The organism is Chryseobacterium sp. T20 (assembly GCF_047345655.1).
GTDB lineage: Bacteria > Bacteroidota > Bacteroidia > Flavobacteriales > Weeksellaceae > Chryseobacterium.
In genome coordinates, this window is sequence record NZ_JBLFDU010000008.1 from 1 (window position 1) to 115,343 (window position 115,343).

Genomic DNA, 115,343 nt, shown 5'->3' on the forward strand with positions numbered 1-115,343 from the left:
TTAGTAGCGGGAACCGGACTCGAACCGATGACCTTCGGGTTATGAGCCCGACGAGCTACCTACTGCTCCATCCCGCGATATTGGATTGCAAAGGTACGAATATTTTTTACAAATCCTAATTTTTCTTTTAAATAAAGGACTTTTATGAAAACTATTTTATTATTTGTATCTTTGTTTTATGGCAAAGATATTAAAAATTTATCCGGACAACCCACAGGAAAATCTTGTGAATGAGGTTATTAAAACTTTAAACAACGGCGGGCTGATTATCTATCCTTCTGATACGATTTATGCTTTAGGCTGTAATATTTTTGATATAAAAGCCATGGAAAAACTGGCTCAGCTCAAAAAAATGAAGCTTGAGAAGTCAAAATTCTCAATTATCTGTAATGATCTTAGCCATCTTTCGGACTTTACAAGACCTATCGACACTTCCGTTTTCAGATTTCTGAAAAGTCATCTTCCCGGACCGTTTACTTTCATTCTGGAAGCGAATAAAAGTTTACCTTTAGCTTATAAAGGACATAAAACAATTGGTATCCGTGTTCCTGACCATCCGATTCCTCAGCTTATTGTTGAAAAACTGGGCCACCCAATTGCTTCTACTTCCATTAAAGACGACGATGAAATCATTGAGTACTCTACCGATCCTGAGCTTATTGCAGAAAAATATGATCATCTGGTAGATATTGTTATTGATTCAGGGTATGGAGATAATGTGGCTTCCACTATTGTAGACCTTACTTCAGGAGAACCTGAGATTATCCGTCAGGGAAAAGGGATCATTTAATTTAAAGTTCAAGGTTTAGGGTACTTAATGATGAGTCTTACCGGGAAATATGCTGTAGGGATTCTACTCACGTTTACTATTTTGGCGGCTGCCATGCTGTATGCTTTTCCAGCTGTCATCATGATAACCGGAATAAAAGGAATTACAGAAATCAATTTCTTTCTCAGCAGAATTACGTTATGGATAATTCTCATTCTCGTATTTCTCTACACTATTTTTATTGAAAAAAGTGTTTTTTTACTTAAAGAAGAGAAAAAATATTCAGCTGCATTTTATATCAAAGCTGTACTGAGCTTATATTTTATCTGTTTGATTGGCGGAGGAATTCTGAATGCAGTCATCCTGTTTTTTATAGAGGAAAAAATAAGCACTAAACTTCTCAACCTTGTATCCATTTTTAGAAATAACTATTTTTTAGTTATTTTTACATGCCTTACCGCTGCTGTTGTAGAGGAATTCCTGATGCGGGGCTATGTACAGTCCAGGCTTGAAAAAATCTACAACAACCCCACCGTTGCAATTGTTATTTCATCGGTCTTATTTGGAATTTTACATAGTACTTACGGTACCATAAGCCAGGTTCTCGGACCTTTCTTTATCGGAATCGTGTTTGCTATATTTTATAAACGCTATTCAAATATTAAAATTCTGATCATCTGTCATTTTATGATTGATTTTATTGCCATGATGATGATGAATTTTATGGATATTAAACACTTATCTGTATTTTAACATTATGAAAATTATAACATCTCCTGCCAAATTAATGAACGTTGAAAATTCAACAGATCTGTTGAAATCTTCTACTCCAAGATTCATTGAAGATGCAGCATTGATACAATCTTATTTAAAAGAAAAATCGCCTAAATATCTTTCCGAGTTGATGGAAATTTCACCTAAGCTTGCTGATGAAAACTGGGAAAGAAATCAAAAATGGAAATCCAAACCTACAGCGAAAGAATCTGCTCCCGCAATGTTTGCTTTTACAGGAGAGGTTTACAGAGGACTGGATGCTAAAACACTGGATAAAAATGCTGTAGATTACCTGCAGAAAAACTACAGAATGCTTTCCGGGCTTTACGGTTTACTGAGACCATCTGATAAAGTGATGCTTTACAGGCTTGAAATGGGCCGCCCTTTTGAATTTGAGCAATACAAAAACCTGTATGAATTCTGGAGAGAAAAAATCACCGAACAATTGAATTCTGAAATGAAAAAAGGAGAAGTCCTGCTTCATCTTGCCAGTAATGAGTATGGAAAAGTAATCGACAGAAAGAAACTGAACCATACCGTAATTGATTTCGATTTCTATGAATTAAAAGATGGAAAACTGAAAACCATTGTTGTGTATACCAAACATGCCAGAGGCCTTGTGGTGAGATTCTGTGCAGAAACCAATGCCAAAACACTGGAAGATGTAAAAGCATTCAACTATGAAGGATACAGAATTGATGAAGAGAAGTCTACAGATACAAAACTGGTTTTTACAAGATAAATGACAATTTCAGCATTTAAAAAATATTTCAAGACAGAACTTTCCGATCTTTATACAGAGTCGGAAAGTATGTTTTTATCGTCTTTATTCATTCAGCAAATCGTAGGTTTTGATCCATTTCAGCAAAGAAGATTCGCTGAGCAGGAACTTCTGATTGATGATGAAGAAAAACTTGATCATCTTGTTTCGGAACTTAAAACCGGAAGACCTTATCAGCAGATATTGGGTGAAACAGAATTTTACGGAATGAAATTCTTTGTGGATGAAAATGTTCTGATTCCCCGCCCTGAAACGGAAGAACTGTTGGAGATGGCTATCAGGGAAATAAAAGATTCAAAGTTTAATGTTCAAGGTTTAAAGATTTTGGATATAGGAACCGGAAGCGGAATTATTCCTTTGGTTTTAAAGAAACATTTCCCGGAAGCAGAGGTTTCATCCATTGATTTTTCTGAAAACGCTTTGAAAACAGCCAAAAGAAATGCAGAGTACCACCAATTGAAAATACAATTCATTCACGCCGATTATCTCCATTTTGAGCTGGCTGAAAACTATGATATCATCATTTCAAATCCTCCATACATCGGGATTGAAGAAGAGATCGAAATTGCTGATTCAGTGAAAGAGTTTGAACCTAAAATGGCTCTTTTCTCTCCTACTTCAGATGCCTTGATCTTTTACAGAAAAATTGCGGAAGATGCCAAAAAGCATTTGAAAGAAAATGGTCTGTTGTTTTTAGAGATTAACCAGAAACTAGGTCCTAAAACACTGGAATTGTATCAGTATTTTTCTAACGCTCAATTATTGAAGGATTTATCAGAGAACGACAGGTTTATTTATGGAAAGAAATAAGTAATTTTACTTCCCTACCTCTAACCTATGAAAACTTTGATAAGCAACACTCTCATTGCGATTTCACTGATGACGCAACTGATATCCTGCCAACAGCATCCTCAGGATGTTGTGAATGAATATTACCGTCAAGGAGAATTCAATGGCTCTGTTCTGGTGGTAAAAAACGGTAAAATTGTTTGTGATACAGCACTGGGTTTCCGTAACATTGAAAAAGGGCTGAAAGCAGATAAAAAAACTTCGTTTTACATTGCATCTCTCAGTAAATCATTCACGGCTGTTGCCATTTTAATGTTAGAGCAAAAGGGTTTATTGAAACTTGATGATAGAGCCTCCCAGTTCATTGCCCTTCCTGAATATGCTAAAAATATTACCATCAGGCAGCTTTTGCATCATACTTCGGGGATTAGAAATTATGAGAATCTGTTTTCAAAAAAAGGACTGACCAATCAGGATGTCATTAACTGGCTGTTCAATCTTAATAATCTTGATTTTGTTCCTGACAGTGCATTTAAATATAGCAATAGCGGATATATCGTTCTTTCCCAGATTATTGAAAAGGTTTCAGGAAAATCTTACAGTACATTTATCAATGGAGAGATTATTATTCCTTTAAACATGAATCATACTTATGTATATGAACAGGGTACCGTTATTCAGAATATTGCATTGGGATATAATAAGCAGAAAAAGCTTGATGATTATTCTCTTGCAACAACCGGAGATGGCGGAATCTACTCTACCCCTGAAGATCTTTATCAGTATGATCAGGCTTTGAGAAATTATATTTTAATCAGTAAAGAAAACACGGCAATTATGTACATGCCTTCAAAGCTATTTGACGGACAGATTTCAAACTATGGACTTGCCTGGTTTTTGGAGGAGAATAATGGGAGAAAGAACGCAATGCACACAGGTGGTTTAAACGGTTTTAAAGCTTTATTCTGGAGAGACTTGCAGCATAACAGCTGTATCATAGCACTTACTAATCAGGGAGATGCATTTCCTTTAGAGGATTTTTTACAGGACATAAAAAAAACAATACAATAAACATGTTCATCAAATCACACGAAATCAATACGATAAAAATTGCAGAAATTATTTCTGATGACATCATTATCCAGTCTGCACAGGACGGACTGGATTTGATGGGAAATGTCTATTATCAAGGGTTTGATAAAGTTATTCTTCATGAAAAAAACATTACCCCTGAATTCTTCGATTTAAAGACCAAAATAGCAGGTGAAATTCTCCAAAAATTCTCTAATTATCGTATAGGATTAGCTATTGTAGGGGATTTCAGTAAATATGAAAGTAAGAGCATGAAGGATTTTATTTTTGAAAGTAATAAAACAAGACATGTCAATTTTGTAAGCACCCTGAATGATGCACTGAATAATTTTTCAAAATAGACTCTTTTTCAACTCTTTATAGTAAAAAGAATAATATTTTCTTTTATTTCAAAATATCTACACCTCAATATCATCCTTTTTTTAAGATTTCTTAATAGAATGGAAAGATTTGCATAATAAAAACAATCTTATTGATTTATAAATTATGTAAAAATTTAAACCAAAATATGTTAATTATTAAGGGAAGTTTAGAATTAATTCTATAAACACAAACACCTGAATATTTCTTTGTATATTTGCAAAAAACACGAGGGAATATGAATCTTACTTATTTAAGAGCTTATACGGCTACATAATCAATTTATTTTTTCGACTAACCGTCCAGGTAGGCATAAGATATTTCTTTATGAGGTATACTTACGTATCTGTTGATGGACTTTTGAACAAAAGGTCTCATTTGGCTATTATTTGAGCAGAACAATTCATTGTTTTAATGAATTTGTCAGTGATAACTATTGCCTTTGTAGAAGTTAAGCCTAAAAATATTCTTTTCCCTAAAAAAACATACACACAGATAAAAAATTATTAAGACATCATGATTAAAAAATTATTTCTACCAATCATTTTTGCCAGTTCATTTTCTTTCGCTCAAGTAGGGATTAACATAACCACACCTGATCAAAGTGCAATTCTGGATGTTTACAGCCAAAATAAAGGAATGCTGATTCCTAGATTGACCACAGCAAAAAGAGATGCAATTGCCAATCCGGCCAACTCGCTTCTTATCTATGATACCGACAAAAAATGTTTAAGTCAGAATATTGGAACTCCTACTAAACCTGATTGGCTTTGTATCAGCAGTAATGCCGTAAAAATGTTTTATATGCCTAGTGTTTCTTTTGACACTTCTACCACAGCCAATGGTAGAACCAAAGATTTATATACATTGTATAAAACTCAGTTTGGATCTCCAAAAGCAAAGAGTACCAGTGCTCCCGCTTCAATCCCTTTTTTCCCATCCAGTAAAGATCTTTACTATTATGTAACAGATGCAGATCCTAATGTATTCAGTAATATTTCTATTTCTGATGATGGAGTAATGACTTATGATGTAAAAGCTGCAGCAACGGACTGCTCTTTTATCAATATTGTTTTCGTTGTTAAATAATTGAGTGATGATAAAAAACAGCTCAATTTTACGATACAAAAGATTTCTGTTTACCTTTTCCTTATTTATTTTCTCACAAAATATTCAGGCACAAAATGAACAGGGAACCGGTTATCCGTATTTTGTAAATTTTACTCAGGGATTACAGCCCCAGGAAGCCTATAAGGTGGCTACCAGTGGTGTTCAAAATGACGCTACCTTTACTACGGACGGATTAAGGCTTACCCGAAGTGTCAATAATATTTCAGGAGGAGTAATACTTGCCGATAAAATTTTCAAAAGTGATCAGGGAATCAAGTTCGAGTTTGAATTTGCCATTTATGGAGGAAATACCAACGGAGGCGATGGTATTTCTATATTCTTAGTAGATGGATCTATTCCTAAAGACCAGCTTAATCTCGGATATTTTGGGGGAGGATTAGGATATAGTTTTGTACGTGGTGGAGAATCTACGGAAGGACTGAGAGGAGCCTATCTGGGAATAGGTCTGGATGAATTCGGGAATTTTAAAACAAGCTTTAACCAGGGTGAAAGGGTTAGAAATGGAATATTTGGAGTAGGACTAGCCGATGGAAGAAGCAATGTTTCTTTAAGAGGAAAGCGAGGAAACCAGTATTTGTCTTCAGCTGAACCTGCAGGATACAATGGTTATCCATTGCTTTACAGTATAGCGACCAATGCATCACCTTCCAGCAGCAACAGATCTGCTTATCTGGATGCGGCAACTGGAAAATATATTGGCATTAAAAATACGACTCTTCAACAATTCAGTATTGAAAGTGGCGGGACTACAATTCCTCAAAATGAAAATGATGCAAGGTTCCGTAAAGCCTATATTACATTAGTTCCCAATCCTGCCGGCGGTTATAATATAAGCCTGGAAATACAGCATGGAACAGTGAAAGAAAAAGTGATTGATAATTATTACTATCCTACTTCTCTGAAATATACTGAGACTACAATATCCAACAGTACGGTAAGAACTCTGGATACCTCAGCACCTTCTACTTTCAGAATTGGATTTGCTGCTTCTACCGGAGCTGCCAAAAATATACATTTATTGAAAAACTTAGGGGTTACAAGACCTTATGCTGCTGAAGTAACGGATGATTTGTTTGCAGGATGCCTGGGGATAAAGTCAATCTACTACCCTTTGCTAAATGATGCAGCTTATTCGTCAGCAAGTGGTCAAAACCCGCCAACACTTTCGTATAACAACCTTGATTTTAATTCATTCCGCTTTCTGGATAGCAACGGAGCTGTGATTCCGAATATCACAGGTGGTGTTTATACCAGCAGCCAGGGAACATGGACCTATTTCCCCACTACCGGAGCACTTTCTTTCAAACCTGCAACAGGATTCACAGGAGTAGCCCAGGTACAATATGATATTAAAGGCGGTGGAAGCAATGGTACTGAAGCGCCTTACAACAAGGAAGAATACAGATCATTGCCGGCACTGGTACAGGTTAATATTTCAAGTAGCAATAACTGCAGCAAGGCTTGCGTTATCTCTAATAAAAATGTTACTCAGAAAATCACAAGATAACCTGATAAAACCAGCTTTTAAGAGCTGGTTTTTTTATTCCTGACAGGATTTTCAGTAAAATACTGAACAGCATCTTCAATCGCTTTATCAATCGACTGGTATTGAACCCCCAACTCCTCTATTGATTTCTGATGAGAATAATAATTAAAGATCTGCAGGGCTTTCATATTGGTAGAACTCAGATCCGTTTTTATTTTTAATTTTCTTAAACCGTCACCCATTAATCCAAGGAAACTCAAAAGCTTGTTGGGAATTGGGATCATAATTGGATTTTGTCTGGTAATCCGGTTTACTTTCTTAAAAAACTCTCTGTAGCTTAAGTTTTCATTAGCTAAAAGATATTGTTCTCCATTCTTTCCTTTTTCAATAGCATTTACTATTCCGTTGGCTGCATCTTCCACGTGTACAAAGTTCTTCCCTCCTTTCGGATAGAAAACCAGTTTCTTTTTCCAGGCCCAGAAAATAATTTTCCCGGAACTTGGCTTGCTGTCATAGGCTCCGATCATAAAGGTGGGATTAACAATGATAACGTCCGTATTCTTACCGTTTTTTAAAAGATAATCTTCCGCTGCCAGTTTGCTTTGAGCATAGAATGAATGGGTGAAAGGATAAAGCTGTGGTGCTTTTTCACTTCCCCAGAAGGCTGTAGTTCCAAATCCTAAGGTATTGGCTGTACTTACAAACAAAAACTTTTTTACACCCATCAATTCTGCATGGGTAAACAGATTCACAACTACTTCATAATTCACTTTTCTGTATTCATCATAACAGATGAGATTCTGGCGTGTTTCAGCAGCAATATGAATGATACAATCAATATTGATAAGATGTACTGAGATATCGGACGAAAGGTCTGCTTCCTCCAGTTTCAGATTTTTGTTTTCTTCGCCCAGCCAGCTGCTTTTCTTGCGCACCAGAGCAATAACAGAATAACCATTTTGTAATAATTTAAGGATAACATTAGTTCCCAGAAGCCCTGTTGCTCCGGTTACACACACTTTTTTCATGCTTCGATTTCTCTTTTTATAGCCTGGGTCATTAAGGGCAGCTTGATCCATATGGGTAAAATTTTCATCACCAGCCAGCTGATTGGGTTCACCATAATGACGGAATCTTTTTTAAACAATTGCCGGATGCAGTATGAAGCTACTTTGTCAGGATTTAAAAGGGTTAATCTTCCCATAAAACCTTGCTTTTCTATTCTTTCACAAACATCTTTATTGGTTTTCATTGCTCCTGGATTCACAACGCTTACAAAAACATTGGTATCTTTCAGTTCTTCATGAAGCCCTCTGGAAAATGAATGAATAAAACTTTTAGAAGCTGGATATACCGTTTTAAAACCGATGGGTGAAAAGGCTGCCATACTTGAAACATTCAGAATATAGGCTTTGGGTTGTTTTAAAAGGTTAGGAAGCAACTGATGGGTAATCAGTGAGGTGGCCGCTACATTCACCTGTAGAATAGTGTTGATATAATCCGAAGAAGCTTCTGTGAATTTCTTTGTTCCGCCAAGTCCTGCATTATTGATCAGAATATGAATGTTAAAAGAACTATTGAGCCATTCTGTAAGCTTCATCACATTTTCATGAACTGAAAGATCTGTTTCATAGTAATGAACTTTTACTTCATACAATCTTTTGAGATCCTCGGAAAATTCTTTAAGATTCTGATCCGGAAGGCTTATAAGGATGACATTGATCTTTTGTTTCGCCAGATGTTCAGCGAATGATTTTCCGAGTCCCTGGCTTGCTCCCGTAACGACAGCATATGATTCTTGGGTATCCATAAGTTTACATTTTATGGTACAAAACTATTGGGAAAGGTGGATTTGAATGTTCCGGATTATCTGGACGAACCGATTTTAACCCAGAAAAACAAAAACAAACAATCAGCTAAAAATCAATTAATTACAAATAGAAAAAAGTAAAAGTTTATAAACCTGAACTTATTTTTTGAACTCAGAAGGAGTTTGTCCGGTCACTTTTTTAAAGGTTGTATTAAAAGAAGTTTTAGAATTGAACCCGGATTCGTAAGCAATCCCGAGAATGGATAATTTGCTGTTGGGTTCTTTCAGAAGTCTTTTGGCGTAGTCTACTCTATATTCATTCACATATTGGAAGAAATTTTTTCCAAAACCTGTATTAATGACGTAAGACAAATGATGGGTAGAAACGGACAGCATTTCAGCCAGTTTAATAAGGTTAAGTTCGCTGTCAAGATAAGGTTTTTGAAGTTCCATGATTCTTTCCAGTGAAGTTTTAATCTTCAGTAATTCTTCATCAGAAATAAGTTTTCTTTTAACTTCTTCCGGATCGGAATCTTCATCCATAGAGATCAGTTCCTGTCTCTGCTTTTCTTCTAAAGGATAAATTTCCTTCTGTTTCAGAGAATAATACCCTACCCAGTAAATAACCGATAAAAAGACGGCATTGATAAAGAAATTCAGCGATTTTGGATCATAGAACAAATTATAAATAACATAGATGATATTCACAATAAGAAGTACCAGAATAATATATTCCAGCCAGTTCAGATTGATTCCTTCGGTATTGGAAGAAAACTGCTGAATCTTCTTTTGATGCTTTCTGATGGTAATATAGGAAAGTGCTGTATAGAAAAGAGCCTGAATAAGGATCAGAATAATACTGATATATTCAAATGGTTTTGCATATCCCAATTTGATCAATACAAGACAAACCAGAAAAGCAGCCGGAAGGATTAAAAACTTAACAGCTGTAAGTTTAAAAGTAAAGGAAGGATTGGTATAAAACAGTACACTAAAGTAAAAAACAACAGGGGTAAAAAACTGAATAAGCCTAACCCAAAACAGGGAATGAAACTCTACGATTGAACCGGTGATGAGAAACAGTACTTCATCCAGCCAAAAAGTAGACCACAGAAAGAGGAATATTCCGAACCAGAAATTGGCTTTATGATTTACCTGTAAAGGATTGGCCAGCTTCAGCAGAGAAAGCAAAACCAATGAACCATAGATAAGTATCACGATGAAACTGTTTAACTCTGATGTGTTCATTGGTTTTGATATTTTGATTAAAAATAGTCTTTTATCCTATTCGTTTCCTTACAAAAATTTCATATCCTAAATAAATGAGTGGAAGTGACATGATTCCTAAGAAAAGAATATTGCTCATGGCCAGCTGCGGATGCATGACAATAGAGTAAACCAACCCGAAAAATGCTCCTCCAAGGTGAGCAGCATGCCCCAGATTATCCCACTGCTTAGGATTAAGCATCATGTATACTGAGTACCCGAAATACAGCGTTCCAAATAACCATCCTGGTAAGAAGTTGACACTGATCTCATTCGGAGCCATAGCTATGGAAGCAAAAATAATTCCGGAAACCGCACCGGATGCTCCAATTGCTGAATACCAAGGTTGGTTTTTATAAATCTGTAAACTGAATAAGTTTCCAAGAATCATTGATCCAAAATATAGAATCAAAAATCCTATTTCTCCAAAGAAACTAATAACTACTCCCTGGAAAAAATACAGAGAAAGCATATTAAAAAATAAGTGCATAAAGTCTGCATGCAAAAATGCCGAACTGATAAGTCTTACATATTCTTTACGATTCGCAATCGCTCCGACATTGAATTTATATTTTTCAAATAATGCTGTATTGTTGAACCCCATGTAACTAAAAATACATGTGACTGCAATGATAATGATAACAACTATATCCATTGTGTTCTTTTTATGTTATATCTGAACAGACATCTTTAGTTTAGTCTATTCATTTTCATTGTTCCCGTCGTTCTGGAACAGATCTCCAATCATTCCTCCATCTTCATCCATATCTCCTGTTGGTTCAGGATCTTCGTATACTTCAGGCTCTTCTTCTACAGGTTCAGGAATGGTAATATTGATGGCTTTTACTTTGAATTTCGTAAACTGGTTTCCAATAGCTTTTATTCCTTTTACTGCAATAAATTCATCAATATTAATGGTTTCCGGATCGCGTTCTTTTCCTTTATCTTTTGCAAAAATAATTTCTGCAGTAACATCATTGGCAACTATTACATTTTCGATGAATGATTTCGGGTGTTCAGAAGGCATAAAAGTCTGTACATTCACTGTATTTTCCAGTAAGAATCTCTTAATGAAATAAATATCTTTTTCTCCGTCGTAATAGATACAGGTAATCGGCTGTGCAGGTCTCCATTTTTCCAACACCAGATATTCATCATCAAAACGGTTACCCAAGTCAAAAGAAACAAGCTTTACTTCACCATTGGTATTGATGGTCAGGATTTTGTCATCTCCTTTGAAGCTTCCCAGCAATGTACCTCTTACATCGGCATTCAGTCTTCTTACCGTATCATCAAACCAGATTTTTCTAGGAGCGAGCGTAGAAACTCCTTCTTCCTTCATATCTACTTTCTTTACGGCGTACTTAGTCACCAGGTTTCCTTTGGAATCACGTCCTTTGATGGCAAGATCAGAGAAATTGATCTCCATTTTGTTCTTTCTGATTCTAGGATTTGGTTTTAACAATACAGTAACTGTTTCTGCCTCACCATTAGGATTGGCTGAAAAATAGAGGGTTTCAGATCCTTTTTTATCTGAAGCTAACGGATAATCTGTATTTCTGGTTACTCCGGTTACAGAGAATCGTTTCATATAATACGGACCTTCCCTTCCTTCACGATAGATCATATTATAGACTGTTCTCTTATCGTTTTTCTTCCAAATGGCAACGTGAAGAATATCTTTTCCAACGAAGGTTTTTGCTTCCACTTTTACCACCTTCATACTTCCGTCTTTTCTGAATATGATGATATCATCAATGTCAGAACAGTCGAACAAATACTGGTCTTTTTTCAGGGATGTTCCGATGAAACCTTCCTCGAAATTCGCATAGAATTTTTCATTGGCTACGGCTACTTTTGTTGCATCAATCGTATCAAAGATTCTAAGCTCAGTCTTTCTTTGCTTGTCTTTACCGTATTTTTTCTGAATATTTAAATAATAATCAATAGCATAAGCGATCAGGTTAGCCAGGTGGTATTTTACCTGTTCTATTTTACCTTCCAGCGATGCAATATTTTCTTTAAATTTATCTAAATCGAATCTTGAAATTCTCTTGATTCTGATCTCTGTCAGTTTTAAAATATCCTCTTCTGTAACAGCTCTTAAAAGATGTTTGGTATGAGGTTTTAATCCTGCATCAATGGTCTTTAATACATCTTCCCAGGTTTTTACCTCTTCAATATCGTGGTAAATCCTGTTCTCGATGAAAATTCTTTCCAATGAAGAGAAATGCCAGCTTTCCTGAAGTTCATGAAGTTCTATTTCCAATTCTTTCTTCAGTAATGAAACGGTATGATCTGTATTGGTTTTCAGAATATCAGATACATTCAGAAACATAGGCTTATCCCCTACAATCACACAGGCATTCGGAGAGATCGTCACCTGACAGTCTGTAAATGCATACAGCGCATCAATGGTCTTATCCGGTGAAACATCATTATGAATATGAATCAGGATTTCTACTTTATCTGAAGTATTGTCCTCAATTTTTTTGATTTTGATTTTCCCTTTCTCATTGGCTTTCAGGATAGAGTCAATAAGATCTGTTGTTGTTTTGGAGTAAGGAAGTTCAGAAATGACTAATGTATGCTTATCCGTCTGAGTAATTTTGGCTCTTGCTCTTACTTTTCCTCCTCTTTGACCATCATTATATTCGGAAACGTCAAGATAACCGGCTGTTAAAAAGTCCGGATACAGTTCAAATTTCTTACCTTTTAAATAGGCTACGGATGCGTTAATAAGTTCATTAAAGTTATGAGGAAGGATTTTTGTGGAAAGCCCTACTCCAATACCTTCTACTCCCTGTGCAAGAAGCAGGGGGAATTTTACCGGCAAATCAATAGGTTCATTGTTTCTTCCGTCATAAGACTTTGTCCAGTCTGTAGTTTTAGGATTAAAGACTACTTCCAGGGCAAAAGGAGTCAGTCTTGCTTCAATATATCTCGCAGCAGCTGCAGAGTCACCTGTATAAATATTTCCCCAGTTTCCCTGAGTATCTATTAACAGTTCTTTCTGTCCAATCTGCACCATGGCATCTGTAATGGAAGCATCACCGTGTGGGTGATATTTCATGGTATTTCCCACGATATTGGCCACTTTATTGTAACGGCCGTCTTCCAGCTCCCGCATGGAGTGCATAATTCTTCGTTGAACGGGTTTTAAACCGTCATATATTGAAGGGATAGCTCTATCCAGAATTACATAGGAAGCATAATCAAGAAACCAGTCTTTGTACAGCCCGGAAACTTTTTTTAAGCTTTCACCCTCATGCGAATATTCTTCTGTCGTCATCTATTTTATCTTTTTTCTCTTTATTAGCTTTCACTACTTTGTTCAGAGAGAGTTTTAAATCGTTTACTTCTTTGTTGCTCAAATAAGAGATCTGGTATTTGAGTATGGTAGAACCATTATTTTTACTGGAAACGGTAATGTATAATCTTTTGAAAAAGAGAATACTGACCACATCATATTTTATCAGTTTGTATTTTGGAAATTCGTCATGAAGAGGTTTATTTAAAAAAGGAATAACATTCCTGTTTTTAAAATTCAAAGCTTCTCCGTCACTGTCGTATTCAAAAATCTGTCTTCCGCTGATATAAAAGATAATCAGCAGCAAAACAGGAACAATAATTAATAAATAACTTTCTTTACCCATCGCATGAAATCTGTATTCATTAGCTGCAAATACAGTTATCCCAAACACTGCAATCATTAAAAGCAGTGTACTCAAAGAGTTATAAATTGATGCTTTATTACGGTTACTTAGTCTCATTTTATTTTTTTGGCTGTGTAAGTATTATAATTTCCTACTTCATCCAAAATTGTGCTTTTTTTCAGTCTGCAATGGCTCTTACAACCAGTTTTTTAAGTTATAAGTTTTTTTTTAATTTTCTACTTCATTCAGTATTTCTTTTTTATCAATATCAGTATCATCTTCTACCACAAGATTTTCTAAGATAAAGGTTTGTCTGTCCGGTGTATTTTTCCCCATGTAGAATTCCAGAAGTTGATCAATCGTCTGGTCTTTTCCCACTACTACAGGTTCTAAACGGATATCCTTACCAATGAAGTGTTTAAATTCGTCCGGAGAAATTTCTCCCAATCCTTTAAATCGGGTGATTTCAGGATTTTTCCCCAGTTCGTTTAATGCTTTTATTCTTTCGGTTTCAGTATAACAATATCTTGTTTCTTTTTTATTTCTTACTCTGAATAACGGAGTCTGAAGGATATACAGGTGTCCGTTTTTAATCAGATCCGGGAAGAACTGCAGGAAGAAAGTAATCATCAGCAAGCGGATGTGCATCCCATCCACATCGGCATCAGTCGCAATAATTACCTGATTGTATCTCAGATCTTCCAGGCTTTCTTCAATATTTAAAGCGGCCTGAAGAAGGTTAAATTCTTCATTTTCATACACCACTTTCTTGGTAAGACCATAACAGTTCAGTGGTTTACCCTTCAGTGAAAATACGGCCTGAGTTTCTACATCTCTGGATTTTGTGATAGATCCTGATGCAGAATCTCCCTCGGTAATAAAGATCTGGCTCTCTCCTTTTCTTTCGGCTTTCTGATCGTTATAATGCTGTCTGCAGTCACGAAGTTTTTTATTGTGAAGAGATACTTTTTTTGCTCTTTCTCTTGCCAGTTTCTGGATTCCGGAAAGTTCTTTTCTTTCTCTCTCGGAAATTAATATTTTTCTCTGAATTGCTTCAGCTATTTCCGGATTTTTGTGCAGGAAATTGTCCAGTTTACTCTTCAGGAAGTCAATAATGAATGTTCTTACGGTAGGTCCGTTTGGTCCCATATCATTAGACCCTAATTTTGTTTTGGTCTGAGATTCGAAAACCGGTTCTTCTACATTGATGGAGATCGCAGCAATGATAGATTTTCTGATATCAGAGGCATCAAAACTTTTATTGAAAAACTCACGAATCGTTTTTACATACGCTTCACGGAATGCATTAAGGTGTGTCCCACCCTGCGTTGTATTCTGTCCGTTCACGAATGAAAAATAGGTTTCAGTCTGTGATTTATCAGAATGGGTAATAGCAAGTTCAATATCTTCATCCTTCAAATGAACAATTGGATAAAGAATCTCACTCTCCAGTTCTTCTTCCAACAGGTCTTTAAGACCGTTTTCAGAATAATAGGTTTCTCCGTTGAAAAGAATTTTAAGTCCCGGATTCAGGTACGCATAGTTACGGAGCATTCTTTCGATATACTCTTTCCTGTATTTGAAATGCAGAAAGATTTCTCCATCGGGAATAAAAGAAATTTCAGTACCGTTTCTGTCTGAAGTTTCTTTCTCATCAAAGTTTTCTGTGATCATCCCACGGGAGAATTCAGCAACTTTCATTTTTCCGTCACGGAAAGAACGAACTCTGAAGTAATCTGAAAGGGCATTTACCGCTTTGGTACCAACACCATTCAAACCTACAGATTTTTTAAACGCTTTACTATCGTACTTACCACCGGTATTCATTTTTGAGACAGCGTCTACCACTTTCCCTAGTGGAATTCCTCGTCCAAAATCACGGATGGTAACTTTGCCATCGTCCAGTTTTATTTCAATTCTTTTCCCTGATCTCATCCTGAACTCATCAATAGAGTTATCAAGGATTTCTTTTAACAGGATATAAATACCGTCATCAGCGGAAGAACCGTCACCGAGCTTCCCGATGTACATACCGGGGCGCAAACGGATGTGTTCCTGCCAATCGAGGGTTCTGATATTATCTTCGGAGTAGGTTGGATTTATTTCTTGTGACATATATGATTTCAGCAAACATACAAAAGTACAAAATTGTCCAAAATTATCCGAATTTTTTCCTCTTGTTTTTTTTCAATATTCTACTACAAACATTGTATTATTCTCAATCAAATTATATATTTACGAAATTATCATTATCATGTGAAAAATTTATTTACTTTCCTCGCATTATCTGTAATTTTATTCTTTCCCTCATTATTTCCTTCACAGGTCCCCGGGATGGTGAACTATAGCGATGAGGAAGGATTAAACTGCTCCTATACCTATCATCTGAGACAGGATAAAAATGGTTTCATCTGGATAGGCAGCGATAATGGTTTATTCAGATTTGACGGAAAGGAATTTAAGCAATATGGTAAGAAAGAAGGGTTAAAGAATATTGATATTATCTCCTGTGAACCTTTGCCCAACGGCGAGGTATTCATCCTTCCCTTTCTGAATGATTTTGCTTATTTAAAAAACGGCCGCGTTATCAATCTGAATATTAATGAATACGTAAAAAATCAGTTTTCAAGTTCCATTCCGAAAGTTACCCGTGATGGAAATCGACTTTATCTTTATGGAAATTTAAATCCTCAGAATATTTTCATCTATGAAAGCGGAAAAGTTAAAAAGATTCCTATCCCATTAGATTACGGGAAAAGATATTTTGCTACGCTCAGATTTGAGCCGCACACGTACAATCTCTATTTACATGATCCTCATCAGGGAGATATACTGGTCTACAATATCATTACCGGGAAAAAGCAACATTTGAAAGCAGAAACCGGAAGTATGATCTGTGAAAAGGATGATCTTTTTGTCTTCTTACATAAAAATACAATTGAAGTATATCAACTTTCTGCTCCTTCAGGTATAAAAAAGATCAGCTCTTATGATTGCAGCCCACAAGAGAATGTTTTCTACGGACTTATTGATAAAAACAATAAACTGTGGCTGAATATAAGTAATGGAGGGGTTTTATATTTCAACCAATCTCTGACTGAAAAGAAGAGAAACCTTGGTACTCCCATCAAAATCCTGGACCGTTATGTGATCAATAATGTCCTGGTAGACAAAGATGATAATGTATGGTTCAATTCAAGGAATAACGGTGTCTTTTTCATCTCAAAATCCCTTTTTGCCAATCATATCAATTTGCCTGTAAAAAGTAATTCTGAGTATATAAAAGCCATTGCAAAAGATAACGGAAATATTCTTCTCGGCTACAATCAATCTGCCGGTGCTCTTATCAGCAAAGACAATAGGATAAAAAATATCATCCTTGATAAAGGTGATAAAGATGAAAACATCTCTGTTTATTTAAAAAGTAATATTTCCATTTTCGGTTTATCAGGTAAAGTGATTGTTCATGATATGGCCAATAATACTTCTGACAAAATATACTGTTCCTTAAAAAACATTGTCCCCTACACCCAGGATTCCTTATTTTTCTGTACATCTGGAGGTTTATTGACCTACAGTTTAAAAAGTAAAAAAACAAACACTATCCTTCAGGAGCGGGTATACACCGTTTTCCCTTATGACAAAGAGAACCTGTTTATCGGCAGCTTCAGCGATCTGTACAAATACAATATCAGAAACCGGAAAAAGATTTTATTCTTAAAGGGATACTATTTTACAGATATTAAAAGATTAGATGATAACACCTATTTGGGAGCAACTAACCTCAACGGGATTATTCTTTTTAATACTCAAGGAATTATAAGAAAAATCGGGAAAAATGATGGATTAATCAATGATCAGGTAAAAAAAATAGAAGTAGAAAATAAAAATACGTTCTGGGCCAGCACCAATTCAGGGATCTCCAGAATTGAACTGACAGAAAAGAGTCAGCACATCAACAACTTTACCCAGACAGACGGACTTCCCTCTGATGCAGTGGCCGGTTGTGTGATAAAAAATGACACCATATTCATTGGAACTTCTAAAGGACTTGGCATATTTTCCATCAAAAAACTACTGACTCAGGAAAAATTCATTCATAAAAAAGTCGTCATTAATTCAGTATCTATTGAAAACAATGAGCATTACGACCTGCAGAAAAGCCTTACTGCTTATCCTCACAATACCGTTATTTTCAATCTCAGCTTTCTTGATTATCCCTCATTGGGAAAAATCAGCTATAAATATAAGCTGGAAGGTCTTAATAACTCATGGCAGATCAATAATTCTTCTAAAGTTATCTTCAACTCTATTCCACCGGGTAAATATACCTTCCGGGTTTATGGTTTGGGATATAACGGAAAACAATCCTATGCTTCTTCGGATCTCACTTTTTATATAAAACCTCTCTTCTGGCAGACATGGTGGTTCAGGCTGATATTGGCCATCGTCATCATCGGAGCTTTATTGATGATTATTTTTTCTTATCTGCATAAAAAAAGAAATAAGAAACTGGAAAAAATGGAGTATGAAAAGAAGATTGCCGAACTTGAACTCCAGGCTATTAAAGCTCAGATCAATCCTCATTTTATTTACAACTGTCTGAATTCCATCCAATTTTTATTGTATAAAAAAGATTACCGCGAAACGGAAAACTACCTGGATATTTTCGCCAAGATGATCCGAAAAACACTTTATTATTCAGAGAAAACCTTTATGTCTATTAAAGATGAAGTGGAATATCTCACGTTGTATCTTGATATGGAAAAGCTTCGCGTAAAAGATCTTTTTGATTATAAAATTATTATTTCTGAACAGGTAGATCAAAACTGGACGATTCCTTCTTTACTGATACAACCTTTTGTGGAAAATGCGATAAAGCATGGCATTTCAGGCTTAAAAGATAGAAAAGGAGAAATTCTTATCCGCTTTGATTATACGGATGTTTCTTTATGCATCACCATTGAAGATAATGGTATAGGAATTTCCAACCAGGATTTTTTGAAAAAAGACAACTCCTTTGGGGTAAAACTTTCCCATAAAAGGATTGAGACTTTTAAACAGCTTTTTGATACCAATATATTTTTAGAAATCAATGCGTTTCCGGAAAACAACAGACAGGGAACACAAATCAAACTTTATATAAAACCTTATGAGAAATAAAATACACGCATGTATTGTTGATGATGAACAAGATGGAAGAGAGTATATTGCATTACTTATGGAAAATGAATTTCCTGAAATCAACATAGAATTCCAGGCTTCCTCCGTTGAAGAAGCTTATATTTACCTTATCAAAAACAGTCCTGACATTCTGTTTCTGGATGTTCAGTTGGGTGATGGAACTACTTTCGATTTACTGTCAAAGTTTAATGAAGTTCATTCCCAAATCATTTTCATCACAGCTTACGAAAATTTTGCTATTCAGGCGATTAAAAATGGGGCTACAGATTATCTTTTAAAGCCTATTAAAAAAATGGATTTTATTATTGCGGTCAATAAAGCTCTGGACAATATCAAAAAAATACAGACTCCTAATCCTACTCTTCTTAAAGATAACAAAATCGTTCTATCTACCCTTCAGGGTTTTAAGCTGGTAGAAATATCCAATATCATCCGCTGTGAAGCAGATTCAAGCTATACTCTTTTTTATCTTGCCGATAAATCAAAAATAATGGTATCCAGAACCCTTCATGAGTTTGAACCCATTTTGATGGAACACCATTTTTTCAGGATACATCATAAGCATCTTATTAATATTGATCATCTTCAGGAATATATTAAAGGCAGAGGCGGACAGGTAGTGATGAGCGACGGGTCTGTTCTGGATGTCTCCTACCGCAAGAAAAATGACTTCCTTTCCACCATAGGAAAACCCGAATAAAACATTTTCTTTCGCACTTACTTATTCAACCTCCGCACTTATTAGTTGTAGCTGTTTTTTGTTAAGGCTCTTCTCTACTTTCGTCATGTTAAACAAAAAAAAATTATCATGAAAATCACTAGAAAAGTACTCAAGAGAAATCAAATGAGATCCATTGCCGGAGGAACAGCATTTGTTACCCCAAGCAACCCCGGAACAATCCCTCAACCTCAGCCTCCCATTGCATCTAATCCGCAACAACCTATTGGAGGACTTCCTTTTATTTACACAATGCCATGGAACGGATTACCATGGATTGAACCTAAATAATAATGATTTTAAAAATACATTCCAGTCTGCCGATTGGAATGTGGTTTTTAAAAGAAAAAGTTTCGGAGTAATCTTATTCCGGACCAGAAAAGAATATAAAAACTAAAAATTAAAACATGAAAAAAATAGTACTCTACATAACTTTGGTTTCTCTTTTATCGGCATCCTGTTCTGATGTGATAGAACAGTATGAAACTGAAGCTTCCAATTCCCAACTCATGAACAGGGATCTCACTTCAGAGGATGAAACAAAATATGCTGAAGAGGGAGAACCCACGGTATTAGGAGAACAGCTTCCTATTCCGTACACAATTGAAAACATGATGGCTGCTTACAAATCATTACTGGCTGAGCCAAAAGCAGAAGGCAACAGATCACTGACTGCTGTAAATATTCGCTCTACACACAAATACATTAAATTCAATCCGGCAACGGAAGATGAATTGGAGGTGCTTCAGCAATCCGATCTTATTCTTTATGATTATCCTCTTGATAAAGAAGTATTGGTAGTCGGTAAATTCTATCATGACCCTGATGCTCCAGCTGATCAGCCTACACCACAATATGCAACTGTGAGGAATGAGACGCCCTTACCTGCCGGGATTAGTTATGAGATTCTTCAGGAGGTGTATCTTCCCGAAGAGGATCTCGAACTCTTAGGCACTGGTAATATGAATTATAAATTCGTCTATAGTCTGGTCAACAGAGCAGAAAACATATCCGGTTTCACACCTTGGGAACCTAGCGACTATAAGCCCTGGGATAATATAGGAGAACCCGGGCAATGGTATCCCAATCCAAACCCGAATCCCGGAGGCGGAGGTGGTGCCCCAATATACGGTACCATTCGAATTTTCGATACAAGATTAAATACACTGATCCCTTTTGAAGGCGCTAAAGTTACCGCTAAAAGGGGTCTGAGAACAAGAGGAGGTATCACCAATGCAAATGGCCAGTACGGATTGGACGGTACACCTTTTCCAAACAACAAAAACGTAGATTTTAAGCTGCATATGGATAGAAAGCATTTTGTAATAAAAGATAACCAGATTAGCCCTTCCAATGTAGTCCGAAATAATATTAAAAGTAATCATTGGAGTCATGACATCATGCCTGGCTATGAAAATATGCAGGGCCATATGTTTAGAGCAGCCTACCGTTATTTTTATAAAGATATTGGTGGTTTACAAAGACCTGTCAGGCCTAGTGGAAACCGTTCTCACATTATAGCTAAAAATACAGCTAAAAATTGGCAGGGAATCAATTATGTTGTTTTTCCTTACCTGAAAATAGCAAGATTCCAACCGGGGTCAACAACGGAGTATCAGTCTGATGATTATTTTTCAACGACTGTACATGAACTTGCACATACCTCTCATGTTATCAAAATGAACACCGGAGCAGTTCAGTATTCACAGGTTAATTCTATGCTGCAGGAAAGCTGGCCATGCGCTGTAGAATGGTTTGTAACAGGAATAGAATATAGAGAAAGAGGCATTGCAAATTATGGAACTCCAAATTATAATCCATCCAATCCTCCCGTATTTCCTAATCGTTTCGGGTATCAGTTCTGGAGTTTGAATACAAGTTCTGACTATACAAGTTTGTTTATTAATTTAGTGGATAACTTCAACGAACTGGGACAGTCATTTAGTCCTCAACCCATTGGAACGGTCAATGATCAGGTTACCGGCTATACTTTAGCCAATATTGAAACTAATTTTCTAAAATATTGTTATGGATTAAGCAGTTTAAGTACACAGCTTAAAGCGAACAGACCGGCAGGAGTAAGTAATGCACAGATTGATTTATTATTGAGCTTTTATTAAGCTTATCCCATTAAAAATAATGACCATCCTTACAACGGGATGGTCATTTTATATACCTATTTTATATCACGTTCCTTTATGCAGGAATTCAAAATATTACCTTTTATTTTCCAACTGCCCAATCATATTTTTCAGCATTGCTGGTACAATCAGTTTATGGAAAGGCCGAACGGGTAAAAAATATAGAATTCCCAGCCAGTTATGAAATCTAAAAACCTTATTAAACCTACTGTTTGCTAATTTTTATCTTCTTAAGTTCAATCTGTTTTAATTATTTCATTAAATTCGGTCAACAAAACTGTTTTTATGATACAACTTCCTTTATCGAAACTTTCCAATGTAGGAACTACTATTTTCAGTCAGATGACTCAGCTTGCCAATGAAAATGAAGCCATCAATCTGTCTCAGGGTTTTCCTGATTTTATGCCAGATTCAGAATTATTAAATCATGTAGATCATTTTATTAAAAAAGGGTTCAACCAGTATGCACCTCTTGGCGGAATGATTGGCTTAAAGGAAGAAATTGCACGAAAAATTGAAAACAGCCACCAGGCAGTTTACCATCCGGACTCTGAAATAACAGTTACTGCAGGCGGTACTCAGGCGATTTTCACGGCTATCGCATCATTTATTAAAAAAGATGATGAAGTGATTATTTTTGAACCGGCGTATGATTGTTATGAGCCTACGGTAGAGCTTTTCGGAGGCATTGTAAAACGATTTGAAATGAAAGCTCCGGATTATGAAATCAACTGGGCGGAAGTAAAGAATCTTGTCAGTGAAAAAACCAGAATGATCATTCTTAATAATCCTAACAATCCTTCAGGAAAAATCCTGAAAGAAAATGATATACAAGAACTTATCAAACTGGTAAAAGGCACTTCCATTCTTATTTTGAGTGATGAAGTGTATGAAAATATTGTTTTTGATGGGAAACAGCATTTAAGCATCTGTAAGTATCCGGAATTGAAAGAAAGAAGCCTTCTTGTGGCCTCTTTTGGAAAGCTTTTTCATGTTACCGGATGGAAAGTGGGCTATTGTGCTGCACCTAAAATCTTAACGGAAGAATTCAGGAAAGTACATCAATTCAATGTGTTTTGTGTAAATACGCCTATTCAGCAGGCCCTGGCAGAATACATGAAAAATGATGAACACTATACTTATCTGAATCAGTTTTTCCAGGAAAAAAGAGACTTTCTGAGAAAAGGTCTTGCAGGTACATCCTTCGAGCTTCTGGATTGTGAAGGAACTTATTTTCAGGCGGTGAAATATGATAAGATTTCAGATAAAAATGATTTTGATTTTGCTTCAGAACTTACTATCAATCATAAGGTGGCCAGCGTTCCTTTCTCTTCTTTTTATAAAAACAAGCTGAATGAGAATGTGATCAGGCTGTGCTTTGCCAAGAAGCAGGAAACTCTGGAAAAGGCGCTTGAGAATTTATCAAAGATTTAATACTTTCTGCTTAAAACAAAGAGGTAAAGAGATTATGCATAAAACTCCGGAAATGTTTCCGGAGTTTTTATTTTCTATTCACAGATGAATTTTAAATTAACGGAGAAAGCAATCTGGCCAGATGTTCAAAAAAAACTTTGAATTTTGACCTTTTTTTCCAGGTACCAAGGAAGATTTCTTCACAATCATTCATATCTTCAATAAAAAGGTTTTTAAGCTTCTGGTTAATTTCAGGATCAAAGATTAATGTATTCACCTCAAAATTAAGTTCCTGACTTCTGACATCCATATTCGCAGTTCCTACAGACGAAAAATGGTCATCAACAATCATTGTTTTGGCATGAATAAACCCTTTTTTGTAAAAGAATACTCTCACTTTGTTCTCCAGAAGTTCTTCATAATAGGAATAGGCCGCGGCATTCACCACTACTGAATCTCCTGATTTTGGCACCATAAGCCTTACATCAATTCCCGAAAGACCAGCCTGCTTTATGGCATTCAATACCGTTTCAACAGGGATAAAATAAGGTGTTACAATATATACTCTTTTTTTGGCAGAAAGAATTGCCGAACTGGTGCTCAACATAATGGAAGGTCTGGTATCAGGTCCACTTGCAGCAACCTGAACGAGGGAACTTCCTGCTTCAGTTTTTTTATAATCGAAATACGATGTTGAGATTTCGGGAAATTTTTCAGTAGCAAAAACCCAGTTGCTGAAAAACAAAAATTGAAAATAAAAAGCAGCTTCTCCTTTAATATAAAGGTGAACATCTCTCCAGTACTGTTTTGGATTAGGATTGATGTATTTATCCGAAACATTAATGCCACCTGTAAAAACCTCAGTACCATCTACAATAATAATCTTCCTGTGATCTCTGTAATTCACTCTGTTGGCAAGAAGCCTGAAAGTAATTTTGTTGACCGGAGATACTTCCACTCCCGCTTCCTGTAATTTTCTTAAAAACTTCCATCCTAATTTTCCACTTCCCAGATCATCATAAAGAAAACGTATTTTAACACCTTGCCTTGCTTTTCTCATCAACAGATCAGCAAGCCTGTTTCCTACGTCGTCATTATCATAAATATAATATTCCAGATGGATATGATGTGCTGCCTTTTCAAGTACTTCGAAAACTTTTTCAAATTTAGCCTCACCATTAATCAGTACTTCTGTATGATTTCCTTGAGAAACAGGTGCATTTCCGGCATTGTAAAGAAAATTAACAGTGAGCAAAAAATTCTGTAATTCTTCCTGATGAGCAATCAGTGTTTTATGATGGGTTTCTTCAATATATTGCTGTACTTTTTGATATATCTGCTCATTACGTTCTACTTTGAAAGTATAAAATTTATTCTTTTTGAAATTGACTCCAAAAACAAAATAAATAATGATTCCAACTACCGGAAGAAAAATAATAAGCAGAAGATAAGCCAGTGTTTTGCTTGTATTTCTGGTATCCATAATGATCTTACCCGCAAGGAAAGTAACCCCGAGAAGATAAAGGGCCTCAAGTCCCAACAGAAGGTATGGGTACTGATCAAGAAATTCTTTAATCATATAAACTGATCTCTAGATTAAAGATAGTGAAAAAGGCCAAAAAGGAAATTAAAAATTTCGCTTTTTGGCCTTTTAAAGTTCTATAGGAACATTCCTCCTGAAACTTCTATTCTTTGTCCATTGATCCATCTTGCGTCTTCCGTACACAGGAATGCCACCACTCCACCAATATCATCCGGAAGACCTACTCTTCCCAGCGCTGTAGCACCTGCTACCATGGCATTGATCTCTTCATTGTCTCTTACTCTTCCGCCACCAAAATCTGTTTCAATAGCTCCCGGAGCCACAACATTGGCTTTGATTTTTCTTGAACCTAATTCTTTAGCCATGTATTTCGTAAGCATTTCTACTCCTGCTTTAATTGATCCATAAATAGAGGATCCTGGTGTTGCAAATCTTGCTAACCCTGAAGACACATTGATAATACCTCCTCCATCATTAATAAATGGCAATAATTTTTGAGTCAGGAAAAACACTCCTTTAAAGTGAATATCTACCACATCGTCCAACTGTTCTTCCGTTACTTCTGTAATCGGGGAATATAATGCTGTTCCTGCATTATTGATCAGATAATCAATATGAGTACTTCCTGTATTTTGCTGCAAATGATCTGTTACGTTTTTCACAAAAGTATCAAAGCTTTTAATATCTTTTGTATCAAGCTGAAATGCTACAGCATTTCTTCCGATTGATTTAATTTCATTGACAACAGCATCTGCCTCTTCTTTGTTGCTTCTGTAGGTAATAATAACATCTAATCCTTTTTGAGCAATTTTAAGTGCTGAGTTTTTCCCTAATCCACGGCTTCCTCCGGTTACCAGTGCAATATTTGTTTTTGTGTTCATTGTATTTTGATTATTTTGATGGTACAAAGTTGGGATATTTTCAGACTGAAGTGTTTGCTTGAATCAATCTGAAATTTGCAAAATTCAAATCAGGAACGAAATTCCAATGGGGTAAACGTTGTTTTCCTTTTAAAGAAATTGGAAAAATGCGCAATCTCTTCAAATCCCAGAGCATAGGATATTTCTGAAACATTCCATTTCGTCTGTTTTAAAAGTATTTTAGCTTCCTGAATAATCCGGTCCGAAATAAATTCTGTGGTTGTCTTTCCGGTGCTTTCTTTTAACCTTTTGTTTAAGTAATTGACATGAACAGCCAATCGGTCTGCATAATCTTTTGCAGTTTTCAATTGTAGCCTCTGTTCCCATGATTCAATAGGGAACTGTCTCTCCAGCAGCTCTATAAATAAGGAAACTACTCGTATGGATGCATCATTTGAAGCCGATATTTTAGAGGCAGGCTGTAATTTCTGTCCATAATGAATCAGCTCCAGAACATAGTTTCTGATCAGATCATATTTAAATACATAATCTGAATCTATTTCTTTTTTTATCTTTTTAAAAAGGCTTTCAATTTCTTCTGCAAGCTCACCATCAATTTCAAAAACAGGAACTCCACCTGGCTGAAAAATAGGAAGATCTTCCAGATTATAATAAGACTTATCCTTAATAAAGAAGTCTTCCGTAAATACACAGAAACTTCCGGACTGATCCGGGTCTTCAGGAACCCAGTGATAGGGAACTTTAGGTGTAGCAAATAATAGAGCGTTTTGTTTTATTGAAATTACTTTGTCTGCATATTCTGCTCTATTTCTTCCTTTTATAAAGCTTATTTTATAGTACTTTCTTCTGTTATAAGGCATTTCAGAAGTAGCCTTTGCTCTTTCTATCGTTTGGGCAATATCAAAAACATTAAAGTGACCAATGTCTTTGTGAAGACCTTTTGGAAAAATACTTTCAAGATCCTTTCCCAGCTTGTCTGCCATGGCTTTATAAAAATCTTCCAGTGAAGTGTGTGCTATTTTTTCCATCACAAATGATTTGTAAAATTCAAATATACAAACTTATCAACCAACCTTTTTGAAATGATTACAGATTGTTCTCCGGAACTTAAAACTCTTTTAATTTCAAAAAGTACACTATACTAATATGTTAAAAATTTCAATATAACAGCTTATTTTATTTGAAATTTATTACAGATATTAAAGACACTGCAGTATATTTTTTTAATTTTTTTCTATACACAGTGATATAACTCATTTATTTTTATTATTTTCGTTAAAACTAACCCATTAAAAATCAAACCAATGGAAAACAAAAATTTAAATCACGGAAAAAAATTGAACAAAAGACAATTAAGAGTAATTACTGGTGGAAAAGAGATGTGTTTGCTTCCAGACCTGACTTGTAAGAAATATTCTTTTGCCTGTGCAGAATTACAATGCCAACCTGGTATTGAATTGTAAAAGCAAAAAAAACTAAACCATAAAAACTTTAACGAATGAGAAATCAATATTTAAATAATGGTAAAAAGCTCAATAAAAAAGAGTTGAAGACCATTAAAGGAGGTATAATGATATGCAGCCATCAAGGTATTTGTGCACAAATTCATCCTTCATGCTCTGAACCTCAGTGTAGAACTGGACAGGCACAGTTAAGATGTACAGATATAGTTAATAACTGTGTGGTTTTCTCTGTCTCTTGTATAGAGCCAAAATGCCGATTCGACATAGGTATTCCTCAGCTTTAAGGACAAAAATAAAAACTGCTCTCAATTTCGGGAGCAGTTCTTTTAATCAATAGTATCTATTCCCAATAAAAGCAAAAAACGCTCCCAAATTCATGGAAACGCTTTTTATTATAACTAACTTTAATACTTTTCTTATACGTTGAATCTAAAGTGCATGATGTCACCATCCTGTACGATATATTCTTTACCTTCTACAGAAAGTTTTCCGGCTTCTTTTATCTTTACTTCAGAACCGTAAGTAATGTAATCGTTATACTTGATTACTTCTGCACGGATAAATCCTTTTTCAAAGTCTGTGTGGATAACTCCTGCAGCTTGTGGAGCTGTCCATCCCTGTCCGATAGTCCAGGCTCTTACTTCTTTTACTCCAGCTGTAAAATACGTCTGAAGTTTCAAAAGATCATATGCTTTTCTGATCAAACGGTTTACACCAGGTTCTGTAAGTCCTAGTTCATCAAGGAAAATTTCTCTTTCTTCAAAAGTTTCAAGCTCATTGATATCAGCTTCGATCTGTGCTGCTAATACTACTACTTCAGCACCTTCGCCTTTCGCCATTTCTTCAATCTTAGCAATCCACTCATTTCCGTTTTTGATAGAATTTTCATCTACGTTACAAACGTAAAGAACAGGCTTATTCGTCAACAACTGAACTTCTCCGATGATTGATTTTGTAAAGTCATCAGTGGCAAATTCTCTTGCATTTTTACCATCTTCAAGAAATTTCTGTAAATTCTGAAGGGTTTCGTAAGTAAGAATATCTTCTTTCTTCCCTGATTTGATGAATTTTTTAGCTTTTTCAACTGCTTTTCCTACGGTTTCAAGGTCTTTCAGCTGAAGCTCAATATCAATAATTTCTTTATCTCTTAATGGGTCTACCGAACCTTCTACGTGAACGATATTTCCATTATCAAAACATCTTAAAACATGAATAATCGCTTCACACTCACGGATATTAGCTAAGAACTGGTTCCCCAATCCTTCTCCTTTGCTGGCTCCTTTTACAAGACCTGCAATATCAACAATCTCAACTACAGCGGGTAAAACTCTCTCAGGTTTTACGATTTTCTCCAGTTCAAACAATCTCTGATCCGGTACAGAAACCGTTCCAAGGTTCGGTTCAATAGTACAGAAAGGATAGTTTGCTGATTGAGCTTTTGCATTGCTCAGACAGTTAAAAAGAGTTGATTTACCTACATTCGGTAAGCCTACGATTCCACATTTCATATTGTAAAATTCAAAGTTTAAGGTTTAGGAGTAACTCAAGAAATCTTCAACTTTAAACATTGAACACAGAACCTTGAATTACGAGTGTGCAAAGATAGTGATTTTTGCCAGAGTTTCATAATAAAAAAATCTGCCAATATTCTGACAGATTTTCAAAAGGTTTGAATTCACCGGATTTTTCTATGGGTTAACACCTGTAGCATTCTGAGCCAGCGGAACATCATTGGGTGCTTCCTGTAAAGTTTTATCTAAAGTAAATAAAGATTCGTCAGTAGCTCTGTCACCTCCTGCAATTTTTAATTTATCTATTAAGTTTTGAGCCAATGTTTCCTCTTCAATCTGTTCCTGTACAAACCATTGCATAAAGTTCCAGGTTGCCCAGTCCTTTTCTTCCATGGAAAGATCTACGATTTTGTAGATAGCAGTTGTATTATCTACTTCGTGTTTAAAAACACCGTCAAAGCAGGCTGTAAGGGTCTTAGGATCAGCCGGAGGAGCCGGAATGGCTGTTACTTTTGGTTTTCCGCCTCTGTTTAAAATATATTCCATGAATTTAATAGAGTGATTTCTCTCTTCCTGGGCGTGGCGGTAAAGAAAGTTGGCTATTCCTTGATAACCCTTGTCGTCGGCCCAGATTCCATAAGATAAAAAAACGTGTGATGCATGAATTTCTTTGTTCATCTGATCGCTAAGTGCTTTTTCCATGTTGGTGGAAAGTCTTTTAGTATTCATAATGTTATATTTTGGTGATTATAGAATGAATCATGCAAAAACAGTTCCGATAAGGTTATTATTTTATGTTAAAACACCCAGTAACGCTTTAAAAACAACTGATATTCAATTATTTAAATTGATAATTTATAGTTATTCTAAAATAAAAACCGGCTCTGTCTGAGAACCGGTTTTATTAAATTCATGATTGAGATTGCTTCACCTAAAGGTTCGCAATGACATATTTAGAATGGGTTGTATCCCAACTATTTAATCTTTCTTGCTGTATAATCACTTTCATTTCCTAATCTATCGATAGCTTTGATAGCCACTGCGTTCAGCTTTTTCCCGTCTTTAGATTTAGGAATGTCTTTTGACAGGGTATCAAGCGTTAAAATTTCTGTTTGCCATACTCCGTTATATTGAGTAAAAAGCACCCATAGAAATACATCGGCAGCATTTTTTGTACTCCAGCTTGTCTGAGCAAAACTTCCGTTATCAGCAATAAATAAGGTAGGCGTCTGCAATGGAACAGCTTTTATCCATGGAGATTTCGGAACCAATGCTTTTTCATTGTATGGACCACTTTTCAAGGCCGGAAGCATATTGGGGTTTTTGGTAAGCCCTGCAATGCTCCAGTGAATTTCTCCGGCATCATTTTTAAGAATATTTCTGGAAATAGCAATCTGGTTTTTGATTTCCGTTGGACGGTCTGAGACTTTAATCTCAACAGTATTCAAGCCCGGCCATAAGTGACGATTCATTGTATTTTCAGACTGCCACCAGCTCAGCAGAGCTTCGAAGCTTTGTCCTTTAGAATCTATGGGCCAATAAAGCTGTGGAGAGAAGTAATCTACCCAGCCTTTATTTAACCATAATTTAGCATCTGCATACAATTCGTCATATTGAGAGGAACCAATAACTCCCATAGGATATCCGGGTTTCCATATTCCGAATGGGCTGATCCCAAATCTTACATTATTTTTTTCTGCGTGAATTTCTTTATAGATACGTTCCACAAATTTATTCACATTATCTCTTCTCCAGTCTGCTCTGGATAAGGTACCTCCGCTGCTTAGGTAAGCATTCCAGCTGGCATTATCGGGAAAGTCTGCTCCTTTATTGTAAGTAGCATAAGGATAGAAATAATCATCGAAATGTACAGCATCAATATCGTATCTTTTTACAATATCTTTCACCACATTGGACACATGCCCTTGTGTTTTCGGATTAGCCGGATCAAACCAGTACATTCCGTTCTTTAATCTTACTACAATATCAGACAGCTTATTGGCCATTGACAGGTTATTAACAGCTCCGCCATTTGTATGGTGTGCACGGTAAGGGTTTAACCAAACATGCAATTCCAGACCTCTTTTATGAGCTTCTTCAATCCAGAACTGAAGCGGATCATAGTTTGGATATGGAGCCTTTCCTGTTTCTCCGGTCAGAAAGTAAGACCATGGTTCTATATTACTTGTATAAAGTGCATCTGCAGAAGGTCTGATCTGGAAAATAGCAGCGTTGAAATTATTGTCTTTCAGCATATCAAGCATACTAATAGCTTCTGCTTTCTGCTGATCTACTGTAAGATCATTTCTTGAAGGCCAGTTGATATTGGCAACACTGGCAATCCATGCTCCACGGAATTCTCTTTTGATTTCCGGAAGATTAGTTCTGAAGTTTTCATCACTTGAAGCAGCTGTTCCTGTTGTAGGCTTCGTTACTACCGGATTTACTTTTGGAGGATTTGTATTGTTGATTGGTTTTGTCGGATTCTTTGTGGAAGGTGTTTTTACAACATTGTTCTGAACGGAACATGAGGTAGTGTAAGATGCAAAAAAGCCCAGTAAAACGATAAGTTTTAATTTATTCATTCTCATAGTCACAAAACTACATTAAAATTTATTTTTATTCTTAGAGATTATTATGCCAAAATAAGCATTTTAATGGGTTGGCATAGAAAAAAAGCCTCGAAAATCGAGGCTTTTTTATATTTTAAGAATTTTAGATTAAGCTTTCGCTCCTCTTTCAACTCTTTTTCTTTCTTCTTCAGAAAGGATTTTCTTTCTCATTCTGATAAAGTTTGGAGTAACCTCGATAGCTTCATCACCCTGGATGTATTCCATACATTCTTCCAGAGAGAATAAGATTTTTGGAGCAACACCTGTATCTTTATCTTTTCCTGAAGCTCTCATGTTGTTCAACTGTTTTGCTTCAACGATGTTTACAACCAAGTCACCAGGTTTGTTTTGTTCACCGATGATCATTCCTGTGTAGATTTCCTCACCCGGATCAACGAAGAACTTACCTCTATCCTGTAGTTTTGCAATAGAATATTCTGTAGCAGGACCTGTAGTTTTGCTGATCAAAACACCATTGTTTCTTCCAGGGATAGCACCTTTGAAAGGCTTATATTCTGTGAAACGGTGCGCCATGATAGCTTCACCAGCCGTAGCAGTCAACATCTGAGAACGTAATCCGATCAGACCTCTTGAAGGAATTTCGAATTCCATGTGCTGCATTTCACCTTTAGTTTCCATAATGTGAAGGTCACCTTTTCTCTGAGTTGCCAAGTCGATAACTCTTGAAGCAAATTCTTCAGGAACATCAACAACCAAAGATTCATAAGGCTCACATTTTTCACCGTCTATTTCTTTGAAGATAACCTGCGGCTGACCAATTGTCATTTCGTACCCTTCTCTTCTCATTGTTTCAATCAAAACAGATAAGTGAAGAATACCTCTACCGAATACTAAGAAAGTGTTTGCATCATCAGTCTGTTGAACTCTTAAGGCAAGGTTTTTCTCTAATTCTTTTGTTAATCTTTCTTTAAGGTGGTTTGAAGTAACATATTTACCATCTTTACCAAAGAAAGGTGAGTTGTTGATAGAGAACGTCATGTTCAACGTAGGCTCGTCAATTGCCGTTCTTTCCAATGGCTCAGGATTTTCAAGATCAACGAAAGAATCACCAATCTGGAAAGCATCGAAACCTACTACAGCACAGATATCTCCAGCTTTTACTTCAGTTACTTTTTTCTTTCCTAATCCTTCGAAAACGTAAAGTTCTTTTACTTTTCCTTTTACAATTTTACCTTCTGCCTGAGCAAGACCGATCCATTGAGATTCTTTGATTTCACCTCTTGTAACTTTTCCGATTGCAATTCTTCCTAAGAAAGAAGAGAAGTCAAGAGAAGTAATCTGCATCTGAAGATTTCCTTCTGTTACTTTCGGTTCAGGAACATATTGTAAAATACCATCTAATAGTGGTAAGATATCTTCAGTTTGCTCTAATGAAGTGTTGAACCATCCTTGTTTTGAAGATCCGTAGAACGTAGGGAAATCCAATTGCTCTTCTGTAGCTTCAAGGTTGAAGAATAAGTCAAATACTTTATCATGAACTTCGTCAGGACGGCAGTTTGGTTTATCTACTTTGTTGATAACCACTAATGGTCTCAATCCTAATTCCAATGCTTTCTGAAGTACGAATCTTGTTTGTGGCATTGGTCCTTCGAACGCATCCACTAACAAAATAACCCCATCAGCCATTTTCAATACTCTTTCTACTTCTCCACCAAAATCGGCGTGACCAGGAGTATCAATTACGTTAATTTTTGTGTCTTTATAAGTAACAGAAATATTCTTGGATAAGATGGTGATCCCTCTTTCTCTTTCAAGATCGTTGTTATCCATAATTAACTCCCCACTCTCCTGATTTTCTCTGAAAATGTTGGTAGCGTGAATGATCTTGTCAACCAAAGTCGTCTTTCCGTGGTCAACGTGTGCGATAATCGCAATATTTCTAATGTTTTGCATAAAAGATTTTTACGGGTGCAAAAGTAGTGATTTTTAATGAAAAAATATTTAGTTATCTAAATATTTAATAATTTGTTTAAAATACTTATTCACAAGGCAATAAAAAAAGAGTGTCCGAAAAACACTCTTTAGGTTATTTATACACAAGCTTGTATTTCGCATGGATCTATCACAGGGGGTTCTCCGCATATGATGTCAAATTCTGCGCAATTGTTGGAGAATCCTGTCGCCCATCCCCATCTTACAGCACATGTGTCGGCATCTTTACATTTTACCATTCCTTTAACGATTCCTCCCTGAACTGATTTCATTTCAGTTCTGGAAATTTTTCTAAGATTTCTCATGTTGTTTTGTTTATATGTTATTAGCATGGTAAAAATATAAAAAAAACACAATAATTAATATATTATTCAAATATTTAACATTCCGAAAAACTATTTTTAACATTCACAATCAATGTCTTAGTAACCTGTAAAACAAAACAAGATCAATTAAAACAACCAGTATAAATTTCATGAGAAAAGATTTTTTAGAAACTTTATGATTGAAGAGAATCATTCCCATAGCGGCTCCTATAATTCCGCCCAGCAGAGAAATTCCTAAAAGGGTATTTTCGGAAATTCTCCATTGATGCTTTTTGGCTTGCCATTTATCAAAACCAAAAATACCTAATGTAAGTACATTTATTATCAACAGAAAAGGAATCATTCTTCATTTAATTTGCGGCAAAAATAGAGCTTAATTTATAAAAATATACTTGCACATTCCATATTTTTAAACCATTAAGGAAGATTTAAAAAGTAAAGTATAGTTAAGATGAATCATTCTGATTTTTTAAGCTTACAATGAATATTATTTAATATGATCTTAATGTTTTAAATTTGCTTTTTAAAAATAAATCAATGACAGTACACGATCTGGTGGGAAGCTACTCTATTGAAGGAAGTAATCAGGAGGAATCTTTCCTGCCAACTTATCATGGTATATTGACCTTATCTGTAGATGAAAATAATCGCATTATCGCCCAATGGATGATTGGTGACCATCAGCAAAACGGGACAGGATTTTATAAAGACCAAATTCTAGTGATTAATTTCAACTACGAAGGAGAAGATGATAAAATCTATAAAGGAGTTGCTGTATACCGCTGCCTGGGCAAAGACGTACTGGATGGATTCTGGTCTGAGAAGCACGGAAATCCTTTATATCTGGGAAGTGAATATTGTGTAAGAATCCAGAACTCCAAGATTGTAAATTAGTTTCCTTTTCCATTTGAGCAAAAAAGCTTTCTAAATAACAAGAGCTGTCTTCGTGAAGACAGCTCTTGTAGTTATTAAAGTTTAAATAACTTATTTTTTAGCTTTTACGTCGATTGCAATCTCGATATCTTTGCTGATCATCCATTCTGCAGGATCTGCTTCAGAAGTACCGAATTTAAGCCCCCAATCCGCTCTGTTTACAGTGAATTTAGCCTGAATCGCTGCTGAATTTTCAGCCACCTCTACTTTCGCAGGGAACGTAACATTCATTGTTTTTCCTGATAAAGTAAGGTTTCCGCTTACCGTTTTATTAGCTCCTGCCACAGCATCTTTTGGTGCTTCTTTCAAATCTGTAACACTTGTAATTTTGAAATCTGAAGTAGGGTTTTTCGCTACATCAAAGAAATCAGGATTTTTTAAGTGCGCCTCAAGATCAGCTGGTTTTTTATCTTTTTCTGTTACTGAAGCCGGATCTACTTTGATAGAGTTCATGTCAATTACAAAGTTTCCTGCAGAAACCTGACCTGCATCAACACTGATATCTCCAGACTTCACCGTAAGTGTTCCCCAACGAGGTGCCATTCCTCCTTTGTGGAAAGCTTTCCAGTTTACTACTGAGCCTACTGTATCTACTGCCAGTGTTTCTCCTTTGCTCTCTGCTACAGTTTGTTCCTGAGCCGTGGCTGCAGTTTCTGCTGTTTTTCCTTTATCACATGATGCCAAAAGCAATCCTACTCCTACTAATGCAATTACGCTAATTTTTTTCATATTGAACTGTTTTAAAAAAGTTTTGAAATTTTGTTGTTTTCGGGTACAAAAATAGAAAAATGTGCTTTGCATCATCTTAACATATATCAAGAAATATAAAATTATCCAAATTATTTGCAATCATACACCCATTTACGATACACATCCCATCTGTATTGAGAATCATAACTACTGGAGAATTCCGTATCTTTTTGAGTCCCATTTCTGGAGCATTCAGCAGAATTATCTTTCTGTGGGTTTCCTTTAACCACCCATCCTGTATCAGAATAATCACTATAAGTACCATCGTTCCCGTTTTTTAAAATCACGGTCCGCTCGTATTCCTGTACCGTGCAATTACACTTTTTAGGCTCTTCATATTCTGTGACTGTACAAGATATTATAAAAGAATAACAGATGAATAATGTAAATATTTTTCTCATGTTTATTATTGCGGTTATTAGATTTTAGCAAAGCATAAATAAGTAAATATTTAAACATTATCACATAGCAAACAAAAAATTAATCATTAGTTTTCTATTATTTAAAGTCATATTAATAGATTCTACGATAATTATTTATTCAATATATCTGAAAATTACGATTTCTATCATTTTAACTGAATCTATTTTTTCTGTTTTAATTTATCACAAAAAATGTATTTTTAATGCATCATAAGAAGAACGAAAGTTTTAAGAAAACATGTCAAAAAAACTAATAACTCTATTTACACTAAGTACAATCTATTGTCTTAATGCACAATCAAAAGCCGAAGAAGCTCTCAAAACATTTGAGCAAAAATATCCTCAGGAAAAAATACATCTGGTATTGGATAAAAACAATTATATTGTCGGAGAGAATCTTTGGTTTAAATCATTTGTATTTGATGGTTATACTACTTCTGCTATTTCTACCACCCTATTTATAGAGCTGTATGACAGCAACAAAAATCAGATCAGCAAAAAAATAATTCCTCTATTCAATGGAGAAGGTAACGGTAGCATTATGATTCCCAATTCTTTAAAAGAAGGAATCTATTATATCCGGGCCTATACTACATGGATGGCTAATTTCAATAGTGATTTTCAACGTATAGAAGCCATTGCGGTTTACAATCCTTCTTCTCCTGAGAAACTGACAATTGATTCTATACCTGAATGGACAGCATCAGCATATCCAGAAAGTGGAACCTTTATAGATAACATCAATACCAAATTTGCTGTAAGGCTACAATCAAATGGAGACGCACCCTCTGACTGGGAAGGTTATGTCATAGATAGTGAAAATCCGGATATCAAAATAGTGGAATTTAAAGGACTTGACCAAAACATTGGCACATTCAATCTCAGTCCGAGAAGTGGAAGAAAATATCAGCTTGTCGTTCAGGATAAAAAAGGACAGCAACAAAGTATCAATTTACCAGAAGTCTCATCATCTGGAATAAACTTACAGGTAACCAATGATAAAGATAATGTAAAATACACCTTAAAATCCCAAAATATTTCTCAGGGATCAAAGTATTATACAATTCTGGGAACCATTAACAATCAACTTGTTTACAAGGCCAAAATTAATAAAATCAATAACGATATTCAATATTCTATATCTAACAATCAACTCGTTAATGGAATTTTACAACTTACTGTTTTTGATGATAAAGAGAACGTAATTGCTAATAGGCTTTGTTTTGTAGAACCACAATCATTGCGGACAAAAACTCCCACACTGCAGTCTCTTTTATTAAACGATATTCCTCGTGGAAAGAATTCGTTTAATATCACTAAAGATCAAAATTATTCCAATTATACAGTTTTAGTCATTGATGCCAGTACTGGAAGTACGGAAGACAACCAAAGTTTATTAAGTTCATTATGGCTCACAGGGGATATTACCACAAAGATCACCAAGCCAGCACAATATTTCACAAAAAACCGTAATAACAATGCCTTAGACGCTCTTCTTATTTCAGAAAAATGGACTCGTTTTGACTGGGAATCAATTATTACCGGAAATTATCCTATCATTAAATATCAACCAACCAATTACCTTTCTTATAAAGGAAAAATTAATATTCAAGGTCAACCTGCCCCCAATACAGATTTAAATTTGGTTTTTGACTCGGGTGTAGGAGCCAGCTTTTTTCAGGTCAAATCTGATCAGAATGGCTTTTTTACTTTCGACAATCTAATTTTCGAAGATTCAATGAAGTTTTCATACAAACCAAATTCTACATCAAAAAAGCCTGACAATAATTATTCTGTCTATTTTCAACCTAATTATAATTTTATAGCATACGATAAAAAACTGCCTTCAACGTCCTATAAATTAGTTCCTCGATCTCAGAATGACAAAGTAACTAATGAAATAAGCAGATCCATTATAGCCCTTAATACAAAAAAAAGCATTAGTGAAAAGATAACAAACATTGAAGAAATAAAATTAAAAGCAGATAAAAAAAATAAAACAAAAAAATTAAATGATGAGCTTAGCAGTAACTTATTCAAAAGCATCAATGAACAGATTTTTGACTTTGTAAATGACTCCAGCGCCCAGGGATCAAGTGATATTTTACAATGGCTTCAAGGAAGAGTTGCTGGGTTAACCATTACCCTGCAAAATGGAACATATACTCCAAATTTAAGAGGAGGAAATGTTAATATATTTCTTGATGAAATGCCTATAGATGCCAATCAGATCCCTAGTATATCAATATCTGATATCGCAATGGTAAAAATAATAAAAGGACCTTTCGTTGCAAACTCCGGTGGAGGTGATGGAGCAATAGCCATTTATACCAAACGCGGAGGCAGTGCAGGATCTGTTGACAACAGTACCAAACCATCTCAATTAAGACAAATAACTTTAAAAGGGTATGATAAACCAGCCACTTTTGAAAGTCCTGTTTACGAAAACGATAGTTTTAAAAGTATCCCACAGGACACTAGAAGTATTCTTTACTGGAATCCTTTTTTAGAAGATCAGCCCTTAGAACCTTTAAATATTCAGTTTTACAACAATGATGATGCTAAGAAATACAAAATCATTATAATGGGATATGATAAAAATAATGAAACACCTCTTTACTATAATGAAATTCTGCCTTAATTAATTTAAAAATTATCATACAGCCTGGTTACATTTTCTGTAATCAGGCTTTTTTTATATTTCAACTTCATTTTTTCCATTCCAAAACCCTATTTTAGCTATCCGAAAACAGAACAATGACGACCGTAGAATTTATACAGAAACAGCTCAATATTTCTGAAAAGAGCATCAACAATACCTTACAACTATTATCTGAAGACTGTACCATTCCTTTTATTTCCCGTTACCGAAAAGATAAAACCGGAAACCTTGATGAAACGCAAATCGAACAGATCTCAAAAATAAGCAGGCAATTTGATGAAATTGTTAAGAGAAAAGAATCTATTTTAAAATCAATAGAAGAACAGAATGGATTGACTCCTGAACTTCAACAGAGAATAGAAGAAAGCTTTGACATCCAGGAGCTGGAAGACCTTTATCTGCCTTACAAAAAGCGTAAGAAAACCAAAGCTGATACAGCCAAGGAAAAAGGACTGGAACCTTTAGCTAAAATCATTATGAGCCAGAAAAGTAATGACATTCAGTTTCTGGCTTCAAAATACCTGAACAATGATGTAGCCTCTGAAGAAGAAGCGCTTCAGGGTGCAAGAGACATCATGGCAGAATGGATTAACGAAAACATGTACGTTCGTAAGAACCTTCGCAGACTATTTCAACGCAAAGCAGTAGTTACCTCCAAGGTTGTAAAAGCTAAAAAAGACGAAGAAGAAGCCCAGAAATTCTCCCAATATTTTGAATGGGAAGAAAGCCTTAGCAGAACACCTTCTCACAGACTTCTTGCCATGCTCAGAGCAGAAGCAGAAGGTTTTGTAAAAACAAATGTAGGAATAGACAAGGAAGAAGCCATTGATTTTATTGAAAAAGCCATTATCAAATCTAATAATGAAAGTTCTGAACAAATTGCACTGGCCATAAAAGATAGTTATAAAAGACTTCTGGAACCTGCTATTTCAAATGAAGCCTTACAGGAAGCTAAAGAAAAAGCAGACAAAAAAGCCATTGAAATTTTCTCTGAGAACTTAAGCCAACTCCTTCTTGCTCCGCCTTTGGGAGAAAAGAGGATTCTGGCAATAGATCCCGGATACAGAAGCGGATGCAAAGTAGTATGTCTGGATGAAAAGGGAGATTTATTACACAACGAAACTCTCTACCCTCACGCTCCGCAAAATGAAAGTGGAATGGCTATGAAAAAGATCCGTTCTATGGTGAATGCTTATAATATCGAAGCAATTTCTATTGGTAATGGAACTGCAAGCCGCGAAACAGAATTCTTCATTAAAAAAATTGCTTTTGATAAACCTTTGCAGGTCTTTGTAGTTTCAGAAGCAGGAGCATCCGTTTATTCTGCAAGTAAAATTGCAAGAGATGAATTCCCGTCGTATGATGTAACGGTGCGTGGAGCAGTTTCTATCGGAAGAAGGCTTTCTGATCCGTTGGCGGAATTGGTGAAAATTGATGCTAAATCCATCGGGGTTGGGCAGTATCAGCATGACGTAGACCAGACCCAGCTGAAAAATGAGCTGGATTCTACCGTGATGAAATGTGTAAACTCTGTGGGAATTAATCTAAATACTGCCAGCAAATCACTATTAAGTTATGTTTCCGGAATCGGAGAAAAAATGGCAGAAAACATTGTGAATTACCGTACTGAAAACGGTGCTTTTGAAGATAGAAAACAGCTGAAAAAAGTTCCAAGACTTGGAGAAAAAGCTTTCCAGCAAGCCGCTGCTTTTGTAAGAATCGCAAACGCCACAAACCCCTTAGATAACTCTGCTGTACACCCTGAAGCTTATGGAATTGTTGAGAAAATGGCAAAAGATTTAGGTATTAAAACCAATGAACTGATAGCCAATAAAGAAAAAATAGCCCTGCTAAAACCCGAAAACTACATTACAGGTGAAGTTGGAATCTTAGGAATTAAGGATATTTTAAAAGAACTTGAAAAACCGGGACTAGATCCAAGAAAAGCAGCCAAAGTATTTGAATTCGACCCGAATGTTAAAAGCATTAAAGATTTAAAAGCAGGGATGATTCTTCCAGGAATTGTCAATAATATTACCGCTTTTGGATGTTTCGTGGATCTTGGAATCAAAGAAAGCGGACTGGTTCATATTTCTCAGCTGAAAGAAGGATTCATCTCAGATGTAAACGAGGTTGTAAAACTTCATCAACATGTTCGTGTAAAAGTAACAGAAGTGGATGAAGCAAGAAAAAGAGTCCAGCTGAGTATGATTTTGTAATTTTTAAATATTACCCTATTTAAATTTAAACCACAAATTAATCATTTTGAAAACAAAGAATCTAATCTTCGATCTGGATGGAACATTATGGGATTCCAGAGCAACGATCATCAAAATATGGAATGAAGTATTGGGCAAACATCAGCTGATCAAAAAAGCACTGAAACCCGAAGACATGGATCAGTATATGGGACTGTTAGCCCATGATATTGTAAAAGATATTATTCCCGGCATTTCGGATCTGCAAGCCAAAGAAATCCTTGCTGAAATTGTAGCCGAAGAAAATAAAACACTTCACTTACAAGGTGGGATTTTATATGATGGCGTAGAAGACACTCTAAAGAGTCTGGCCAACACTTATTCCCTTTTCATAGTGAGCAACTGTCAGGATGGGTATATTGAATCATTTTTAGATTATTATCAATTCAATGATCTGTTTGTTGATTTTGAGTCTCACGGACGAACCAAAAAAAATAAATCTGAAAACATACGGCTTCTTATGGAAAGAAATCAATTATCTACTGAAGATTCCGTCTACATTGGCGATACTCAAACCGATTATGATTCAGCAAACTCCAACAAATTACCATTTATTTTCTGTACATATGGATTTGGAAAGCTATCCGATTCCCAATATGAACCGGCAATTCTTACCTTTACAGAACTGAAACTTCACATTTGAATATAAAATAAAAGGCTTCCCTTCAAGGCAGCCTTTTGTTTTTGCCTACTATCTTTTTACAAATTCACTTAGACTAATCAAAAGTATCATCTGGAATTTAAATTTTGTAAGAAAAAGTAAATATCCACATCCGATGGAATATCTAATTTTTTTCGTAATCTATTTTTCTTTGTTTGTACTGATCTGTGCTGCATAAATCCATATTGAGCAATTTCTTTAGAAGAAAAACCCAGCTGTATCATGGCACAAAATGAAAGTTCGTTGGTTGATAGTTTTGGGTTAATTTCCAAAAGCCTTTCAACTAACTCAGGATAAGCATTTTGATATTCATTAAAAAATAAAGGATCATTTTTCCTAGCTAAAGATACAAGCCTTTCATCATCAACAGACATCTTTTTTATTAAAAATTCTGTCTCTAATTCTTTCTCCTCTATGATTTTACGTTTTCTGGTAATTCTTTTATTATAGACATAATATACAATGATAATAATGACAAATAATGAAAAAACGATTACGTTATACAGCATGGTTGAGTTCTGTTGCTCTATATCTTCTTTCTCTTTTTCCCGAGTCATTTTATCAACAGAATTATTTATGGATTCATCCCATACCCTTCCCAGACTATCATTTAATCTAGCATATCTCTCCAGATAATCTTTTTCCTTGGAGGCATTGTTTAATTTTTTATAGGTCTTGGCAATAGTTTGATATAATATGGGAATCTGATAAACTCTTCGGGTTTTTTTGAGTATTTCCACTGATTTAATATAATAGTCTAATGCCGAATTATAATCCTTTTTTTCAAATAAAAAATTCCCATAATAAAAATAAGTAAGAGACCTCTGAGGATCCCAGTAATCTCTTTTTGTTAAAAGAGAAAACGCTCTGTTAAAATACACTTGTGCCGAATCCTCATTTCTACCAAAAAGCAGATAGTGGTTCGCAATCGTGGAATTGATAACGGGCGTAGGTTTTACATCTAAAGCTTTATGTAAATAAATTAATGAAGAATCGATAGAATTTGTTTCTCTTAAAAAGTCGGCCCTGTTAGCATACACCAGAGATAAAATTTCTCGATCATGTTGATCCTTTATTTGTTTACCATAATAAATGGATCTGGAATTATACTTAACTGCTTTTTTATAAAGTCCTATTACATAATTAGCCTGACCATACTCCTGATATAATTTCGTATGTAAATAATAATCATCAATTCCTTCAAGGTTTTCTTCAGCAACCTGTAGGTATTTGAATGCTTTTTCATACATTCCGACAGTCGCATAAATATTACCCAAATTAATATATGAAAGGATCTCCCCTTTTTTATAATCTTGCTTTTTACTGATATTGCAAAATTTATTATTAAGGTCAATCAATTCCTTTTTTCTACCGCTTATTCTTAAATCCTCATTAACTCTTATCAGCATACTGTCTATATATTGAGGAGTATATGCCTGAGAATAGAGCAACGTAGAAAATGAAAGATATATCAGGATGCTTACCAATATTTTCAAAAATTGATTAAGCTTTAGTGTTTGCATAATAAATTAATAATAAGTTTCAAGCGGACAAAAAATTAATATCAATCCTTAACACATAAAATAAATTAACAGGATATGATAATAAATTTTCCATCCAAATTATACATTACAATTTTGTTGCCATAAAATTAAATAAAATAAAAATATTCACAAAATATCTATAAAATTATTATTAAATTTAGTTAAAACATAAATATATTCATTACAATAATCACCATATAATGATTAATAGCAAAATCATTAATAAAATAATAATTAAATATATAAAATTCACCATTTATTGATTTATATAACATAAACTCTTTGATACCGGAAACAATCTGATAAATTTGTTTTTTAATCTAAAACTCCATGATCCTACCCAGGAAAGTTCTTTCATCATCTAGAATCCCCCTATTACCAAGCTAAAAATTGATTGATGTATATTTGATGTAGCTAAAAATTTGTCTACTTAAAATATCAGACATAAATTTAAATCAAGAAAATTTATTAGCATTACTTGACATATAAAAACAAATATATTGCTAGATTAACAACTTGGCTAAAGTTTTTAATTCTTATAAAAAAAATAACTCTTTTAATATTTTAATAACACAATCAGTTTTCATTTTTGATTTTACAAAGATCTATAATGCTGATCAAAGTTGCTACTCCCGTTTTTCGGGAGTTTTTTTATCTATATACATTTGATAAAAAAATGATGTACTTATGCTGTATGACTATTTGATAAAAGAAAAATAATCCATGCTAAATTTGAACAAAGCAAAAATGATGAAAAAATTTCACTCTTATTTATCTTCTCAAGTAGGAATTAAGATTGTCTATCTATAATTATGACAATATTCACTATAATTCAGACCCTTTTTGACATCGACCCAACAAAATCCTAAGGTCTTAAAATTTTTGCGAAAATAAATTTTAATCATATAATACCGTTTATTTTGAACTTTAAACAAATACATATTGGCAGCATTATTAAAGCTAAGTTTCAGGAAGAAGCATTGGACATGCAGAGAGCATGTAACTTTATGAAATGCACTGAATCTGAAATTGAAAAAATGTTCCTTGAAGAAGATCTGACAACTGATAAATTATTGAGGTGGAGCAAGCTGTTAGAATATGATTTTTTCAGAGCTTACTCACAGCACCTTATACTATTTTCGCCTCCTAAAAAGGAATTTCCTGCTGATGCTTCTCATAAAAAAACATCTTCTTTACCTGAGTTTAGGAAAAATATCTACACGAAGGAGATCATAGAATTTATTCTGGAACAAATTGAAACAGGAAAAAAAACAAAGCTGGAGATAATAAATGATTATAAAATCCCAAAAACTACATTATATAAATGGATAGCAAAGTATACAAATAAAGACATCTGAGGCATCAATTTATGTTTTTGTATAGTTATAATTAGTTTTATACCCTAAAAAATAGGCTCTTAAAAAAAACAATATTCAATAAAAATGCAAAAAAATAGACTAAACTTTTTAGTCTATTTTTTTGAAAAATGAGGAATTTAACTACATTACCTGCATTCCTTACTCTGAATAAACAGGGATGAATAGTTCGCTATTCATCAGAAAGACTTTTAAAGAAGAAATACAGGTCAACATCTGAAGAAATATTTAACTTTTTCCTAAGCCTGTTCTTTTTATTCTGAACGGACCGATGTTCCACAAAAGTATATTGTGCAATTTCTTTTGATGAAAATCCCAACCATATCATTGCACAAAACGACAAATCAGATTTTGATAAATTAGAATTTATCGTAAGCATTTTTTTAACAAAGTCCGGATACGCTTCCTGAAATTTATTGAGAAAATTAGGATCGTTTTTTTTAGCCAAATCAATAATACAATCGTAAGAATTATTGAGTCTTTCTCTTAAAACATCCGTTTCAAATTCCTTCTGTTTTATGATGTTTTTATTCTTTTGATAATGGATATAAACAAAAAGCAAAATAACAATAAGACAAAAAACTACAATGTTATAAACTAAAAATATATTCTTCTTTGAAATATTTTCTGATTCTTTTTCTCTTATAATTTCATCGATTGAAGTATTTATACTTTCATTGCAGGTCCTGCTCAAACTATCTTTTAGTTTAGTATACTTTTCAAGATATTCTTTTTCTTTCTCCTCATTATTTAACTCACCATAAGTACTTGATATTGTTTTGTAAAGCAGAGGAATATTATACACCCTCTTGGTTTTCTCTAGAATGGCAATAGATTTTTCATAATACAACAATGCTTTTTCAGGCTCTTTATTTTTATTTAGAAAATTACCATAATAGTAATAGGTCTGCCCTCTTTGAATATTCCAGTAATTCATTTTCTGCAATAGCTTCAATGCATTATTTAAATAATATGAAGAAGAATCCATATTTTTTTTATAAACCATATAATGATCTGCTATCAATGAATTAATTACCGGGCTTGATTTTATTTTTAATGCTTTGTGCAAATAAATGAGTGAGGAGTCATCCTGGTGAATATTATGCAGAAAATCTGCCCTATTTGCATAAATACCTGATAATATTTCCTTTTCGTCATGATTAGAAATCATTTTACCATAATAAATAGACTGTGCATTGTATTTCAAAGCTTTTATGTATAAACCAATAACATAATTCACCTGTCCATACTCCTGATAAAGTTTTGCGGATAAATAAGCATTATTAATTTTTTTGATTTTCTTTTCAGCTTTATGTAAATAATAAAAAGAATTTTTGTAATCACCTATAGTTGCATAAATATTAGCAATGTTGATATAACCTAAAATCTCCCCTTTTAGATAATTCTGATTTTTGGAAATAGTAATATATTTTTCATTTAAAGAAATTAACTCTTTTTTCTGACCTCTTATTCTAAGATTCTCGGATTTAATTATTAATGCGTTATCTATTTGCCCTGGAGTATAATTTTGCGAATATAAGACAGTGAAAATAGACAGACAGGTAAATACCATCATTAAAAATTGAAATATTCTTTTTATACTCGCTCTGATCATATTGTATATTCAAATACTGTTCTGTCAATACTAGATTGAATTGATACGGAAATATTTCCCTTTATTATTCTTTTATTTTATGAAAAATTATTTTTTTTGAATTTGGTTTTTGAATGATAATAATTGTATTGGGAATAGTCATAAAACCACGTGGAGCACCTTCAACCACTTTATAAGAATACACTGTATTCCGCTCATTTTCCTGAAGACTTACAGGGATAATTTTCACTTCCAAATTGGTTTTAGGGTAAATGAGAGCAAGTACATTTTCTTTTGAAAAATCAATAGGCGTTGGTTTTCCATCGATACCCATTGTTGTTGCAGCCCCAAAAAACCGTTCAAACTCATCCTGTGAACTAATTATTTTTTCAGTAAAATCTTTATTATCATAGGTATTTTTAACAAAATATTTCCTTGCTGGTTGATAAGGAATATCTTTTTGAGCATTATTTACAGTACACGAAGAAATCAATAGCGTACTTATTAAAATTATGATGATATTTTTCATTATTTATTTATTATGTGTAAAAACTATACTAATCACCTATCAAAATTTTAGAGAACATTATTCTGGACGGCAAATTCGGATCCTGCTGCTTGCATGATGGAGCTATTAGAATTAGCTCCCAGTTCTACCCCTGCATTAGAGGCATCAACTAGTATAGCTGGTTGTGTAGGATTTCCTGCTATATCCAGAGTGATTTTAGTACCAGTAGTATTAATCCCGACTTGGGAATACGTATCCGGAGAATACAATACTAACAAGGTTAATACATTCTTTTTTTCCATACTATACTGCTTTTTGTTTCGTCGTAAAAGTATAAAATAAGCATTGCGATGTATTAAATAAGACATACATCACAGATACAGCACTGCGAAACACGCATGGTTTCAAGTAAATAACTTTGATTTATTTTGAGAAGTAATTAACTTATACTGACAATAGATTTTCGTCTGTTTTTATCATTTAAAAAAAGCTGTATAAATGATGTATCTAAAATTTTGCAGTATATCGAGTAGAAAATATACTTTTACATGAAAACACAAACAATCAAGACCAAATACTAGAGTCGTAAGCAGCATTAAAGAACAAAGCTATTGTAAAGTTGAAAAGCAGTTTACTTTATTATTTTCAAATATTGAAAGCATTCTTATGATTGGTTGAGACACCCTCTTTAATTCATTTATGAACTCTAGTATTTATTTGTATTCAAACACAGCTCACTAAAAAAGACTATAAATTGCTAAAATTGACATCACGATATTAAAAATGAATCATCACAAACAATCCCCCTCAATAACACCCGATTACAAAAGAATTTACAGTGATCTTGTTGACATGAAATATCCGGAGAAAAAGCAGGAGTGTGCAAAAATTTTATCGAAGAAGAATCTGTCATCGTTTGATGTGATAGAAATCAACAGGATTATATTTAATTATAACCAAAACATTAAGGCTAATCAGTCACACCGCTCTTATAATAAGGAAACGATCTATAAAATTCTTGAATATCAAAAAAAGAATTATCTTAATAATACGCAACTCGCTCTACATTTTAAACTGAGTCGCAATACCGTTGCAAAATGGAAAAATTTATTTAATATTTAATCAATTCACATCCTCTATACATTTATTATGAAATCTATTCCTGATTAGAATAATATACTTTTTATAGTCTATTTAAAGTATATACATCACATTAAGGATAACAAAAATCTTATCACTTCCCTATTTAGGTTTAAGTTATGAGAAACATTCTATTTCTTTGAAAATTCATAATAAAAAAAACCGTTATTGGCTAACAACAGATATTATTTAACTATAAAATAAATGTTTTAGCTAATAACGGTCAAAAAAGAATAGGACATCAGAATATCACATCTATTCTTTTCTTGTTTTCAAATAAAGAAAACTATTTATAATCTTTAGAGCTTCTTCTTGGCTCTTTTACTTCCGGCCATTTTACAGTCTCTCCTTTTTCATCCTGGGGCATTACTCTTTTTTCCCGGTTACTGAATTCAGGATCTTCGGATGCCATATAAGCTAATGCAGCAGTTAAAATCACATTATTTTTGACCTCATCAAAAACGATCTTATCATAAGTATCTTTCGTTGTATGCCCGGTATATCCAAAATAGCCCCAATTCAGAGAACCTAGAGAAATTCCTGGTACTCCTGCTGCCACGAACGAAGCATGATCAGAACCTCCTCCGCCAGGCATTCCCGGAAAGTCAGTTTTAATATGACCTCTTACTGCTTTCGGAACACCATCAAGCCATCTTCCTACGTAATCATAAGCCTTTACAAATCCTTGCCCGCTGATATTAACAACACGTCCTGTTCCGTTATCCTGATTAAAAGCAGCCTGTACTCCTTTAATAATCTGAGGATTATCCATCACAAAACCTCTCGAACCGTTTAGTCCCTGTTCCTCACTTCCCCAAAGTCCGATGACAATAGTTCTTTTATTATTCGGATAATATTTTTTTAGAATTCTCATGGTTTCCAGCATAGTGATTGTGCCGGTTCCATTATCTGTAGCTCCCTGAGCTCCGTCCCACGAGTCAAGGTGAGCTGAAAGAATCACATATTCATCAGGCTTTTCCTTCCCTTTGATCATTCCGATTGTATTAAAGCTTTTGGCTTCAGGAAGCACTTTTGACTGAGCATCAATTTTGATTTTAGGCTGAGTCCCTTTTTCTGCCATTCTATAAAGCATTCCATAGTCTTCCACATCGATATCAATCATTGGAATTTTACTGGTTTTTGCTCCAAATATTCTGTTAGCTCCCATAATACCGGTCCAGTTTGAAATGGCAATACCTGCCGCCCCAGCTTTTTCCAATGCCTCAGGAAGCGTGTTATTATCATACCCGATGTTCTTTATAAAAGCAGTAAAATCTTTGGCAGCCTGTTCTTTTTCAGCTTTAAGTTTTTCATACAATTCAGGAGTGGCAAATTCTTTAATCTGCTCATCAGAACGTCCGATTTTCTGATACTGTGCCATCAATACAATTTTTCCTTTCACAGAAGGAAGCCATTGATCAAATTCATCTTTAGAAGATACTTTTGGAAGAATAATCACTTCTGCCTCAATTGCTTTTTTAGTAGCCGGACTCCATGCCAGTTGCGTTGCGGAAAGGGATTTTACGCGCGGATACGTCATATCAACATGAGTGGTTCCTCTTTGCCATCCTTTCCAGGTTCCGAATTGTTGAAGATTGGCATCTACTCCCCATGAACGAAGTTTATTGGCACTCCATTCGTTTGCTGCCAGCATTTCGGGAGTTCCTACAAGGCGAGGCCCGATCCCATCCAGCAGTTCAGATGCCAGATTTTCCAGCTGGGAATTATTATTTACTTCATCTACAAAACTTTTTACGATAGGGTTAAGCCTTTCTTTTGGGTCAACCTTTACCTGAGCCCATGAAAACTGAGCAGCCAGCACTACGGCAGGCACTGCAAAAAATCTATTTATCCTCATACTATTTATTGATTGGTTTAAAGATAAAAGAAATTAGGGAAATGATGAAAGATTAAGCCTAAAAAAGAGACTTTCCGATTATATTATTAACATTTTCATCCAAAATAAATAATAAAATTCCGAAAGCAGCCATAATCAATAAAAAAAGACCATCAATATGACAGTCTTGTGATCTTTAGAAATGACACTTTATTTTTCATTGAGAAACGCCTGTTCCTCTTTGGAAAGCAGTGTTGTCCCAGCTTTTTCTTCTTTTACAGGAACATTATTCCAGATACTGATATTAAAATCGACCTTCGGATTAAGTCCTTTCTTATTGGTTTTGGTAAAAGTAGTATAGATAATTTCACGACTGAATTTCCTTACATGGGTCTCATCTTTATAAAAAACGGTAAAACCATCTCCTTCCAACTTCGTCAATGCAGGTACGTAGACACCGCCTTTTTTATAAAAATCAAAAATCAGTGTGGCATCACCAAGTTTGTACTGAAATTCTCTTCCATCTGTTGTCGTTTTCTTCATGGTAGGAAAATCTGTCTGATAATAATGCGTTTCAAAATAAGTAATCACTTTATCTGCTTTATTATATTTAAATTCGCCTTTCATCTGAATTCCTCTTACGGACTCTATTTTAAAGGTAATCAACTGTTCATCGCCTTCCTCAAAAATCAACCTTCCGCTATATTTACAATCCTTCATTCTCAAATGCTGGAGTGTTCTGTAAAGTTCATAATTCAGGAAGAGGTTTCCTAGATATTCATGTGAAAACTCATTGGTTTTTCCCGTGAAAATACTATCAGTATTTACTTTCTTCAGATATTTAACGTTATTCAGCTGCATCTGAAGGATTTCATCATAGTTTTTACGAAAACCATCTTTAAAATTATATTGATTATTTTTCATCCAGAACTTGGCTTCTGCAATGACCAGAAAGTAGAGCTTATTATTATCAAAACCTTTTTCCTTGTATACAACGTCATAAAGAGAAGGATCATCATAATATTTTTTATGATAGTTTTTATTGATGTCTTCAAATATTTTTTTGATATCTACATTGATGATTTTGATCTCATCAATATTTTTATAGACAGGTTTAAGTTTTACCTGAGCGTTAAAGGCTTGTAATTTCTCTTTTTGAAAACCCGAAGCAGAAACTTCAAAATTAACAGCATCTGAGTTCACTGGAGCAAAACCATCTTCATTGGTATAAATGATTTGATCCTGAAGGATAATTCTTGCATTCGGAATAGGATTTCCATTTTCGGAATCCACTACTCTTAATTTCTGTGCAGAAAAAAAACCGAAAAAGAAAATGAATAGAAGATAAAAGGGCTTCATGGCTATTTGTTATATTAGTTTTTATTAATAACACAAATATAAACCTGTAAGTATATAGAAGAACAGAAGTTTAGTACACTTTAATACTATTTAACACTAAATATTTAATTTCAGCAAAATACATTCTAAAACTGGGAGTTTTTAACATATTTCATATTAAAATACTTTTTGTATTCCGGAAATAAAAAAACCGGCTTCAAAAGCCGGCTAAAGGTGAATTATTTCTTAGCTTCTTCTACAGAAACTTTTCTGAATTCTTTGAACAACTTGCTTAGTTCTAAAGCTGCTTTACGAGCTCTTGTACCAGCTGCTTTGTTTCCTTTTTCCGCTTGTTGGTTTGCCTCAGTTGTGAACGCTTCAAATTCTGCGTTGATTTTTTCAATTAGTTCTTTCATTTATTTAAAAATTTAGGCTGCAAATATAGGTTTTATGGTGATTCCAGCCTAATTGTGTTGAAAAAAAATGGTGGATTTAATCATTTTTTCTGAGTCTTTCTTAAATTCAATTTAATTTTTAAAATAAAATCAAATTATTGTAGAAAATCAGCCACGTGTCTGGAGTTTATATACAGAAGAAATCAATATTTAAATAAACCACTCAGAATCAATAAGAATCAACAAAAACAGCAAACGAAATTCTCTTAAAAAAGCTTATTGACAAGGCCATTTGATTTCCTTATCATACTTAATTATTTTTAACGGTTCAAAACTGTAGTTCTTTTACTCTCCTGCCTGCATTTTTTAATAAAACAATGCTTTCAGAAGTAATTCTTTCAGCAAAAACAATCCTGAAATGGTAATGGTATTTATCAGTGAACGAAAAGGTATTTCCGGGAGTAAACAGAATCTGATGCTCTTCACAATACTGATAAAACCTTTTCATATCCGTATTCTCAGGAAGCTTTCCCCAAATACTGTAACCTCCTCTTGGTCTGTGAAAATAAGAACCTTCAGGAAATGACTTTCTTAAAATATCCAATACCTGAACAGCCTGCTGATTGAGTTTTTTCCGGAATACCCGAAGGTGTTTTTCATAACTGTTTCCCTGTAGCAGCTTCAGAACCAGTTCCTGGTAAATGGGAGAAACCGTGCGCCCTAAAGCAAATCTTACTCTTTCGGATTTTGCATAAAAGCTTCCGGCATGTAACCAGCCTAAACGAATTCCTGGAGCTAACGTCTTTGAAAAGGATGAATACGTCATCACGATTCCCTTTTTATCAAAGCTTTTTATACTTTGTGGTCTTTGTTCTTCAAAATAAAGATCGGAATACACATCATTCTCAATAATACAGAACTGATGCATTTCTGCAATCCTCAGAATTTCTTTTTTTATTCCATCATTCATTACAACACCTGTGGGATTATGAAAATTGGGAGTCGTTACAAGAGCACGGATCTTATTTTCCTTACAGATCTTTTGGAAATATTCAGTATCAAAGCCTGTTTTATAATGCACAGGAATCTCAATGACTTTCAGTTCGAGATGAGCAAGCACTTCCAATACAGAAAACACACATGGACTCTCAACAGCCACTACATCTCCTGCTTTTGTAACAGATTTCAAAGCAATTGTAAGGGCTTGCAGAGCACCATCAGTGATAATTATTTCGTCTGGATTTAATATACAGCCATAAGTTCCCATTTGTTTTGCAATATGTTTCCTTAATGGCTCCAGTCCGTTTGAAGGATAATACCTGAGCAATGATGCTCCTTTCTCGCGAATGACTTCCTGCATTGTTCTGAGAATAAGCTTTTGCGGAATCAGAAGATCTCCGGGTACTGCTGTATTGAAAGAGCTGAATTCTGAAGTTCTTTTGGAAGTAAGCATCATATTTTTCATAAATACCTCATCCCTCACAACGGCCGGAAGCTTAGTTTTTATCTCCGGAATATTTTCCTCCTGAATTCCTGTGACAAAATAGCCAGACCGTGGATTACTCCTGATCAACCCTTTGATCATAAGGTATTCAAATCCACTTTGCACAGAGCTTGTACTCAGTTTGTATCTTTCTTTGATGTCACGAACGGAAGGAAGCCTGTCATTTTCCTGTAAAATTCCACTGTAGATCTGCTTCTCTATTTCCGCCGTAAAAACTTCGTACTTATAAGGTTTCATCATATCACTTCAACTGTACTGAACAAATTTACAAAAATACCTTTCTGTACCGATGATATTTTAGTGAACTGTATCCTTTTTGAATGGATTAATCTTATAATTTTGAATAAAAAAAATCCCATGGATATCATTTCAAAATTTACAGTCGGTTCTGAAGAGGGAATTTCTGATCTTATAACCATTATCGATTCTTCCGTTTATACATTGTACAAAGAGTTTGTAAGTGAGGAAGACATCAAAAAATATATTCAGCATGAAATAGATCCGAGAAAGATGATCAACGATCTGAATGATCTTTCCAACCAACTGATTATGACCTATGCCGACCAGAAGCCAATCGGATACAGCATTATAAAAAGCGGTTCTTTACACCCAGGAATCCCTGAAGGGAAAAGAGCTACAGAAATCAGTTTTGTAATTCTTTCAGAGTTTGATTCTCCGGAAACAAGACAGTCTCTTTGGAAAAAATGCAGATCAGCAGTAAGCTTTACGGATATTATATGGATCAATATATTGGATCATGATCCGCTTTCAGGCTTTTTAAAAGAGTCTGGTTTTATAGCTGCAGAAAGTTCGAAGACAGGTCCTTTTCAACTGCCATCGCATATTTTGGAATTGGAAATTAATAAAGGTTAATTTAATTATTTTCGCCCGCAGATTTCACAGATTTGCACAGATAGTTTATAATAAATAGTTAGTTACTTAGTATTGATAATATTGAACAAAGCTATGATTACTATTTCTATTATCTCACTTAAAATTATTTTAAGCAAGCAATAGTTTACTTATCTTTGATTTTTATAATTTTTACCTATGAGTGATCAGCTGGAAACGATAGAAGATTATTACAGACGCATCCGTAAAGATCAGATTAAAATATTTGATTCTGAGGATTTTGAAACCGGAAAATCCCATTTCAACATCTCTATGCGGAGATACTGTAGTTTCAAGAGTCCTTACAACCGTCGTGATTATTATAAAATAAGCTTTATCATTGGAAAAGGCACTATTCATTATGGCGCGCATCAACTGTTTATAGATGGCCCTGCTTTATTTTTCCCCTCTCCTAGTATTCCGTATTCATGGGAGTGTGAAAGCGATGTACAGGAAGGATATTTTTGTTTGTTCAACCAGGAGTTTTTTAATGGAAATTCAGAATTTAACCTGTTTAAAAAAACTTCGATGTTCAAGGAATGGAGCAAGCCGGTTATTTTCTTGACAGAAGAACAAGCTCAGCTGGCTACTCTTTATTTTGATCAGATCTACAGGATGAACAATTCTCCCTATCCTTTCCGTTGCAGCAGCATTAAAAGCAATCTTGCCTCTGTAATGCATCTGGCACTGGAAAACCGCGTGGAAGACATCAATCCCAATGAACTTCCTGCAAACGTGCGTTTATACAAGTTATTCGATGAATTGCTCAACAAACAGTTTCCTTTGGACTCTCCTGCTTATCCGCTGGCATTAAAAACACCTTCTGATTTTGCTGAGCATCTGAATGTACATGTCAATCATTTGAATTCTTCAGTGAAATCCGTAACGAACCTTACTACAACACAGATTATTAAAGAAAAGATGTTTGAAGAATCTAAAAACCTACTGAAGTATACTAATTGGGATATTGCCCAGATAGGATATACTTTAGGGTTTGACCAGCCTGCTCATTTTAATAATTTCTTTAAAAAGCATGCTCAGACTTCACCTTTAAAATTCAAGAACCTGGCTTAATATTTGATTTTTGTAATTTTTACTTTGTCTTTTAAAATCCGGTTTTGTATTTCTTGACTTATTTTTGCAATGTAAAAAATGAATGAATATGTTGAGAGAAGCATCTGAACAACGAATCAGATTAATTACCATTATGGCTTTCGTGTCTATCCCGCTTTCCGGGTTTGTCACGGATATTTATTTACCATCGTTCCCTTCTATGGCCAAAGAAATGATGGTTTCGGAAAAAGATATTCAGATTACCCTGACTTCATATCTGTTGAGCTACGGAATTTCCCAATTGTTTGTAGGAGGAATTCTTGATAGCATTGGTCGTTACCGTCCCAAATTAATAGCATTATTCCTGTTGATTCTGACCAGTATTTTAATTACGATGACCAACAGTATTTTACTGATCTGTCTGCTTCGTATTCTTCAGGGAGCTGCGGTTTCAGTACTTGTTGTGGCAACGCGTGCTATTTTTGTGGATATTTACGATGCGGAAAGGGTAAAGCATTATTTGAGCTATTTTACCATTGTCTGGTCTTGTGGCCCTATTTTAGCGCCTTTCCTTGGAGGATATCTTGAGAAAATCTTTAACTGGCATGCTAATTTTTATTTTCTGGCAGCTTATGCCGGATTTTTGTTTCTTTTTGAGTGGTTTTTTAGCGGAGAGAGCCTTCCCCAAAAAAAGAAGCTGGATCTTTCAGAGAATATAAGCCTTTACAAAATGATGCTTAAGAACAGGATTTTCATGCTGGGTATTTTCATTTTGGGACTGAGCTACTCTATCGTAATGTTATTTAATATTACCGGACCATTTATTATTGAAAATACTTTTCATTTTACACCGGTAGTCATTGGATACTGTACGTTAATCTTAGGATTTTCATGGATGATTGGAGGTTTTATAGGCAAACGCAGACTGACTCTGGATTTTAAACCAAGAATATTGCAGCCTATCCTTCTTCAGCTGATTCTGATTGGAGGGTTGATCACTACCAGTTATTTTGCAGAAAGTCTTTTCATTATGATTCCATTTGCCTTTTTTATTCATATCTGTTCCGGAATTTTATTTACCTCCTTTTTTACGACAAGTATGCTTTACTTTCCGAAAAATGCAGGTACTGCCGGTGGATTGATGGGTGGATTGGTATATGTGATCACTTCTGTAACAAGTTTTATCATCTCAGTAAGCGGAACTGTAACTGATCAAAAAGGTCTTTCCTGGCGCTATCTGATCATTGCTTGTTTCCTCTTGGGGATCATTCTTATTATGCATCAGGCCGTTAAAAAAGAAAAAGCAGAGAATTAATCTCTGCTTTTTTATTGATATTAAATGCTCAAAAAATACAGGTTGCTTTACATTCATAAGAAAAGCGGCTACCATAGGGCAACCGCTTATTAAGTTGTTATGTAAATTGACAATCAGTAATTCTAAAAAGGCTGTGCAACCGTATTGTTCATTTTTACTTCAAACTGAACATCAGGAGTTAAGCTTGTCCCATTCAGGTAAATCCAGTCGGTTCCTGATTTATTATAAACCTGCAGATAATAGGTATTCCCAATTCCTGTGGTATCCTTGAAGGCAACAATATCTCCGTCTTCAACACTTGTTGAAAAGTTCCCTGCTTTTTTCTTTACAATTTGAATTCTTAGGTTGTAAGTCGTTTTCCCATATTTTGGATAAAAATAATAACTTCCACTACCTGAAGAAAACCAATACCAGAAATGATTAAGTCTTTCACTGCTCTCTACTCTTACATATCCTTCTTTCAGATCAAAATAATTGTCAGAATCTCCGATATTCACAATATTAAACCAGGTTCTTGCATCACTTGGCAGTACAGAATTAACCGTCAGCCAATCATTAGGTGTTGAAAGGTTCGAACTGATATATTTTCCTGTTGCCACAGATCTCAGTGAAATACGATCATGCTTTCTGAATTTCAAACTTTTCGTAGGAGTCTTCTGATCGGAGTAAACATTGGCTTCTACAGGATAATGATCTGAGTATTCTGTCCAATGATACTTAATTCCAGTTACATTCGTATACGTCATAAGGGTTGAAGCCACAGGATCGAATGCAATATTTTGCCAGGTTGGAGGCACAAGATGATCATTAGAAACCAAAATATAATCCAGATATTCTCTTTTATTGGCTGGATAAGGGTAATGATAAGAAGCCATCGTATTGGTTTTCGTATCCCATGAATATTTTAATCCTCTGTATGTAGGAGCATTTACATTCAGGGTTTGCAGCATATCAGAATATTCAGGGGTATCTTTTATAATATTAAAATCTCCACCGTAGATTACCATTTCATCTTCAGGGATATTCAGACGGTCAACAAATGATTTCATCATTCCCAACTGTTGTTTACGGATTTCCACATCTCTTCCATTACACGATGGCTGTGTAGACTGAGCATGAACTGCTATAAAGTGGATACGTTTTCCTCCTTTTACTATTCTGGCGTAAGCAAAGCCTTTCAGGCAGTAACCATCAAAATCGCATCCTGCCGGAAAAATATACTGATCCATTCTTTCTATAGGATATTTACTGGCAATCATCACGCCTCCGTCTTCAAATCCTCCGGAGATAATCTCACGCCAATGGCCGAAAGTATTGTTCCACCCATTTTTTGTGCGTCCTACTATTGGAGTCTGATAAGGAAAAGTAGGAAGAAGTTTTTCACGCAGCTTATCGGAGGCTGCATTATCGAAACACTCCTGAAGCATCAGTACATCATAGTTCTTCAAAAAGGAAGCTTCACCAATTTTCTGAGCTCTCGCCTGTTGTGACCATTGTGTCATACCTGACACTGCGAGTTCTTTCAACAGGAATGTGTTATACGATAATACTTTGATATTTGGAAAACCACCTCTCATGGCATTTTCCTGTGCATTAGGAAGAGTCTCATCTGGCTGAAACTGATCTGACCTACATGATAAAAGAGTTAGAAGACAAAGCACCGGAATAAACCGGAATAATGAAAATTTCATTAGATTCATAAGTTTTTAAGTTAAAATTGTTTTGTTTTGTTTTGCTGCGGCCAAAGTAAAATTTACAGCATAAACAAAAATGAACTGAATGTTATCTAAATAATAATTTTCCGGTTCATCATTTAACTATTAAAAATTATCATAATCTAACGGCCTAATTAGTTTTAATTAAAACTAATTTTTCGTATATTTGTTAGGATAAATCATGCTAAAAATCCTTTGGACAGGCGCTTTAGCCTTCTATTTCATTATAAAAGTATGCCCGTAAAACAGAATAACATATCGGAACTTGCTCTGGAGCTTGGCCTTGCAATGAGTGAAATGAAAAGTCGTCTTCGACAGAAAATCCAGACTACTATTAATGAATATGATCCGGATTTGTCATTTGAACTGATTGAAATCCTGGGATTACTTTCACGCAATAGTGGCATCAACCAACAGGAAATAGGAAATAAGGTAAGCAAAGACAAGTCAAGTATTACCTATCTTATCAACAGTCTTGTAAAACGAGATCTTGTTGAACGGATCGCTGATAAAAACGATAGGAGAAATAAGCAGATCTTTTTAACTCCGAAAGGCAGACAGATTGTAGAAACTGTTTACCCCTGGGCGTTGGATCTTTATAAAAAAGCAGCTGATGACATTCATGAAGAAGAGATCATTAAAGCATTGCTTCTGGTAAAAAAAATGACATCCAACCTGGACGAATCAGGACCAAAACATAATACAATATGAGAACAATCCTTGTACCTGTTGATTTTACATCAACTACAGAAAATGCAGTAAGAATTGCTGCAGATTGGGCAAAAGCCTACGAATATCAAAACATTATCCTACTCAAAACAGCGGGAGAATCTGAATTTGATTATCTGCATATCGCAGAAGGGCATTCATTTGTGAATGAAGAGAATGTCAATAATCTGTTGCAGAGAACAGAATCATTATTTGATCAGCTAAGAAGTATTATTACGGAAAAGTCACCTGAAGTTAAAGTTTCCAGAGTGTTAAGTGATTGGACTCTTACCCGAAGTATTAATGAGCTTTTAAAAAACCAGCCGTCTGTAGAATTGATTATTCTGGGAAGTGATGATCAGACTTCTTCCACTGAGAGTTTTGTTTCTGAGAATATTATAAGTATTGCCAGAACAAGTCCGGTGAAAACCCTGATTGTACCTCACAGCTACCATTATACGCCTATCAAAAATATATTTATTCCTTGTGACATCAAGGGTATTAAAAGATTGGAAAGACTGTTTCATCACAAATCCGTTATTCATAAAGAAGATGTTCGTCTTTCATTTTTAAATATCAATACCAGCGAAAAAGAGGACGAGAACCAAAAAAAGGAATTGGAAGATTACATCCGCGAACATTTAACGGAAATCCCAAGCAGTATTCATTATTCTCATGATGAAAATGTTATCAAGGGTATCCTGAACTTTGCTACATCTGATAAAGCAGACCTTATTATAGCACTGCCCGGTAAACACAGCTTTTTGTATTATCTGGCAAGCAGAAGTATTTCTGAAGGAATTTACCAGAATACCTATCAGCCTGTCTTAATATTAAAGTAGAAACGGTTTATATTAAAAAAATAAAAGTTTAAACAACTTCATAATAATAAAACTTAAAATGAATTTCTGAAAGCTAATAATAAATTTTAGTGCTTTCAATTTTAACCATTTTCTGCTCTTCCATTTTCTTGACATATCGGATCACCGTCTCAACCCGAAGACCGGTTAAGGTAGCTATTTGCTGTCTGGTATAGGGAACCAGAAATGAATAAGGTTCTTCAAATCCGAAATATTTTTTAATATGATCAAAAAGCTTCATGAGCTTTACGATAGGATCTGAAATTGCCAGAAAGCTGGAAATCATAAATCTGAAATGCATTCTGTCAGCCATGTATTTATTAATCTCAAGCATTAATTCAGGCTTTTCCAGCAGTATTTCGAGAATTTTAGTTTTGGAAACTTTAATAATTTCACAATGCGTAACAGCAATAGCATTAATGGCATAATGATGATCTGTAAATAAATAGCTTTCACCAATACAATGTCCATCAAAGGGAAGTCCATGAACAAATTCTTTTCCGTCTTCCAAAAATGTATTGAGTTTCACAGTACCATGCCTGATCTGGAAATAATATTTTGCTGCGGTACCTTCCTGAAAAACAGCATCTCCTGCTTCATAGTTTTCCAGAGTGGCTCCGTGAGAAAATAATAAGTCTTCATTTATGACCATCTTGTTATTATTAATTTGAATAAAAAATACTTAAAGCATAAGCAATGCCGTAACTTATCAAATACCAAAAACATGGTATATTTTAATATCAACACTACTCATCCGGCCTGATATCAGGCTGTAATTTTCTTTTTATGTTTTGCTCCCCAATCTGCCAGTGCAGCAATAACATCTTTCAGTGACTCGCTGTATTCTGTGGGAACATATTCTACCAACACCGGCTTCTGGTCTGTGATAACAGTTCTTTCCACCAAATGATTCACCTCCAGCTTTTTCAATTCACTGGATAATACTCTTGCTGAAATGCCACTGATGGTTCTTTGCAGTTCATTGAAGCGTGTATGTCCACCCAGAATAGCAATCATAACCCGAATGGTCCATCTGCCTCCCAAAACGTACAAAGCATCCTCTGTAGCAGACAGATGAGTACTGCATTGCGGCCTTGAATACACTATTTTTTCTTCTTCCATTGTCTCTGTTTTCTGTTATTACTAACCTAAATGTTATTACTAACCTTTTGGTAACTACTATCTTTTTATTAGTAAATATAAATAATTTTGAAACATCAATTTTAAAAAAAATAAAAAATGAAACGAGTACTTCATATTACTTCAAGCCCAAGAAGCGAGTCATCAATCAGTAAAAAACTGGGAAATGCTGTTGTAGAAAAAATTACAGACAAATATCCTGACAGTGTTTTAAAAAAACGAGATCTGACCAATCCTCTTTTTCCTCATTTGGAAGAAACACATATCAATGCATTTTTTACCCCGGCTGAAAACCGTACTTCTGAGCAGTTGGAAACAGTAAAACTTTCAGACACTGTAATTGATGAATTGCATGAAGCAGATATCATCATTATTGAAGCTCCTCTTTACAACTTCAGTATCACCTCTACATTGAAATCCTGGCTTGATCATATCGCCAGAGCAGGAAAAACATTCAGCTATAGCGAAAATGGTCCTGAAGGATTGGTAAAAAATAAGAAAGTATATCTTGCTTTTTCCAGTGGCGGAGTGTATTCTGAAGGAGAAAGACAAGCTTATGACTTTGTGGTTCCTTACTTAAAACAAACTCTTGGATTTATGGGAATGACAGATATTTCTGTTGTCCGTGCAGAAGGACTTTCTGTTCCGGTTATCCAGGATACAGCCCTACAAAAAGGGATTGAAAGTATTGTTGTAGAGTAAAAATTAAAAATGCTGTTCAGAGGAACAGCATTTTTTGTATCAGAATTGAAGTATAAACCAAAGCAATATTTACAGAATTAAAAGAATATTTTTCTCAACATATGTAAAGACTTTTTCAATTTTTTTCTCTCATTTTTACTTTATTAAATGAAAGATTATGGAAAACAATAAACAACCCACACTGATTAACCCTTCTGAACTATTTAATCCCAGTCCTTATGGTTTTTCTCACAGTATTTCTGTGGAATCTCCTTCCAGGATGTGTTTTATATCCGGACAGAGTGGCGGTGTAGGTGAAAATCATGTACTGGCAGATGACTTCAAAACTCAGGTTCAGGATGCTTTAAAAAATATGGAAACCGTTTTGCAGAGCCACTCCATGACATTTGATAATATTGTCAAAATCACTCTTCTCATTGTTGACCACAACCAGGAAAAACTTGAAATATGGGCAGAAGAAGCGAAAAAAGTATGGAAAAGTTCATACTTGCCTACCAGCACCCTTATTCCGGTAAATCAGTTGGCTTTACCTGGAATGTTGTTCGAGATTGATGCCATTGCGGTGAAAAATTAGTTTCTGTTAAGACGCTCAACGATTAAGGATGAAAAACTTTTAACTCCCGTTCTGATACTTTCTTCATCCACCTGAAAATTGGGAGAATGATTCATAGCGATCATGCCTTTTTCAAAATTGGAACCACCCAGGAAGAAGTATACTCCTGGGATTTTTTCTTGAAAATAAGAAAAATCATCATTAAAAAACGGAACCTGACCATAATCCGGAGCAACTGCATTTTTGCCATACAAATTCTGAAGAATTTCTGTTGCTGAACGGGTCAGTCTTTCATCATTGACGATCGTTGGATTTCCCTGAACAAATGAAACAGAAAGAAGCTGATCTTTATACCCGTTGTCTTCAATCACTTTTTGAACTGTAGGAATTATTTTATCTAAATTAATGGAGTTTGTCTCATACAAGTACGTTTCAAGAAATGATTCGTTGTTTTTGGAATACATGTTGAATTTTCCGTCAGTGAACAGATAGTCTTTGAAAATAGTATCAGGATTTGTCAGTCCTATTTTAGGATCTACGATAGATTGTAATTCCCAGGGTTTTCCTCCATTAGAAGTCCGGAATAATGAATTGCTGATCTTTTTTCCCAAGCCGTTAAGCACGTCTTCTGATAATCCGTTTTTTAGCTGAATTCTTATTTTTTTCTGATAAGCAAACATTTCATTGGGCTTCACCATAATTTGCCCGACAGGCGTGGCGGTCACATGCAATCCGTAGATTTCATCAGGATTTATTCTGGAAAGTAGTCCATTATGAAGCATTTCTTTTGCTCCTTTGAAGGTTTCCTCTTCAGGCTGGAATATAAAATAAACCGTCCCTTTTAATGATTGTTTATTTTTTGCAAGAACCTCTGCAATTCCTAATCCAATCGCCATATGGATATCATGACCACAACCATGCTGAATTCCTTTTATTTTTGATTTGAAAGTTTCAGGATCGGGATAATCATTCGGAAGGGCATCCATATCTGATCTCCAGGCAATCTTTCTCCCTTTTTTGTCACCCTTCAGAATCCCTACAACACTATGTCCATAACTCTCTGTTTGAACTTCTATTCCAAGATCCAACAGATACTTCTTGATTTTTTCCTGCGTTTGCTTCTCCTTCCCTGCCAGCTCCGGGTTTTCATGAAAATCCCGTCTGATATTCACCAATTTACTGAATATCTTATCTGTTTCCTTTTGAATAGACTGATGAATTGTTTGTTCATTCAAATTTTTGGAAGGAATAGCTTTTTCTTTTTTGTTATTAAATCCTTGTGCAGGCAAAATAGAGGAAGCAAAGCATAATAAAGTTAAGATAAGTCGTTTCATGATCAGTGATAATTGGGTAAAAAGTTCAATTATACAGATTAGACATTTGCCGTTTCGCTTTCGTTACATTCTGATCATCAAATTATTATTATTTTTTAAAGTATTGACTTTTCCAACATTAAAATCTAATTCTCTATTCAACACCACATTATTTAAAATAATTCTAAACTAGGTGAAAACACAACCTCTTGAAACACCCTGATAGAAAGGATTTGTTACAAAAAATTAAAATTGCACAAACACAAATTACGTAGAAATACTGAATCTCATCTGCTGAGTTCTGATTAATTTCGGATAAACAAAATTGATAACTATGGATCGCTTGAAATACATTCAATCATTTCTGAAAAAGAGGTGTTATCTGAAGAATCCGGCAACTATAGATCGATCGGCATGATAACCTCCCATTAAAAGGAGTTGAAGATATCTAACCCAAATTTTTACGAAATGAATATTATTAACAAAATTCTCAACGTCGATGATTATTATTTCGACGTGTTTATGTCTATCTCGGAAGCGCTTGCCGGATTTACAGTAAATGAACTACAGTCAACAGGGCTTGCAGAAACGTATTATACTTATGTTTTAAAAAGCGTGGAAGCAGCAACTTTCGTAGAATTCCTTACCGTTTCTAAAAATATCCTTGAAAATCATTCAGGGAAAGAAGAAATAAACAAGGCCATTCAATCTGAAATTATCGGGAATCCGGGAATGAATGACATTGCCGGAAAAGTAATCACCATGTGGTATTTGGGAACATGGGAAGGAGCCTATATCAATGATCTTTCTTACAAGGAAGGTCTTGTATGGAATCTGATGCACTCCCATCCTCCGGGAGCCAAACAGCCAGGATATAAATCATGGAATATTAAACCTGTAAACAGTAACTCATGAGCCAGACCAATAACAAAAAAGATGTGATCATCGTAGGAACGGGGATCGCAGGATCATTGATCGCGAAGCTATTGTCCGATCATGTATTTGATGCAACCAAAGGAAAAATGATCCATCGTGCAGATGCCGGAAAATCGGATAATATCAAGGAAATATCAATTCTTATGTACGAAGCAGGCCTGGAAGCTGGTATTGAACTGGATTCGGTATCCTCAATGACCACTTACAATGAATATATCCGTACTTTTTACAGAGAGGAAGCCAAAGTTCCCAATTCTCCTTATCCGAACTTAAAACAGGCACCTTCTCCCAACGTTCTGGATATGGAACACATTGTTCAGCCGTATCCGGATAAAAAGGGATATCTCGTACAATTTGGTCCCATGCCTTTTGCAAGTGATGCGATAAGAGTAGGCGGAGGAACTACCCTTCACTGGCTGGGAACTACACCAAGAATGCTTCCCAACGATTTTAAGCTTACAGAAAAATATGGCATCACCATTCCAAAGCCGGATTCTGATGAAAAAACGTCTGTCAACTGGCCGATAAATTATGAAGAACTAAGGCCTTATTATGAAATGGCAGAATTTGAAATCGGAGTTTCCGGAGATGTCTCAAGGCAGGAATATCCAATTACGGAGAAAACGGAAGAATATTATGGAAACTATGTATTTCCGATGGAAGAAATTCCTCAGAGTTATATGGATCATAAGATTATTGAGGGACTTAAAGGGACAAGCGTAAAGCTAAGCTCCGGAGAGATTCCATTAATGATGGTACCTTCTCCACAGGGAAGAAATTCTATTCCGAATCCAAAATACGGGAAAACAAAGATCATCAAAGCTGAGCCAAAAGACTCCGGATATAAACTGGTTTTAGACAGCTCTGAAAAAGAAGAATACAAGGCACTTGGCTCAGTATGGAATCCTTATATGGGAGAACGCTGTGAAGGGAATGCTTCCTGTGTTCCGATCTGTCCTGTTCAGGCTAAGTACAATGCTTTAAAAACATTGAAAAAAGCTTTATATAAAATTAATGACAACGAAAATCTTAAACGTAATCCATACATGCAGATCCAGGCACAGAGTGTGGTTTACAGATTAAGTATTGACCAAAATGATAAAGATAAAATCTCGAAGGTTCATTTAAGAAGATATACCTCAAAAGAGAAAACAGATTTTGTTGAAGAATCTATTGATACTTCGGAAGCCATCGTAATTCTGGCTGCTAATGCTTTTGAAAATCCAAAAATTCTACTGAACTCCAAATATACGGTTAACAACGTTGTCAAAACAGCGGCCAACAGCAGTGATCAGGTGGGAAGAAACCTAATGGATCATATGGTAATGCTTACCTGGGGACTTTTCCCTGAACCGGTTTATCCTTACAGAGGTCCTGGTTCTACGACAAACATTTCGTCTTTCCGTGACGGAAGCTTCAGAGATCAATTTTCAGCATGGATTTCTCCTCTTGACAACTGGGGTTGGGGATGGCCGGCATTTTCTCCGGGCTCTGATGTAGCCTACTTTATCAAAGAAAAATATTTTGGGGCAAAATTAAGAGAAAAACTCACTGACAGACTTTCAAAGCAGGTATTATTCCATTTTGAAATTGAACAGCTTCCCAATCCTAATAACAGAGTTACGATTAACGATCAGTATCTGGATGTCATGGGAATTCCGCGTCCTGTTATTCATTATGAACTGACAGAGTATGAAATGAAAGCGATGGAACAGGCAAAACATGCCTCTGATCAGATGTTTAAAAGATTAAATATTGAGAATTTCACAAAGTATACTGCAGAAGACAAGAATTCTGTGATGTACAATGGAGAAAGATATTCTTATAACGGGGCCGGCCACATCGTGGGAACTCACAGAATGGGTTCTACAGCAGAAGACTCTGTAACCAACAGCTATTGTAAAGCCTGGGATCACCCGAATTTATACATTGTAGGAGCTGGAAATATGACGACTCTGGGAACTTCAAACCCTACTTTAACCTTATCAGCATTCACGATCCGTTCGGTAGAATCTATTCTGGCTGATCTTGAAATTCAACTTAAAAAATAACAACATGAGACAAAGACTTATCAATAAAACAGCACAACCACAGGAAACGTTATTAACCGCAGGCAGAATGGCAGCGAGAAGCGCCGTTGTTACTGAAGCCGTTTCATTACCTTCTTTATTATTTGATTCAACACTTAGCAAAGAAGATTGGATAGAAGGGTTAAAACATCACAGCAAAACCTTAACGAATCTTTTGCTTAATGATCAGATCAAAGATTTCAATGCTTATCTGGAATCTGAGTTGGGTTCCGGAGTTTCAGAATTAAAAAAAGGGATAACAGAAATTGATTACAAACCGGTTTTACAAGACCTATTGCAAACGGCCATTCTTATCGAACATTCTACCATTCCTCCTTACCTTACAGCTTTGTATTCGATCAAGGATGGAACTAACGCTCTGGCTTCACAAATTATCCGAAGTGTTGCTGTAGAAGAGATGCTTCACCTGATTATGGTTTGTAATGTTCTGAATGCCATTGACATTCAGCCTTCTGTCAACAAACAGGAAAACTACCCTACTTATCCGATGAAATTGCCGATGAATGTTGATTTCTATGTAGGGTTGGAAACATTCTCCAGCAACAGCATTGCCACATTTATCGCGATTGAAAGTCCAAGTCAGCCTTTGGTAAAAGCTCCGAAATATGATCACGAAGCTGACACTTCCGCATTATATTCTCAAAGAGCTGCAATACAGGAAAACAACTTCTGGACTCTTGAAAACATGAAGGGCTTCATCATGGAAAACGTACATACTATCGGTGAATATTATGACGTACTATTCTTCTATATTGTTATTTTCCAAATCATTGCTTATTACAAAGAACATGGAAAACTTCCAACAAATTTTGAGGAATTAAATAGCGGAGGAATTTTTACAGGAGATTCAAAAAAACAGATCCGCCCGGAACAATATTACGGAAGTGGAGGAAAATTACATTCTGTAGAGGCTTTGGTCGGAGTAATTGCCGTTTTCCAGGAAATCAAAGGGCAAGGTGAAGGTGCTGATGACTCTATTTTTGATGTTGACCCATCCCAGTTTGAAGAAGGGGTTGAACTGGCACACTATTTCAGATTCAAAGAAGTTTTCCATGAGCATTTCTATCTGGGAGGAAACTATGAGCCTTTCATGGATGAAAACGGAATGATGCCGGTAACGACACCACCTACAGGAAAAGATCTACTGGTAGACTGGAATGAAGCCTATCCTATGAAACCTAATCCGAAGATGGAAGACTATGTAAAAAATAAAGAATTACATGCACAGGCTGTTGAGTTTAATAAAACCTACAGACGTTTATTAGACGCCATCCAAAGTGCTGTGGAAGGAAATCAGAGAGAACTCGAAAAATCTATTATGTATATGTATGCCCTGAAAGAGCAGGCTGTTAATCTGATGAAACAACCGCTGGATGCGCAGACTAACGCTGGGCCAACATTCGAATACATCAACCTATAACCATAAAAACGATATATCATGCTTAAAAGAAAAAAAGAAAGTCCGGAAGCGGGAGGAGAACAGTTATTCCGCAAAATGCCGGGTCAGAAGGAAGTTAATCTGGCTGAAGTAATGGATGGCTATTCAAAACTTCTTATTGATGATCCGGTAAGACCATTCAGAGAAGACAACCTGCAGGCAATTGAAAATAATGTAGATTATGGAGTTCTGGCTGCACTGGATGGTACCTGGGTAAGCTATAATGTCAATTACAATAAAGATGTTCCAAAACCATCATTAGCAAGCGGAGTACATACTACTATTATGCCTTCCCCCGGAACCAATTCAGGAACGATACCCGGAAAATTTGCTTTTGACAGTGAAGAATATATTGAGAAACTTACATTTTCCATCGTTCCCGGAGGAGTACGTAACCGTGGTGGTGCCAGTGAGCTTTTCTGCGGAGCAGTTAAATACGAACAAAGCATTAAAAGTGTTAATGCTATCCCAGGACAGGAGGCTCTGAAATATACACCTATCCACGAAGAAAACGGAATGTACCTATGGCTGAGTGATGTCTATAATCATGCAGCAACGAAAGAATCTATTGAAAGAGACCGTGGTATTCATGCTATTTCAACAGAAGATGCTAAATATGGATATACCGGCAAATACAGAGATGAGCCTTTGCTAAGGATAACACCAGACGGAGAGCCCAACCCTAAATATATTCTTCAAAGCCAGCTGGAGCCGGGACAGCCTTATTATGAAATCATTCCGGCACAGGAAATAAAGCCGGGAGCAGGACTCGACGGTCCTTATTTTATCCCGGACTACTCTATCTCAAGAAGCGGTGTTATCCCTCATGGAAGTACCATTACTTTGCTTGGAGATATCATTCCTCAAAATAAAGATAAAAAGACGTACTATTTAATTGAAGGCTCTCCTCAGTTCCCTTATGGTAAAGAAGCCTGGGAAACCAATCACCTTTCAATTTCACGTACAATGGGTAATGCAGGAGTAACTCCTGAGGAAATCATTGATCTTGATCAACCAGCACCGAAGTGGGTTCATGAAACACTTGATGATGATAATGATCCGGGTTCAAACAAAATTTATACCCAGAGAATACTGGCTGATGATTTATATCCTTACTCTGTACGCCCTGATTTAAGATTAAGAGATACGTTAAGAGGTCAACATGTCAGCAATTATGTTCATGTGAGAATGTCTTCCAAAATGAAAACCGGAGCACAGGGAGGAGTTTTAAATGTTCCTTTTGTCAACCGTTTCGTTCCGACTGTTGAAGTGGATATGGACATGTGGATTGAAACCGTAATTGAAGATGGAAAAGAAATTCTTCAGCTTCAATATGAACAAATCGTATTCTTTGAATTTGATTTCGGAAACGATGGAGGTACTACAAGCTGGCCTCATATTCAGGTTAATACCCTTCGTAAGATACAGGATATTCCTGAGGATCAGAGAAAGGTTATTGAAGAACAATTTTATAATACCAACGGAAATTCTGAAGCAGCTTCAGGATGTCCTTATCATAAAGGATAGACTACCAGGTATTATACAAAAAAAGGGGCAATAATTTGCCCCTTTTTTTATGTTCTTTATAATAGATTATAGATTATCATGGGTCTGTTCAACCATGAAAGATATTGCCTTTTTGATTTTTTCACGCCCTTCAGGAGTATTGGTATCTATACCACAGAAAAGGCTGCCATTCAGAGATGCAAACATATTGAGGTAGTATAGTCCTGAAACCATGATGGCCATAATAGAACGGTAGGTATCCATTTTATCTTTGAAACGGGATTCCATCAATAATTTGAAGATATATTCTCCATTTTCTTCCTGAGTATCAATCAGTTTTTTTAATGATTTCCGGGGCTCAGAAATAGTCCACAACAATAGTTTTTGAGCTTCTTTATTGGCGTATACGTAATCAAACTGTGAAAGAAGCATATGCTCGATAAATTCTCGGCCTCCATCTTCAAGATTCGGTTTCATCTTTTCCACTTCCTCGCTGGTTACTTTTACCCAGAAATCCTGTGTACGGACATATTCGTCCATCAAGCCATCCATTCCGCCAAAATAAGTATAGATCATTTTCTTATCTACCCCGGCAGTTGCAGCAATATCATTAATCTTCAATCCTGCATATCCCTTCGTTTTCAGTATTTTTCCAACGGCATCCAAAAACTTTTTCTTGCTGCGTTCCTTATTCCTAATACTACCTGATGCTGACTTTCTTTCCATGACTAAACATTCAATATACAAGTTTAAGAAATTTTTTTATCATTTTAGACACTAACCAGTGTCTAATTTAATGTATTTGTATATATTTGCAAAAACTAAGACCATTCTATATATAAAACACTATTGAAGTTGAAAAATAAAAAACTATTCAGATTGTATCGTTAGTTCCCTCAGTTTAAAATATTTCGAACATCAACGACTGAGGTAAAAACACAACCAGCAGCATCATTTTTCTATAGTGATGCTGTTTTTTCATCTCAAAAAAATGGAATGATATTAAATAAAATACTTTTTTATAGATATTTTTTATCACTTATTCTTTTTAGAAAGCATACACTTACTATACAATAGAAATTGTGTTGTATTTTACAGGTTAAACCTATTGAAAAAGATTAATTAATAGAAGTTCTTACTCTTATAACAAAAAATAATATACTGAATTTCAAAACATTAAATAAAATTAAGAAAAATTTTATCATTTTACACACTTCACAGTGTCTTATTTTATATATTTGTACAAACTAAAACCAACTATATATTTTAAAACACTATTAGGTTGAAAAATAAGACAATCAAATTGTATTATTGAGTTCCCATACTTTAAGACAATTTCAAACACGAAACAACTAAGGTAGAAACACAACTTATAGACAGACCATTAGATTTCTAATGGTTTTGTTTTTTTACAGGAAGCTCAATTTTCAAAATGAAGAATTCTAGAGGTTTTCATAGGTATGATGCAACATGAAAGAAATGGCTTTCTTGATCTTATCTCTTCCTTTAGGCGTATTGACATCTATTCCACAGAAAATGCTTCCATTAAGAGAGGAAAACATATTCAGGTAATAAAGTCCTGAAACCATAATGGCCATAATAGAGCGTACATCTTCAGCATTATCTTTAAAATGGGAATCCATCAAAAGTTTAAATATATACTCTCCGTTTTCTTCCTGGATTTCTGTAAGTTTTTTTAAAGATTTGCGGGGTTCTGATAAGCGCCAAAGAAGGAGTTTTTGCGCTTCTTTGCTGGAATACACATAATCAAATTGAGATAAAAGCATTTCTTCCATGAAAGATTTCCCTCCGTCATCCAATTTGGGTTTTATTTTTTCAATCTCTTCAATGGTTACTTTGCTCCAGTAATCCTGTGACCGGATATACTCGTCTATCAAGCCGTCTATCCCTCCAAAATAAGAGTAAATCATTTTTTTATCCACCCCGGCTGTAGCAGCAATACTATTCACTTTCAAGGCAGTATACCCTTTTGTTCTCAGTATCTTTCCAACTGCATCCAAAAACTTTTTTTTACTGCGTTCCTTGTTCCGGATACTTCCTGCTACAGACTTTCTTTCCATGGTAAACTTTCAATCGTACAAGTTTATGAATTTTTTTTCATTTTAGACACTTTTTAGTGTCTAAATTTATATATTTGCAGAAACTAATAACCATTTTTATAACAGACAATCAGAGTTGTGAGGTTGAGAGAGATCAGATTGCACCGTTAGTTCCCTCAGTATACATATTGTAATATTGAATACTGAGGTAAACATTACTTCAGCAGCATCATTATGTATGTAATGGTGTTGCTTTTAGTAATGATGATATTTTTATCGGTCGCCTATCATATTGTCATTTTTTATATACTTCAATCTACTTTTTACAATTTTATTATTCTCTTATAATGCTGTATGCGAAAGGGTTTTCTTGAGGTTCCAAATTGCTGATCAAAATATTTTTCATTTTTTTAATTTTTAGACACTATGAAGTGTCTTATTTTGTATATTTGTTCAAAACTAATAACCATTTTACATAGAAGCACTATTTGAGTTGGAAAAATTAAAAGTTTCGAACAAAAAGCAACTAAGGTAAAAACACTAAATGCTGCAGCGTCATGAGTTCTCTAATGATGCTGTTTTCATTTAGCCTACCTTATTTTCGTTTTAATGTACAGAAAATTGTATTTACCGGGAATCCGGTATTAGAATAGTTGATATGAAGAGAGACTGTCCTTGGACAGTCTCTTATTTTTTAAGATTGAAGTATATTAACCTCTGGCTTTTTCGTCTGTAAAAAACTGAAATCCATCCTTCTTCTCAATAAGCTGCATTGGATATAATGAAGGATTATATTCACCATTCAGAACTTCATTCAGTGCATGTTTTTTAGATTCACCAAATGCAATAGCCAGAATATGATCCGCATTATTGATAATAGGTGCAGTCAATGTGATTCTGAACATTTCCTGAGGCTTAAGATAATAGGCAGACACCCATTTTTCTTTTTCATTTAAAACTTCTTCTCCCGGAAATAATGAAGCCGTATGACCGTCATCTCCCATTCCCAGCAGGATAAAATCAAAAATACCTTCATCACCAAGAACAGTTCTAATCTGCTGCTCATAAGCCTTAGCATAGTCTTCAGGACTTATTCCATCAGCATACATAGGAAAGATATGGTTTTGGTCTACCGGAACCTGATTAAGAAGTGCCTCATCTGTCATTCGGAAGTTGCTTTTATCATCGTTCAAAGGAACCCATCTTTCATCTACCCAAAAAAAGTAGACTTTATTCCACTCAATCTGTTCTTTATATTCCGGTGTTGCCAAAAGTTTGAAAATGGCTTTGGGTGAAGAACCTCCACTGAGAGCCACTACAAAACGGTCATTTTTCTGAATAGATTTTTTTGAAAGGTCAACAAATGCATCTGCAGCCTTTGTGTACAGCTTTTCCAGATCGTCAAATACTGTAATATTCATTTTTTTCTGTTTAAATTTAATTTGTTTTATACCCAGCTGTGTCCTTGCCTTTCTACCAAAGCATTCACATCTTCCGGGCCCCAACTTCCTGCTTTATAATTCGGGAAGGATAAATCTTTATTATTTTCCCAGGCTTCCTGTATGGTGGTGACAACATCCCATGCTTCTTCCACCTGATCAGAACGCATAAACAAAGTAAGATCTCCTAAAAGAGCATCCTGTAATAAGGTTTCATAAGCTTCCGGAGTATCATCCTGGCAGGCAAAATTGTCAAAAATCATTTCTGCAGGTTTCAAATCCAACGTCAATCCCGGTTTTTTCGTCATAAACTGCAGCCTGATATCCATCATTGGCTGAATATTAATAATCAGTCGGTTAGCAGATAAAAGGTGCGGACTGTCTGAAAAAGTAGAATGAGGAAGCGGCTTAAACTGGATCGTAATATAAGAGTGCTTTTCTTTCATTTTCTTTCCGGTACGTACATAGAAAGGAACATCCTGCCATCTTTCATTATCCAGATAAAATTTTATCGCTGCAAAAGTTTCTGTATTGGAATCTGCTGCAATTCCATCTTCCTGGCGGTAACCTTTCACTTCTACTCCGTTTATAGTACCTTTTGCGTACTGACCTCTTACTGCATAATGATCCACCTGATCGGAAGATATTCTACGGATAGATTTCAGAACGTCTACTTTTCGGTCTCTGATTTCACCAGACTGCAATGAAGCCGGTGGTTCCATAGCTACCATACACAGAATCTGCAACAGGTGGTTCTGAATCATATCTCTTAATGCTCCTGTCTGTTCATAGAAAGCTCCTCTTGTCTCTACCCCAACTTCTTCCGCTACCGTAATCTGTACCGATTCTATATATTTATGGTCCCATAAAGGTTCAAAAATTGAATTCCCAAACCTGAACGCCAATATATTCTGCACTGTTTCTTTCCCAAGATAGTGGTCGATACGATAGATTTGTTCTTCTTCAAAAGTTTTAGCCAAAAGACTGTTTAATTCAATGGCTGACTGCTTATTATGACCAAAAGGCTTTTCAATAATAATACGATCTTTTTTCGGATCAGAAGCTAAGGAAGTCGTTTTGATATGATTGGATATTGTGGCAATAAAATTAGGTCCTATGGATAGGTAAAATAACCTGTTTGCTCTTATCCCATACACGGAATCAAAATCCTGCAATTTTTGCTGTAAATTCTGATAAGAACTTTCTTCATCCAGCTGATGCTGAAAATAAGTAATATGAGCCTGAAACCCTGCCCAGTCCTCAGAAGTTACTTTTTTTCTGGAGAAGCTCTCAAGGTTTTCTTTGATATAATTTCTGAAATTTTCGTTGGTATTTTCTGCCCTTCCCAATGCTACAATATTAAAGCCTTTGGGCATTCTGCCATCGATGTATAAGTTATAAAATGCCGGAAAAAGTTTTCTTTTTGCCAGATCTCCTGTAGCACCAAAAATAACAATAGTTGTTGGCTGCAAGATTCTATTTTGATTCATTTCTTCCGAATTTTTAATTGTTTGCACTTTGCCAAGAAGTATGGAAAACTCCCTCTCTGTCAATACGCTGATACGTATGAGCTCCGAAATAATCACGCTGAGCCTGGATCAGATTCACAGGAAGAGATTCTGTAGTATAGGCATCAAAATATCCCAAAGCCGTCTGGATTCCTAAACTTGAGATTCCGTTGGTAACGGCATATCCTGCTGTTTTTCTTAAAGCTTTGATTTTTGATTTTACCAGTTCAGAAATATCCTGATCAAGAAGAATATTAGAAAGAGTAGGATTTTGGATATACGCTGAATAGAATTTTTCCAGCAATACAGAACGGATAATACAACCTCCTCTCCAGATTTTTACAACATCTTTCAATGGAATTTCAAAACCGTATTCTTCAGATGCTTTTACCAGTAAAGATAAACCTTGTGCATAGCTGATTAAGGTAGAAAGGAAAAGAGCATCGCCTACTTCTTTGATGAACAATTCTGTATTTTCCGGCTTTGTAATTTCGCTTTCAGCATAGATTTTTGAAGCCTGAACTCTTTCAGCTTTATAGGCAGATAAAATTCTTGAAGTTACAGCAATATCAATGGTAGGAATAGAAACTCCTATTTCCATAGCCTGCTCGGAAGTCCATTTCCCGGTTCCTTTCGCTCCTGCTTTATCTAAAATCTGATCTACAAGATAGCCATCTGTTAATGAATCTTTTTGGGTGAATATATCTCTGGTAATTTCAATAAGGAAAGAGTTCATTTCGCCATTATTCCATTCTTTGAAAACCTGATAGAGCTGCTCATTATTTAAGCCAGCTCCTCTTTTAAGAAGATCATAAGCTTCACTGATAAGCTGCATAATTGCATATTCAATACCGTTGTGTACCATTTTCACATAGTTTCCGGCAGATCCTTTTCCCATGTATGCTGTACATGCTTCGTTGTCTACTTTTGCAGCAATGGCTTCCAGCATTGGTTTCAGAAGTTTGAAGGCTTCCAGATCACCTCCCGGCATTATACTTGGTCCTGTTCTGGCACCTTTTTCACCTCCTGACACTCCCATTCCCATAAAATGCAGTTTTTTGGATGCCAGATCAGCAACACGTCTGTTGGTATCTTCAAAATAAGAATTTCCTGCATCAATCACGATATCGCCTTCGCTTAAAAGTGGGGTAATATTTTCCAGCACAGCATCTACAGGTTTTCCTGCAGGAACCATAAGAATAATTTTTCTTGGAACTTCCAGTGCGGATACGAAATCTTCTAAAGAGCCTGTACCTTTTACCTTCATTTCTGAAGCAGCTCCGCCTTCTAATTCTTTCACTTTTTCCTGATCAAGGTCAAATCCTGCGATTGAAAACCCGTTGTCAGCGATATTATAAAGCAGATTCCGCCCCATTACTCCAAGGCCAACCATCCCATAACTATATCTTTCCATTATATTGGTATTAATATGAATTTTGTTATACAGACAATAAAATTACGGAAATGCCTATTATGAAAAAAATAAAAGGAAATAAAAAGTTGAGAACACTTTTGTTTTTCCCTCATTTATAAGCCCCTAATATTCACATTTTCACATGATTTTGTGTTTACAGAATAAAATTCAATCATTAATATGGGAATGATCTATTAAAACAGTCTGTTTTTTGGCATAATTAAACTTATATTTGCCAAAATTTATAAAGTAATGAACTATAAACTTGAACTCAACACTCAGGAGCCTAATTCTAAAATCGTTTTTAATAATATCATATTTGATTCGTTCAAGATTAATATAGTTGAAAGATATATCGGGTCAATGAAGGCTCGTCCTACATTATGTGAGGTTTTATTTAAAGTAAGAACTTTAGATAATGTCATTATCAACAGAAAAGATGGTAATATAAGAGTAAAGATAAAGGGTGATGATTTTGAAACCTATCAGAAATTATCCAGAGACCTGAACTCTTATGAATACAAAAACAAACTGATTAACAGAAAAGAGGTAGAACAGAATTATGTTCATTTCATCCTGAGTCTAGTAATTACAAATTATCAGCTTAATTAAGCTGTTCCGGGCACTCTCCTTCTATCATTCTGCAGAGGGAGAATGTTCAGAAAACAATACACAGAAAGCAACCAGTTTTGTAGTTAAAAACGGTAAGTTATACTGAGCGTTCTATTTTGATTCTCAGCCATTTCGGCCTGGAAGCATTTAAAAAAATAAAGTTTAAATCAAATTATTCGTTATTACGTAGGATATTGCTTCGATGATATTCTTCACTCCAATTCTCTCAAACAATTTGCTTCTGTGAAACTTTATAGTACTTGGTGACACAAACAATTGTTCTGCAATTTCTTCTATTTTTAATCCCTGGAGGTAAAGCCGTATTATTTCTATTTCCCTTAATTTTAGGGCAACTTTAGATTCTTCTGTCCATTTTCCCGTGAAGAGATTATACTTCCAATAGGTTTCTGAGGTATTGGAAACGATCCTGATATTTCCCGCAGACCGGTTGAGAGAATAAGACACTACACAGACTATTTTGGAGATTTCTCCATCATCATAGAGTTCTATAGGTGTAATCTTATGATTTACAAGCACATCTACACTATTGGCATATTTCAGATGAAAATCATAGGTAATGGTATGTACTTTTTTTTCTTCAGGTGAAAGGCATTCAAAAAATTTTAATCCGTAGGTACTTACTTTCTTTAATATGTCAAGATCTGCCTTCTTGGTGTATTTACGAAAAAAATTATAACCCATTTTTTCAACTTCAGCAGCACTTAAACCAGAAAAAAGAAGAGGGTTCTCAGAAATAAACTCTAATTTTTTTGTTTTAAGATCTGCAATGTAAACACAGCCCAGACTGGTTTCCGATACCGCTTTTAGTACATTAAGATACTTCTCTGATGCCTTTCCGGCATATAATAAATTATTTTTATCACTCATATTTTTGACATGATAATTAAGATATAAAACTTTTTTATTAGGCGACTTTTGCAAACATATTCATAATTAAGCTAAATAAAAAATCTATCAAAACTTAATTATAATTAAACTAAAAACTATAAATCATTTATTTTGATAATAAAAAAATCTACACAGCAACATTTTATTACATTTTTAATACCTTGAAAATTATATTTTTCCACTTTGTACGGAGATGAAAAAAGAAAAAAAGCAAAAGAATGAAAGAAAGATATTTATATAAATCATTATTTTTAAAAGGAAACTTGTATTTTTTCTGTTTTGAAAGCATTTCTGGAGGATCAGTTTCTGATTAATTCATCAAGTTTTGATTTAAAACTATACGAAAGTATAGTAACATTCAATTTTTAATAAATTAATTTTACCCAAGCCATAACAATAAAAACTAATCAAAGAGAACCATCTAAAAATGAAAGATTCCAAAAAAAATTAAAAACTACAACAACTTATACGCAGTAAAGTGAGCTTTTTTTTATAAAATAAATTAAACCATCACTCATCTGCAACTGAAATTATTCCCACTTACTTAGTATTCTACTATTTTTCCTGTTTATCCATTGATCACTTTTGTTAAAGAGGTGATGTGGAAGTACAGTGATATGCTTTAACCCACTTATCGTCTCTGTGAATTGAAAACAGAGTTTTTCTATGAGTTTCTGAAACGAATCCCATAAAAAAGCATGTGTACTTTTCAAAAGAGCACTTAAGTAAATTGAATAAGACTCTAACTTAAAATGAAACTATATGAGAAAAATTCTACCCATTATCTTATTTTTAATGATTTTTGCGCATGCCCGGGGACAAACCTGCGCACCCGTTCCTGCGCCATTTTTACAGTCATTCAGTAGCGGAGCACTTCCAACATGCTGGATCAGCCAAAACCCTTCTTCCACCTCTACAAACGCTAATGTTAAGTGGAAATTTTCCGGATCAGCCGGATATGGAGCCACCGGAAACGGAGGAAAGCCTGCCGGAACTTTTGCATGGGTTGACGCATCTTCCCCTTATGCGGGTGAACACACCGTTGAACTGATAAGCCCTCAGATCAACTTAGCAGGGTTAACCAATCCTTACATCAAATTTGAATGGTTTAAAGATCATTTAACCGGACTCAACGGTACAGTGCCTGCTGCTGACAACAATCAGCTAAAACTTGCAGTAAATAACGGTTCCGGATGGGTACAAGTCTGGTCTAGCGACACCAATTCTCCTGAATGGAGAACAGTTGGTATTCCTCTGGCAGCCAGCTATGCAGGAACAACCATCCAGTTAAAATTTACCGTTGATAAAGATGTAGCAGGAAATGGTGATTTTTATGATGATGTATTATTAGATGAAGTTCAGGTAATACAAGCTCCTACCTGTTTTGAACCTGTTACTTTGCCTGCATCTAATATTGCACCTACTTCTGCAACACTGAACTGGACTGCTCCTCTTGCACCGGCACCAGCTCCAGCCAATGGCTATGAATATTATTACAGTACAAACAGTACTCCTCCTGCAGCTGCAACATCAGGCACACCCAATCCCGGAACAAGTGCTAATATCAGCTCACTTACTTCGGGTGCTACCTATTATTGGTGGATAAGATCTGTCTGCTCTGCAACGGATAAATCACCATGGGTTGCAGGGGCTCCTTTTACTCCAGGGCAAATTGGAGGAGGCACCGCTACTCATGCTTTTTTACCTGTATATTCCTGTTCTGGATTTAATTATTCCCAGCAAATTTATATGGCTTCAGAGATCGGAGCCGCTGTAGGAACAAATAACTATATAACAGCCATCAGGTTTTTTGTTTCCACAACTGCAGCTACCCAGGCTAATTATAATCAATGGGTAGTGTATATGGGAAACACCTCACAAACAGATTTTGCAACCACTTCAAGCTGGATCCCTACCCCATCTTTAACACAGGTATATTCTGGAACTTTACCGGCAATGGTAGCAGGTACGTGGGTTGAAATTCCTCTAAGCACACCTTTCTTATGGGATGGCGTCAGCAATGTCGTGATCGGTGTTGATGAAAATTCAACAGGAACATCATGTACCGCCAACTGGGGAAGTTATTCTGCAGGAAATAACCGTGGGATGATTTATTACAATTCAACGACCAATCCGGATCCGGCAAATCTTCCTACTGCAACAAGCAGATATGCTGTATTACCGAGATTACAATTGACAGGGACAACGTTACCAAGTTGTACCAACACTCCTCCAGCCAATATTGCAGTAAATAATATTACAGCTACCTCAGCCAATGTTACCTGGACTGCAACAGCCAATGCCACGTATGTTGTAAGATACAGAATACCTCCTTCTCTTACATGGCAAACGATCAATGTAACAACTCCTTTTACTAATAGTGTAACGCTTACCTCTTTAACTGAGCAGACTCAATACGAGGTAGAGATCGCAACCATTTGTGGAACGCAAGGGACATTTTCTACCCCTGTCAGTTTTACAACACCTGCACTCACTTACTGTAATGCTGCAACAGCAACAGTTACAAACGGCTATATCAACAATATCACCATGATTGGTACAAATGTACCTTTAACCAGTAATAACTCAGGACCAACAACGTATACGGATTATTCTACAGATCCTACAAAGACCATTACACTCCTGAGAAATTCAGTTAACAATACATTGTCTGTAGGAAGATCAATTATATCAGGAACTTATTCTACCAATGCATGGATAGATTTTAACGGTGATGGTATTTTTGATAATAATCCGGCAACAAGTCCTGGCGGAGAAAGAATTATGAATCTTAGCTATTCAAGTACCACTCCTGTTACTGCTACTTTTGACGTCCCTGCCAATGCTTATCTGGGAACAAGTAAAGTAAAAATGCGTGTCATTGTATATTCTCTCACTCCAGCCAATGCCTGCGGACCTTTAACCAGCAATGGAGAAGTGGAAGATTATTATGTAAAATTCATAGATCTACAGCCTTGTACGACTGCTGCTCCTACTCCTATTGCAGTGAATAACCTTACTCATAATTCTGCCTATGTATCATGGATTCCTACTGCTAATGCTACTTATGTTATCAGATGGAGACAAGGAAGTACAGGAGCATGGCTTCCATCTGCAACGGGACAGACTCTTCCAGCAGGACAAAGCTTTTATACCATAACAGGACTTACCGAGCAGACCGGATATCAGGTGCAAATTGCAACCATCTGTAATGGAAACCAGGGAGCTTTTTCTCCAAGCGTAAGTTTTACAACTCCACCGTTAACATATTGCAATATGACGGGAACAGGAATTAACGATTATATTTCCAATGTGAAAGTTACCCCTGTCAACTTCCCGGTAATGGATAACACTTCTGTTCAAACGAATTACATCAGTTACATATCTGCTGCTACACTTATTAATCTTGAAATCGGTTCTCAGGGAAATCAACTGTCGGTTTCTAAAGAATGGGCAGGAACTCAATATGCCGATGCTGTAAATGCGTGGATCGATTGGAACAGAGATGGAGTTTTCACAGATGCTGAAAAAATAATGACTTCTGCTGCCAGCACAACCACTCCAATAACAGCAACTTTTGATGTTCCTTCAACAGGAGTTTATACAGGACCTTTAACCACAACTATGAGAGTGGTAATGAAACGAACCAGTGCTCCTGTAATGTGTGCAGATGCAGCCAATGGTGAGGTAGAAGATTATGCTGTAAGATTAAGACCATGCAGTAATGCAACACCCGGAAATCCGGTATTTACAAATATTACCCATAATTCTGTAAATATCAACTGGACAACTGCTACTAATAATAATGCTTTTATTTTAGAATACAGACCTGTTACAAACCCTGTTTCCGCATGGGTTCCTTTAAACCTGTCTGTTTTAGGAGGAAATCCACCTGTAACCATCAATGCTTTAACTCCTGCTACTACTTATGAGGTAAGAATTGCAGCAGTTTGTGGCGGTACAGGAATCGGAGTTTACACGCCTATTAAAACATTTACAACGAGATGTGATCCGACTCCACCATTTGTAACGATAAGTAATGTAACGTCAAACTCAGCTGTGATCACCTGGAATCCGGTTGTTCCGAGCGCCTCTTATATTTTAAGATGGCGGGAAGTAGGCACTGGCCCATGGAATACACCAACGATCCCTCAGCCACCGGCAAATTCATACACGATTCAAAATCTTGACTCATTCAAAACATATGAAGTACAGGTTGCCAATATCTGTAATGGAGAAACAGCAGCCAATCCGTGGTCTAATCCAAAAGTATTTACCACAGAAAGAATATGTGAAATTCCTCCTCCGGGGCTTATGATTACTCAGATTATGCCAACAACGGCAGAAGTTGTATGGGATCCTTTTCCTGGAGCTACTTATATACTGAAGTATAGAAAAGTAGGTATTCCGAGCTGGACAGAGGTTGTGGTTTCTACAAATACTTACACCATCACTGGTTTGCTGGAACTCACTAAATACGAAATGCAGGTAGCCAATATCTGTAACGGAGTACCGGGAAATTTTACAAAACTGTATTATTTCACAACTCCTACGGTCATCTACTGCCCGATGTCAGCAGCTAATTCTACAACAGAATTTATTTCAAAGGTGACTGTGAAACCTAATGGTAATAAAGAAATGATTAATGAATCTCTTGCCTCTACTTATTCAAATTTCACAGGAAATCCTTTAAAGTTTATTGATTTAATTCAAGGATCAAAAGGTAATCAGATTACCATTGATAAAACTTTAAGTTCAGGAACTAACGCTGGCGTTGCAGTCTGGATTGATTTCAACAGAAACGGGGAATTTGACATCAATGAAAGAATTCTGGCAGACGGGCCTAATGGAAACCCAACAGCAAGTACTACTTTCTCTGTTCCTGACAATGCCTTCATAAGCATGACAGATTATAAATATGTAGTCATGAGAGTCGCTTTACAGAAGGATGGCATTCCTGTAAACTGTACGAATTTCAAAGACGGCGAGGTGGAAGATTATACGGTCAGAATATCTAAACAACCTGTACCCAATTCTCTTAATCAAGCAGATATCCACATTTATCCCAACCCGGTAAGCTCAGTATTGTACGTAAAAAATATAAGCTTCAAAGCTCAATATAAAATTTACAGTGCTGCCGGAAGATTGATATCAAGTGGAATCATCCTGAACAATGCTATTGATGTGAGCAATCTTATCCATGGAATGTATATGATTGAGATAGAAGATGGAGGAATAACCGTTCAGAAGAAGTTTATTAAAGAATCTTAATCTCTTTTGTCAATGAAATTTCAATTTTTAGAATCAAAATTCTGTAATTCATGAAAAACATTATATTCAGTTTATTATTTATCCTAATGGGCATTCCTATTTCGGCTCAAAGGGATACAGACCATTGGTTTGCACCTTATTATGCCTCCACAAGTTATACACAGGCATTATATCTTTCTACGGACTCTGCCACTCCTTTTGTTGTTACCATTAACAATAACAATACTCCGATTGGCACTGTCACAATCAGCAAAAATGCCCCGCAAACCTTTGTTGTACCCATTTCTGCTATCGCCGCCAATGTTACATCAGACGCTTATAGTGTTATCACTAAAGGGTTACATGTACAAGGGACAAAGCCGTTCTACTGTTCATTAAGAATAGTAAGCAACACCACACACGCCGAAATTATAACCAGTAAAGGGAAAGCCGGAATTGGCAAAGAGTTTTACGTGGCCGGAACTCCTACAACCTCATCACTTAGCGGATATAATTTCACAGCAGGAATACTGGCTACTGAAAACAATACCGTAGTAACTGCTACATGGAGTGGAAACGTGACATTTTTTGGAGCAGCACCAGCCACTAATACACAGACTATTACTCTTAATAAAGGACAGTCTTTTATTTTTGCAGGAGGTCCTGGAACGGGAGGTCAAAACCAGTCTGCTTTTATTGGTGCTAAAATTATTTCTGACAAACCCATTACACTTACCAACGGAAATGTCAATGGAAATTTTGGAAATAATACAAGTTCCGGATCTGATGCTATCCTTGATCAATCTGTACCTACAGAAAGACTTGGAAGTACTTTTGCCATGGTAAGAACCAGATCTTCCTCTGATGATCTGGAAGGAGGTATCATTATTGGAACGGAAGACAATACTCAAATATTCATCAATGGTTCTACTACGCCTATTGCAACGATCAACAGTGGTGATTTTTACAGGATCACAGGAAACAATTATGTTCAGCAGGGAAATTCCGGACATTTTAATATGTTTATAACAACTTCAAAAAATGTTTATCTGTATCAATTGGTTTCAGTAAATAACAGCAGTGCTACGTGTGGTTACAACTATATTCCGCCATTAAACTGTTTTTTACCCAGAAAAATTGATGAAATCGGAAAGATCAATGAAATGCCAACCGGAACAGGTACCACAAGCACTGTCCCGAACGGAACTGTAGTAAAACTCAATATTTTAACTGAAGCCGGAGCCAATGTAACCGTAAACGGAGCTCAGCCCCTCGCTTCAGAAGGACCTTTTCCCTTAACAGGTAATAACAGCTGGGTGACATATGCCATCCCTTCTATCACCGGAAATGTAACGGTTATTTCGGATAAAGCTGTAACTGCAGGGATTAATGGAGGATACAGTACGTCCGGATATGGAGGATATTTTGCAGGTTTCTCTTCTATTCCATTAATTGCAAAACAGACAGGAGAATGTATTCCTGGTATTGTTTTGGAAGTGGATGACAGCTATGATAGCTATCAGTGGTATTTGAATGGCAATCCTATTACAGGAGCCAATGCCAATACGTACACCCCATTGGTTTCCGGAAATTATACCGTAAAAATAGCAGTAGGATCATGTACTCCGGCCATCACCCCGGTTTATAAAGTGTTTACATGTCTTGAAGAGTCTACCAAAGCAATGACTGTCTGCGAAGGCTATCAGGCTATAGTCCCTCAGTTTAGCAATTCAACTCAAAGTTATGTTCCGAGTACAGTAACTATTCTTACACCTCCGGCAAACGGTACAGCAACCATTGATCCGGCGGGAGTAATTACTTATGTTCCTAATTTCGGCTATATGGGTACAGACACGATCGTCTATAAGTTTTGTGGAAACAATCCTGACTTTACAGATTGTGAACAGGTAACCTTAACGCTAACGGTTTCTGAAAGCCCAATTGTTAAAGATGCTGCCTTAAGGTCATGTTTTGAACCTTCTAATCCTGTACTGGGTGTATTCAACTTAACCTCTGCGGGAGTGAATGTACAGCCGGGAACGATTAAACAATATTATCCTTCTCCTGCTGATGCCCATAGCGGAACCAATGAAATTCTGACTCCGGCCAATTATACCGCACCAGACGGAGTGGTTTATATTAAAGTAAGCAATGCCAACGGATGTTACAGAATTGCAGAAGTAACACTTACCGTTATCCCTCCTACCTACTCAGAGGTACTAAAGGATAAAATTATCTGTATGGAAAATACCACCACACTGGATGCCGGCCCTGGATATACTTCTTATCTATGGAGTACAGGAGCAACAACACCATCCATCAGCAATGTCGGTGTAGGAACTTATTGGGTAGATCTGAAAACGAGAGAATGTACTACCAGACAAACCGTAAAGGTTTATCCATCAGAAAATCCTGTAATTTCAGATATTAACATCAGCAATAATACGGTTACCCTGACTGCCATTGGAGGAACAACACCTTATCAGTATTCAATGGATAATATCAACTGGCAGAATGAAAATATATTTACCAATGTTCCGCGCGGAAACAATACTTTTTATCTAAAAGACGCTTATAACTGTACTCCTGTAGAGGTAGAAATCACAGTTCCTAATCTTATTAATATCATTACGCCTAATGGTGATGGAATAAATGATGTACTGGACTATTCTGCTTTAGCAGGGAAACCTAATTTCACCTTCAGTATTTACGACCGATACGGAAGCAAGATCCACGAAGGAAGCAAATTAAACAGCTATCAATGGGATGGCAGCATTGGCGGTAAGAAAGTATCTACCGGAAACTACTGGTTTGATATGGGATGGAATGAGACCAACAGAAAACAGACGCCCATAAAATACACAGGTTGGATTATGGTAAAAAACAGAAATTAATCAAACTTTTAAACCTCTATTTTAAGTATGAAAAAGCTATTATATATTTTCCTTGTATTTTTTTCTGCAATGCTTTTTGCTCAAAAAAACAGTAATGTAAAGTTTGCAGTGTACAATAATGCCATCGGAACTGTCAGCATGTTTGATCTTTATAAGGACAGCATTGAAAAAGCAACCGTTTTTAAAACGAAAGCCCACTTACCTTCTCATTTAAAGAAGTTTGATTATCTGGCTGACAACGGTTTAACAGAAATCAAGTTTAAAAAAAATGCAGGTTTTCCTGATAGTTTATCTCTGGAAATGCTGAATGAACAGAATAATCTTCCCAAGGACAGAACTGTGTTTATTGAAGGTTATCCGTTCAATGATACCACAACCCTGGTCTACAATGATATGATCAGCAACATTGAGCTTATAGATTCCAACGGACAGAAAAACATCCATATTTCAACCATAAGAAATTAATTACTGATATCAATCGGAAGTTAATTTAAAAGCAGAGGCTATTTCATTTCGAAATAGTCTCTTTTGTTTTTCACAATATTCGTCAGCTTTATTTCAATAGTTTTGAAAACCAGACATAAATATCCATATCACCGGGAACACTCAGTTTTTTTCTCAGATTGTATTTCTTGGTCTGCACAGTTCTTATTGAAGTATGAGTATATTCAGCAATTTCTTTAGTAGAGAAATTAAGATAAATGTAGGCACAGAATCTTATTTCTGAAATTTTTAAAGACGAAACTTTCAGAAGTTCTTCAGTAAAACGGGGAGAATATTCATTGAAACGGGTTAAGAATTCAGCATTATTTTCTTTAGCAAGCTGTATAACCTCATTAAAAATACACTCCTGTACCGGTGGCAGATAAGGCATATCAATGGTATCGGGATTTCTACTTTTATATTTTCTATAATAATTCCCAAAAAGGAATATAAACAAAACACCTATTACAATGCTTCCCAATAATATCCATACCAGTCTTTCTGTGAATTTCTTCTCTTTTTTATCTTCAATATCTTCTTTTTTATCAATAATATCATTTAAATCATGGCTTTGCTTTTCCTTGACAGCTTGAATATTCAAAAGTTCATTCACATAGAAAGCTGCACTATCTTTTTCTTTCATTTCTTCATACAGGCTTTTCAGCTCATTAGCTACAGGTTTTCGATGAGCCTCATTCTTAAAGTTATTGTTGGCAATTTTTTTACAGATCCATAGGTAATGCTGTACATTTTTAAAGTCTTTTATTGTTCTGTAATATTTTGCAGCATTAAAGAACGTAAAGTACACAACACCTTTATCATTTGTTTTTTTTAAATCTGCCAATGATTCCTGCACATAGATTTTTGCAGAATCAAGCTTGCCTAGATCCACATACACTGCCGCCAAATAAGCTGTTGTTTTATAACTCCAGGCTAATTGGGTTTTATGCATTTTGTATTGATTATTTTTATTTTCTCTGTATATTTTGGAATATTGATAGGCAATTTTAATCTTCTTTAATGCTTTTTCGGTCTCACCCATTTCATTATAAAAACCTGCATACTGCCAATTAATCAGATAGGTATAGTAAGCATTTTTCTGCTTCATGGTTTTTTCATAAATCTCATCCATTTGCTGTAAGGCTTTGACCCTTTCTCCCACCCCATAATAAAGCATAGATTTTATCAGATTAAAGTATAAAACAATTTCAAAATCTGTTTTTTCATTGATTAAATTCTCTTTTTCTACTTTATCGATATAATAAAATGCTTTTTTAACATCACCATTTTTATTATAAATATTGGCAATTTTAAGATATCCTAATGCAATACAATCCTGGTAGGAATTCATTCGGCAGATGGTAATAATATTTTCAATTTTCACTATTTCTTTTGAACCGGAGGTACAAAATTCAATATCATAGAGAATATTCTTGAGTTCTTCTTCAGTTTGTTGTGCATAAAAAAGAGAAGAAATTAAAAAAAGCACAAAGCTTAGTTTTTTTAACATAATTACCACATACTATTTAATGCAATATTAATACTATAACAGACCAATAAAAGACAAGACACCTACGTATTACATACACAATATACAAACACAACAATTAAAAGCAATTTACATTACACAATTAACAATTACATTTGGCCGAAAATTATTTCATCTTTTAACAGTCTAATAGAAAATCAACCACACAACAAAGACAAATATTACAACAGCTTAATTCAATATATCTACTTAAATTTTATTAAAGTTAACTATGAAAAATGTATTACCTTATTTGTTTCTGTTTACCGCAATATTTGTAAAAGCACAGAATGACAACTGTTCCGGTGCTACTCAAATAACTGTCGGGACTAATTTTGCTTCAGGGGCAATCACTTCCAATAATACGGGTGCAACAACAGACAGCACCACTCCCGGATGTAATCCTGATGCCGTAGAAAATGTCTGGTTTAAAGTAGTGGTTCCTGCTAGTGGTAACGTAACTCTGGAAACCCAGTCAGCTTCAAACTCTCCGTTTGATGATTCTGTACTTACTGTTTATAGTGGAGATTGTAATTCTTTAGCAGAAATTGCTTGTGATGATGATAATGGAGACGGTTCTTTTTCAATGGTTAAATTAACCGCGCAGACTCCCGGAGCAACCTTATATGTAAGTGTTTGGAAGTACAGTTCAAGTACAGAGAATGGAGAATTTCAGGTTTCTGCCTATGAAGTTCTTCCTCCCGCACACAATAATTGTTCAGGAGCAACATCCCTGACAGTAGGAACAGACTTTGCTTCAGGAGCAATAACATCTTCTAACTTAGGTGCTACCACAGATGGTACAATTCCTTCCTGCAATCAGGATTCAGTGGAAGATGTATGGTTTAAAGTAGTGGTTCCTGCGAGTGGAAATTTAACGCTGGAAACCCAATCAGCTTCAAACTCTCCGTTTGATGATTCTGTGCTTTCCGTTTATAGCGGATCTTGTGGATCTTTAACGGAAATTGCTTGTGACGATGACAGTGGAGATGGTTCTTTTTCAAGATTCTACTTAACGGGGCAGACTCCAGGAGCAACCTTATATGTAAGTGTTTGGAAACGTAGTTCAAGCACAGAAAATGGAGAATTTCAGATCTCGGCTTATGAGGCAACTCCTATTACCAATAATAACTGTACGGAAGCAACGTCTCTGACAGTAGGAACAGACTTTGCTTCAGGGGCGATAACATCTTCTAATTTAGGTGCTACTATGGATGGCAATGCTCCTTCTTGCAGTCAAGATGCTGTGGATAATGTTTGGTTTAAAGTAGTAATTCCTGCAAGTGGAAACGTAACCCTGGAAACCAAATCAGCTTCAAACTCTTCTTTTAATGATTCTGTACTTTCTATTTATAATGGAACTTGTGGATCTTTAACAGAAACGGCATGTGATGATGATAGTGGGGAAGATTCTTTTTCAAGAATTACCTTAACCGGACAAACTCCGGGTGCTACTTTGTATGTAAGTGTTTGGAAGCCTAGTCCAAATACTGATAATGGACAATTCCAGATTTCTGCTTATGAAGCAACTCCCCCTGCCAATAATAACTGTACAGAGGCAACATCTCTGACAGTAGGAGCAGATTTTACTTCAGGAGCAATAACATCTACTAATCTGAATTCCACAACTGATGGCAATGCTCCTTCTTGCAGTCAGGATGCCGTTGAAAATGTTTGGTTTAAAGTAGTAGTTCCTGCCAGTGGAAACATAACGCTGGAGGCCCAGGAAGCTACAGGTTCTTTATTCGCGGCTCCGTTGATTTCAGTTTACAGTGGTATTTGTGGTACTTTAACAGAAATTGCTTGTGACCTTGACAGCAGCCCAAGCTCTTTTCCATTAGTTTCATTAACGGGTCAAACTCCGGGAACTACACTCTATGTAAGCGTTTGGAAGTATACTTCAAATACAGAGAATGGAGAATTCCAGATTTCGGCCTATGATAATACAGCATTGTCTACTCACGAACTACTGAATAACAAAAATAATATCACGGTATTTCCTAATCCTTTCAGCGATGTTCTGAATATTTCAGACATCTCAAAAGTCAAATCAGTTACCGTTATTGATGCATTAGGAAAGCTGGTTAAAACAATTGAAAAACCTTCATCTCAGTTGAATCTGAATGATTTAAAAACGGGATTATATCTTGTTACTTTAAAAATGACAGACGGAACTACAAAAACGATTAAAACAATTAAGAAATAGCACTTTTTTCAGAATCAGAAAATAGTTTTTAATATTTAGGATATCTTCAGCCTGCAGGTTTGTGTTATTTTCTGCAGGCATTTTTAAACGAAAACCGTTCAAAACACATTATACTTGCACAGAGGCTATTTCATCAATGAGATAGCTTCTGTTTTTTTATTGATATGTAAAGGTTTATTTCAATAATTTAGAAAACCACACATAGATATCCGTATCAGCAGGAATATTCAGCTTTTTTCTTAAATTATATTTTCTGGTCTGTACAGTTCGTACTGAGGTAAATGTATAATCTGCAATCTCTTTGGTGGAAAAATTCAGGTAAATGTAGGCACAGAATCTGATCTCTGACATTTTTAAAGGAGAAACTTTAAGGAGTTCCTCTGAAAAATGAGGAGAATACTCATTGAAACGTGTTAAAAATTCAGGATTATTTTCTTTGGCGAGCTGTATGACTTCCTTAAAGATACTCTCCTGAACAGGTGACTGATGAGGTACATCCATCTTATCCAGACTTTTACTTTTGTGCTTTCTGTAGTAATACAGGAAAAGAAAAATGAAAAGAATACATACTGCAACACTGACTGATAGTATCAAAAAGAGACTTTTTGTTTCTTTTTTTCTTTTGCTGGTTTCCAGTTCATTTTGTTTATCAACAACATCATTCAAAGTCTGATATTGCTCGCTGCTGGAAGACTCTATATCCAGCAGCCAGTTGGAATAGTAACCAATACTGTCCTTTTGTCCCAGACTCTCGTACAGAGCTTTAAGCTCATCAGCAACAGCGATTTGATAATTTTCGCTTTTATAGTAATTTTTAGCAATGTTTTTGGAAATCCATAAATAATGCTGAGCCTGCGAGACATTTTTTACAGCTTTAAAATATCTTCCTGCATAAAACGAAGTAATATATTTTATTCCAATATCATCTATTGTTTTTTCATTCCGAATCGCTTCATCGATATAGATTTTAGCTGAATCCAATTGATTAAGATCTGTATAGATGCCCCCAAGATAAGCTGATGTCTTATAGCTGTTACTCAATCTGTTTTTATCTATTCTATAAAGGTTGCCTTTATTCTCTCTGTAAATCTTTGAATATTTATACGCTATTTTGCTATACTTCAATACGAGATCCTTTTTTTTCAACTCATCATATTTACTGGCATACTGTCTGTTAATCAAATAAATAAAATAAGCGTTATCCGTTTTCATCGCATCATCATAAATTTCATCCAGCTGCTTAAAAGAAGCCACTCTCTCTCCCAGTTTCTGGTATAAAAACGACTTCTGTAAATGGAGATAAAATATGACTTCAAAGTCAGTGCTAGAATTGATAAGATTTTCTTTCTCTACTTTATTGATATAATAGAAAGACTTTTTTGTATCATTAAGTTTATCGTAGATATTGGCAATCTTAAGATAACCTAACGCAGTACAAGTATTATAGGAACTTTTTTTACATATCTGAATAAGACTGTCGATTTTTTCTATTTCTTTAGGTCCGGCCTTAGAATAATCTATATCAAAAAGGATATTCTTTAGTTCTTCCTCTGTATGTTGTGAATATAAAAAGGAAGAAATCAAAAAGAGTAAAACAGTGAGTCCTTTTACCATAATCCTACTAGAATTTAAATATCATATTAATACTACACCAAGCCAGCATTGCCAAAAATACATACGTATTACATACTACACTCAACAAAACCGCAAACAAACATCGTTTGAATTACAAAATTAGCAATTACTTTTGAATACTCGAATTTTATATTCATTTTTCGAATACCACTATTAAATACCTAATTTTTAAAATGAGAAAAACTCTATTATCATTATTTTTGATATCAGGCTTCTGTCTTTCCAATGCTCAAAGATGGGAACCATCTTCACAGAAAACATCTGATATCAGAAGAGAGGTTAAAATCAAGTTTGCTTACAAAACTGATATTAACGCTTTGATACAGTTATTAAAAAATGCTGAAGAAACCGGAGCTAATGCAAAAGCTGTTACAATCCAGCTGCCAACTGCGGAGGGAACTATTGAAAAGTTTGCAGTATACAGCAATCCTGTCATGGAAAAAGCTTTGGCTGAAAAATATGGATTGGGATCTTATGTAGGAGTTGGAATTGATGATCCATCCAAATATGTAAGGTTCAGTACATCACCTTCAGAAATACAGTCAATGATAATCAAAGATGGTATTTTCCAGTTTATAGAACCCATTACCACGGATAAAAAAACCTATGGAGTATTCTATAAAACTGAAAGAACAGATTCTGAACATGGCTTTAGTTGCGGCCTGGAAGGAAAAAAGGAACTGGATATTAAATCTTTAAAAAGGTTTGGAAAAAACAAACTTGCCGGAGTCAATATTACCGGAAGACCTGCTGCATCTATGTACAGAACCTATAGACTTGCCTTGTCCGCAACAGGTGAATATACCACGCTTTTTGGAGGGGCTGCCGGAGCTCTTGCCCAGATGAATGCTACTATGACTCGGGTAAATGGTGTTTTTGAAAAGGAATTCGCTATCCATTTGAATATACAAAACAATCCCAACATCATCTATGCTGACCCTGCTAATGATCCTTATACCGATGATTTAAATGGCCAGTTGCAACAAACCTTAACTGCTCAGGTTGGTAATGCTAATTATGATATCGGACACGTCTTTAATGCGGCAGGAGGAGATGGAAATGCAGGCTGTATAGGCTGCATATGTACTGATCCTACTGTAGCAGAGCCATTAGGTAAAGGTTCTGCATACACCCAAAATCAGAATCCTGCGGGAGATACATTCGATATAGATTATGTAGCCCATGAGATGGGACATCAGCTTGGAGGTAACCATACATTTTCTACGGTTACAGAAGGTTCAGATGTCAATGTAGAACCCGGAGGAGGCACAACCATTATGGGCTATGCTGGGATCACAGCCAATAATGTACAGATGAACAGTGATGCTTACTTCCATTATTCATCAATCAATCAAATCCTTACAAATCTTGAAGGTAAAGTGGGGTGCGGTGGAGCAGAAAACATTGCCAATAACGCTCCTGCCATCACTCCGCTTATATCTTATCATATCCCTAAAGGTACAGCGTATTACCTGGACGCCAACGCAGTAGATGCTAATGGAGATCAGATAACCTATAACTGGGAACAATACGACAGCGTAGGTTCTACCAGTTCAATCTCAGGGGACAGTGGCTGGGGCTTTAACCCTGAAGGATCTCTTACCCGTTCTTATCCTGCAGTGGCTAACGGAAGAAGATATTTTCCAAGTCTGCCTGTTGTAATGAGCGGTAAATTAACCAACAAAGACACATGGGAAACGGTTTCATATATCCCAAGAGTATTACACTATGCTGTATCTGTGCGTGATAATAATGCAAACAGACCATTAACCATTTCAGCTGAAAACACTGTTACTGTTGGAAATGACGGACCTTTCAAATTTAAAGGATTAAGTACTTCTTCTACCCTTTATAATAATGCATCCAACACCATTACATGGGATGTTGCCAATACAAACCAGGCTCCTTATAACGTTGCCAATGTAAAGATTGAATATACAACCGATCTTGTTAATGGTTCTGCATGGACAGAGCTGATTGCTTCAACTCCGAATGACGGTAGTTTTGAAATACAGATGCCAGCAACACTACAAGGCAATATTAAGCTGAGAATTTCAGCTGTAGGAAATATATTTTACGCAGTGTCCCCTACTGTTGCTATTGGAGCAGCTCCTACTACTTTGAACAATCCTCCAACTGGACTTGCTGTATTTGAAAATGATATAGTAAAAACCTCAGCAACCGTTTCATGGAATCATGTACCGGGAGCAACTTATTCTATCAACTACAGAAAAGCGGGAACAGCAAACTGGTCCAATGCTGCCAGTCCTATTAATTCAGTGTTCCTGAATAATCTTGAGGATGAAACCTCTTATGAAGTTCGTGTTGCGTCCGTGATTAATAATGTTGCCGGAGAATTTTCTCCTGTTTCTAATTTCAAAACAAAAGGGTTACGCACAGGATATGATTACTGTCTGATGACTACAGGAGGAAATACAACAAATTCGCCGTATTTCAGTGGTATATTAAGGGTAAATCTGGCTAATGTCAATTTAACAGGTAATGGAACTACCGTTCAGCATGCTTATAAAGATTATTCAGAAGATCCTGCGAAATTGATCCAGCTTACCCAGGGAGCACAGTATAATTTGAATTATGTTGTTTATGCCAATCGTGCAGGAGGAAACTTTCAGGATTGGGTACAGGCATGGATTGATTATAACAGAAACGGAGTGTTTGAAAATTCAGAAAGAATAGGAATTAACGGGGCAATACCTAATGCCAATAAGGGACATTTAGGCAGCTTTGCCTTTGCCGTTCCCGCTGATGCTTACAACGGAGATAAAACATTAAGAATGAGAGTCGCAAGTGGGTTTTTCAATGCTTCAGCTGATGCATGTGCAAGTCCTTTCGTAAATGCCAATGGTGATATTATCTCTCATGGCTCTGTATGGGATTTTTCTGTAAAAATCAATGCAGCACTTGGTGTTAAAGAATCCGTTCAGTCATCTTCTGATCTTGAAATCTATCCTAATCCTGCGGATACATTTGTAGAAGTAAAAAACCTTAAAGGAAAAGCTGACTACAAAATCTACAGTGCAGACGGAAGACTTGTTCAGGAAGGGAAATTGGATGGCCAGAGAATCAATGTTGCTTCATTGATTAAAGGAATGTATGTGATCACTATAAAGGATGACAAGACTACTTATAACACGAAATTAATCAAGAAATAGTTAATAATTAGTACCGTGTACCTGTAGGTTATTCGTGATGCCTGCAGGTACTTTTTTCAACATTTTTAAAAATCATACAACCCAATCATTAACTCATTATAAATCAAGATAAATACATCATAAAAGTATATAGTATTACTTCATTAAACACATTTTTTAATTTTTTTAAATACTGCACCTGCAGCATAGATTGGGTTTCCTGCAGGTGCTTTTAAAATTTCACAATAAAAACAGATCAAGAAAAGTATATAACTTCAGATTGATAAAAAACATTTTTTAATCATCGTTTGTGTTGTGTACCTGCATTAAACATAATTTTCTGCAGGTACCTTTTTTAAAATAACTCTCAAAAAAAATACTCTATGATAAAAAAACTACTTCTTCTGATATGCACTGGTTTTTCAGTCTTATCATTCTGCCAATCCGATGAAGTTCTGTTTATCGGAAACAGTGTGACGTATTTTAATGACATGCCTGAAATTTTTAAAAATATAGCGGCTTCAAAGGGGAAAAATCTGTCTGTAACGACACATACTCCCGGAGGAACCGGATTTGTGAATCATGTAGATGATCCTTCATTGTATCAAAAGATAAGATCTAAAAACTATAAATACGTCATCATGCAACCCGGAACTGGTGAATCTGCAGGGCATTCTTATCCTGTTGCAGTAACGGCTGAACGTGGTCGCAAAATCAGAGATTCCATTCGTAAATACAGTCCCTGTTCTAAGATATTTCTGTATGAAATTCCGTATGGAGTACCTTCTGCAAATGAATACAATACCTATTTCGCTTTTCAGCAGAAAATTAAGGATTCCATTACGAAGATGTCTAACCTGATGCAGGTAGAAATGGTTCCTGCCGGAGAATCTGCAAGACATTACTACAATTCTTCCCAGGATCTGGCTCTTCACGGATCTTATAACGATATTCATCCGGGACCTAAAGGAAGTTATCTTGTGGCAGCTTCTATGTATTCTGCAATTTTTCAGGATCATGTCTTTCCATCCACTTTTTATAACGGACTGCCTCAAAACACGGCTGAAAATTTTCAGAATATTGCAGATCTTGTTTTTTTTAATAATCCGGTGCAATGGAACAGTAATGCGTTTCATCTTCATTCGGTCTTTATAGCAGGAATTAATGGAACAACTGTAAATTTCACCAATCATTCCGCCAATTACACATCAGTATCATGGAACTTTGGCGATGGCATCACCGATTCATCGTTGAACCCTGTTCATCAATATACTGCACCGGGAACTTATACAGTCTCACTTACTGTCAGCAAAAATTTCTGTGCGGAAACTTTCAGTAAAACAATTACAATTGGTTCTCTGGGAACTGCGGATATGAATGTACAGCCTGAGCTTACATTTTACCCTAATCCTGTGAAAGATTTCTGTCATATCAAAAGTAAAGAGAAAATAAAGGACATTATGGTTTATGATATGGCTCAAAGAACGCTTTCTGACTGGAAAAACCTTCACACTTATGATATAAAATTAGATTTTTCAACGTATAGTAAAGGCGCTTACATGGTCAGTATTCTTTATGAAAACGATCGTAGGGAAAGCATTAAAATTATGGTTAAATAACAGCAAAAAAGAGAACTCATCTGAGTTCTCTTTTTCTATTGTATCATGATATGATCAGATGACCAAGACTATCCTGCAACAACTTCTTCAGCGTATACAACTCCTTCATAGCACGCATTGTAAATTGCTTTCAATTCTTCCAAAACAGGTACTCTCGGGTTGAATCCTGTACAAGGGTCTGCTAAAGCATTGGCTGCAATATAATCAAGGTTTTTGTCCCAATCTTCCCTTGAAATTCCGAAATCTTTGATCGCTGACTGGTTGTTCACTTCAGAACGTAAAGTCTCAATAGCCTGGGCCAATTCTTCGGTAGTCTCCTTCCCTATTACTCTAGCCAGATCAGGATAACGTTCTGTAGCCATAGCATTATAACGGATGACATTCGGAAGGAAAATGGCATTTGAAGCTCCGTGAGGAATTCCATACAATGCTCCTACCTGGTGAGAAAGAGAGTGAACGATACCCAACCATGCATTGTTGAAGGCTAAACCAGCCATAAATGAAGCATCATGCATATTCTGGCGAGCCTGGATATTATTGGGATTTTCTACCGCTTCTTTAAGGTTATCAAAAACAATCTCTAAACCACCTTTAGATAAAGCATCTGCGATATTATTGTCAATATTTGAAACATAAGCCTCTACACAATGTGTAAGAGCATCAAGCCCTGTATTGGAGGTTACATGTGCCGGCATTGAAGCGCAGATTTCTCCGTCAATAATAGCAATATCCGGTGTCAATTCATAAGAAACAACAGGATATTTCACGCCTTTCTCTCTATCTGTAATCACTGCCAGTCCTGTCGTTTCAGTTCCTGTACCACTGGTAGAAGGAATGGCAATAAATTTAGCTTTATTTCTTAAAACAGGAACTGTAAAAGGTTTAATCAAAGCATCAAATTCTACGTCAGGATATTCATAAAATACCCACATGATTTTCGCAGCATCAATAGCGGAACATCCACCTAGGCCGATAATCCAGTCTGGTTGGAAGGCATTCATTGCCTCTGCGCCTTTAAGGCATGTTGCTGATGAAGGGTCTTCCTCTACTCCTTCGAAAATCTGTGTTTCGATTCCGGCTTCATTAAGATAAGCTATCGCTTTATCAAGAGTTCCGCTTTTTCTCATGGAACTTCCTCCTGTTACAATAACTGCTTTTTTTCCTTTGATATTTTTTAATTCATCAAGACTTCCCGCACCGTGGAAGACTTCGCCTGCAATAAATAATTTGCACATTTTTCTTATCTGATTTTAATGATACAAAATTAGACAAGCCTTCACAAGCCCTGTTATACAAACGAGACTATGCGTTATACATTTGCGCCAGTTCCTGTTGCAGTTCGGTTGGAGTTTCTTTGAGTTTTGCTTTTACAAATTTATTGAGGGCAGATGGAGAATTAAATCCCAAATCAAAAGCAATTTCCTTATGAGAAAGATCTGAAAACATCAGCTGACGTTTAATTTCCGTTAAAATACGATTATGGATGGCCTGAATAGCCGTCTCTCCACAATGCTTTTTGGTAATAGAGTTTAATTTTTTAGTAGTAATAGCCAATTCTTCAGCATAATACTGAACAGTTCTGTGTTGTTTGTAGTGTTCATTCAACAGCTTTTTAAATCTTACATACATGGGTTGATCTGCTGTTTTTTCATGCAAAACAGGGTGTAATCCGTGAATAGATTCGATAAGCCCAAGGAGTACAATTTTAATATAAAATCGGGCCTGTTCTTTCCTGATAAGGGTTGGCTGTTCGTAAATCTCTTTAATGATTGAAGTATTGCGTAAACTTTGTTCAAAGTCTTCCCGTGAAAGCACTGTGCAGTTGAGGTGTGTAGAAAGATTCACATTATAGGTACTCAGTTCATTTTTCAGAATATCAGAACAAAACAATATTTCTTCAAACAGAATAATTTTCCCGATAAGATCTTCGCTGGAATCTGCCACAAAGTGTACCTGTTCCGGAAATATCACAGAGATTTTCCCTGCTTTCATCCAATGCATTTTATCTTCAATACAAACCTGAAGTTTTCCCTGTTCTACAATAAAAATACAAAAATGGTCTTTTTTGTGAGGTTTAGCATAATGATTCAGATGATCTTTACTTAAATCAAAAACACGGAAAGACAGATTTTTATCTTCCTGCTTCTGAATATTTTTTTTTATCTCCAGTTTCTTCATAGTTCCTTTTACCACAACAAATGTAGGATTAAAAAAGGGATATAAGCTATGGTCTGCAAGGATATCTTTCTCCATAAACCGGTGTTTCAGTTTTTAAAACACACAAGATATTACAGAAGAAACTGTTTCTTCCATTTAGCAACGGTATTTCGGCTCAATTTAAAATATCTTGCTAATTCAGCGTCATTCAAATTATTTTTTTTCTGATAATCCAGAATTTCCAGAATTGCGGTTTTATCATAGGAACGATGTCTTTGATTGGCAAATTCGGTTTGTTTACTGGCTTTAGGAAAAAGAATATTGTTAATGGTAATTACATCTTTTACTGAAAATATTGGCTTTAACAATATTGATTCACATTCCTGTTTTTTTGCAGGATACTTTAGCCGTATGAGATCCTCATATATCCTTTTATAATCGGGAGATTCTGGTTTTTGCATCGGTTCTTATTATTAATCAAAAAGCCCCGGAAAGGGGGCCGAAGTGTGGCTGGTCTCCGGCCAATAATAACTAAACATACTTCGCCACAAAAACTATATTTTAATAAAAAATTCTGAGTAAATCGATTTTCTTGATCGCTATAATTCTCTTACAGGACAAATTTGCTTTATTCTCCTTTCCTCTCAAAAAAAACAGATATGACATAGATATTACAGTGAATTAATCCCGGGGTAGAACAACTACAATCATTTCAAATTAAGCATCCAGAGATAAATATCTTCATCTGACGGAATTCCCAATCTTTTGCGTAAACGGTTCTTTCTTGTCTGTATAGACTGAGGCTGAACAAAAGTATATGCAGCAATATCTTTGGTGGAGAAATTAAGAAACAGCATAGCACAAAACTTGAGCTCAGTACTCTGAAGCTGAGGTTCAATTTTCATTAGTCTGGGTACAAATTCAGGATAAACCTCCTGAAAACGGGTAAGAAATTCCGGATCATTATTTTTTGCCAGTTGTATTACCTCTTCAAAAGCTACATTTAATTTTTGATTAAGCTCCTTCGTTTCTATTTCCCTGACATTTAACATCTTATTTTTCTTCTTTATTCTTTTATTAATAAAAAAGAAAATAACTGCCAAAGTACCAATTCCTCCCATGATGATATAGAGCAAAAGATGATTTTCATCTTTCAGATTTTTTTGTTTTTCTTCCACAAGAAGATCTACTGTATCTTTCAGATTATTATCGTCTATCTTTTTTAAGCTGTCATTGAGTCTGATGTATTTAAGCTCATACTTATTCTCATTATCAATCTGCCCGGTTTTTTCGTATGACCGGGATATTAATCCGTACAACTCTGATAGTTTTCTGAAGTTTTTTGCTTTTGTGGCAAGCACTATTGCTTTTTCATAATTTACAGTTGCTTCATTATATTGTTTTTTCGCATCACAAATTTGTCCCAAAAGCTTAAATGTTGCAAAATCATTATTCCCCCAGTCAACAGCTATAGACTGAGCCGATTTTATATAGTACTCTGCAGAATCAATCTTATTTTCATTAAGTTTTGCTTCGGATAAAAGGAGCATAGCTGCTTTCAGACTGGTATTCATCCCTGTATCCATTTTTTTGGATTTCTTCAATTCGTCAACAATTCTCTTTCCATAGTAAGTAACCGAATCATATTGTTTTTTTTCAAGATAATTTTTTCCTACCTGAACCAGAATCATTCCCTTTATAGCATGCCTGGTAGAATCATTTTTTAAATCATTCGCCATTGTCAGATTCTTTTTCAACTTTTTTAACGACTCATCATACATTTTAATTCCTCTGTAATTGATACTGTATAATATATTCATGGAAATTTCCTGGTCTTCAGCATTCGAGTTTTTGAACTCAGGTTCCATCATCTTTAGATAGTAATTGCTTTTATTGTACTTGTATTGCATGGAAAAAGCCAGTGCCAAATTATAATATGCAGATAATTTCCCTTCCGCATAATTAATATGTTTAGCATCGTCCAATATTGAAAGATTCAATGTAATCATATCATCTGTCTGGCCATCAATAAGAAGAGCATTAGATTGCTCCAGCCTTTTATCAATAGTTGCTGTGGTAATTTTAGGCTGTGCAAACAGCAGTAACGGGAAAAACAAAATAATAAATTTCATAGTGTATCAAATATGTGTAATATATATATGCATATAACATGTATAAAAGTAAAAATTTATTAATTTAATATCAAAACAAGAATTTCAACCTAAGAAAAATCAATAATAATAAAACTTAATATAGATTTTTCGCATACATCTTTACTTCTTTTCAGGGGCAATGATAAAATATTTACAGAAAAAAATGCCCAACACAGCCATTACATACATATGACATACCTATGACATTTAACTTTATTGATGCTTTAGCTTATTTTTCAAAGTTGTAATTTGATTCTTATATGGGTTTCAAAATATTCATACCTATTCCCTAATCAAATGAAAGAAATCGTTGTGATAGCAATAGGATAATAAATTTATACTTTCTATTATCAAACCCACCTTATAAAGAAGGCTACAGCAACATCTTTAGCCCGATTCTATTCTTTATAATCATAAGACACAGAGTAATTAAATCCTATTAAAAACAGAATACAGTGAACAAATTTAACACACTCGTATTTTTTTATTTAAAAAAACAAAACATTAATTATCAATCCATTACAACGATGTCATAGCTATGTCATAGGTAAAATTTTGTACAAAATAAAGCTGGGAATGTAATATTGCATCAACAAACATATCCATCTGATTTCCAACAAATCCCGGTTACGATCAATGGATCATGGGCTCAAAACAAATAAAAAATATATACATCTATGAAAAAATTTTTATTAGCCACAGCATTACTAGCTTTTTTGAATGTGTATTCACAGGTTGGTATGAATACTACAAGTCCAAGTGCCACAGTTGATGTAGTAAGTAAGGGAAATACCAATGCTACGAAAGCTTTAGAGATTAATGACAGTACCAACAAGGAGCTTCTTAGTGTATCTGATGATGGATCTGTGCGCCTGGAAAATTATAAAAACTTCAGTTTATTGGGTACTGATGCCAATGGTAACCTGGTGAATGGGACAACAGCAAGTATCCCTTCTATTGTAGGCATTGCCACAGGAATTGCGTCAACCAGCGATCTTTCTGCCAATACAGAAGCTAAATATAATTTTACTGTGAACAAAATTAATTCTGCAAGTCTATCATATAGCGCAGGTAACTTTACCGTATTAAAAGCAGGATATTATGGTCTTTCGCTTTATACAAAAAAAGATGTCAGTATGAACTCTCCTACAACGGGAGGAACAGTTCAAACTTTTATAAAGAAAACTGTTGGAGTTACTACAACTGAACTTTCTGTAAACCAAAATGGTTTAACTGATAATGTTTCTTTTGAAGCAAATACAATTGGAGTAACGGCATATTTTAATGTTGGTGATATAATAAGTTGCAGAGCTAACTATACAAGACCTCACAGATTAACTACAGCTTCATTGAGTATTGTATATTATGGTACCTAATCAATTTCCGATTGGTTTATAGAATACTTTATTATTAAACTATAAAAACCACTTTTAAAACCCTCACAAAAGTGGTTTTTATCCTAATCCGTTGATTATGCTTTTTAAAGACATCCACATTGGTACGCTAATACAAAAACGGGTACAGGAAACCTGTTTTTCCTCAGACAGACTCATGAACTTTATGCAATGCAGCTGTGAAGAACTGTCAGAAATGTACAAAAGCAAATCATTGGATGCAGAGGTTCTTCTTAAATGGAGCAAGCTTCTGACTTATGATTTCTTCAGAATTTACTCCCAGCATCTGCAGCTCTATTCACCTCCTTTATCTTCAGATTATTATCAAAAATCAAGACAGGAAAAGACGCAGCTTCCGGAGTTCAGAAAAAATATCTATACCATCGAGATGATTGATTTTATTCTTGAGCTTTTAAAAACAAATGAAAAAACAAAACAACAAATTATAGAGGAATACAGAATTCCCAAAACTACTTTATACAAATGGATCAAAAAATACTAACCTTATTTATCCATTATCATTAATGAAAAATTTCACTTTGATGCATACATCTAATCTCCCTCTAAAAAGTGTATGTTCATCTTTTATTTTTCACAAATTCCCGATTCTATTAACACAGATAAAAAAATATAAGATCTATTAAAAATTTCAGCATTAAATGCACCTCAGGAATATAATCAGGACCATCAAAAACAGCAGAAACTCTCAGTAATTGAGAGTTTCTGTTTTATAATTCAGCTATTAATAATCTGCCTGTCCTATTTCAAGCTTATTGATTTTCCCTTCTCCGTTAAAGTGAAATTTAAAATAGGCTTTAAAATCTCCATATTCATCACTATGAAATGCTCCGTAAACTGAGTTTCCATGATCTTCTACTTTATCAATACTTACAAAGTTTTCAATAGTGATGGCGTGGGTTGAAAATTCTTTCAGATTTCTGGGGTTTCCGTCATCCAGCAATACAGCATCTTCAGCAAAAAGAGAAGTTCATGTTTTAATATCACTGGCCTGAAAAGCTTCTACAGCCTGTTTTACGATAGTATTTTTTAATTTCGAAGTGTCCATACTCTTTATTTTTTTATGTGAATGATCTTGATACCGTTGTCCGCAAGCACTCAGACTGCAAGTCATAATCAATACAATACTTAATGATTTTAAGATATTCATCCTATTAATTTTATTGATTAGCTCCACCGTTGACCAACAAATGCTGCCCGTTCACAAATGAAGAAAGATCACTGGCGAAGAATTCTGCAATATTGGCAACATCTTCTACTTCCGCCAGCCTTCCCATCGGACAGCTGTCAATCAGTGATTTTCTCAATTCAGGATAACTTCCTTCTTCTGCAAAAATCCCTGAATGATCTACCGCAAAAGGAATGATTGTATTGACCGTTACTCCACGATGCCCAATTTCTTTTGATAATACATCTACCAGATATCTTGGTGTGGTTTTACTTCCCCCATATACTGCCATACCCGGAACAGGGAAAGCAGTGGTACTTGAGGCTACATAGATGATTCGTCCATTATCTTCTACATTCAAAGCTGCCTGCTGCATGGTAAAATAAGCTCCTTTGGTATTGATGGAGAAAAGTCTGTCAAACTGCTCTTCCGTGAACTGCGTTACCGGAGTTTCCACCATTTCAATTCCGGCATTAGCAACCACGATATCTATTTTTCCGAAAGCTTTTTTTGCTTCATCAAAAAGATAGTGTATTTCAGATACTTTGCTCACGTCTGCCTTTATAGAAATAACCTTTCTTCCCATAGCTTTGATATTGCTTTCTACCTCATCTGTGGATGCTTTATCACGTGAATAGTTTAATACGATATTGGCACCTAAAGCAGCATAACGTTCTGCAATAGCTTTTCCCAAGCCCCTTCCTGAGCCCGTAATAATGGCTACTTTATTTTGTAATGAATTCATTTTTTTAAATTTTTAATAATGATTGTAATTGTTATTATTGAATATCTGGTTTTGATGTCTGTCTTTCATAAATCATTTCAACCACCTTATTGTTCAGCCAGGCGAATACAAATCCTGCTAAGATGGGTAGTAATAATTTGAATACAGGCAATGGCTCTAACGGAGGATGGATTCCGAACAGAATGATTAAGCCCAGAAACCATGCAGGAATGTTGTTCAGTTTTTTTGTTCCCGCAAAGTAGGCTAATGATCCTATGTACAGGAAAACAGCCACGGGAAAACTTAATCCTCCAATCAACTGATCCAGCCCGCCTGCTGTGAGTTGTATGAGAATCGCCATTATCATTCCCAATATGATTTGTAAAAGTGCCCAAAGCGAGGTTTCTACTTTTTTACCGAAAATATAGAAACTGACCCAGGCTAGAAACATCACCCATGTAGGCCACTGCATCGAAAAAGAAACAGTGACGGCAACCGCTCCGAAAAACCCGAAAGCAACTGCAATTGGTAAAGTCTTCATAATTATAATAGAATCTTGATATTACGCCATTGCACCATTCACTCCAATGGTTTGTCCACTCATCCATTTGGCATCATCACCAGCAAGAAAGACAACAATTCTGGCAATATCTGCCGGTTCTCCCAGGCGGTTAAACGCATTTAAAGAAGCCAGTCTGTCAATCACTTCCTGAGGTTTTCCGTCAGTAAATAATGCCGTGTTCGTAGGTCCCGGAAGTATAGCATTCACATTGATTCCTCTGCTGCCTACTTCTTTAGCAAACACTCGGGTTAATTGTTCTACAGCTCCTTTGGTTGCAACATAAGTTCCATACGTTGGCATCATCACTCTGGTAGTCGTTGAAGAGAAATTAATAATACTTCCGTTGTCAGCAAGCTGGGTTGCCGCTTCTCTTAAAGTATTAAATGTTCCTCTTACATTGATGTCGAATTGACGTGAAAAATCTTCATCAGTAGTATCTTTGATGAGTTTGGTGATCATGATTCCGGCGTTATTAACCAATACATCTATTTTCCCATAATGGCTGATGGCCTGGTTAAATAACTGCTTTACAGCTTCTGCATTACTTACATCTGCCTGTACAGCAATAGCATCACCTCCTTTGTCTTTTATAGAGGCGACAACCTGTTCTGCGGCATTTTTTCCGCCTGCGTAGTTAACGATTACCTTTGCTCCTGCTGAAGCTAACTGTTGAGCTATTTCAGCTCCGATTCCCCTTGACGCTCCGGTCACAAGGATTACTTTGTTGTTTAATGTACTCATATTACTTTGTTTTTATCAATGTTAATTTGATAGGACAAAGTTGATACATTACGCTCCTCAGGAACGTACAAGAATTATAGGAGATGTTGCAAATTTCTAAGATTGCTTTCTGAAATACTGTTTTCTGTATTCCGCAGGGCTGATGGAAGTATGTTTTTTGAAATAATTGCTGAAATGAGAGGTTTCAAGAAAACCTAAACGGGCTGCAATTTCTTTGATGCTGAAGGTCTCGTCCTGGAGCATTACTTTTGCTTCAGCAATCGCTTTATCAGCGATCCATGAACTGATTGTTTTTCCCGTTTTACTGCTGATAACACTTGATAAATAATTAACATGGAGAGCCTGCAAATCAGCATAATCCTGAACCCTGAACTGAGTATTGGTCTTTCCGCTGATCAGATCTCTGAAATGTTTTTCAATATTCTGTTTGAAGCTTTTTACGATCTGTGAACTTCGGTTTCCTTCGTAAATAGGATTATAATCCTGAAAAAAGTACTCTTTGATTTTCATCAGCAATGCAATCACCAAAGCACCGATAATTTTATTTTTATACAGTGAATGTCCTTTATACTCTTTATGAATCAGCAAGTATAACTCTTCTATTTGATTAAACTGATCAGAAGTTAAAACACGTGGTAAAACCACTTCGGATAAAAGAAAAGAGAAATCATTATAGACATCATCATGTACATATTCTTTTAAAAATCCTTCTCCAAAAGTTATCAGACAGGTATGTTCCAGTTTTTCCCATTCGAAAATCCGGTAATTGCCGGGATTGGTAAAATAAACAGTGTCTGAGGTTACTTCAAATCTCTGATCGTCTATTGTATAATGCCCAAATGCACTTTTAATAAACAAAAAGCTGAAATAGTTAGGACGAAAAGGCTCTGAGCGAAACGGCAAATCCCGGAATGTTTCTTCCAGATAATGAATGGTAAAGCCGGACTCTTCCTCGAGATAATCCACAGGAAGTCCCAGTTGCTGATAGAGTTCGCGCAAAGTGCGTACATTCAGGTTACCATTTGCCATTGCATTCAATTTCGGGTAAATTTAGACATTAAATTGAGGTTGTCTTCATTTAAATTTCAATAAACAGCATTTATTCTCTGTATCTTTAAAATGCAAAAGGAAAAGTACCTATGTATAAGTACTTTTCCTTTTATAGGATTTTTTCTGATCTAAAACTCTTTATGGTTATATCTTATCATGCATTAAAATCCATAAGCTTCCATCCATTTTTGTTTCATTTGTTCTGTAATCAGATTATATTCGTTATCAGCACCTTTTGAAAGAGGATCTAATGGTGTACGAAGTGGTCTTTTCCCTTTTTCTGTATTGACCAGCTTAAGGGCTCCATCTGCAATAACCTGTGGATCTGGGGCTGATTCCGTAAAGAGTTTTCCAAATACGGTCTGAATTTTCTGGCTGATATCTGCCACTGCAGAACCATAAGATTCCTGAATGCCCTCACGGTCTCCATTAACATGTGCCTTACCGATAATTTCCGTCATGAATCCTCCCGGCTCAAGCAGTACTGACTCTATTCCCTGCCCTGTAAGCTCTTCATAAGAACCTTCTATAAGGCCTTCCAATGCAAATTTTGTAGAATTATAAGCAGACTGTAACGGAAGTGAAATTCGGCCCACCTGGCTGGAAATCGTGATCACAAGACCATCTTTTGCAGCTCTCATAATGGGTAAAACTTCATTATTCACTCTCAATGTTCCCCAAACATTCACATCAAAGAGTTTCTGGATCTGTGATATTGAATAAGATTCAAGAACTCCTGCTCCATAAATCCCTGCATTATTGATCAAAACATCAATTCTGCCATACTTTTCATGTACTAAAGCAACAGCTTTTTTTACAGACTGTTCATCTGTGATATCCATATCTACTACTTCTGTATTTTCCAGTGCATTCAGATTTTTTGCGTGTTCAGCATTGCTTCCGGTAGTATTTCGCATTGTAGCTATGACGATATGCCCTTCTTTGTTAAATGTTTTTACCATTAATGCACCAAAACCGGTACTTGAACCTGTAATTAAGATTACTTTTTTCATTCTTTTTGTTCGTCTCTTTTTAATTATTGACTCTTTTTAACTCAGAAGAATACCGGCCGGAATTCTTTTCATTATTACAATATTTCCTTCAGACGGTTTATTCTGTCTCTGTAGGAAATACCTTAAAAATGATGTTGCAATTTAGCACAGATTTACTTTCCTTTGTATAGTACTTTCCCAAAGGAAAGCGAAATAATCTGTAAGCGTATGTCTGTAAAAAAAATTAAATCAAGTTGCCTGGAAACGATCAAGCCTATACGGGATGCTTTGGACGTTTTAAGTGGCAAATGGAAGCTGGCCATCATTGTGTCTGTGTCTGTAGGTAATGATCGCTTTACTGATATACAGGACAGTATACCAGGTATTACTCCAAAGGTTCTGGCTAAGGAACTCAAGGAACTTGAACAGCATCAGCTCATCAAAAGAACTGTTATTGATGATTATCCTGTTAAAATCATTTATCAGCCTCTGTCTTATTCTTCAACTTTAAATCCTATCATATTTGCTCTTAAAGACTGGGGAATCAATCATAAAAGAAAACTTTTTGAAGAAGGATTTACAATGGATGAAATAGGAGAAATTCCTCAATGTCATCCTGAAGAAGGATAATAAACAACTGATTTATTTGATATTAAAACAATACAATTTAAAAAATAGCATAAAAAATTTGTTTTTGTGACCAATCGGTCATACCTTTGCATTGTTATTGTATATTATTATGACAAAAGGTGAAGAAACCAAACAATTCATTATAGAAAAATCGGCCCCTATATTTAATACTAAAGGGATCGCTGCTACTTCTATGAGTGATATTATGGAAGCTACCAAATTGTCTAAAGGTAGTATGTATGTTCATTTTGAGAACAAGGAAGTACTTGCCTGCGCTGCTGTTGACCATAACCTTAAATTGCTGAGTGAAAGACTTTTAAATAATTTAAGCAAATTCAAAACTTCTAAAGAGCAGTTATTCGCATATATTGATTTTTTCAGTGACCCCAATCATCCGCCGGTAACCGGAGGCTGCCCTTTGTTAAATTTCGGAATGGAAGCCGACGATACCAATCCGGTTGTCAAGGAAAAAATAAACCGTGCTATCAAGCAGGGGCAGGAATTACTTTCCGGTATTATTGAAAGAGGAATTTCCAATAAAGAATTCAAAGCAGACTGGAATCCTGCAGATTTTGCAACGGTTCTTTTTTCAATGCTTGAAGGCGGACATTTGATCGCAAGAATGTCCGGTAACAACGAGAGAATGGAAATTATTACGAAAAATCTTAAAAAAATAATTGAGGCCAATAGTGTCTAATTTTTTTTTGCTCAAAATATGACCGTTCGGTCATTTAAATTTAAAACAAAACTTTTTAAAAAGTATAATCATAACAATCAATTAAAAACAAAACAATGTCAAAAACAGTTTTAATTACAGGAGCGTCAAAAGGCTTTGGCAAAACATGGGCAGAAGCTTTTTTAGCAAAAGGATACAAAGTGGCAGCAACAGCCAGAAATGTAGAAACACTTAACGATTTAAAAGAAAAATATGGAGATTCTGTACTGCCATTAACCTTAGATGTAGACAAAAGAGAGGAATCATTAGCAGTAGTTCAGAAAGTTAATCAGCATTTTGGCAGCATAGATATTCTGATCAATAACGCAGGATATGCTTTAACAGGTGCAGTGGAAGAAACCAACGAACAGGAAGCCAGAGCGCAGTTTGAAACCAATTTCTTTGGAACTTTATGGCTTACCCAGGCGGTACTTCCAATCATGAGAGATCAGAAAGGTGGTCATATCATTCAGGTTTCTTCTATTTTAGGATTGGCTACTTTACCAACTATGGGACTTTACAATGCGTCTAAGTTTGCACTGGAAGGCTTAAGTGAAACTTTAGCGACAGAAGTAAAAGGATTTGGAATCAATGTAACGTTGGTAGAACCTAATGGCTATGCTTCCAATATCTGGCATACAGGAATTAATGCGCAAAGCAACCCGGTTTACGATGGTGTTAAAAAGGCTTTCTCAGAATCTGAAACTTCTTTTGGCAATGTAGAAGCTACAGCTCCGGCATTGATAAAGTTAGCTGAAACTGAAAACCCTCCATTGCGTTTATTGCTTGGAAAAGTAGCACTTCCTTTTGTAAAACAAAATTACGAGCAACGTTTAAAAGTATGGGAAGAATGGAATGATGTATCTGTAGAAGCTCACGGATAACATCGAAAAGAATGTTTTCACAAAATAAGCTCCGTTTTTATAGAAGAACGGAGCTTATTTTTTATCCTTTTTTGAGACCAACCACTCACTCACTTTTCTTAGCATTACTTTTCATCTGCTCCATATTGATACTGTTTTCCTGTTCACCTCCTGCAATGTCTATTTCGCTGTGAAATATGACTACTTGAACAAATTACTCATTTTTCAAGGGTTTCCAGGAGCATAATTTTGTCTCATCAAAAAAGAAAAACAGATCTACAATCTAATACAATAAAGCAATGAAAACAACAATTTCAACAATCCTTTTAGCAGTAACTTTTACTTTAGGTACACCTGCTATTTCTAAAGCACAAAACAACAAGACCGCTACTCTATCATCAAAAAATGATACCAGCATCCGTCCTTTTCACATCAGTATTCCGCAATCTCAACTGGATGATCTTAAAAAACGTATTTCCGAAACCCGCTTCCCGGATAAAGAGACCGTGAAAGATGCTTCCCAGGGAATTCAGCTTGAACAGTTAAAAGAACTGATAACCTATTGGGGCAACGGATACGACTGGAGAAAAGTGGAAAATAAGCTGAATGCTCTTCCACAATTTGTAACCAATATTGACGGACTTGATATTCAGTTTATCCATGTACGTTCAAAGGAGTCTAATGCAATGCCTGTGATTCTTACTCATGGGTGGCCGGGTTCTCCGTTGGAGTTTATCAATGCAATAGATCCTTTGACTGATCCTGTAAAATACGGAGGAAAAGCAAGTGATGCCTTTGATGTAATTATACCGGCCATTCCGGGATATGGCTTTTCAGAAATCCCAACTGAACTGGGCTGGAATCCGGACCGTGTTGCGCTTGCCTGGGATGTGCTGATGAAAAGACTCGGTTACAAAAAGTATGTTTCTGAAGGTGGTGACCACGGTTCTGTCATCTCTGATGCATTGGCAAAGCAAGCTCCTTCAGGTCTTTTAGGAATTCATCTTACCATGCCGGCTACTATTCCTGCTGAACTTGTAAAGCCAATCAATGCCGGCGATCCTGCGCCATCAGGACTTTCTGCTTCAGAAGCAAAAGCTTATAATGCCATGAGTACATTCTTTGGAAGAAATGCAGCCTATGGAGGAATGATGGTTACCCGTCCACAGACCATAGGATATTTGCTTTCCGATTCTCCAACAGCGTTAGCAGCATTCCTTTATGAAAAAATTGCAGAATGGAGTGAAAGCGATCTTCATCCTGAGAATATCATTGGCCGTGATGCCATCCTTGATGATATTACGCTTTACTGGCTTACGAACACCGGAGCTTCTTCTTCACGCTTCTATTGGGAAAATAACAAGAATAATTTCAGTGCTGAGGCACAGAAGACAAAAGACATTAAGGTTCCTGTAGCTATTTCGGTATTTCCTCACGAGATTTATCAGGCTCCGGAAAGCTGGTCAAAGAAGGCTTATCCTACCTTATATTATTATCATAAAGCTTCGAAAGGCGGACATTTTGCAGCGTGGGAACAGCCACAAGTCTTTACAGAAGAGCTTAGAGCAGCTTTCAAAGATTTAAGAAAAAAACTTTAACAATCATAGGATCAATCAACAAAATCGTTTAATCTAAATAATAAAAATATGGAATTAAATACCATTCAGGAAGTAGAAAATACAACCGTAGTCAATATCAGTAAAGTGTTATATTCTGGTAATGTCATTGTAACCGGAGGCCGAAACGGAGAAGCAAAAAGCAGTGACGGCAAACTTGATATTGAATTAACCTCTCCAGGTTCAAAGGGAAACGGAACCAATCCGGAACAGCTCTTAGCAGCAGGATGGTCGGCATGTTTTATCGGAGCGATGCATTTAGGTGCGGTAAAAATGGGGGTCACCCTTCCTCCAGACTTATCTGTCAATACCTCTGTCGATCTGGCTACCAATGATGATGGATTTTTCCTGCAAGCCCATTTACAGGTACTTTTACCGGGACTTGCAATAGATGAAGCCAGAAAAGTGGTAGAAACCGCCCATGCAACATGTCCTTATTCAAAAGCAACCCGTGGAAATATTAATGTAAAAATAGATGTAGTAGTTTAGTTTTCAGAATGTTTATTGCATTTTGATTAAAACCTTCCCTGCCAAAAGCAAGGAAGGTTTCTATTGTATTAAAATCTGTCTATTTAGCAGCCGTAGTGATTTTGTTAAATGCATAAGGTACTACTCCAATTCCCAGGGTCAGTAAAACACCAACGAGATCATTCAGATTAGGAAAATCACTTACATCAAAATAGTTCCAGATGGCAAAAGTAGTGAGAACACATGCCAGACCTACAGACACTAAACCACTTATAAATGTAAGAAAACGGCTTACACTGGTATTAGGTTTTGGGGTATTTGGATCTTCAGCGTTGTTAGCTGTTGCGTCCGCGGCCTTCATTGCCTGCTGACTTTCAGTAGAAGCAGCTAAAAAAGCCACTCTTTGTTTTGTTCTTTCTACCTCCATCTGAACATTCGCATCCTTATCCAGAAGAAGATCTTTTAAAGAGACATTATCCTTTTTAAGTTTAAAAAAGACAAGACAGGTAATTAAAAGGAAGAGCAGAATAGGAGAAATTGCAATCCACTTTTCAGCATCTGTTATAGGAATTGCTTTTGGTACACACGGTGTTTTGCCACTTGGGTTTGCATACATATCGACAGAAGTAAAAAGTGCAGTCAATAATAAAAGAAAATTCAAGGGTTTCATAAGGATTAGTTTTGGGGTTGTTATGATTTTTTTAAACTGCATCTGAATATACTTTACAGCATACAATTTCTTTTATCACAAATTTTGTAATAAAAGAACAACCGGTCAATTACCCAAATGGGTAATATCATATCAAAAAAAATCCCAGTTTACAATCTGAAAAATGACTTGTTTTCACGATATTAAGAGCCAATTGATTTTCAATTATTAATTTCCAAAATTGACAAAATGAGGAACATCCGTGGCAAAGCTGTTCATTGGTAAAAGATTATTTCTGTTACTGTTAAAATCAAAAACAGAATTATTATCAAAAGGAACACGTGGATAATACATGAAAGAAATCTGAATCCTGTTGAAAACCAGATAGGGATTATTAATTAAAACACCGATTCCGATTTTTGTATTGGCTTTGGTTTTCAATAGTTTATCATCAGGCATTCCCAGCCAACCCACTGCGGTAGTTAAATAAGGACTGAAATGGAAATTCTTCCAGGTTTTATTGATAAACAATTGAAGCTGATATCTTAACACTATTTTTTTTGTCCCGATATAATCAGAATTATAAACAGGAAATTCGTCTGCAGAAGAAAGATTGATCCTATCCTTATAAGAGTAATTATGCTGTGGATTTCCCAGGGCTAGTGTTGGAGAGAAGAAATGTCTTGCTTTGGCAAATTTCCAGTCCATAAGGTTGGTAAAATAAGTTCCGTCAAAGCGGAAAGACTCCCTGTTCTGGCTGTCTTCATTAAAAAACCTTCCAAACTGTGCTTTCACGGTGAAATATCCCAATTTGGTAAAACGGCCGTAAGAGGTAGAGATTCCCACATAAGGGTTCACTTCTTTATTTCTTGATAAAGCTCCGGCAATAACGTTTACCGAGTTACCATAAGCAACATCCTCCGGCAAATCATACTGGAAAATATTCTTCTGAACCGAAAAGTTTCTCTGAATAAACCCAACAGACATCAGAAAACTGTTGTAAGAGCTGAAATATTTATACTGATCAATTCCCGGACTGTCTTTGTACTGATAATTCTGGAACCTTCCTATGATGGCAATATTACTGGATATTTTTTCACTAGGATCAGAGGAAACCGGAATCTGATAACCACCCCATAAATCCTGACTGAACACTTTGATCTGTACTTCCGGAAAAGTGGTATCTGTTTCCATCGGAAGCAAAACTTTTCGCAAAAAATATTCAAATGTAAAACCTCCCGCCCATTTCGTTAAAGGGGAGAAAAAGTCTCTTCTGAGGCTGAAATTAATTCTTTCATTTCTCGAAAAATCCCTTTCCCCAAGAATCTGGGCATTAATATAAGTACCAAAGAGATTATAAGTGGTATAGCTTCCTAAGAGGTAATCCTGCTTTTCTTTGGAATCATTTCTGTAAAGGAAATCCAGGGTATGTCCCAGTCCCAGTACATTCTCTTCAGTAACTCCCAAACCAATTTTACTTCCGGAATAGCTGATTCTTGGCTTCAGACTCCAGGAATCAAGTACTTTTACCACGACATCTATAGAATCTTTACTGGAAGTGCTGTCGGAAACACTGATATTCACTCTGTTGATAAAAGGCATTGTTCTAAGCAAACGTTCAGATTCATAGAGCTTTTGGGCATTGTATTCTTCTCCTTCTTCAAAAAGCAAAAAATTATTGACTGTCGATCTTCTTGTACTGGAATGAAGGTGATCCTTGACCCAGTCATACCATTTACCTATTTCCTTACTGTCTTTAGAGCCATATCCAAAAGGATCTATGGTTTCTATCCTGACATTTCTGATAATTTTTTTGTTATAGGTGTTTTGCGAAAGTTTTTCAGTATTGGACTTAACAGACGTTGAGTCCGGCTCTCTACGGAATATAAAGCGATGAATGAATTTGGTAACTTTTCTTTTATCCGAAAATTCTTCTATTTTATAATAAAGTGAATCTTTCTTCTCCTGTGCATTTAAAAAGAAAAAACCACTTAAAAAGAAAATCAGAGTTACAGTCGTTCTAGTCATTAGTCATCAAAATTCAATTCAGTTTGTAGTATCAATTTATACGCCAATAAGGCTTAAACACCTACCACATTTAGGAAATTTTTCTATGTACAGCCCACTTTATTTAACAGACACATTTTTATTATAGCTTCATGTCAGATAAGGCGTAACATTGTTATTACATTCAACGTGAAAGAAAACAATAGTAAAACAACCAATTCTTTCGAAAAAAGGCTTTCTTTCTTGTAAATCTTGCTTATTATGAATGATAATCCTAAAAATAGTAATCCTGCCACCGTCAAAAAAATACTTCTGACTATTAATGCCGGAATAAATTCATTTTCTATCATCTGATTCCAATTTTCATTTGACCCTATCCAAAGTCTTAACATCGCTATTAAGCTTAGAAATCCAATGGTATAAATTACCATTTTTAAAAGAAAAAAGGTATTTGTTTTATGTGTGTACTCCATTCAGATTATAAAATAATAAGCTAAAATTATAAAAATTTTCCTTCTATAGCTTAAAAAAGAAATAAATCACAGCCTCTCAATCTTTTTTAATACTATGGGTATATCCGGCTGCTTGACTCGATGATTTATGTTTTGGTCATTATCATGCCTGTCAACGTGATTATAAAGAATATTATTTTTTCCATTTCTTCTTTTTCTAAACAGATTCAAATCCTTTTAAAAAGCTCCGGAACCTTAATAAATACAGTAAAAATACGTATTCTTACTTTTAAGAAGATCATTAGTTTTGTTTTTACGGAAAACCATAATGAGATAAACCCGTTACAAGTTAATTTTACAAACACTATCCCACAAATAGCAGAATAATATTTATAAATGTCAAATAAATGACGGCAGAAGAAATAAGAGAAATAGCCATAGACAGTTGCCAAAACTATTATGAATATCTACATAATAACAATAAAGGCATCCAGGAAGTTGATGTTTTTGATTTAGAATATTTGGCAGGCAGGAATACCGTGATTAAACTCCGTTTGTCTGCAAAGCTTTTTGATACAGAAGCCGTTTTTTTCAGGAATTTCCGCAATGGTAAAGATTATGATTCCACAGAAATTAAAATTATTGAATACGACAATGATAAAAATATACTGTTAATTAAGCCTTCTGACAATGTATCCCCGGATTTCACCGGGCTGCATAAAAATGACCTTAAAGTGGTCTCCGACCTGAAGTTTCTGGTTGAAAGAGTAAAAGACTGGTACGTACATAATGGAAGCAAGCTCTCCTTACCTACAAGATCTTCGAAATACTCAGAGGACTTTCAGAATATTGATTTTTTTCCGGAGAAAAATCTTCAGCCTTCCGAAAACCAAAAACAGTCTTTAAAAAATATTTTCACGACTCCCTTTTCTTATGTTTGGGGAGCTCCCGGCACAGGGAAAACCCAATTTGTTCTTGCCTATGCAGTGCTCCATTATATCAGAAAAGGGGACACAATTGCCATTTTAGCTCCCACCAATAATGCGATTGAGCAAGTTTTAAAGGGGATCATTAAAATGACTGATAAGGCTGGGATCGACAGAAAACAAATTATACGCCTGGGAACACCCTCGAAAAAATTTGCTGAGGAATTTCCGGAAGTCTGTGAGGAAAAAGGGGTTCAAAAAAAACTGGCTGAAATAGATAAACAAATTGATATTCTGGAGCGAATGTTAAATTTTCAAAATCAGCAACAAGCCATTGACAGATTTATGAACTTAACTCCTGAATTTGATGATTTAATTGAACTTTCTGAGCGTACAAAACAAGATACAGACTCATTGGCTGAGGTGAATATCGTATTCAGAAAAAAGGAAATAGAGGTTAAGTTACTTTCTGAAAACAGCATTAAGGAAACTCATCAGCTGGAAAAAAATATTGCTAAAATAAATTCTATTTCCCATAAGATTATCAA

At 35.6% G+C, this 115,343-nt stretch carries 95 protein-coding genes, 1 tRNA gene and 1 pseudogene (1 of these 97 running past the window's edge); 45 read left to right on the forward strand and 52 right to left on the reverse strand.

The features are described 5' to 3' along the window. Window positions 1-4: 4 nt before the first annotated feature. A tRNA-Met gene (locus tag ACMA47_RS17045) sits at window positions 5-77 on the reverse strand. A 101-nt stretch (window positions 78-178) separates the two neighbouring features. On the opposite strand from ACMA47_RS17045, the gene ACMA47_RS17050 reads away from it, so the two are divergent. The 8 genes from ACMA47_RS17050 (at window position 179) to ACMA47_RS17085 (ending at window position 7,203) form a co-directional block, all read left to right on the forward strand. Continuing rightward, window positions 179-790, forward strand: coding sequence for an L-threonylcarbamoyladenylate synthase (locus ACMA47_RS17050; protein WP_034696488.1), 612 nt, complete (start codon window positions 179-181; stop codon window positions 788-790). Window positions 791-817: 27 nt separating this feature from the next. Continuing rightward, a complete protein-coding gene (locus ACMA47_RS17055) occupies window positions 818-1,522 on the forward strand; it encodes a lysostaphin resistance A-like protein (protein ID WP_413930743.1) in 705 nt (234 codons plus the stop codon). 4 nt (window positions 1,523-1,526) lie between these two features. Next, window positions 1,527-2,285, forward strand: coding sequence for a peroxide stress protein YaaA (yaaA, locus tag ACMA47_RS17060; RefSeq protein WP_413930744.1), 759 nt, complete (start codon window positions 1,527-1,529; stop codon window positions 2,283-2,285). After that, window positions 2,286-3,134: a peptide chain release factor N(5)-glutamine methyltransferase gene (gene prmC, locus ACMA47_RS17065; protein WP_413930745.1), complete on the forward strand. Its 849-nt coding sequence runs from the start codon at window positions 2,286-2,288 to the stop codon at window positions 3,132-3,134. It begins immediately after the preceding gene. Between the two features lie 27 nt (window positions 3,135-3,161). Beyond that, the gene (locus tag ACMA47_RS17070; protein WP_413930746.1) at window positions 3,162-4,184 is read left to right on the forward strand and encodes a serine hydrolase domain-containing protein; all 1,023 of its coding nucleotides are present in this window, start codon (window positions 3,162-3,164) and stop codon (window positions 4,182-4,184) included. A gap of 2 nt (window positions 4,185-4,186) precedes the next feature. Then, window positions 4,187-4,546, forward strand: coding sequence for a DUF4180 domain-containing protein (locus ACMA47_RS17075; RefSeq protein WP_413930747.1), 360 nt, complete (start codon window positions 4,187-4,189; stop codon window positions 4,544-4,546). Between the two features lie 535 nt (window positions 4,547-5,081). After that, the gene (locus ACMA47_RS17080) at window positions 5,082-5,654 is read left to right on the forward strand and encodes a hypothetical protein (RefSeq protein ID WP_413930748.1); all 573 of its coding nucleotides are present in this window, start codon (window positions 5,082-5,084) and stop codon (window positions 5,652-5,654) included. Between the two features lie 7 nt (window positions 5,655-5,661). Continuing rightward, window positions 5,662-7,203, forward strand: a complete 1,542-nt coding sequence (locus ACMA47_RS17085; protein WP_413930749.1) for a lectin-like domain-containing protein — start codon at window positions 5,662-5,664, stop codon at window positions 7,201-7,203. A gap of 17 nt (window positions 7,204-7,220) precedes the next feature. Here ACMA47_RS17085 and ACMA47_RS17090 read toward each other — a convergent pair whose 3' ends face one another. The 7 genes from ACMA47_RS17090 to ACMA47_RS17120 all read right to left on the reverse strand — a co-directional run bounded on the left by ACMA47_RS17090 (window position 7,221) and on the right by ACMA47_RS17120 (window position 16,029). After that, entirely contained in the window at window positions 7,221-8,210 is a 990-nt protein-coding gene (locus ACMA47_RS17090) for an NAD-dependent epimerase/dehydratase family protein (RefSeq protein WP_413930750.1), read from the reverse strand. After that, on the reverse strand, window positions 8,207-8,992 hold the full coding sequence (locus tag ACMA47_RS17095; RefSeq protein ID WP_413930751.1) for an SDR family NAD(P)-dependent oxidoreductase: 786 nt from the start codon (window positions 8,990-8,992) through the stop codon (window positions 8,207-8,209). Before ACMA47_RS17095 ends, ACMA47_RS17090 begins: the two co-directional genes overlap by 4 nt. 159 nt (window positions 8,993-9,151) lie before the next feature. Then, window positions 9,152-10,240, reverse strand: a complete 1,089-nt coding sequence (locus ACMA47_RS17100; RefSeq protein WP_413930752.1) for a helix-turn-helix domain-containing protein — start codon at window positions 10,238-10,240, stop codon at window positions 9,152-9,154. Between the two features lie 31 nt (window positions 10,241-10,271). Beyond that, window positions 10,272-10,913 carry a rhomboid family intramembrane serine protease gene (locus ACMA47_RS17105; protein WP_413930753.1) on the reverse strand — a complete coding sequence of 214 codons (642 nt, stop codon included), beginning with the start codon at window positions 10,911-10,913 and terminating at the stop codon, window positions 10,272-10,274. 45 nt (window positions 10,914-10,958) lie between these two features. After that, window positions 10,959-13,550, reverse strand: a complete 2,592-nt coding sequence (locus tag ACMA47_RS17110) for a DNA gyrase/topoisomerase IV subunit A (protein WP_413930754.1) — start codon at window positions 13,548-13,550, stop codon at window positions 10,959-10,961. Beyond that, entirely contained in the window at window positions 13,525-14,031 is a 507-nt protein-coding gene (locus ACMA47_RS17115; RefSeq protein WP_238594258.1) for a hypothetical protein, read from the reverse strand. Before ACMA47_RS17115 ends, ACMA47_RS17110 begins: the two co-directional genes overlap by 26 nt. 111 nt (window positions 14,032-14,142) lie before the next feature. After that, window positions 14,143-16,029 (reverse strand): DNA topoisomerase IV subunit B, encoded by a 1,887-nt coding sequence (locus ACMA47_RS17120; RefSeq protein ID WP_034696502.1) that lies wholly within the window; start codon window positions 16,027-16,029, stop codon window positions 14,143-14,145. Window positions 16,030-16,248: 219 nt separating this feature from the next. Between ACMA47_RS17120 and ACMA47_RS17125 the strand changes: the two genes are divergently transcribed. From ACMA47_RS17125 to ACMA47_RS17140, 4 genes are all read left to right on the forward strand, one after another. Continuing rightward, window positions 16,249-19,077 (forward strand): histidine kinase, encoded by a 2,829-nt coding sequence (locus tag ACMA47_RS17125; protein WP_413930755.1) that lies wholly within the window; start codon window positions 16,249-16,251, stop codon window positions 19,075-19,077. After that, window positions 19,067-19,798: a LytR/AlgR family response regulator transcription factor gene (locus tag ACMA47_RS17130; protein ID WP_413930756.1), complete on the forward strand. Its 732-nt coding sequence runs from the start codon at window positions 19,067-19,069 to the stop codon at window positions 19,796-19,798. The genes ACMA47_RS17125 and ACMA47_RS17130 overlap by 11 nt, the downstream gene beginning before the upstream one ends. Before the next feature lie 108 nt (window positions 19,799-19,906). Then, a complete protein-coding gene (locus ACMA47_RS17135) occupies window positions 19,907-20,107 on the forward strand; it encodes a hypothetical protein (RefSeq protein ID WP_079241971.1) in 201 nt (66 codons plus the stop codon). Between the two features lie 116 nt (window positions 20,108-20,223). Further along, window positions 20,224-21,936 carry a hypothetical protein gene (locus ACMA47_RS17140; protein ID WP_413930757.1) on the forward strand — a complete coding sequence of 571 codons (1,713 nt, stop codon included), beginning with the start codon at window positions 20,224-20,226 and terminating at the stop codon, window positions 21,934-21,936. Window positions 21,937-22,032: 96 nt separating this feature from the next. Here ACMA47_RS17140 and ACMA47_RS17145 read toward each other — a convergent pair. Further along, window positions 22,033-22,146: pseudogene (locus tag ACMA47_RS17145) on the reverse strand (DUF2867 domain-containing protein); the annotation flags it as partial. Window positions 22,147-22,242: 96 nt separating this feature from the next. On the opposite strand from ACMA47_RS17145, the gene ACMA47_RS17150 reads away from it, so the two are divergent. Then, complete coding sequence (locus ACMA47_RS17150; protein WP_413930758.1) at window positions 22,243-23,391, forward strand: methionine aminotransferase; 1,149 nt, start codon at window positions 22,243-22,245, stop codon at window positions 23,389-23,391. Between the two features lie 91 nt (window positions 23,392-23,482). Here ACMA47_RS17150 and cls read toward each other — a convergent pair whose 3' ends face one another. The 3 genes from cls to ACMA47_RS17165 all read right to left on the reverse strand — a co-directional run bounded on the left by cls (window position 23,483) and on the right by ACMA47_RS17165 (window position 26,822). Beyond that, window positions 23,483-24,949 carry a cardiolipin synthase gene (gene cls, locus ACMA47_RS17155; RefSeq protein ID WP_413930759.1) on the reverse strand — a complete coding sequence of 489 codons (1,467 nt, stop codon included), beginning with the start codon at window positions 24,947-24,949 and terminating at the stop codon, window positions 23,483-23,485. Between the two features lie 80 nt (window positions 24,950-25,029). After that, window positions 25,030-25,794, reverse strand: coding sequence for an SDR family NAD(P)-dependent oxidoreductase (locus ACMA47_RS17160; RefSeq protein ID WP_413930760.1), 765 nt, complete (start codon window positions 25,792-25,794; stop codon window positions 25,030-25,032). 89 nt (window positions 25,795-25,883) lie between these two features. Further along, window positions 25,884-26,822, reverse strand: a complete 939-nt coding sequence (locus tag ACMA47_RS17165; protein WP_413930761.1) for a helix-turn-helix domain-containing protein — start codon at window positions 26,820-26,822, stop codon at window positions 25,884-25,886. A 276-nt stretch (window positions 26,823-27,098) separates the two neighbouring features. On the opposite strand from ACMA47_RS17165, the gene ACMA47_RS17170 reads away from it, so the two are divergent. Beyond that, on the forward strand, window positions 27,099-27,257 hold the full coding sequence (locus ACMA47_RS17170; RefSeq protein ID WP_413930762.1) for a hypothetical protein: 159 nt from the start codon (window positions 27,099-27,101) through the stop codon (window positions 27,255-27,257). A 416-nt stretch (window positions 27,258-27,673) separates the two neighbouring features. Here the strand turns inward: ACMA47_RS17170 and ychF are convergent, their stop codons facing one another. The 6 genes from ychF to ACMA47_RS17200 all read right to left on the reverse strand — a co-directional run bounded on the left by ychF (window position 27,674) and on the right by ACMA47_RS17200 (window position 34,002). Beyond that, window positions 27,674-28,765, reverse strand: a complete 1,092-nt coding sequence (gene ychF, locus ACMA47_RS17175) for a redox-regulated ATPase YchF (RefSeq protein ID WP_034696517.1) — start codon at window positions 28,763-28,765, stop codon at window positions 27,674-27,676. Window positions 28,766-28,945: 180 nt separating this feature from the next. Then, a complete protein-coding gene (locus ACMA47_RS17180; RefSeq protein ID WP_413930763.1) occupies window positions 28,946-29,497 on the reverse strand; it encodes a ferritin in 552 nt (183 codons plus the stop codon). A 245-nt stretch (window positions 29,498-29,742) separates the two neighbouring features. Then, a complete protein-coding gene (locus ACMA47_RS17185; protein WP_413930764.1) occupies window positions 29,743-31,359 on the reverse strand; it encodes a glycoside hydrolase family 10 protein in 1,617 nt (538 codons plus the stop codon). Between the two features lie 129 nt (window positions 31,360-31,488). Next, a complete protein-coding gene (gene typA / locus ACMA47_RS17190; protein ID WP_079241980.1) occupies window positions 31,489-33,294 on the reverse strand; it encodes a translational GTPase TypA in 1,806 nt (601 codons plus the stop codon). Between the two features lie 137 nt (window positions 33,295-33,431). Further along, the gene (locus ACMA47_RS17195) at window positions 33,432-33,638 is read right to left on the reverse strand and encodes a bacteriocin-like protein (protein WP_413930765.1); all 207 of its coding nucleotides are present in this window, start codon (window positions 33,636-33,638) and stop codon (window positions 33,432-33,434) included. Between the two features lie 109 nt (window positions 33,639-33,747). Beyond that, window positions 33,748-34,002: a DUF1294 domain-containing protein gene (locus ACMA47_RS17200; protein ID WP_413930766.1), complete on the reverse strand. Its 255-nt coding sequence runs from the start codon at window positions 34,000-34,002 to the stop codon at window positions 33,748-33,750. Window positions 34,003-34,196: 194 nt separating this feature from the next. Here ACMA47_RS17200 and ACMA47_RS17205 point away from each other — a divergent pair, with 194 nt between their 5' ends. Beyond that, window positions 34,197-34,553: a hypothetical protein gene (locus tag ACMA47_RS17205; RefSeq protein ID WP_413930767.1), complete on the forward strand. Its 357-nt coding sequence runs from the start codon at window positions 34,197-34,199 to the stop codon at window positions 34,551-34,553. 90 nt (window positions 34,554-34,643) lie between these two features. Here the strand turns inward: ACMA47_RS17205 and ACMA47_RS17210 are convergent, their stop codons facing one another. Both ACMA47_RS17210 and ACMA47_RS17215 read right to left on the reverse strand, forming a co-directional pair. Next, window positions 34,644-35,321: a YceI family protein gene (locus ACMA47_RS17210; protein WP_062675166.1), complete on the reverse strand. Its 678-nt coding sequence runs from the start codon at window positions 35,319-35,321 to the stop codon at window positions 34,644-34,646. Window positions 35,322-35,431: 110 nt separating this feature from the next. After that, window positions 35,432-35,743 (reverse strand): hypothetical protein, encoded by a 312-nt coding sequence (locus tag ACMA47_RS17215; protein WP_413930768.1) that lies wholly within the window; start codon window positions 35,741-35,743, stop codon window positions 35,432-35,434. A 259-nt stretch (window positions 35,744-36,002) separates the two neighbouring features. On the opposite strand from ACMA47_RS17215, the gene ACMA47_RS17220 reads away from it, so the two are divergent. The 3 genes from ACMA47_RS17220 to ACMA47_RS17230 all read left to right on the forward strand — a co-directional run bounded on the left by ACMA47_RS17220 (window position 36,003) and on the right by ACMA47_RS17230 (window position 41,327). Beyond that, window positions 36,003-38,405 (forward strand): hypothetical protein, encoded by a 2,403-nt coding sequence (locus tag ACMA47_RS17220; RefSeq protein ID WP_413930769.1) that lies wholly within the window; start codon window positions 36,003-36,005, stop codon window positions 38,403-38,405. Between the two features lie 116 nt (window positions 38,406-38,521). Then, on the forward strand, window positions 38,522-40,645 hold the full coding sequence (locus ACMA47_RS17225; protein ID WP_413930770.1) for a Tex family protein: 2,124 nt from the start codon (window positions 38,522-38,524) through the stop codon (window positions 40,643-40,645). A gap of 46 nt (window positions 40,646-40,691) precedes the next feature. Then, window positions 40,692-41,327, forward strand: a complete 636-nt coding sequence (locus ACMA47_RS17230) for an HAD family hydrolase (RefSeq protein WP_413930771.1) — start codon at window positions 40,692-40,694, stop codon at window positions 41,325-41,327. Window positions 41,328-41,413: 86 nt separating this feature from the next. Here ACMA47_RS17230 and ACMA47_RS17235 read toward each other — a convergent pair whose 3' ends face one another. Then, window positions 41,414-42,868 carry a hypothetical protein gene (locus ACMA47_RS17235; RefSeq protein ID WP_413930772.1) on the reverse strand — a complete coding sequence of 485 codons (1,455 nt, stop codon included), beginning with the start codon at window positions 42,866-42,868 and terminating at the stop codon, window positions 41,414-41,416. Window positions 42,869-43,809: 941 nt separating this feature from the next. On the opposite strand from ACMA47_RS17235, the gene ACMA47_RS17240 reads away from it, so the two are divergent. Continuing rightward, window positions 43,810-44,247: a transposase gene (locus ACMA47_RS17240; protein ID WP_413930773.1), complete on the forward strand. Its 438-nt coding sequence runs from the start codon at window positions 43,810-43,812 to the stop codon at window positions 44,245-44,247. 190 nt (window positions 44,248-44,437) lie between these two features. Here ACMA47_RS17240 and ACMA47_RS17245 read toward each other — a convergent pair whose 3' ends face one another. The 7 genes from ACMA47_RS17245 to ACMA47_RS17275 all read right to left on the reverse strand — a co-directional run bounded on the left by ACMA47_RS17245 (window position 44,438) and on the right by ACMA47_RS17275 (window position 52,821). Continuing rightward, window positions 44,438-45,841 (reverse strand): LuxR C-terminal-related transcriptional regulator, encoded by a 1,404-nt coding sequence (locus tag ACMA47_RS17245; RefSeq protein ID WP_413930774.1) that lies wholly within the window; start codon window positions 45,839-45,841, stop codon window positions 44,438-44,440. A 103-nt stretch (window positions 45,842-45,944) separates the two neighbouring features. Continuing rightward, entirely contained in the window at window positions 45,945-46,388 is a 444-nt protein-coding gene (locus tag ACMA47_RS17250) for a hypothetical protein (protein WP_413930775.1), read from the reverse strand. Window positions 46,389-46,435: 47 nt separating this feature from the next. Then, entirely contained in the window at window positions 46,436-46,645 is a 210-nt protein-coding gene (locus ACMA47_RS17255; RefSeq protein WP_413930776.1) for a hypothetical protein, read from the reverse strand. A 1,148-nt stretch (window positions 46,646-47,793) separates the two neighbouring features. Further along, window positions 47,794-49,365 carry a M28 family peptidase gene (locus tag ACMA47_RS17260; RefSeq protein ID WP_413930777.1) on the reverse strand — a complete coding sequence of 524 codons (1,572 nt, stop codon included), beginning with the start codon at window positions 49,363-49,365 and terminating at the stop codon, window positions 47,794-47,796. A 189-nt stretch (window positions 49,366-49,554) separates the two neighbouring features. Beyond that, the gene (locus ACMA47_RS17265; protein WP_413930778.1) at window positions 49,555-50,703 is read right to left on the reverse strand and encodes a carboxypeptidase-like regulatory domain-containing protein; all 1,149 of its coding nucleotides are present in this window, start codon (window positions 50,701-50,703) and stop codon (window positions 49,555-49,557) included. 218 nt (window positions 50,704-50,921) lie between these two features. Then, window positions 50,922-51,098 (reverse strand): histone H1, encoded by a 177-nt coding sequence (locus ACMA47_RS17270; protein ID WP_002978882.1) that lies wholly within the window; start codon window positions 51,096-51,098, stop codon window positions 50,922-50,924. 307 nt (window positions 51,099-51,405) lie between these two features. Next, window positions 51,406-52,821: a PLP-dependent aminotransferase family protein gene (locus ACMA47_RS17275; protein WP_413930779.1), complete on the reverse strand. Its 1,416-nt coding sequence runs from the start codon at window positions 52,819-52,821 to the stop codon at window positions 51,406-51,408. Window positions 52,822-52,938: 117 nt separating this feature from the next. On the opposite strand from ACMA47_RS17275, the gene ACMA47_RS17280 reads away from it, so the two are divergent. The 3 genes from ACMA47_RS17280 to ACMA47_RS17290 all read left to right on the forward strand — a co-directional run bounded on the left by ACMA47_RS17280 (window position 52,939) and on the right by ACMA47_RS17290 (window position 55,840). After that, the gene (locus ACMA47_RS17280; protein ID WP_413930780.1) at window positions 52,939-53,454 is read left to right on the forward strand and encodes a hypothetical protein; all 516 of its coding nucleotides are present in this window, start codon (window positions 52,939-52,941) and stop codon (window positions 53,452-53,454) included. Window positions 53,455-53,631: 177 nt separating this feature from the next. After that, the gene (locus ACMA47_RS17285) at window positions 53,632-54,546 is read left to right on the forward strand and encodes a helix-turn-helix domain-containing protein (RefSeq protein ID WP_413930781.1); all 915 of its coding nucleotides are present in this window, start codon (window positions 53,632-53,634) and stop codon (window positions 54,544-54,546) included. Window positions 54,547-54,634: 88 nt separating this feature from the next. Then, the gene (locus ACMA47_RS17290) at window positions 54,635-55,840 is read left to right on the forward strand and encodes an MFS transporter (protein WP_114822429.1); all 1,206 of its coding nucleotides are present in this window, start codon (window positions 54,635-54,637) and stop codon (window positions 55,838-55,840) included. A 122-nt stretch (window positions 55,841-55,962) separates the two neighbouring features. Here the strand turns inward: ACMA47_RS17290 and sph are convergent, their stop codons facing one another. Next, complete coding sequence (gene sph / locus ACMA47_RS17295) at window positions 55,963-57,531, reverse strand: sphingomyelin phosphodiesterase (RefSeq protein WP_413930782.1); 1,569 nt, start codon at window positions 57,529-57,531, stop codon at window positions 55,963-55,965. Window positions 57,532-57,789: 258 nt separating this feature from the next. Here sph and ACMA47_RS17300 point away from each other — a divergent pair, with 258 nt between their 5' ends. Together ACMA47_RS17300 and ACMA47_RS17305 are read left to right on the forward strand one after the other, a co-directional pair. Beyond that, window positions 57,790-58,266 (forward strand): MarR family winged helix-turn-helix transcriptional regulator, encoded by a 477-nt coding sequence (locus ACMA47_RS17300; protein WP_413930783.1) that lies wholly within the window; start codon window positions 57,790-57,792, stop codon window positions 58,264-58,266. Beyond that, on the forward strand, window positions 58,263-59,105 hold the full coding sequence (locus ACMA47_RS17305) for a universal stress protein (RefSeq protein ID WP_413930784.1): 843 nt from the start codon (window positions 58,263-58,265) through the stop codon (window positions 59,103-59,105). The genes ACMA47_RS17300 and ACMA47_RS17305 overlap by 4 nt, the downstream gene beginning before the upstream one ends. A gap of 73 nt (window positions 59,106-59,178) precedes the next feature. Here ACMA47_RS17305 and ACMA47_RS17310 read toward each other — a convergent pair whose 3' ends face one another. Next, the gene (locus ACMA47_RS17310) at window positions 59,179-59,775 is read right to left on the reverse strand and encodes a Crp/Fnr family transcriptional regulator (protein ID WP_413930785.1); all 597 of its coding nucleotides are present in this window, start codon (window positions 59,773-59,775) and stop codon (window positions 59,179-59,181) included. 113 nt (window positions 59,776-59,888) lie between these two features. After that, on the reverse strand, window positions 59,889-60,245 hold the full coding sequence (locus tag ACMA47_RS17315) for a winged helix-turn-helix transcriptional regulator (RefSeq protein WP_413930786.1): 357 nt from the start codon (window positions 60,243-60,245) through the stop codon (window positions 59,889-59,891). Between the two features lie 117 nt (window positions 60,246-60,362). Between ACMA47_RS17315 and ACMA47_RS17320 the strand changes: the two genes are divergently transcribed. Beyond that, window positions 60,363-60,965 (forward strand): FMN-dependent NADH-azoreductase, encoded by a 603-nt coding sequence (locus ACMA47_RS17320; RefSeq protein WP_413930787.1) that lies wholly within the window; start codon window positions 60,363-60,365, stop codon window positions 60,963-60,965. A gap of 157 nt (window positions 60,966-61,122) precedes the next feature. Beyond that, window positions 61,123-61,539 (forward strand): RidA family protein, encoded by a 417-nt coding sequence (locus ACMA47_RS17325; protein ID WP_413930788.1) that lies wholly within the window; start codon window positions 61,123-61,125, stop codon window positions 61,537-61,539. Here the strand turns inward: ACMA47_RS17325 and ACMA47_RS17330 are convergent. Next, window positions 61,536-62,852 carry a M20 metallopeptidase family protein gene (locus tag ACMA47_RS17330; RefSeq protein WP_413930789.1) on the reverse strand — a complete coding sequence of 439 codons (1,317 nt, stop codon included), beginning with the start codon at window positions 62,850-62,852 and terminating at the stop codon, window positions 61,536-61,538. The genes ACMA47_RS17325 and ACMA47_RS17330 overlap by 4 nt on opposite strands. A 447-nt stretch (window positions 62,853-63,299) precedes the next feature. On the opposite strand from ACMA47_RS17330, the gene ACMA47_RS17335 reads away from it, so the two are divergent. The 4 genes from ACMA47_RS17335 to ACMA47_RS17350 are packed head-to-tail and all read left to right on the forward strand — an operon-like array spanning window position 63,300 to window position 68,822. Next, window positions 63,300-63,746: a hypothetical protein gene (locus ACMA47_RS17335; RefSeq protein ID WP_413930790.1), complete on the forward strand. Its 447-nt coding sequence runs from the start codon at window positions 63,300-63,302 to the stop codon at window positions 63,744-63,746. Further along, window positions 63,743-65,818, forward strand: coding sequence for a GMC oxidoreductase (locus ACMA47_RS17340; RefSeq protein WP_413930791.1), 2,076 nt, complete (start codon window positions 63,743-63,745; stop codon window positions 65,816-65,818). Before ACMA47_RS17335 ends, ACMA47_RS17340 begins: the two co-directional genes overlap by 4 nt. 4 nt (window positions 65,819-65,822) lie before the next feature. Beyond that, window positions 65,823-67,277, forward strand: coding sequence for a ferritin-like domain-containing protein (locus ACMA47_RS17345; protein WP_413930792.1), 1,455 nt, complete (start codon window positions 65,823-65,825; stop codon window positions 67,275-67,277). Between the two features lie 18 nt (window positions 67,278-67,295). Continuing rightward, a complete protein-coding gene (locus ACMA47_RS17350; RefSeq protein ID WP_413930793.1) occupies window positions 67,296-68,822 on the forward strand; it encodes a peroxidase, FMP-type in 1,527 nt (508 codons plus the stop codon). 66 nt (window positions 68,823-68,888) lie between these two features. Here the strand turns inward: ACMA47_RS17350 and ACMA47_RS17355 are convergent, their stop codons facing one another. The 5 genes from ACMA47_RS17355 to gndA form a co-directional block, all read right to left on the reverse strand. Then, window positions 68,889-69,527 carry a TetR/AcrR family transcriptional regulator gene (locus ACMA47_RS17355; protein WP_062675193.1) on the reverse strand — a complete coding sequence of 213 codons (639 nt, stop codon included), beginning with the start codon at window positions 69,525-69,527 and terminating at the stop codon, window positions 68,889-68,891. Window positions 69,528-70,243: 716 nt separating this feature from the next. Beyond that, complete coding sequence (locus tag ACMA47_RS17360; protein ID WP_413930794.1) at window positions 70,244-70,882, reverse strand: TetR/AcrR family transcriptional regulator; 639 nt, start codon at window positions 70,880-70,882, stop codon at window positions 70,244-70,246. Window positions 70,883-71,571: 689 nt separating this feature from the next. Further along, window positions 71,572-72,282: a 6-phosphogluconolactonase gene (gene pgl, locus ACMA47_RS17365; RefSeq protein WP_413930795.1), complete on the reverse strand. Its 711-nt coding sequence runs from the start codon at window positions 72,280-72,282 to the stop codon at window positions 71,572-71,574. A gap of 26 nt (window positions 72,283-72,308) precedes the next feature. Beyond that, window positions 72,309-73,790: a glucose-6-phosphate dehydrogenase gene (gene zwf, locus ACMA47_RS17370; RefSeq protein ID WP_413930796.1), complete on the reverse strand. Its 1,482-nt coding sequence runs from the start codon at window positions 73,788-73,790 to the stop codon at window positions 72,309-72,311. A gap of 13 nt (window positions 73,791-73,803) precedes the next feature. Beyond that, complete coding sequence (gene gndA / locus ACMA47_RS17375) at window positions 73,804-75,222, reverse strand: NADP-dependent phosphogluconate dehydrogenase (RefSeq protein WP_413930797.1); 1,419 nt, start codon at window positions 75,220-75,222, stop codon at window positions 73,804-73,806. A 252-nt stretch (window positions 75,223-75,474) separates the two neighbouring features. Here gndA and ACMA47_RS17380 point away from each other — a divergent pair, with 252 nt between their 5' ends. Next, window positions 75,475-75,834 carry a hypothetical protein gene (locus ACMA47_RS17380; protein WP_034696561.1) on the forward strand — a complete coding sequence of 120 codons (360 nt, stop codon included), beginning with the start codon at window positions 75,475-75,477 and terminating at the stop codon, window positions 75,832-75,834. Window positions 75,835-75,996: 162 nt separating this feature from the next. On the opposite strand, the gene ACMA47_RS17385 is transcribed toward ACMA47_RS17380, so the two are convergent. After that, window positions 75,997-76,722, reverse strand: coding sequence for a response regulator transcription factor (locus ACMA47_RS17385; RefSeq protein WP_413930798.1), 726 nt, complete (start codon window positions 76,720-76,722; stop codon window positions 75,997-75,999). Between the two features lie 783 nt (window positions 76,723-77,505). On the opposite strand from ACMA47_RS17385, the gene ACMA47_RS17390 reads away from it, so the two are divergent. The 3 genes from ACMA47_RS17390 to ACMA47_RS17400 are packed head-to-tail and all read left to right on the forward strand — an operon-like array spanning window position 77,506 to window position 85,352. Beyond that, window positions 77,506-82,014, forward strand: a complete 4,509-nt coding sequence (locus ACMA47_RS17390) for a fibronectin type III domain-containing protein (RefSeq protein WP_413930799.1) — start codon at window positions 77,506-77,508, stop codon at window positions 82,012-82,014. A 50-nt stretch (window positions 82,015-82,064) separates the two neighbouring features. Continuing rightward, window positions 82,065-84,887 carry a T9SS type B sorting domain-containing protein gene (locus ACMA47_RS17395; RefSeq protein ID WP_413930800.1) on the forward strand — a complete coding sequence of 941 codons (2,823 nt, stop codon included), beginning with the start codon at window positions 82,065-82,067 and terminating at the stop codon, window positions 84,885-84,887. 27 nt (window positions 84,888-84,914) lie between these two features. Continuing rightward, on the forward strand, window positions 84,915-85,352 hold the full coding sequence (locus tag ACMA47_RS17400) for a hypothetical protein (RefSeq protein ID WP_413930801.1): 438 nt from the start codon (window positions 84,915-84,917) through the stop codon (window positions 85,350-85,352). An 88-nt stretch (window positions 85,353-85,440) separates the two neighbouring features. Here ACMA47_RS17400 and ACMA47_RS17405 read toward each other — a convergent pair whose 3' ends face one another. Continuing rightward, complete coding sequence (locus ACMA47_RS17405; protein ID WP_413930802.1) at window positions 85,441-86,880, reverse strand: hypothetical protein; 1,440 nt, start codon at window positions 86,878-86,880, stop codon at window positions 85,441-85,443. Between the two features lie 250 nt (window positions 86,881-87,130). Here ACMA47_RS17405 and ACMA47_RS17410 point away from each other — a divergent pair, with 250 nt between their 5' ends. Then, window positions 87,131-89,104, forward strand: a complete 1,974-nt coding sequence (locus tag ACMA47_RS17410) for a T9SS type A sorting domain-containing protein (protein ID WP_413930803.1) — start codon at window positions 87,131-87,133, stop codon at window positions 89,102-89,104. A gap of 174 nt (window positions 89,105-89,278) precedes the next feature. Here ACMA47_RS17410 and ACMA47_RS17415 read toward each other — a convergent pair whose 3' ends face one another. Continuing rightward, window positions 89,279-90,718: a helix-turn-helix transcriptional regulator gene (locus ACMA47_RS17415; protein ID WP_413930804.1), complete on the reverse strand. Its 1,440-nt coding sequence runs from the start codon at window positions 90,716-90,718 to the stop codon at window positions 89,279-89,281. Window positions 90,719-90,912: 194 nt separating this feature from the next. On the opposite strand from ACMA47_RS17415, the gene ACMA47_RS17420 reads away from it, so the two are divergent. Together ACMA47_RS17420 and ACMA47_RS17425 are read left to right on the forward strand one after the other, a co-directional pair. Further along, complete coding sequence (locus ACMA47_RS17420) at window positions 90,913-93,912, forward strand: reprolysin-like metallopeptidase (RefSeq protein WP_413930805.1); 3,000 nt, start codon at window positions 90,913-90,915, stop codon at window positions 93,910-93,912. Between the two features lie 362 nt (window positions 93,913-94,274). Next, entirely contained in the window at window positions 94,275-95,510 is a 1,236-nt protein-coding gene (locus tag ACMA47_RS17425; RefSeq protein WP_413930806.1) for a PKD domain-containing protein, read from the forward strand. A gap of 68 nt (window positions 95,511-95,578) precedes the next feature. Here ACMA47_RS17425 and ACMA47_RS17430 read toward each other — a convergent pair whose 3' ends face one another. From ACMA47_RS17430 to ACMA47_RS17445, 4 genes are all read right to left on the reverse strand, one after another. Beyond that, window positions 95,579-96,745, reverse strand: coding sequence for an iron-containing alcohol dehydrogenase (locus ACMA47_RS17430; RefSeq protein WP_413930807.1), 1,167 nt, complete (start codon window positions 96,743-96,745; stop codon window positions 95,579-95,581). Window positions 96,746-96,812: 67 nt separating this feature from the next. Next, window positions 96,813-97,763 (reverse strand): AraC family transcriptional regulator, encoded by a 951-nt coding sequence (locus ACMA47_RS17435; protein WP_413930808.1) that lies wholly within the window; start codon window positions 97,761-97,763, stop codon window positions 96,813-96,815. 35 nt (window positions 97,764-97,798) lie between these two features. Beyond that, window positions 97,799-98,128 (reverse strand): helix-turn-helix domain-containing protein, encoded by a 330-nt coding sequence (locus tag ACMA47_RS17440; RefSeq protein ID WP_413930809.1) that lies wholly within the window; start codon window positions 98,126-98,128, stop codon window positions 97,799-97,801. Window positions 98,129-98,374: 246 nt separating this feature from the next. Further along, on the reverse strand, window positions 98,375-99,799 hold the full coding sequence (locus ACMA47_RS17445) for a helix-turn-helix transcriptional regulator (protein ID WP_413930810.1): 1,425 nt from the start codon (window positions 99,797-99,799) through the stop codon (window positions 98,375-98,377). A 698-nt stretch (window positions 99,800-100,497) separates the two neighbouring features. On the opposite strand from ACMA47_RS17445, the gene ACMA47_RS17450 reads away from it, so the two are divergent. After that, the gene (locus ACMA47_RS17450) at window positions 100,498-101,196 is read left to right on the forward strand and encodes a hypothetical protein (protein ID WP_413930811.1); all 699 of its coding nucleotides are present in this window, start codon (window positions 100,498-100,500) and stop codon (window positions 101,194-101,196) included. A 97-nt stretch (window positions 101,197-101,293) separates the two neighbouring features. Continuing rightward, window positions 101,294-101,716 carry a transposase gene (locus tag ACMA47_RS17455; RefSeq protein ID WP_413930812.1) on the forward strand — a complete coding sequence of 141 codons (423 nt, stop codon included), beginning with the start codon at window positions 101,294-101,296 and terminating at the stop codon, window positions 101,714-101,716. A 240-nt stretch (window positions 101,717-101,956) separates the two neighbouring features. Here ACMA47_RS17455 and ACMA47_RS17460 read toward each other — a convergent pair whose 3' ends face one another. The 6 genes from ACMA47_RS17460 to ACMA47_RS17485 form a co-directional block, all read right to left on the reverse strand. Continuing rightward, window positions 101,957-102,175: a hypothetical protein gene (locus tag ACMA47_RS17460; protein ID WP_413930813.1), complete on the reverse strand. Its 219-nt coding sequence runs from the start codon at window positions 102,173-102,175 to the stop codon at window positions 101,957-101,959. Window positions 102,176-102,392: 217 nt separating this feature from the next. Then, the gene (locus ACMA47_RS17465; RefSeq protein WP_413930814.1) at window positions 102,393-103,145 is read right to left on the reverse strand and encodes an SDR family oxidoreductase; all 753 of its coding nucleotides are present in this window, start codon (window positions 103,143-103,145) and stop codon (window positions 102,393-102,395) included. A gap of 34 nt (window positions 103,146-103,179) precedes the next feature. Continuing rightward, window positions 103,180-103,665: a DUF1097 domain-containing protein gene (locus ACMA47_RS17470; RefSeq protein WP_413930815.1), complete on the reverse strand. Its 486-nt coding sequence runs from the start codon at window positions 103,663-103,665 to the stop codon at window positions 103,180-103,182. 21 nt (window positions 103,666-103,686) lie between these two features. After that, window positions 103,687-104,427, reverse strand: a complete 741-nt coding sequence (locus ACMA47_RS17475) for an SDR family oxidoreductase (protein WP_413930816.1) — start codon at window positions 104,425-104,427, stop codon at window positions 103,687-103,689. 96 nt (window positions 104,428-104,523) lie between these two features. Next, window positions 104,524-105,456, reverse strand: coding sequence for a helix-turn-helix domain-containing protein (locus tag ACMA47_RS17480; RefSeq protein WP_413930817.1), 933 nt, complete (start codon window positions 105,454-105,456; stop codon window positions 104,524-104,526). A 182-nt stretch (window positions 105,457-105,638) separates the two neighbouring features. Beyond that, on the reverse strand, window positions 105,639-106,490 hold the full coding sequence (locus ACMA47_RS17485) for an SDR family oxidoreductase (protein ID WP_413930818.1): 852 nt from the start codon (window positions 106,488-106,490) through the stop codon (window positions 105,639-105,641). Window positions 106,491-106,697: 207 nt separating this feature from the next. On the opposite strand from ACMA47_RS17485, the gene ACMA47_RS17490 reads away from it, so the two are divergent. The 5 genes from ACMA47_RS17490 to ACMA47_RS17510 all read left to right on the forward strand — a co-directional run bounded on the left by ACMA47_RS17490 (window position 106,698) and on the right by ACMA47_RS17510 (window position 110,782). Then, window positions 106,698-107,099 (forward strand): winged helix-turn-helix transcriptional regulator, encoded by a 402-nt coding sequence (locus ACMA47_RS17490; protein ID WP_413930819.1) that lies wholly within the window; start codon window positions 106,698-106,700, stop codon window positions 107,097-107,099. Between the two features lie 109 nt (window positions 107,100-107,208). Next, window positions 107,209-107,796: a TetR/AcrR family transcriptional regulator gene (locus ACMA47_RS17495; RefSeq protein WP_413930820.1), complete on the forward strand. Its 588-nt coding sequence runs from the start codon at window positions 107,209-107,211 to the stop codon at window positions 107,794-107,796. Window positions 107,797-107,891: 95 nt separating this feature from the next. Continuing rightward, window positions 107,892-108,698, forward strand: a complete 807-nt coding sequence (locus ACMA47_RS17500; RefSeq protein ID WP_413930821.1) for an SDR family NAD(P)-dependent oxidoreductase — start codon at window positions 107,892-107,894, stop codon at window positions 108,696-108,698. Between the two features lie 278 nt (window positions 108,699-108,976). Continuing rightward, window positions 108,977-110,275 carry an epoxide hydrolase family protein gene (locus ACMA47_RS17505; protein WP_413930822.1) on the forward strand — a complete coding sequence of 433 codons (1,299 nt, stop codon included), beginning with the start codon at window positions 108,977-108,979 and terminating at the stop codon, window positions 110,273-110,275. 48 nt (window positions 110,276-110,323) lie between these two features. Further along, the gene (locus ACMA47_RS17510) at window positions 110,324-110,782 is read left to right on the forward strand and encodes an organic hydroperoxide resistance protein (RefSeq protein ID WP_413930823.1); all 459 of its coding nucleotides are present in this window, start codon (window positions 110,324-110,326) and stop codon (window positions 110,780-110,782) included. A 79-nt stretch (window positions 110,783-110,861) separates the two neighbouring features. On the opposite strand, the gene ACMA47_RS17515 is transcribed toward ACMA47_RS17510, so the two are convergent. Then, window positions 110,862-111,431 (reverse strand): hypothetical protein, encoded by a 570-nt coding sequence (locus tag ACMA47_RS17515; protein WP_413930824.1) that lies wholly within the window; start codon window positions 111,429-111,431, stop codon window positions 110,862-110,864. A 207-nt stretch (window positions 111,432-111,638) separates the two neighbouring features. Beyond that, on the reverse strand, window positions 111,639-113,438 hold the full coding sequence (locus tag ACMA47_RS17520; protein ID WP_413930825.1) for a hypothetical protein: 1,800 nt from the start codon (window positions 113,436-113,438) through the stop codon (window positions 111,639-111,641). Between the two features lie 838 nt (window positions 113,439-114,276). Between ACMA47_RS17520 and ACMA47_RS17525 the strand changes: the two genes are divergently transcribed. Beyond that, window positions 114,277-115,343, forward strand: partial view of a DEAD/DEAH box helicase gene (locus tag ACMA47_RS17525; protein WP_413930826.1) — the start only. It continues 1,327 nt past the right edge of the window; the window shows 1,067 of its 2,394 coding nt (coding positions 1-1,067); the start codon lies at window positions 114,277-114,279; its stop codon lies beyond the right edge, outside the window.

Bases quoted from the DNA above. Each gene is read 5' to 3' on its own strand.
- ACMA47_RS17050 (WP_034696488.1), top strand. From the start codon at position 179: ATGGCAAAGATATTAAAAATTTATCCGGACAACCCACAGGAAAATCTT.
- ACMA47_RS17055 (WP_413930743.1), top strand. From the start codon at position 818: ATGATGAGTCTTACCGGGAAATATGCTGTAGGGATTCTACTCACGTTT.
- yaaA (WP_413930744.1), top strand. From the start codon at position 1,527: ATGAAAATTATAACATCTCCTGCCAAATTAATGAACGTTGAAAATTCA.
- prmC (WP_413930745.1), top strand. From the start codon at position 2,286: ATGACAATTTCAGCATTTAAAAAATATTTCAAGACAGAACTTTCCGAT.
- ACMA47_RS17070 (WP_413930746.1), top strand. From the start codon at position 3,162: ATGAAAACTTTGATAAGCAACACTCTCATTGCGATTTCACTGATGACG.
- ACMA47_RS17075 (WP_413930747.1), top strand. From the start codon at position 4,187: ATGTTCATCAAATCACACGAAATCAATACGATAAAAATTGCAGAAATT.
- ACMA47_RS17080 (WP_413930748.1), top strand. From the start codon at position 5,082: ATGATTAAAAAATTATTTCTACCAATCATTTTTGCCAGTTCATTTTCT.
- ACMA47_RS17085 (WP_413930749.1), top strand. From the start codon at position 5,662: ATGATAAAAAACAGCTCAATTTTACGATACAAAAGATTTCTGTTTACC.
- ACMA47_RS17090 (WP_413930750.1), bottom strand. From the start codon at position 8,210: ATGAAAAAAGTGTGTGTAACCGGAGCAACAGGGCTTCTGGGAACTAAT.
- ACMA47_RS17095 (WP_413930751.1), bottom strand. From the start codon at position 8,992: ATGGATACCCAAGAATCATATGCTGTCGTTACGGGAGCAAGCCAGGGA.
- ACMA47_RS17100 (WP_413930752.1), bottom strand. From the start codon at position 10,240: ATGAACACATCAGAGTTAAACAGTTTCATCGTGATACTTATCTATGGT.
- ACMA47_RS17105 (WP_413930753.1), bottom strand. From the start codon at position 10,913: ATGGATATAGTTGTTATCATTATCATTGCAGTCACATGTATTTTTAGT.
- ACMA47_RS17110 (WP_413930754.1), bottom strand. From the start codon at position 13,550: ATGACGACAGAAGAATATTCGCATGAGGGTGAAAGCTTAAAAAAAGTT.
- ACMA47_RS17115 (WP_238594258.1), bottom strand. From the start codon at position 14,031: ATGAGACTAAGTAACCGTAATAAAGCATCAATTTATAACTCTTTGAGT.
- ACMA47_RS17120 (WP_034696502.1), bottom strand. From the start codon at position 16,029: ATGTCACAAGAAATAAATCCAACCTACTCCGAAGATAATATCAGAACC.
- ACMA47_RS17125 (WP_413930755.1), top strand. From the start codon at position 16,249: ATGGTGAACTATAGCGATGAGGAAGGATTAAACTGCTCCTATACCTAT.
- ACMA47_RS17130 (WP_413930756.1), top strand. From the start codon at position 19,067: ATGAGAAATAAAATACACGCATGTATTGTTGATGATGAACAAGATGGA.
- ACMA47_RS17135 (WP_079241971.1), top strand. From the start codon at position 19,907: ATGAAAATCACTAGAAAAGTACTCAAGAGAAATCAAATGAGATCCATT.
- ACMA47_RS17140 (WP_413930757.1), top strand. From the start codon at position 20,224: ATGAAAAAAATAGTACTCTACATAACTTTGGTTTCTCTTTTATCGGCA.
- ACMA47_RS17150 (WP_413930758.1), top strand. From the start codon at position 22,243: ATGATACAACTTCCTTTATCGAAACTTTCCAATGTAGGAACTACTATT.
- cls (WP_413930759.1), bottom strand. From the start codon at position 24,949: ATGATTAAAGAATTTCTTGATCAGTACCCATACCTTCTGTTGGGACTT.
- ACMA47_RS17160 (WP_413930760.1), bottom strand. From the start codon at position 25,794: ATGAACACAAAAACAAATATTGCACTGGTAACCGGAGGAAGCCGTGGA.
- ACMA47_RS17165 (WP_413930761.1), bottom strand. From the start codon at position 26,822: ATGGAAAAAATAGCACACACTTCACTGGAAGATTTTTATAAAGCCATG.
- ACMA47_RS17170 (WP_413930762.1), top strand. From the start codon at position 27,099: ATGGAAAACAAAAATTTAAATCACGGAAAAAAATTGAACAAAAGACAA.
- ychF (WP_034696517.1), bottom strand. From the start codon at position 28,765: ATGAAATGTGGAATCGTAGGCTTACCGAATGTAGGTAAATCAACTCTT.
- ACMA47_RS17180 (WP_413930763.1), bottom strand. From the start codon at position 29,497: ATGAATACTAAAAGACTTTCCACCAACATGGAAAAAGCACTTAGCGAT.
- ACMA47_RS17185 (WP_413930764.1), bottom strand. From the start codon at position 31,359: ATGAGAATGAATAAATTAAAACTTATCGTTTTACTGGGCTTTTTTGCA.
- typA (WP_079241980.1), bottom strand. From the start codon at position 33,294: ATGCAAAACATTAGAAATATTGCGATTATCGCACACGTTGACCACGGA.
- ACMA47_RS17195 (WP_413930765.1), bottom strand. From the start codon at position 33,638: ATGAGAAATCTTAGAAAAATTTCCAGAACTGAAATGAAATCAGTTCAG.
- ACMA47_RS17200 (WP_413930766.1), bottom strand. From the start codon at position 34,002: ATGATTCCTTTTCTGTTGATAATAAATGTACTTACATTAGGTATTTTT.
- ACMA47_RS17205 (WP_413930767.1), top strand. From the start codon at position 34,197: ATGACAGTACACGATCTGGTGGGAAGCTACTCTATTGAAGGAAGTAAT.
- ACMA47_RS17210 (WP_062675166.1), bottom strand. From the start codon at position 35,321: ATGAAAAAAATTAGCGTAATTGCATTAGTAGGAGTAGGATTGCTTTTG.
- ACMA47_RS17215 (WP_413930768.1), bottom strand. From the start codon at position 35,743: ATGAGAAAAATATTTACATTATTCATCTGTTATTCTTTTATAATATCT.
- ACMA47_RS17220 (WP_413930769.1), top strand. From the start codon at position 36,003: ATGTCAAAAAAACTAATAACTCTATTTACACTAAGTACAATCTATTGT.
- ACMA47_RS17225 (WP_413930770.1), top strand. From the start codon at position 38,522: ATGACGACCGTAGAATTTATACAGAAACAGCTCAATATTTCTGAAAAG.
- ACMA47_RS17235 (WP_413930772.1), bottom strand. From the start codon at position 42,868: ATGCAAACACTAAAGCTTAATCAATTTTTGAAAATATTGGTAAGCATC.
- ACMA47_RS17245 (WP_413930774.1), bottom strand. From the start codon at position 45,841: ATGATGGTATTTACCTGTCTGTCTATTTTCACTGTCTTATATTCGCAA.
- ACMA47_RS17250 (WP_413930775.1), bottom strand. From the start codon at position 46,388: ATGAAAAATATCATCATAATTTTAATAAGTACGCTATTGATTTCTTCG.
- ACMA47_RS17260 (WP_413930777.1), bottom strand. From the start codon at position 49,365: ATGAGGATAAATAGATTTTTTGCAGTGCCTGCCGTAGTGCTGGCTGCT.
- ACMA47_RS17265 (WP_413930778.1), bottom strand. From the start codon at position 50,703: ATGAAGCCCTTTTATCTTCTATTCATTTTCTTTTTCGGTTTTTTTTCT.
- ACMA47_RS17270 (WP_002978882.1), bottom strand. From the start codon at position 51,098: ATGAAAGAACTAATTGAAAAAATCAACGCAGAATTTGAAGCGTTCACA.
- ACMA47_RS17275 (WP_413930779.1), bottom strand. From the start codon at position 52,821: ATGATGAAACCTTATAAGTACGAAGTTTTTACGGCGGAAATAGAGAAG.
- ACMA47_RS17280 (WP_413930780.1), top strand. From the start codon at position 52,939: ATGGATATCATTTCAAAATTTACAGTCGGTTCTGAAGAGGGAATTTCT.
- ACMA47_RS17285 (WP_413930781.1), top strand. From the start codon at position 53,632: ATGAGTGATCAGCTGGAAACGATAGAAGATTATTACAGACGCATCCGT.
- ACMA47_RS17290 (WP_114822429.1), top strand. From the start codon at position 54,635: ATGTTGAGAGAAGCATCTGAACAACGAATCAGATTAATTACCATTATG.
- sph (WP_413930782.1), bottom strand. From the start codon at position 57,531: ATGAAATTTTCATTATTCCGGTTTATTCCGGTGCTTTGTCTTCTAACT.
- ACMA47_RS17300 (WP_413930783.1), top strand. From the start codon at position 57,790: ATGCCCGTAAAACAGAATAACATATCGGAACTTGCTCTGGAGCTTGGC.
- ACMA47_RS17305 (WP_413930784.1), top strand. From the start codon at position 58,263: ATGAGAACAATCCTTGTACCTGTTGATTTTACATCAACTACAGAAAAT.
- ACMA47_RS17310 (WP_413930785.1), bottom strand. From the start codon at position 59,775: ATGGTCATAAATGAAGACTTATTATTTTCTCACGGAGCCACTCTGGAA.
- ACMA47_RS17315 (WP_413930786.1), bottom strand. From the start codon at position 60,245: ATGGAAGAAGAAAAAATAGTGTATTCAAGGCCGCAATGCAGTACTCAT.
- ACMA47_RS17320 (WP_413930787.1), top strand. From the start codon at position 60,363: ATGAAACGAGTACTTCATATTACTTCAAGCCCAAGAAGCGAGTCATCA.
- ACMA47_RS17325 (WP_413930788.1), top strand. From the start codon at position 61,123: ATGGAAAACAATAAACAACCCACACTGATTAACCCTTCTGAACTATTT.
- ACMA47_RS17330 (WP_413930789.1), bottom strand. From the start codon at position 62,852: ATGAAACGACTTATCTTAACTTTATTATGCTTTGCTTCCTCTATTTTG.
- ACMA47_RS17335 (WP_413930790.1), top strand. From the start codon at position 63,300: ATGAATATTATTAACAAAATTCTCAACGTCGATGATTATTATTTCGAC.
- ACMA47_RS17340 (WP_413930791.1), top strand. From the start codon at position 63,743: ATGAGCCAGACCAATAACAAAAAAGATGTGATCATCGTAGGAACGGGG.
- ACMA47_RS17345 (WP_413930792.1), top strand. From the start codon at position 65,823: ATGAGACAAAGACTTATCAATAAAACAGCACAACCACAGGAAACGTTA.
- ACMA47_RS17350 (WP_413930793.1), top strand. From the start codon at position 67,296: ATGCTTAAAAGAAAAAAAGAAAGTCCGGAAGCGGGAGGAGAACAGTTA.
- ACMA47_RS17355 (WP_062675193.1), bottom strand. From the start codon at position 69,527: ATGGAAAGAAAGTCAGCATCAGGTAGTATTAGGAATAAGGAACGCAGC.
- ACMA47_RS17360 (WP_413930794.1), bottom strand. From the start codon at position 70,882: ATGGAAAGAAAGTCTGTAGCAGGAAGTATCCGGAACAAGGAACGCAGT.
- pgl (WP_413930795.1), bottom strand. From the start codon at position 72,282: ATGAATATTACAGTATTTGACGATCTGGAAAAGCTGTACACAAAGGCT.
- zwf (WP_413930796.1), bottom strand. From the start codon at position 73,790: ATGAATCAAAATAGAATCTTGCAGCCAACAACTATTGTTATTTTTGGT.
- gndA (WP_413930797.1), bottom strand. From the start codon at position 75,222: ATGGAAAGATATAGTTATGGGATGGTTGGCCTTGGAGTAATGGGGCGG.
- ACMA47_RS17380 (WP_034696561.1), top strand. From the start codon at position 75,475: ATGAACTATAAACTTGAACTCAACACTCAGGAGCCTAATTCTAAAATC.
- ACMA47_RS17385 (WP_413930798.1), bottom strand. From the start codon at position 76,722: ATGAGTGATAAAAATAATTTATTATATGCCGGAAAGGCATCAGAGAAG.
- ACMA47_RS17390 (WP_413930799.1), top strand. From the start codon at position 77,506: ATGAGAAAAATTCTACCCATTATCTTATTTTTAATGATTTTTGCGCAT.
- ACMA47_RS17395 (WP_413930800.1), top strand. From the start codon at position 82,065: ATGAAAAACATTATATTCAGTTTATTATTTATCCTAATGGGCATTCCT.
- ACMA47_RS17400 (WP_413930801.1), top strand. From the start codon at position 84,915: ATGAAAAAGCTATTATATATTTTCCTTGTATTTTTTTCTGCAATGCTT.
- ACMA47_RS17405 (WP_413930802.1), bottom strand. From the start codon at position 86,880: ATGTTAAAAAAACTAAGCTTTGTGCTTTTTTTAATTTCTTCTCTTTTT.
- ACMA47_RS17410 (WP_413930803.1), top strand. From the start codon at position 87,131: ATGAAAAATGTATTACCTTATTTGTTTCTGTTTACCGCAATATTTGTA.
- ACMA47_RS17415 (WP_413930804.1), bottom strand. From the start codon at position 90,718: ATGGTAAAAGGACTCACTGTTTTACTCTTTTTGATTTCTTCCTTTTTA.
- ACMA47_RS17420 (WP_413930805.1), top strand. From the start codon at position 90,913: ATGAGAAAAACTCTATTATCATTATTTTTGATATCAGGCTTCTGTCTT.
- ACMA47_RS17425 (WP_413930806.1), top strand. From the start codon at position 94,275: ATGATAAAAAAACTACTTCTTCTGATATGCACTGGTTTTTCAGTCTTA.
- ACMA47_RS17430 (WP_413930807.1), bottom strand. From the start codon at position 96,745: ATGTGCAAATTATTTATTGCAGGCGAAGTCTTCCACGGTGCGGGAAGT.
- ACMA47_RS17435 (WP_413930808.1), bottom strand. From the start codon at position 97,763: ATGGAGAAAGATATCCTTGCAGACCATAGCTTATATCCCTTTTTTAAT.
- ACMA47_RS17440 (WP_413930809.1), bottom strand. From the start codon at position 98,128: ATGCAAAAACCAGAATCTCCCGATTATAAAAGGATATATGAGGATCTC.
- ACMA47_RS17445 (WP_413930810.1), bottom strand. From the start codon at position 99,799: ATGAAATTTATTATTTTGTTTTTCCCGTTACTGCTGTTTGCACAGCCT.
- ACMA47_RS17450 (WP_413930811.1), top strand. From the start codon at position 100,498: ATGAAAAAATTTTTATTAGCCACAGCATTACTAGCTTTTTTGAATGTG.
- ACMA47_RS17455 (WP_413930812.1), top strand. From the start codon at position 101,294: ATGCTTTTTAAAGACATCCACATTGGTACGCTAATACAAAAACGGGTA.
- ACMA47_RS17465 (WP_413930814.1), bottom strand. From the start codon at position 103,145: ATGAATTCATTACAAAATAAAGTAGCCATTATTACGGGCTCAGGAAGG.
- ACMA47_RS17470 (WP_413930815.1), bottom strand. From the start codon at position 103,665: ATGAAGACTTTACCAATTGCAGTTGCTTTCGGGTTTTTCGGAGCGGTT.
- ACMA47_RS17475 (WP_413930816.1), bottom strand. From the start codon at position 104,427: ATGAGTACATTAAACAACAAAGTAATCCTTGTGACCGGAGCGTCAAGG.
- ACMA47_RS17480 (WP_413930817.1), bottom strand. From the start codon at position 105,456: ATGGCAAATGGTAACCTGAATGTACGCACTTTGCGCGAACTCTATCAG.
- ACMA47_RS17485 (WP_413930818.1), bottom strand. From the start codon at position 106,490: ATGAAAAAAGTAATCTTAATTACAGGTTCAAGTACCGGTTTTGGTGCA.
- ACMA47_RS17490 (WP_413930819.1), top strand. From the start codon at position 106,698: ATGTCTGTAAAAAAAATTAAATCAAGTTGCCTGGAAACGATCAAGCCT.
- ACMA47_RS17495 (WP_413930820.1), top strand. From the start codon at position 107,209: ATGACAAAAGGTGAAGAAACCAAACAATTCATTATAGAAAAATCGGCC.
- ACMA47_RS17500 (WP_413930821.1), top strand. From the start codon at position 107,892: ATGTCAAAAACAGTTTTAATTACAGGAGCGTCAAAAGGCTTTGGCAAA.
- ACMA47_RS17505 (WP_413930822.1), top strand. From the start codon at position 108,977: ATGAAAACAACAATTTCAACAATCCTTTTAGCAGTAACTTTTACTTTA.
- ACMA47_RS17510 (WP_413930823.1), top strand. From the start codon at position 110,324: ATGGAATTAAATACCATTCAGGAAGTAGAAAATACAACCGTAGTCAAT.
- ACMA47_RS17515 (WP_413930824.1), bottom strand. From the start codon at position 111,431: ATGAAACCCTTGAATTTTCTTTTATTATTGACTGCACTTTTTACTTCT.
- ACMA47_RS17520 (WP_413930825.1), bottom strand. From the start codon at position 113,438: ATGACTAGAACGACTGTAACTCTGATTTTCTTTTTAAGTGGTTTTTTC.